The sequence below is a fragment of the Kitasatospora sp. NPDC004614 genome, from assembly GCF_042873675.1.
Taxonomy (GTDB): Bacteria; Actinomycetota; Actinomycetes; order Streptomycetales; family Streptomycetaceae; genus Kitasatospora.
Genome location: NZ_JBIALR010000001.1, coordinates 171,611 through 286,953 on the forward strand (window position 1 = coordinate 171,611; position 115,343 = coordinate 286,953).

91 protein-coding genes and 2 pseudogenes (2 of these 93 running past the window's edge) are annotated in these 115,343 nt (G+C 72.9%); 53 read left to right on the top strand and 40 right to left on the bottom strand.

The window, feature by feature from the left end; genetic code table 11:
* From ACFYST_RS00725 to ACFYST_RS00740, 4 genes are all read right to left on the bottom strand, one after another.
* Positions 1–387, bottom strand: partial view of a class I SAM-dependent DNA methyltransferase gene (locus ACFYST_RS00725; RefSeq protein ID WP_387636313.1) — the 5' end (the start) only. The gene continues 417 nt to the left of window position 1, outside the view; 387 of the gene's 804 nt are visible here — the first part of the coding sequence; its start codon is at positions 385–387; its stop codon lies off the left edge, out of view.
* Between the two features lie 50 nt (positions 388–437).
* Positions 438–1,601 (bottom strand): radical SAM protein, encoded by a 1,164-nt coding sequence (locus ACFYST_RS00730; RefSeq protein ID WP_387858904.1) that lies wholly within the window; start codon positions 1,599–1,601, stop codon positions 438–440.
* Positions 1,602–1,752: 151 nt separating this feature from the next.
* Positions 1,753–2,091, bottom strand: coding sequence for a hypothetical protein (locus ACFYST_RS00735; RefSeq protein WP_387636309.1), 339 nt, complete (start codon positions 2,089–2,091; stop codon positions 1,753–1,755).
* Between the two features lie 85 nt (positions 2,092–2,176).
* Positions 2,177–2,332 carry a hypothetical protein gene (locus ACFYST_RS00740; protein WP_387858906.1) on the bottom strand — a complete coding sequence of 52 codons (156 nt, stop codon included), beginning with the start codon at positions 2,330–2,332 and terminating at the stop codon, positions 2,177–2,179.
* Between the two features lie 238 nt (positions 2,333–2,570).
* On the opposite strand from ACFYST_RS00740, the gene ACFYST_RS00745 reads away from it, so the two are divergent.
* Positions 2,571–3,635, top strand: coding sequence for an NAD(+)/NADH kinase (locus tag ACFYST_RS00745; protein WP_387636303.1), 1,065 nt, complete (start codon positions 2,571–2,573; stop codon positions 3,633–3,635).
* 14 nt (positions 3,636–3,649) lie between these two features.
* On the opposite strand, the gene ACFYST_RS00750 is transcribed toward ACFYST_RS00745, so the two are convergent.
* The 5 genes from ACFYST_RS00750 to ACFYST_RS00770 form a co-directional block, all read right to left on the bottom strand.
* Complete coding sequence (locus tag ACFYST_RS00750; protein WP_387858907.1) at positions 3,650–4,474, bottom strand: carbohydrate ABC transporter permease; 825 nt, start codon at positions 4,472–4,474, stop codon at positions 3,650–3,652.
* Positions 4,471–5,397 carry a carbohydrate ABC transporter permease gene (locus ACFYST_RS00755; protein WP_387858909.1) on the bottom strand — a complete coding sequence of 309 codons (927 nt, stop codon included), beginning with the start codon at positions 5,395–5,397 and terminating at the stop codon, positions 4,471–4,473. The genes ACFYST_RS00750 and ACFYST_RS00755 overlap by 4 nt, the downstream gene beginning before the upstream one ends.
* Positions 5,387–6,550 carry an extracellular solute-binding protein gene (locus ACFYST_RS00760; protein ID WP_387858910.1) on the bottom strand — a complete coding sequence of 388 codons (1,164 nt, stop codon included), beginning with the start codon at positions 6,548–6,550 and terminating at the stop codon, positions 5,387–5,389. Before ACFYST_RS00760 ends, ACFYST_RS00755 begins: the two co-directional genes overlap by 11 nt.
* A 271-nt stretch (positions 6,551–6,821) precedes the next feature.
* Positions 6,822–7,505 (bottom strand): pyridoxamine 5'-phosphate oxidase family protein, encoded by a 684-nt coding sequence (locus tag ACFYST_RS00765; RefSeq protein WP_387858911.1) that lies wholly within the window; start codon positions 7,503–7,505, stop codon positions 6,822–6,824.
* A 20-nt stretch (positions 7,506–7,525) separates the two neighbouring features.
* Positions 7,526–8,569 (bottom strand): zinc-dependent alcohol dehydrogenase family protein, encoded by a 1,044-nt coding sequence (locus ACFYST_RS00770; protein WP_387858913.1) that lies wholly within the window; start codon positions 8,567–8,569, stop codon positions 7,526–7,528.
* Positions 8,570–8,710: 141 nt separating this feature from the next.
* Between ACFYST_RS00770 and ACFYST_RS00775 the strand changes: the two genes are divergently transcribed.
* Both ACFYST_RS00775 and ACFYST_RS00780 read left to right on the top strand, forming a co-directional pair.
* Positions 8,711–11,149, top strand: coding sequence for a glycoside hydrolase family 65 protein (locus tag ACFYST_RS00775; RefSeq protein WP_387858915.1), 2,439 nt, complete (start codon positions 8,711–8,713; stop codon positions 11,147–11,149).
* Positions 11,150–11,270: 121 nt separating this feature from the next.
* Positions 11,271–11,762 (top strand): flavodoxin family protein, encoded by a 492-nt coding sequence (locus ACFYST_RS00780; protein WP_387636284.1) that lies wholly within the window; start codon positions 11,271–11,273, stop codon positions 11,760–11,762.
* A gap of 10 nt (positions 11,763–11,772) precedes the next feature.
* Here the strand turns inward: ACFYST_RS00780 and ACFYST_RS00785 are convergent, their stop codons facing one another.
* The 6 genes from ACFYST_RS00785 to ACFYST_RS00810 all read right to left on the bottom strand — a co-directional run bounded on the left by ACFYST_RS00785 (position 11,773) and on the right by ACFYST_RS00810 (position 18,470).
* Complete coding sequence (locus ACFYST_RS00785; protein WP_387858917.1) at positions 11,773–12,459, bottom strand: ribonuclease H; 687 nt, start codon at positions 12,457–12,459, stop codon at positions 11,773–11,775.
* A 46-nt stretch (positions 12,460–12,505) separates the two neighbouring features.
* Positions 12,506–13,690: a ferritin-like protein gene (locus ACFYST_RS00790; protein WP_387858919.1), complete on the bottom strand. Its 1,185-nt coding sequence runs from the start codon at positions 13,688–13,690 to the stop codon at positions 12,506–12,508.
* On the bottom strand, positions 13,687–15,645 hold the full coding sequence (locus ACFYST_RS00795; RefSeq protein ID WP_387858921.1) for a GMC family oxidoreductase: 1,959 nt from the start codon (positions 15,643–15,645) through the stop codon (positions 13,687–13,689). The genes ACFYST_RS00790 and ACFYST_RS00795 overlap by 4 nt, the downstream gene beginning before the upstream one ends.
* Positions 15,642–16,298, bottom strand: coding sequence for a hypothetical protein (locus ACFYST_RS00800; protein WP_387858923.1), 657 nt, complete (start codon positions 16,296–16,298; stop codon positions 15,642–15,644). The genes ACFYST_RS00795 and ACFYST_RS00800 overlap by 4 nt, the downstream gene beginning before the upstream one ends.
* 151 nt (positions 16,299–16,449) lie before the next feature.
* Positions 16,450–17,151 carry an alpha/beta fold hydrolase gene (locus ACFYST_RS00805; protein ID WP_387858925.1) on the bottom strand — a complete coding sequence of 234 codons (702 nt, stop codon included), beginning with the start codon at positions 17,149–17,151 and terminating at the stop codon, positions 16,450–16,452.
* Positions 17,152–17,873: 722 nt separating this feature from the next.
* Positions 17,874–18,470, bottom strand: coding sequence for a TetR/AcrR family transcriptional regulator (locus tag ACFYST_RS00810; RefSeq protein ID WP_387858926.1), 597 nt, complete (start codon positions 18,468–18,470; stop codon positions 17,874–17,876).
* Between the two features lie 98 nt (positions 18,471–18,568).
* Here ACFYST_RS00810 and ACFYST_RS00815 point away from each other — a divergent pair, with 98 nt between their 5' ends.
* Entirely contained in the window at positions 18,569–19,678 is a 1,110-nt protein-coding gene (locus tag ACFYST_RS00815) for an FtsX-like permease family protein (protein ID WP_387858928.1), read from the top strand.
* Positions 19,675–20,340 (top strand): ABC transporter ATP-binding protein, encoded by a 666-nt coding sequence (locus tag ACFYST_RS00820; RefSeq protein WP_387858930.1) that lies wholly within the window; start codon positions 19,675–19,677, stop codon positions 20,338–20,340. The genes ACFYST_RS00815 and ACFYST_RS00820 overlap by 4 nt, the downstream gene beginning before the upstream one ends.
* A 7-nt stretch (positions 20,341–20,347) precedes the next feature.
* On the opposite strand, the gene ACFYST_RS00825 is transcribed toward ACFYST_RS00820, so the two are convergent.
* Positions 20,348–21,112: an alpha/beta fold hydrolase gene (locus tag ACFYST_RS00825; RefSeq protein ID WP_387858932.1), complete on the bottom strand. Its 765-nt coding sequence runs from the start codon at positions 21,110–21,112 to the stop codon at positions 20,348–20,350.
* 116 nt (positions 21,113–21,228) lie between these two features.
* On the opposite strand from ACFYST_RS00825, the gene ACFYST_RS00830 reads away from it, so the two are divergent.
* The 6 genes from ACFYST_RS00830 (at position 21,229) to ACFYST_RS00855 (ending at position 25,847) form a co-directional block, all read left to right on the top strand.
* Positions 21,229–21,783, top strand: coding sequence for a PadR family transcriptional regulator (locus ACFYST_RS00830; protein ID WP_387858933.1), 555 nt, complete (start codon positions 21,229–21,231; stop codon positions 21,781–21,783).
* Between the two features lie 127 nt (positions 21,784–21,910).
* Positions 21,911–22,342 (top strand): hypothetical protein, encoded by a 432-nt coding sequence (locus ACFYST_RS00835; protein ID WP_387858935.1) that lies wholly within the window; start codon positions 21,911–21,913, stop codon positions 22,340–22,342.
* Between the two features lie 40 nt (positions 22,343–22,382).
* Positions 22,383–22,976, top strand: a complete 594-nt coding sequence (locus ACFYST_RS00840; protein ID WP_387858937.1) for a class F sortase — start codon at positions 22,383–22,385, stop codon at positions 22,974–22,976.
* Between the two features lie 122 nt (positions 22,977–23,098).
* A complete protein-coding gene (locus ACFYST_RS00845; protein WP_387858939.1) occupies positions 23,099–23,929 on the top strand; it encodes a hypothetical protein in 831 nt (276 codons plus the stop codon).
* Positions 23,926–24,639 (top strand): two-component system response regulator CseB, encoded by a 714-nt coding sequence (cseB, locus tag ACFYST_RS00850; RefSeq protein ID WP_387858940.1) that lies wholly within the window; start codon positions 23,926–23,928, stop codon positions 24,637–24,639. Before ACFYST_RS00845 ends, cseB begins: the two co-directional genes overlap by 4 nt.
* The gene (locus ACFYST_RS00855) at positions 24,636–25,847 is read left to right on the top strand and encodes an ATP-binding protein (protein ID WP_387858942.1); all 1,212 of its coding nucleotides are present in this window, start codon (positions 24,636–24,638) and stop codon (positions 25,845–25,847) included. The genes cseB and ACFYST_RS00855 overlap by 4 nt, the downstream gene beginning before the upstream one ends.
* Here the strand turns inward: ACFYST_RS00855 and ACFYST_RS00860 are convergent.
* From ACFYST_RS00860 to ACFYST_RS00870, 3 genes are all read right to left on the bottom strand, one after another.
* Positions 25,844–26,332, bottom strand: a complete 489-nt coding sequence (locus ACFYST_RS00860) for a nuclear transport factor 2 family protein (protein ID WP_387858944.1) — start codon at positions 26,330–26,332, stop codon at positions 25,844–25,846. The genes ACFYST_RS00855 and ACFYST_RS00860 overlap by 4 nt on opposite strands.
* A gap of 6 nt (positions 26,333–26,338) precedes the next feature.
* The gene (locus ACFYST_RS00865; RefSeq protein ID WP_387858946.1) at positions 26,339–28,111 is read right to left on the bottom strand and encodes an acetyl/propionyl/methylcrotonyl-CoA carboxylase subunit alpha; all 1,773 of its coding nucleotides are present in this window, start codon (positions 28,109–28,111) and stop codon (positions 26,339–26,341) included.
* 180 nt (positions 28,112–28,291) lie between these two features.
* Entirely contained in the window at positions 28,292–28,987 is a 696-nt protein-coding gene (locus ACFYST_RS00870; RefSeq protein ID WP_387636234.1) for a response regulator transcription factor, read from the bottom strand.
* Positions 28,988–29,409: 422 nt separating this feature from the next.
* On the opposite strand from ACFYST_RS00870, the gene ACFYST_RS00875 reads away from it, so the two are divergent.
* Positions 29,410–30,099 (top strand): ScbR family autoregulator-binding transcription factor, encoded by a 690-nt coding sequence (locus ACFYST_RS00875; RefSeq protein ID WP_387858947.1) that lies wholly within the window; start codon positions 29,410–29,412, stop codon positions 30,097–30,099.
* 129 nt (positions 30,100–30,228) lie between these two features.
* On the opposite strand, the gene ACFYST_RS00880 is transcribed toward ACFYST_RS00875, so the two are convergent.
* The gene (locus tag ACFYST_RS00880) at positions 30,229–31,689 is read right to left on the bottom strand and encodes an FAD-dependent monooxygenase (protein WP_387858948.1); all 1,461 of its coding nucleotides are present in this window, start codon (positions 31,687–31,689) and stop codon (positions 30,229–30,231) included.
* A gap of 1,505 nt (positions 31,690–33,194) precedes the next feature.
* Here ACFYST_RS00880 and ACFYST_RS00885 point away from each other — a divergent pair.
* From ACFYST_RS00885 to ACFYST_RS00970, 18 genes are all read left to right on the top strand, one after another.
* Positions 33,195–34,616 (top strand): hypothetical protein, encoded by a 1,422-nt coding sequence (locus tag ACFYST_RS00885; RefSeq protein WP_387858949.1) that lies wholly within the window; start codon positions 33,195–33,197, stop codon positions 34,614–34,616.
* A 733-nt stretch (positions 34,617–35,349) separates the two neighbouring features.
* Complete coding sequence (locus tag ACFYST_RS00890; protein WP_387858950.1) at positions 35,350–35,757, top strand: hypothetical protein; 408 nt, start codon at positions 35,350–35,352, stop codon at positions 35,755–35,757.
* Between the two features lie 181 nt (positions 35,758–35,938).
* Positions 35,939–37,414: an FAD-dependent monooxygenase gene (locus ACFYST_RS00895; protein WP_387636223.1), complete on the top strand. Its 1,476-nt coding sequence runs from the start codon at positions 35,939–35,941 to the stop codon at positions 37,412–37,414.
* 46 nt (positions 37,415–37,460) lie between these two features.
* The gene (locus ACFYST_RS00900) at positions 37,461–38,117 is read left to right on the top strand and encodes a TetR/AcrR family transcriptional regulator (protein ID WP_387858952.1); all 657 of its coding nucleotides are present in this window, start codon (positions 37,461–37,463) and stop codon (positions 38,115–38,117) included.
* A gap of 30 nt (positions 38,118–38,147) precedes the next feature.
* Complete coding sequence (locus ACFYST_RS00905) at positions 38,148–38,477, top strand: TcmI family type II polyketide cyclase (RefSeq protein WP_387636218.1); 330 nt, start codon at positions 38,148–38,150, stop codon at positions 38,475–38,477.
* Between the two features lie 37 nt (positions 38,478–38,514).
* Positions 38,515–39,783 carry a beta-ketoacyl-[acyl-carrier-protein] synthase family protein gene (locus tag ACFYST_RS00910; protein WP_387858954.1) on the top strand — a complete coding sequence of 423 codons (1,269 nt, stop codon included), beginning with the start codon at positions 38,515–38,517 and terminating at the stop codon, positions 39,781–39,783.
* Positions 39,780–40,997 (top strand): ketosynthase chain-length factor, encoded by a 1,218-nt coding sequence (locus ACFYST_RS00915; RefSeq protein ID WP_387636213.1) that lies wholly within the window; start codon positions 39,780–39,782, stop codon positions 40,995–40,997. Before ACFYST_RS00910 ends, ACFYST_RS00915 begins: the two co-directional genes overlap by 4 nt.
* 44 nt (positions 40,998–41,041) lie before the next feature.
* Positions 41,042–41,311: an acyl carrier protein gene (locus ACFYST_RS00920; protein WP_387636211.1), complete on the top strand. Its 270-nt coding sequence runs from the start codon at positions 41,042–41,044 to the stop codon at positions 41,309–41,311.
* A 91-nt stretch (positions 41,312–41,402) separates the two neighbouring features.
* Entirely contained in the window at positions 41,403–42,188 is a 786-nt protein-coding gene (fabG, locus tag ACFYST_RS00925; RefSeq protein WP_387636208.1) for a 3-oxoacyl-ACP reductase FabG, read from the top strand.
* Between the two features lie 48 nt (positions 42,189–42,236).
* Entirely contained in the window at positions 42,237–43,196 is a 960-nt protein-coding gene (locus ACFYST_RS00930; protein WP_387858956.1) for an aromatase/cyclase, read from the top strand.
* Positions 43,197–43,198: 2 nt separating this feature from the next.
* Positions 43,199–45,496 carry an SDR family oxidoreductase gene (locus tag ACFYST_RS00935; RefSeq protein WP_387636204.1) on the top strand — a complete coding sequence of 766 codons (2,298 nt, stop codon included), beginning with the start codon at positions 43,199–43,201 and terminating at the stop codon, positions 45,494–45,496.
* Positions 45,497–45,690: 194 nt separating this feature from the next.
* Entirely contained in the window at positions 45,691–47,118 is a 1,428-nt protein-coding gene (locus ACFYST_RS00940; RefSeq protein ID WP_387858957.1) for an MFS transporter, read from the top strand.
* A gap of 21 nt (positions 47,119–47,139) precedes the next feature.
* Complete coding sequence (locus tag ACFYST_RS00945; RefSeq protein ID WP_387858959.1) at positions 47,140–47,721, top strand: NADPH-dependent FMN reductase; 582 nt, start codon at positions 47,140–47,142, stop codon at positions 47,719–47,721.
* Positions 47,722–47,788: 67 nt separating this feature from the next.
* Positions 47,789–48,190 carry an acyl carrier protein gene (locus tag ACFYST_RS00950; protein ID WP_387636196.1) on the top strand — a complete coding sequence of 134 codons (402 nt, stop codon included), beginning with the start codon at positions 47,789–47,791 and terminating at the stop codon, positions 48,188–48,190.
* Entirely contained in the window at positions 48,187–48,957 is a 771-nt protein-coding gene (locus tag ACFYST_RS00955; protein WP_387858961.1) for a 4'-phosphopantetheinyl transferase family protein, read from the top strand. The genes ACFYST_RS00950 and ACFYST_RS00955 overlap by 4 nt, the downstream gene beginning before the upstream one ends.
* Before the next feature lie 82 nt (positions 48,958–49,039).
* Positions 49,040–50,602, top strand: coding sequence for an acyl-CoA carboxylase subunit beta (locus ACFYST_RS00960; RefSeq protein WP_387636191.1), 1,563 nt, complete (start codon positions 49,040–49,042; stop codon positions 50,600–50,602).
* A gap of 29 nt (positions 50,603–50,631) precedes the next feature.
* Positions 50,632–50,871 (top strand): acyl-CoA carboxylase subunit epsilon, encoded by a 240-nt coding sequence (locus tag ACFYST_RS00965; RefSeq protein ID WP_387858962.1) that lies wholly within the window; start codon positions 50,632–50,634, stop codon positions 50,869–50,871.
* Positions 50,868–51,368: a nuclear transport factor 2 family protein gene (locus tag ACFYST_RS00970; protein ID WP_387858964.1), complete on the top strand. Its 501-nt coding sequence runs from the start codon at positions 50,868–50,870 to the stop codon at positions 51,366–51,368. The genes ACFYST_RS00965 and ACFYST_RS00970 overlap by 4 nt, the downstream gene beginning before the upstream one ends.
* Positions 51,369–51,439: 71 nt before the next feature.
* On the opposite strand, the gene ACFYST_RS00975 is transcribed toward ACFYST_RS00970, so the two are convergent.
* Positions 51,440–52,318, bottom strand: a complete 879-nt coding sequence (locus ACFYST_RS00975; protein ID WP_387858966.1) for a hypothetical protein — start codon at positions 52,316–52,318, stop codon at positions 51,440–51,442.
* 162 nt (positions 52,319–52,480) lie between these two features.
* On the opposite strand from ACFYST_RS00975, the gene ACFYST_RS00980 reads away from it, so the two are divergent.
* The 4 genes from ACFYST_RS00980 to ACFYST_RS00995 all read left to right on the top strand — a co-directional run bounded on the left by ACFYST_RS00980 (position 52,481) and on the right by ACFYST_RS00995 (position 55,662).
* Complete coding sequence (locus ACFYST_RS00980; RefSeq protein ID WP_387858967.1) at positions 52,481–53,734, top strand: MFS transporter; 1,254 nt, start codon at positions 52,481–52,483, stop codon at positions 53,732–53,734.
* Between the two features lie 58 nt (positions 53,735–53,792).
* Positions 53,793–54,443 carry a DsbA family oxidoreductase gene (locus tag ACFYST_RS00985; protein WP_387858969.1) on the top strand — a complete coding sequence of 217 codons (651 nt, stop codon included), beginning with the start codon at positions 53,793–53,795 and terminating at the stop codon, positions 54,441–54,443.
* Complete coding sequence (locus tag ACFYST_RS00990) at positions 54,436–55,407, top strand: alpha/beta hydrolase (RefSeq protein ID WP_387858971.1); 972 nt, start codon at positions 54,436–54,438, stop codon at positions 55,405–55,407. The genes ACFYST_RS00985 and ACFYST_RS00990 overlap by 8 nt, the downstream gene beginning before the upstream one ends.
* A 99-nt stretch (positions 55,408–55,506) precedes the next feature.
* Positions 55,507–55,662 (top strand): hypothetical protein, encoded by a 156-nt coding sequence (locus tag ACFYST_RS00995; protein WP_387636175.1) that lies wholly within the window; start codon positions 55,507–55,509, stop codon positions 55,660–55,662.
* Positions 55,663–55,736: 74 nt separating this feature from the next.
* On the opposite strand, the gene ACFYST_RS01000 is transcribed toward ACFYST_RS00995, so the two are convergent.
* From ACFYST_RS01000 to ACFYST_RS01010, 3 genes are all read right to left on the bottom strand, one after another.
* On the bottom strand, positions 55,737–56,438 hold the full coding sequence (locus tag ACFYST_RS01000) for an antibiotic biosynthesis monooxygenase (protein ID WP_387858973.1): 702 nt from the start codon (positions 56,436–56,438) through the stop codon (positions 55,737–55,739).
* A 115-nt stretch (positions 56,439–56,553) separates the two neighbouring features.
* Positions 56,554–57,399 (bottom strand): SDR family oxidoreductase, encoded by an 846-nt coding sequence (locus ACFYST_RS01005; RefSeq protein ID WP_387858975.1) that lies wholly within the window; start codon positions 57,397–57,399, stop codon positions 56,554–56,556.
* A gap of 13 nt (positions 57,400–57,412) precedes the next feature.
* Positions 57,413–58,336, bottom strand: a complete 924-nt coding sequence (locus ACFYST_RS01010) for a ScbA/BarX family gamma-butyrolactone biosynthesis protein (RefSeq protein WP_387858977.1) — start codon at positions 58,334–58,336, stop codon at positions 57,413–57,415.
* A gap of 123 nt (positions 58,337–58,459) precedes the next feature.
* Here ACFYST_RS01010 and ACFYST_RS01015 point away from each other — a divergent pair, with 123 nt between their 5' ends.
* Positions 58,460–59,098: a ScbR family autoregulator-binding transcription factor gene (locus tag ACFYST_RS01015; RefSeq protein WP_387636165.1), complete on the top strand. Its 639-nt coding sequence runs from the start codon at positions 58,460–58,462 to the stop codon at positions 59,096–59,098.
* Positions 59,099–59,569: 471 nt separating this feature from the next.
* Here the strand turns inward: ACFYST_RS01015 and ACFYST_RS01020 are convergent, their stop codons facing one another.
* Positions 59,570–60,178 carry a hypothetical protein gene (locus ACFYST_RS01020; RefSeq protein WP_387858978.1) on the bottom strand — a complete coding sequence of 203 codons (609 nt, stop codon included), beginning with the start codon at positions 60,176–60,178 and terminating at the stop codon, positions 59,570–59,572.
* A gap of 240 nt (positions 60,179–60,418) precedes the next feature.
* On the opposite strand from ACFYST_RS01020, the gene ACFYST_RS01025 reads away from it, so the two are divergent.
* Positions 60,419–60,931, top strand: coding sequence for a hypothetical protein (locus tag ACFYST_RS01025; protein ID WP_387858979.1), 513 nt, complete (start codon positions 60,419–60,421; stop codon positions 60,929–60,931).
* Between the two features lie 3 nt (positions 60,932–60,934).
* Here the strand turns inward: ACFYST_RS01025 and thpR are convergent, their stop codons facing one another.
* Together thpR and ACFYST_RS01035 are read right to left on the bottom strand one after the other, a co-directional pair.
* Positions 60,935–61,528, bottom strand: a complete 594-nt coding sequence (gene thpR, locus ACFYST_RS01030) for an RNA 2',3'-cyclic phosphodiesterase (RefSeq protein WP_387858981.1) — start codon at positions 61,526–61,528, stop codon at positions 60,935–60,937.
* Between the two features lie 104 nt (positions 61,529–61,632).
* The gene (locus tag ACFYST_RS01035) at positions 61,633–61,953 is read right to left on the bottom strand and encodes an SAV_915 family protein (RefSeq protein WP_387858983.1); all 321 of its coding nucleotides are present in this window, start codon (positions 61,951–61,953) and stop codon (positions 61,633–61,635) included.
* A 277-nt stretch (positions 61,954–62,230) separates the two neighbouring features.
* On the opposite strand from ACFYST_RS01035, the gene ACFYST_RS01040 reads away from it, so the two are divergent.
* On the top strand, positions 62,231–62,428 hold the full coding sequence (locus ACFYST_RS01040) for a hypothetical protein (RefSeq protein ID WP_387858984.1): 198 nt from the start codon (positions 62,231–62,233) through the stop codon (positions 62,426–62,428).
* A 62-nt stretch (positions 62,429–62,490) separates the two neighbouring features.
* Positions 62,491–63,843 carry a diaminopimelate decarboxylase gene (lysA, locus tag ACFYST_RS01045; RefSeq protein WP_387858986.1) on the top strand — a complete coding sequence of 451 codons (1,353 nt, stop codon included), beginning with the start codon at positions 62,491–62,493 and terminating at the stop codon, positions 63,841–63,843.
* Between the two features lie 352 nt (positions 63,844–64,195).
* Here the strand turns inward: lysA and ACFYST_RS01050 are convergent, their stop codons facing one another.
* Genes ACFYST_RS01050 through ACFYST_RS01075 form a run of 6 tightly spaced genes read right to left on the bottom strand, consistent with a single transcriptional unit; the run spans position 64,196 to position 79,306 of the window.
* On the bottom strand, positions 64,196–64,687 hold the full coding sequence (locus ACFYST_RS01050) for a peroxiredoxin (RefSeq protein ID WP_387858987.1): 492 nt from the start codon (positions 64,685–64,687) through the stop codon (positions 64,196–64,198).
* 32 nt (positions 64,688–64,719) lie between these two features.
* Positions 64,720–65,775 (bottom strand): MDR family NADP-dependent oxidoreductase, encoded by a 1,056-nt coding sequence (locus ACFYST_RS01055; RefSeq protein ID WP_387858988.1) that lies wholly within the window; start codon positions 65,773–65,775, stop codon positions 64,720–64,722.
* 37 nt (positions 65,776–65,812) lie between these two features.
* Positions 65,813–67,447 (bottom strand): phytoene desaturase family protein, encoded by a 1,635-nt coding sequence (locus ACFYST_RS01060; protein WP_387860042.1) that lies wholly within the window; start codon positions 67,445–67,447, stop codon positions 65,813–65,815.
* A 20-nt stretch (positions 67,448–67,467) separates the two neighbouring features.
* Positions 67,468–69,102, bottom strand: coding sequence for a phytoene desaturase family protein (locus tag ACFYST_RS01065; protein ID WP_387636140.1), 1,635 nt, complete (start codon positions 69,100–69,102; stop codon positions 67,468–67,470).
* Positions 69,089–78,364: an amino acid adenylation domain-containing protein gene (locus ACFYST_RS01070; RefSeq protein ID WP_387858990.1), complete on the bottom strand. Its 9,276-nt coding sequence runs from the start codon at positions 78,362–78,364 to the stop codon at positions 69,089–69,091. The genes ACFYST_RS01065 and ACFYST_RS01070 overlap by 14 nt, the downstream gene beginning before the upstream one ends.
* Before the next feature lie 45 nt (positions 78,365–78,409).
* On the bottom strand, positions 78,410–79,306 hold the full coding sequence (locus tag ACFYST_RS01075) for a sterol desaturase family protein (RefSeq protein ID WP_387858992.1): 897 nt from the start codon (positions 79,304–79,306) through the stop codon (positions 78,410–78,412).
* A gap of 155 nt (positions 79,307–79,461) precedes the next feature.
* Here ACFYST_RS01075 and ACFYST_RS01080 point away from each other — a divergent pair, with 155 nt between their 5' ends.
* The 8 genes from ACFYST_RS01080 (at position 79,462) to ACFYST_RS01115 (ending at position 102,344) form a co-directional block, all read left to right on the top strand.
* Positions 79,462–80,616: a cytochrome P450 gene (locus tag ACFYST_RS01080; RefSeq protein ID WP_387858993.1), complete on the top strand. Its 1,155-nt coding sequence runs from the start codon at positions 79,462–79,464 to the stop codon at positions 80,614–80,616.
* A gap of 141 nt (positions 80,617–80,757) precedes the next feature.
* The gene (locus tag ACFYST_RS01085) at positions 80,758–83,319 is read left to right on the top strand and encodes a hypothetical protein (protein ID WP_387858995.1); all 2,562 of its coding nucleotides are present in this window, start codon (positions 80,758–80,760) and stop codon (positions 83,317–83,319) included.
* Positions 83,312–88,006, top strand: coding sequence for a DUF6603 domain-containing protein (locus ACFYST_RS01090; protein WP_387858997.1), 4,695 nt, complete (start codon positions 83,312–83,314; stop codon positions 88,004–88,006). The genes ACFYST_RS01085 and ACFYST_RS01090 overlap by 8 nt, the downstream gene beginning before the upstream one ends.
* 84 nt (positions 88,007–88,090) lie before the next feature.
* Positions 88,091–89,251 carry a Kelch repeat-containing protein gene (locus ACFYST_RS01095; RefSeq protein WP_387858999.1) on the top strand — a complete coding sequence of 387 codons (1,161 nt, stop codon included), beginning with the start codon at positions 88,091–88,093 and terminating at the stop codon, positions 89,249–89,251.
* On the top strand, positions 89,248–92,457 hold the full coding sequence (locus ACFYST_RS01100; RefSeq protein WP_387859001.1) for a hypothetical protein: 3,210 nt from the start codon (positions 89,248–89,250) through the stop codon (positions 92,455–92,457). The genes ACFYST_RS01095 and ACFYST_RS01100 overlap by 4 nt, the downstream gene beginning before the upstream one ends.
* Positions 92,439–97,718 (top strand): hypothetical protein, encoded by a 5,280-nt coding sequence (locus tag ACFYST_RS01105; RefSeq protein ID WP_387859003.1) that lies wholly within the window; start codon positions 92,439–92,441, stop codon positions 97,716–97,718. Before ACFYST_RS01100 ends, ACFYST_RS01105 begins: the two co-directional genes overlap by 19 nt.
* A complete protein-coding gene (locus tag ACFYST_RS01110; RefSeq protein ID WP_387859005.1) occupies positions 97,711–99,552 on the top strand; it encodes a hypothetical protein in 1,842 nt (613 codons plus the stop codon). The genes ACFYST_RS01105 and ACFYST_RS01110 overlap by 8 nt, the downstream gene beginning before the upstream one ends.
* A gap of 77 nt (positions 99,553–99,629) precedes the next feature.
* Positions 99,630–102,344 carry an ATP-binding protein gene (locus ACFYST_RS01115; RefSeq protein WP_387859006.1) on the top strand — a complete coding sequence of 905 codons (2,715 nt, stop codon included), beginning with the start codon at positions 99,630–99,632 and terminating at the stop codon, positions 102,342–102,344.
* A 7-nt stretch (positions 102,345–102,351) separates the two neighbouring features.
* Here ACFYST_RS01115 and ACFYST_RS01120 read toward each other — a convergent pair whose 3' ends face one another.
* Complete coding sequence (locus ACFYST_RS01120) at positions 102,352–103,170, bottom strand: alpha/beta fold hydrolase (protein WP_387859008.1); 819 nt, start codon at positions 103,168–103,170, stop codon at positions 102,352–102,354.
* A gap of 181 nt (positions 103,171–103,351) precedes the next feature.
* Here ACFYST_RS01120 and ACFYST_RS01125 point away from each other — a divergent pair, with 181 nt between their 5' ends.
* The 3 genes from ACFYST_RS01125 (at position 103,352) to ACFYST_RS01135 (ending at position 107,443) form a co-directional block, all read left to right on the top strand.
* Positions 103,352–104,977 carry a tannase/feruloyl esterase family alpha/beta hydrolase gene (locus tag ACFYST_RS01125; RefSeq protein WP_387859010.1) on the top strand — a complete coding sequence of 542 codons (1,626 nt, stop codon included), beginning with the start codon at positions 103,352–103,354 and terminating at the stop codon, positions 104,975–104,977.
* 70 nt (positions 104,978–105,047) lie between these two features.
* Positions 105,048–106,205 carry a hypothetical protein gene (locus tag ACFYST_RS01130; RefSeq protein ID WP_387859012.1) on the top strand — a complete coding sequence of 386 codons (1,158 nt, stop codon included), beginning with the start codon at positions 105,048–105,050 and terminating at the stop codon, positions 106,203–106,205.
* Between the two features lie 8 nt (positions 106,206–106,213).
* Positions 106,214–107,443 (top strand): biotin carboxylase, encoded by a 1,230-nt coding sequence (locus ACFYST_RS01135; RefSeq protein ID WP_387859014.1) that lies wholly within the window; start codon positions 106,214–106,216, stop codon positions 107,441–107,443.
* Positions 107,444–108,299: 856 nt separating this feature from the next.
* Here ACFYST_RS01135 and ACFYST_RS01140 read toward each other — a convergent pair.
* On the bottom strand, positions 108,300–108,425 hold the full coding sequence (locus ACFYST_RS01140) for a hypothetical protein (protein ID WP_387859015.1): 126 nt from the start codon (positions 108,423–108,425) through the stop codon (positions 108,300–108,302).
* 628 nt (positions 108,426–109,053) lie between these two features.
* Here ACFYST_RS01140 and ACFYST_RS01145 point away from each other — a divergent pair.
* Positions 109,054–109,401, top strand: a complete 348-nt coding sequence (locus ACFYST_RS01145; protein WP_387859017.1) for a hypothetical protein — start codon at positions 109,054–109,056, stop codon at positions 109,399–109,401.
* 57 nt (positions 109,402–109,458) lie between these two features.
* The gene (locus ACFYST_RS01150; RefSeq protein WP_387859019.1) at positions 109,459–110,790 is read left to right on the top strand and encodes an alpha/beta fold hydrolase; all 1,332 of its coding nucleotides are present in this window, start codon (positions 109,459–109,461) and stop codon (positions 110,788–110,790) included.
* Between the two features lie 28 nt (positions 110,791–110,818).
* Here ACFYST_RS01150 and ACFYST_RS01155 read toward each other — a convergent pair whose 3' ends face one another.
* From ACFYST_RS01155 to ACFYST_RS01175, 5 genes and pseudogenes are all read right to left on the bottom strand, one after another.
* Complete coding sequence (locus ACFYST_RS01155; RefSeq protein WP_387636093.1) at positions 110,819–110,998, bottom strand: hypothetical protein; 180 nt, start codon at positions 110,996–110,998, stop codon at positions 110,819–110,821.
* Positions 110,995–112,035 carry an alpha/beta fold hydrolase gene (locus ACFYST_RS01160; protein WP_387636091.1) on the bottom strand — a complete coding sequence of 347 codons (1,041 nt, stop codon included), beginning with the start codon at positions 112,033–112,035 and terminating at the stop codon, positions 110,995–110,997. Before ACFYST_RS01160 ends, ACFYST_RS01155 begins: the two co-directional genes overlap by 4 nt.
* A gap of 26 nt (positions 112,036–112,061) precedes the next feature.
* Positions 112,062–112,250: pseudogene (locus tag ACFYST_RS01165) on the bottom strand (helix-turn-helix transcriptional regulator); the annotation flags it as partial.
* 177 nt (positions 112,251–112,427) lie between these two features.
* Positions 112,428–112,874 (bottom strand): annotated as a pseudogene (locus tag ACFYST_RS01170) (ATP-binding protein); the annotation flags it as partial.
* A gap of 34 nt (positions 112,875–112,908) precedes the next feature.
* The gene (locus ACFYST_RS01175; RefSeq protein ID WP_387859021.1) at positions 112,909–113,511 is read right to left on the bottom strand and encodes a VOC family protein; all 603 of its coding nucleotides are present in this window, start codon (positions 113,509–113,511) and stop codon (positions 112,909–112,911) included.
* Positions 113,512–113,681: 170 nt separating this feature from the next.
* On the opposite strand from ACFYST_RS01175, the gene ACFYST_RS01180 reads away from it, so the two are divergent.
* Together ACFYST_RS01180 and ACFYST_RS01185 are read left to right on the top strand one after the other, a co-directional pair.
* Complete coding sequence (locus ACFYST_RS01180; RefSeq protein ID WP_387859023.1) at positions 113,682–114,989, top strand: BTAD domain-containing putative transcriptional regulator; 1,308 nt, start codon at positions 113,682–113,684, stop codon at positions 114,987–114,989.
* Positions 114,990–115,117: 128 nt separating this feature from the next.
* Positions 115,118–115,343, top strand: partial view of a hypothetical protein gene (locus ACFYST_RS01185; protein ID WP_387859025.1) — the 5' portion only. Its footprint extends 329 nt past the window's final position; only the first 226 of its 555 coding nucleotides appear in the window; the start codon lies at positions 115,118–115,120; its stop codon lies beyond the right edge, outside the window.

Below are 115,343 nucleotides of genomic sequence, written 5' to 3' on the forward strand. Positions count from 1 at the left end.
CAAGTGGGCGGGGTCGGCGAGGTAGTTGGCGATGTCGCTCATGCACAGCACCACGTCGTAGGGCCCGCCGTGCGCGAACGGCAGCCGGATGTCGTGCACGTGGAAGTCGATGCCGGTGTCCGCGTGGGTGGTCCGCGCGATCGCGATCATGGCGGGGCTGATGTCCGTCCCCGTCGGCCGGAAGCCGCGCTCCGCGAACGCCACGGTGCTGCGACCGGTGCCGCAGCCCGCGTCCAGCAGGCGGTCCCCGGGCGGGGTGGCGCGCTTGATCAGCTGCTCCAGCAGGTCGCCGAAGAGGGTGTAGTTGTCCTCGCGGGTCAGCGCGTCGTAGAACGGGGCGGTGGCGTCGTAGGCGACGGCCGCGTGGTCGGTGGGGACGGTGCTCATGAGCGACTCCTGTTCGGGGTGGGTGCGGTGGGGCGTGCCGGCCGGTGTCCTCACCCGGCCGCGAGCGCCTCGGTGCGGCGCTTGTGGGTGCGCAGCAGTTCCAGCAGGCCCACCGAGAGGGTGTCGTCGAACGCCCGGGAGGCCGCCTCGGTCGCCGACTGCTGGGCGAACTCGCCGCAGCTGACCCAGCGTTCCTGCGGGTAGGAGGTGTAGCCGCCGTCGATGTCCCCGACCTCGTACCCGGGCTTGCCGATCGTCTCCCAGCAGCTGTACAGCGTCCCGTCCGCGTTGACGACCGCGCCGGAGGTGCCGTCCCGCTCGCCGCAGAAGCCGCACTCGCCGCCGCCGGGCCAGTTCACCGTGAACCCGGCCTCCAGGGCGGCGGTGTAGGCGGCCAGGATGGTCTCCACCTCGCCGCCGGAGCGGTCCAGCACGTCGCCGAACATGCCCTCGTAGTTGAGCACCGGGGCGATGTCCAGGGTGCAGCGCGACGGGTCCACCCGTTCGGCCAGCGACCGGACCAGGCCCTCCAGGTGGGGCAGGCCCTCGGCGGTGGTGTTGAGCCGCAGGCCGAACCGCAGGGCGGTGGCGCCCTGGACGGCCGCGAGGTTGTCGAGGATCGACTCGTAGGTGCCGCGACCGGACCGGGTCGCGCGCAGCGAGTCGTGCAGCTCCTTCGGGCCGTCCAGGGTGATCTGCACCGAGCGCAGCCCGACCTGCTCCAGCTTCTCGGCCCGGCGGGGCGTCAGCAGCACCCCGTTGCTGACCATCGAGGCGGCGACCGGCCCCAACGCGGCCAGGCGGACCAGGAGTTCACGGCACGCCCACGGGTTGAGCAGCGGCTCGCCGCCGAACAGCAGGACGAACAGCCGCCGGGCGCCCGCGCGTTCCATCCGGGGCCGGGTGAACTCGACGATCCGGTCGATGGTGGGGCCGTCGAGCACCTGCCTGTCGATCCGCGGCGGGTCGAAGCGCCCCGGCTGGGCGGCGTCGGTGTTCTGGAAGCAGTACGGGCAGCCGAGGTTGCAGGCCGTTGAGGTGACCACCGTCAGGCTGTAGTCGCTCTTCGGCGCGCGCCGCGCGAGGTCCGCCTGCTCCAGCTCCCGCGCGCCCTCCTCGGTCAGCACACCGTCCCGGTAGTAGCGGTGGGGCAGCAGCAGCGTCCCGCCGGGGCCCAGGTGCCAGACGCCGGACCTGCCTTCGATGATTCTCACGGTTGGCCTGCGCTTCCTGTGACGGGGGCTTCCTGCGGCGAGTGCTTCCTGCGGCGAGTGCTTCCTGCGACGAGTCGGACGGGGCATCCGAGCGGGAACGGGGCGCGTGGCCGGAACCCGGGCGCGGCTCCACGGATCCGGCCACGCGGTACTAGCCCTCGAGGTCCGTGTCGTAGACGCCGCAGATCACCTTGGCGCCCTCGTGCATCTCGGCGGTGTGGGCGAGGACGTCCTCGGAGTTGGAGGGGTATTCCTTGTCGTAGATGCCGCAGACGACCTCGGCGCCCTCGTGCATCTCGGCGGTGTGGGCGAGGACGTCCTCGGAGTTGGAGGGGTATTCCTTGTCGTAGACGCCGCAGACGACCTCGGGGGCCTCGAGCTTCTCGGCGGTGTGGGCGAGGACGTCGTCGGCGTTGCCGAGGGGCGACGCCTTGTCGTAGATGCCGCAGACGACCTCGGGGGTCTCGAACTTCTCGGACTTCTCGGACATGAGTCTCTCCAGGGGGTGGAAGCGGATGTTCCGGGTGTCGTTCGCCAGTGCCCGGGCAGCCTTGGAGCGACTGCCGGACGGGCCGTCAGGCCGGGTCTTCGGTGCGCTCGCCGTCCGGCTCGGGGGCCGGTTTGGGCAGGTCGATGCCGTGGGCCACGACCTCGTCGTCCGAGACGCCGAGGGGCTCCATGTAGAGCTTGCAGCCCATCAGGTCGGACCCGATTTCGAACTTCTCGATCATCTGGCGCCTCCCGCGTCGGCTGTGCGGCGGATTGCCGTACCAGCGCGGCACCAGCATTGGCGGGTCCGGTTCAAAAGCGGTCCGTCGTCGCTTAATTACCGGCTAATGCACAGGTCAAGGCCGCGTCGGCGGCATGTCGGCGGACCGATCGTGCGCGGGGATCCGAGGATTGGCCGGGTGGCAGTATGCGGCGCCCGCACTCCGGCGGGAGGGGCCGTCGAACGGGACGAGGTCCAGCATGGCCGTGCAGCACGTCGGGCTGGTTGTTCACCAGGGGCGGGCCGCCGCGCGGGAGGCGGCGGGGGTCGTGCGCGGGTGGTGCGCGGCGCGGGGGGTGCCGTGCACCGAGATCGACGTGTGGTCGCCGCACCAGCAGCGCCGCTCCGGGCGGGAGGAGGCCCGCGCGGCCGGGAACCCGGACCTGGTCGTCACCCTGGGCGGGGACGGGACCTTCCTGCGCGGCGCCCGGATCGCCGTGAAGACCGGCGCCACCGTGCTCGGGGTCGATCTGGGGAAGGTCGGCTTCCTCACCGAAGTGCCGGCCGACGACCTCGCCACCGCCCTCGACACCGTGCACGCCGGCCACGCCCCCGTCGAGGAGCGGATGACGCTGACCATGCGCGCCTCCCGGCCGCCGGAGGTCCCCGCCGAGCTGGAGCCGTTCCTCAGCCACGGACGCGGCCCCACCCTGCCGCCCCCGCAGGCACGGCCGGAGGGCATCGCCGGGGACGGCTGGGGCGTGCCGCTGGACGTCAACGCCCTGAACGACGTGGTGGTGGAGAAACTCGCCCGCGACCACCAGGTCGGCGCGGGCGTCTACATCTCCGGCAGGCTGCTGGCCGCCTACTCCGCCGACGCCCTGGTGGTCGCCACGCCCACCGGCTCCACCGCGTACAGCTTCTCCGCCGGCGGGCCCGTGCTCTCCCCGCACATGGATGCCGTCGTGTTCACCCCGATCGCCGCCCATATGACCTTCAGCCGTACCGTCGTCGCCGCCCCCGACGAACCGGTCGCGCTGCGCATCCTGCCGAACTCCGGCCGCGCCGCGGTCAGCGTCGACGGCCAGCTCCGGGGCGTGCTCGACCCCGGCGACTGGATCGGCGTCTACCGGGCCCCGCAGCGCGTACGGCTGGTCCGGCTCCACCCCACCGACTTCTACGGTCGGCTCCGCGACCGCTTCCGGCTCACCGACGCCCCCGCCACCTCCGCCGACGGGGCGGCCGCCCCGTTCTTCCGCCCCGACTCCTGCGTCCCCCCGGACCTGGCCGGCCTGCGCCTGACGCCGCCGGCCGCGGCCCGCTGAGACAGGCGTCGGGGTCAGCCCTTGACGGCACCGGCGGCGAGGCCGGAGGCGATTCTGCGCTGGACGGCGAGGAAGAAGACGACGACGGGGAGAGCGGTCAGGGTGGCGCCCGCCATCAGGCCGCCGTAGTCGGTGCCGAAGCTGGTCTGGAAGGAGACCAGCCAGATGCTGACGGTCTGTTTGGTCGGGGTGGAGAGCAGGACGTAGACCAGGACGTACTCGTTCCAGGCCTGGACGAGGGCGAACACCGAGGTGGCGACGATGCCGGGGGCGAGCAGGGGGAGGACCACCCGGCGGAACGCGCCGAGTCGGCTGCAGCCGTCGACCATGGCGGCCTCCTCGAGTTCCACCGGGACGCCGGCGATGAAGCCGCGCAGCATCCACACCGTGAACGGCAGCGTGAACACCAGGTAGGTGATGATCACACCGGCGATGCTGTCGGTCATTCCGACGTCGTTCAGCAGCAGGTACACCGGGATGATCAGGGCGGTGAGCGGGACCATCTGCACGACGAGGATCACCACCACGAACGCCCGCCGGCCCAGGAAGCGGAAGCGGGCCAGGGCGAACGCGGCGAGGGTGCCGACCACCAGGGAGACCAGGACGGTGCCGACGCCGATCACGACGCTGGAGCGCACGTTGGCCCAGAAGGTCTCGGTGTTCAGGGCCCGGGCGAAGTTGGCGAGCGTGGGGCGGCCCGGCCAGAAGTGCGGTGGCAGGCTGAGGATTTCGTTGGCCGGACGGAACGCGGTGAGGACCATCCAGTAGACGGGGAATCCGATCACCGCGGCCACGGCCAGTCCGAGCAGGTCGCGGCCGAGGGATCGCCGGTGCCTCATTCGATCTCTCCCGTTCTGAGCATCTGACGCAGGTGGACGACCGATCCGGCGAGCAGCAGGACGACCGTCACCAGCGCGATCGCGGCGCCGGTGCTGTACCGGTTGACGGCGAACGACTCGATGAAGGAGTAGATGCCGAGCAGGTAGTACTCCCGTTCGGGCTGGCCGCCGCGCATCAGCCAGATCTGGTTGAAGACGCCGAAGTCCCAGATGGCCATCAGCGTGGTGACCATCAGCAGGACCGGCCTGATCACCGGAAGGGTGACGTGCCGGAAGACCTGTGACGGCCGGGCGCCGTCGAGCACCGCGGACTCCTCCAGCTCCGCCGGGACCTGCGCCAGCGCCGCCCGCAGGGTGATCGCCGCGAACGGCAGCGCCCCCCACACCACGACCGCGACGATGACGGCGAAGCCCTCCCACGGGTCGGTGAACCAGTTGTGCTTGGCCAGGTCGACGCCGGGCAGCCGGGAGAGCGTCCAGTTCACCGCGCCGTAGTCGGCGTCGAACAGCCAGCGGAAGATCGACGCGGCGACCATGGCGGGCATCGCCCACACCGTGACCAGCACCCCGGCGATGACGGCCCGCACCCACGGCGAGACGCGGTGCATCAGCCGGGCGGTGAACAGTCCGCAGGCCACGGTGAGGGCGACGCACACGGCGGTGAACAGCACCGTGCGGAGCACCACCGTCCAGAAGAACCCGTCCCCGAGGATCCGCCGGAACTGCTCCAGCCCCGCCCAGGGCGGCGCCGCGCCGCTGAACAGCTGCTCGCGGGTCATGTCCTGGAAGGCGAGCACGACCATGTCCACGAGCGGGTAGCCGAGCACCAGGACGAGCGCGAGCACGGTGGGGCCGATCAGCAGGTACGGCAGCAGGGACGGGCGGCGCCGGGGCCTGCCAACGCCCTTTGATTCAGCGCTCATTGATCACTGCGTCGATCCGCTTGTCGGCGTCCCGGGTGGCGTCCTGCACCGAGGCCTTGCCGTTGGCGATCCGTTCGAGCATCTCGGGCAGGATGTTGGACTTCTCCACCGACGTCCAGCCGGGTGCGAACGGCGTCATCCAGCCCCCGGTGGCCGCTTCCTGCGCGGCCGGGCCGTTGATGCCGCCGGCGGCGACCTCGGCCAGCTGGGCGGTGTTGTTGGGCAGGGTGTTCGCGGCGATCAGTGCCTGCTGCGACTCCCGGTCGGTGAACATCCTGATCCAGTCGGCGGCCAGGTCCTTGCGCGCGGACTTGGCCGGCACGGCCAGGGTGGAGCCGCCGAGGAACGGCGGCAGGAGCTTTCCGGACGGGCCGGGGAAGGGGAAGGTGGCGAACTCGTCCTTCAGCTTCGGGTCCCCGCCCACGGTCGGGTCGGCGGCGCCGTCGGCCTCCCAGGTGTTGCCGTAGAACACGCCCACGTGCCCCTGCCCGACGACGCCCGGCTGATCGCCGTTGTCCTTGGAGCGGTCGCCGACGTAGTAGGTGTCGATCAGCCGCTTCCACTCGGTGAGCCCCGCGACGGAGGCCGGGGAGGACAGCGAGGACTTCCAGCGGCCCCCGTCCTTCACCGCGATCTCGCCGCCCGCGTCCTTCACGAACGCCATGGCCGCGTACCAGTAGCGGCCCGGCATGTAGAAGGCGGAGAAGTTGGGGTCGGCGGCGCCGAAGGTGTTCTTCAACTTGTCGAAGGCGGAGATCAGTTCGGGGTACGTCTTCGGCGCCCCGGGGACGCCGGCCCGAGTGAACAGGTCGGTGCGGTAGATGCCGACCCGGGCCCCGACGTAGTAGGGCACGCAGTAGGTCCTGCCGTCGTTGCGGCACGCGTCGGCCAGCGCCGGAAGCCAGGCGTCCGACTGGTCGAAGCGGGCCGGGTCGAGCGCGGAGAAGGCGCCGTTGACGATGTAGTTGGTGGTCTCGCTGTTGCCCATCTCCACCACGTCGGGCACGTTCTTCCCGGCGAGGACGGCATCCAGCTTCTGGTTCTTCGTCGTCCACTGCTGGTACTGGACCTCGACCTTGACCCCGGGGTGGGCCTTGGCGAACCGGTCATTGGTGGACTGGACCAGTTGTGGCCAGCTCTCCTGGGCGTCCACGGCCAGCCACACCGTGAGCTTGCCGCCCGACTCGGAACCTCCTCCCGAGCCGGAGCCGGAGCTGCACCCGGCCGCGGCCAGGGACAGGAGGAGTAATGCTAGGACGGCAGGGCGAATGAACGGGCGAGTGGTCATGGGGGTCTCCAACTGCACTGTGGGGGTCGTGTTCTGACTACCCCTCAGGCAGGCCGGAGCTTGCAAAGGTCTAGACATTTGGCCGGAAGACGACGGCCGGTGTCCCCCGGAGGTACGGCGCCCCGGGGCCGCCGGCTCAGTCTTCGTCCTCGGCGGGCATGCTGGTGATCCGGCGGCCGGTGACGGACACCGGACGGATGCGGATCCAGCTGGTGCGCGGCCCGCCCGCCCAGGGCTGGACGGCGAGGTCGCGCATCAGCCGCTGGAGCGTCGGCTTGTCGTCGATCCGCTCGGCGGTGCCGGTGACCAGCACGCTCCAGCCGTTGCTCCGGCGGTCGTCGATCCGGTCGACCTCGAAGGAGACGTCGGTGCCGGGCGGCGGGTCGGCGGCGCTGTGGTGGTGGGTGCGGTAGACGACGGTGTGCCGGTCGACGGCGTAGTTCACCGGGAGGATCGCCGGGCCGTGTTCGCCGGGCAGCCCGATCCGTCCGACACCCCGGGTGCCCACCCGGTCCCAGCACTCCTCCTCGGTGAGCCGCACCAGCACCGGCCGGGGAGCGGGCGGTGCCTGCCCGGGAGGCGGGTCGGCGCGGCCGGCGACCAGCTCGTGGTAGGTCACGCCGAGCGCGGCGGCGATCCGCAGGAAGCCGTTGGGGTCGAAGCCCGGACCGGCCGCGGTCAGCAGCTCCAGGTAGGAGCGCGACATGCCGGCCCGGTGGGCCAGCGCGTCCGGACTGAGGCCGATCTGTGCCTGCCGGTCGGCGATCCGGTGGGCGACCGCGGCGGCGGCCGACGGGCCGGTCCGGGGGTGCGGTTCCATGGATTTCCACCTCCTGGCGGTCAGGCCCGGAACAGGGCGACCTTGAGCGCCCCGGTCCCGGCGGCGTTGCCGAAGACGTCGTAGGCGTCCGGCATCTCGTCGAGCCCGAACCGGTGGGTGACCAGGCCGGTCACGTCGAGCCGCCCGGCGGCCAGCAGGTCGAGCAGCAGCGGTGTGCTGTCGGTGTCGACCAGGCCGGTGGTGATGGTGATGTCCTTGATCCACAGGTCTTCGAGGTGCAGCACGGCGGGACTGCCGTGCACGCCGATATTGGCGACGTGCCCGCCGGGCCGCACCAGCCGGGTGCAGAGCTCGAAGGTGTCGGGGATGCCGACCGCCTCGATCGCCACGTCGACACCGAGCCCGTCCGGGCTGAGCGCCCGCACCGCCTCCTCCGGGTCGCCGTTGCCGGGCAGCACCTCGTCGGCCCCGGCCCGCTCGGCGGCGGCCAGCCGGCCCGGCGCCAGGTCGACGGCGACGATCCGGCGCGGGCTGAACAGGCGGGCGGTGGCGATCGCGGCCAGGCCGATCGGCCCGGCACCGATCACCGCCACCGTGTCGCCGGGCCCCACCCGGCCGCTCAGCACCCCCACCTCGTACGCGGTGGGCAGGATGTCGGCGAACATCAGCGCGGTCTCGTTGTCGACGGTGTCCGGCAGCGGGTGCAGCGAGTTGTCGGCGAACGGGGTGCGCACGTACTCGGCCTGGGTCCCGTCGACCAGATGCCCCAGGATCCACCCGCCGCCGCCCGTGCACTGCCCGTACCTGCCCTGCCGGCAGTACCCGCAGCGCCCGCAGGCCGAGATGCAGGAGACCAGCACCCGGTCACCGACCGCGACGGTGCGGACCGCGCTGCCGGTCTCGACGACCGTGCCGACGGCCTCGTGGCCGAGCACCCGGCCCTCGGTGACCTCGGGCACGTCGCCCTTGAGGATGTGCAGGTCGGTGCCGCAGATGGTGACGGCGTCCACCCGGACGACCGCGTCCTCCGCGTCGCGGACCACCGGGTCGGGGACCTCGCCCCAGGTGCGCCGGCCGGGCCCGTGGTAGGTCAGTGCCTTCATCGCTCTCACGCCCTCCGCTGTCGCTTCCCCTACCAGCCTGGGCGGTTCCGGCCGCCCCCGCCACGGTTGCCGGGGCGGCACGGCCGCCGACCCCGTGCGCACACTGGAAACCGGGCGACGCACACGGACGGAGGTGGACGCGTGCAGTCCGACACCCCGCAGCGGCGGGCCGAGGCCCTGCACCGGCTGATGCCGGACGCGTGGACGCTGCGCCACCGCGGGTTCGCGCCACTGGACGAAGGGCTCCGCGAGGCGCTGTGCGCCGTCGGGAACGGCTACCTGGTCACCCGCGGGGCCGCGCCCGAGGCCGTCGCGGACGGCGTGCACTACCCCGGCACCTACCTGGCCGGCTGCTACGACCGCACCGCCTCCGAGGTCGGCGGGCGGGTGTTCACCCACGAGGACCTGGTCAACTGCCCGAACTGGCTGCCCGTGACCTTCCGCTGCGCGGACGGCGACTGGTTCACCGGCCCGCCCGCCGAGCAGGAACTCGAACTCGACCTGCGCCGCGGCGTCCTGACCCGCCGCGCCCTGTGCGTGGACGGCGCGGGGCGGCGCACCCGGCTGGTCCAGCGCCGGATCGCCAGCCAGGCCCGGCCGCACCTGGTGGCGCTGGAGACCGTCCTCACCGCCGAGAACTGGTCCGGCCGGCTGGAGGTCCGCTCCGCGCTCGACGGCACCGTCACCAACAGCGGCGTGCCACGCTACGCGGGACTCACCGGCCGGCACCTCACCCCGCTGCGCCAGGGCCTCGACCCGGACGGCACGCTGTGGCTGGAGGTGTCCACCGGCGCGGGCCGGCGCATCGCGCTCGCCGCCCGGCACCGCGTCCGGGTCGGCGGCCGGCCCGTCGAAGCCGCGTCCGTCGAAGCCGCGTCCGCTGGCCTGGCCGGCGAGGGCCTGGCCGCCACCACCTTCGCCGTGGAGGCGTTCGCCGGCACGGCCGTCACCGTCGACAAGGCCGTCGCCGTTCACACCTCGCACGACCCGGCCACCGGCGACCCGCTCGACGCCGCCCGCCAACTCGTTGCCGAAGCCGAGGACTTCGACCACCTGCTGACCGAACACGCCCTGCGCTGGGCGCAGTTGTGGCGGCGCTGCCGGATCGACGCGGACTTCCCGGGCCGCGGGCCGCTGCACCTCGACCTGTTCCACCTGCTGCAGACCTGGTCGGAGCACTCCGCCGACCTGGACGTCGGCGTACCGGCCCGCGGCCTGCACGGCGAGGCGTACCGCGGCCACGTCTTCTGGGACGAACTGTTCGTCCTGCGGGTCCTCGACCTGCGCTTCCCCGAACTCGCCCGCGCCGTCCTGCGCTACCGCCACCGCCGCCTCGACGCCGCCCGGCGCGCCGCCCGCGCGGAGGGCCGCCGCGGCGCCAGCTACCCCTGGCAGAGCGGCAGCGACGGGCGGGAACAGTCCGCCCAGGTGCACCTCAACCCGCTGTCCGGCCGCTGGCTGCCCGACCACAGCCACCTGCAACGGCACATCGGCTCCGCCGTCGCCTACAACATCTGGCAGCACTACCAGGCCACCGGCGACCTCGGCTTCCTCGCCGAGACCGGCGCCGAGACGCTGCTGGAGATCGCCCGCTACTGGGCGTCGGCCGCCGAGCACGTGCCGTCCCGCGGGCACTGGTCGATCCGCGGGGTGCTCGGCCCCGACGAGTACCACGACGCCTACCCCTGGGCGGACCGTCCCGGGCTCGACGACAACGCGTACACCAACGTCCTCGCCTCCTGGGTCCTCGCCCGCGCCCAGGACACCCTCGACCTGCTGCCCGACCGCCGCCGCGGCGAACTGACCGAGCGCCTCGCCCTGGACGCCGCCGAACTCCAGCACTGGCAGGACGTCGGCCGGCACCTGCACGTGCCCTTCCACGACGGAGTGATCAGCCAGTTCGACGGCTACGAACACCTCGCCGAACTCGACTGGGCGACCTACCGCCGCCGCTACCCCGACCTGCGCCGCCTCGACCGGATCCTGGAGGCCGAGGGCGACACCGTCAACCGCTACCGGGCCTCCAAACAGGCCGACGTGCTGATGCTCTGGTACCTGTTCTCCGCCCACGAGGTCCGCGACCTGCTGCGCCGCCTCGGCCACCCCGCCGAACACGAACTGATGCGCCGCACCGTCTCCCACTACCTGCACCGCACCGTCCACGGCTCCACCCTGAGCTCCGTCGTGCACGCCTGGGTACTGACCCGCTGCGACCGCCGCGCCTCCTGGAAGCACTTCCGCGACGCGCTCACCGCCGACCTGCGCGACAGCCAGCGCGGCACCACCCGCGAGGGCATCCACCTCGGCGCGATGGCCGGCGCCGCCGACCTGCTGCAACGCTGCTACACCGGCCTGGAACTGCGCGAGGACGCCCTGTGGCTCGACCCGAGGCTGCCCGCCGCGCTCAGCGGCCTCGCCCTCGACCTGCACTACCGCGGCCACTGGGGCGTGCGGATCACCGTCGACCGGCAGACCGCGACCGTCGCCCTCGGTACGGACCGGCCGGAACCCGTCACGGTGCGCTTCCGCGGCACGGCCGTCCCGGTGCGGCCCGGCGAGAGCCGCACCTTCACGCTCTGACCGGGCCCGATGCCCCACGGGCCAGGGCCGGTCGGCCCTCGCCCGTCCCACCGGGCACGCCTACCGTGGAAGTTGCTGGTGCGCGGCCGTTCGAGCCGCCGACCGGAGGAAGGAACCAACCATGCGTGCCGTGATCGTCTACGAGAGCATGTACGGCAACACCGGGCAGGTCGCCCAGGCGATCGCCCACGGCATCCGGACGACCAAGCCGGACGCCGACGTGCGGTGCCTGCCGGTCGCCGAGGCCGAGACCGAGGCCGTCGGGGACGCGGACCTGCTGGTGGTCGGCGGCCCCACACACATGCGGGGCATGTCCACCGGCCTCAGCCGTACCGTCGCCGCGAAGACCGGCGCACCGGAGGAGAGCCCCGGCCTGCGTTCCTGGTTCCGGTCCCTGCCGGCCGAGGGCGCGGGCACCCGCGCCGCCGCGTTCGACACCCGGGTCGAGGGGAAGCACTCCGGAGCGGCGGCCGACGGCATCGCCGCGCGCCTCACCCGCCACAACTACGACCTCACGGCCGAGCCCGTCGGCTTCCTGGTGGAGGACGTCGGCGGACCGCTGCGCGACGGCGAGCTGAACCGGGCCAAGGAGTGGGGTGCGGCGATCGCCTGACATCCGGCCGTCAGTGGGCGGCGGCGCAGTCCGGGTGGCCCCAGCCGGAGCCGACCTTGGTGATGGTCGCGCCCTTCGGGTACGCGGTGCCGCACGGGCAGGTGCCCGGGAAGCGGGCGGCGAGGGTGCGGCCTCCGGCGGACTTGGTCGTGCTCTTCGCGGCGGTGGCCCGGCGGGGCTTGCTCGCGGGCTTGGCGGCCGAGCTCTGCGGGTCGGGCTCGGGCAGGTCGGCCGCGGTGCCGGACGCGCCCTGCTGGGTGCGGGCGGCGTCGCTGGCGGCCTTGTCCGCGATGGCGTTCAGCGGGTCGCCGTCCACCTGGTGTGCCGCGACGTAGACGAAGGTGACGTCCCGGCCGGTCAGCAGCGCGTCGATCCGCTGGATCAGCTCCTGATTGGCGACCGGCTTGCCCGCGGCGGTCTTCCACCCGTTGCGCTTCCACCCCGCCAGCCACTTGGTGACGGCGTCGCGGGTGTAGGTGCTGTCCAGCCGCACCTCCAGCGGCACGCCCGGGTCGGTGGAGGCCAGCAGCTGCTGGAGGGCGGTCAACTCGCCGATGTTGTTGGTGCTGTGGCCGAGCGCCCCGGACTCCCAGCGCTGCGGCACGGCCGCACTGTCGGCGACCACGTACGCCCAGCCCGCCGGCCCGGGGTTGCCCTTGGCCGCTCCGTCACATGCGGCGATCACTCGTTCAAGCATGTGTCGATCATGCCAGGCGCCGCACCGGGGCGGCGGCGGTGGTTGGTCAGGCGAAGGCCTCGGGGGAGGGGGAGCGGGCGGCGGACAGGTCGATGGGGGCGCCCGGGTGGAGGGTGGTGGCCCGGAGGTTGCGGGTGACTTCGGTGGTGGCGGCGTCGAACTGGGGGGCGGTGATCTCGAAGGTGGCGCTGGCGAAGAGGCCTTGGGCGGAGAGGGCCGGGTCGGGGTGCGGGTTGCGGGACAACTGGGCCGCGCGGTCGCGGAGTTCGAGCATGGTGGGGATGGCCAGGGCCAGGTGGCGGGGGAAGCCGTCGAAGGCGGAGGCGAGGTAGCGGAGCAGGACGGCGTAGCGGGAGTTGAAGGCGACGGCCTGCTCGTAGACGCCGCTGGTCTGCTCGTACCGCTGGTAGTCGGCGACCTTGGAGTCGCCGTGGATCGGGTAGGCGTCGTCCCAGGAGACGTCGATCAGCGGGCCGCTGGGCGGGTCCTTGGGGCGGTCGTGGGGGCCGTAACCGCGGCCGGTGTAGATCTCGTTGAAGCGGAACCAGTGGGCGAGTTCGCGTTCCTCGCCGAACACCTCGTTGCTGTTCCAGATGGTGTCGTGGACGCCCTCGCCCTGTTCGGTGATGGTCTCGATCGCCAGCAGCGCGGTGGCCAGGTCCTCGATCGGGAAGACTTCGCCGCCGGAGTTGTAGAAGTCCTCGGGGCCGACCTGGCGTTCGGGGCCGCCGGTGAAGACCCGGTCGTGGCCGAGGGTGCGGACGAGGTACTCCAGGCCCTGGCGAATGGTGTCGTAGAACTGTCCGATGGAGGTCCAGCCGTCGCCGGGGGTGGCCGGGGGCGTCATGCTCTTCGGCTGTTCGATCCGCAGGAAGGTCTTCAGCGCCTCGGGTGAGAAGTGCCGCAGGCCGATCGACGGGACGGTCTCGCCGCTGAACGGCAGCCTCGCCGGGTACTCGGCGACGACCCGGGAGTCGACGACCGGGGTGCCGCCGACGGCGTTGAGCAGGTTGGCGGCCAGCGTCATGTGGAGCATCTCCTCCATCAGGACGGCGCGGATCCCGTAGTAGGCGGGCGTGTTGGTGCCGGGGCGGATGGTGTACATGCCGGTCATGTAGACCGGGATGGTGAGGTGCTCGACCTCCAGCGCCGCCTGGAGGTAGGTGCGCAGCTCGTCCAGGGTCTTCGGGACGGCGAAGCCGGCCTTCTCCACTGCCAGGGCGGTCCTCATGCGGGTACCTCCGCTTCGTCGGCGCCCCGGATGTCGGCCGGGCGCCGGTCGAGGAGCAGGTCGGTGTGGATCTGCTCGGCGCTGCGCAGGGCGAGGGCCAGCATGGTGAGGGTGGGGTTGCTGGTGCCGACGGACGGCATGCTGCCGCAGCCGACGGCGTACAGGTTGGGGTGTTCCCAGGTGCGCTGGAAGCCGTCGACCACGGAGTCCTTCGGGGAACCGCCCATGATGTGCGTGCCGGCGCCGTGCCCGGCGCCGCTGTAGGCCAGGTCCATCGTGGTGCCGTCGATGGTGTGGGTGAAGTGGCCGAGCGGGGGGACGCCGTCGCGGGGCGTGAAGTCGGTGTAGTCGGTGGCGCCGAGGTGCTGGAAGATCTGCCCGGCGACCAGGCGGGCCGCGTAGATCCCGTCGCGGGTGTGCTGGTCGAGGTCGTAGGTGAGGACGGGGCGCAGGTTGCCCATCGCGTCGCGGTAGCGGCGGTCGACGGTGACCCGGTTGGCCGGGTTCGCGGACTGCTCGACGGCGACCTGGAGTTGGAGCTGCCGGCCGATGGTGGAGCCGAGCAGGCGGCGCAGTTCGGGGCCGAAGACGCCGTCGGGGCGGACCTCGCCGTTCTTGTCGCCGCCGATGCCGAGCGCGGTGGCGACGTTGCTCATCGGGGCGCCGGTGGCCCAGCCCCAGCCCCAGTTGCCGATCTCGATCCGGAACGGGGCCCGGCGCCGGCGTCCGTCCCCGAACCGGAAGACCTCCCAGCCGGAGGTGTGCCCGGGCCCGCGGAACGGGCCGACCGGGCCTCTCTTCTCGTCGGCGAGCGCCCAGTTGAGGATGGTGGGGTGGTCCATCAGGTTGCGGCCGACCTGGTCGCTGCCGTTGGCGAGCCCGGAGAACAGCAGCAGGCGGGCGTTCTCGATGGCGTGCGCGGCGAGCACCACCGTGTTCGCCTCGACCACGTACGACCGGCCGACCGGCGAGACCGGGTCGGTGTAGGCGCGGAACTCGACGCCGCTCACCCGGCCGCCCATGGTCGGCCCCGCCAGGCGGACCCGGGTCACCACGCAGCGGGTGGCGAGCGTGACCGTCCTCGGGAAGCGGGCCTGCTGGCGCAGCGGGTGGGACTTGGCCTGCACCGGGCAGATCGGCACACAGCTCGCGTTGCCCACGCAGCGCTCGCCGTAGTTGGGCAGGCCCACGGCGCTGGCCGGCCGGTACCGTTCCGGCTTGTAGTCCGGGTTCGGGGTGGAGTTGCGGGCCTGCGGCAGGCTGTGGACCTTCAACGGGTAGGTGTCGTGGGCGACTTGGTCCGGGATCTGGGTGCCGTCGAGGCCGGTGCAGTACTGGTCGATGTAGCTGGGCGGGATCCGGTGCATCGGGTAGACGTAGTCGGGGTCCGTGACGACACCGAGCTCGCGCTGATCGGCGGCGTCCCCGGCCACGCCGATCTCCAACTCGGCCCGGGCGTACCAGGGTTGCAGGTCCGCCGCGTCGATCGGCCAGTCGCGGCCGTAGCCGAAGTGTTCCTTGGTGGCGAAGTCCTCGGGGTGCATGCGCGGCACCGCCCCGAGCCAGTGCATCGCCGCGCCCCCCAACTCCCGCAGGTAGTCGGTGCCGTAGGGCAGCCGGCCGTTCTGCACGAAGTAGCCGTTGGCGGTGTACTCCCGCTCGCCGGGCTCCGGGTCGGTCACCGGTGCGAGGTCGAGGACGTCGGGGAAGGGGGCGGCGGTGCTGCGCCGGTAGGCGGAGTTGGGCACCTTGGCGACGGCCGAGTAGAAGGTGGACAAGGAGCCCAGGTAGCCGGGCCAGGTCTCGGTGCCGCCGTTCCCGGCCTCCAGGACCAGCACGTGCCAGCCCCGGTCGCCGAGGTCCTTGGCGAGCAGGCTGCCGGCCCAGCCGCCGCCGACGATGACGACGTCGTAGCGGCGGCGGACCGCCTCGTCCGCGCTGACGGTCTCGGTCATGCGTCCTCCTTCGAACTGCCGGGCCGCTCGGCGGCGGTGGGGACGGCGGACGGTCGTTCGGTGGCGGTGGCGGTGGGGACGGCGGACGGCGGAATGTGGCGGGCGGCGCGGAGCCCGGGCAGCAGGTGCCCGGGGACGGCGTCCAGGGCGATCTCGGCGGTCAGCCCGGTGCGGAAGGGGAGTTCGGCGAGGCCGAGGCCCTCGCGCAGCGCCGCGGTGTCGGGCTGGGCGGGCGGCTTGACCGCCCAGGTGCCGAAGCCCGGCGGTTTGGCGCCGGACGGGTGCCCGTGGAAGGTGCGCCAGGCCAGGCCCTCGACGTAGGACTCCGGGGCGACCACGAACTCCTCGTTGGCCACCTGGCGGCGCAGCGCCGCGTGGGCGGCCGGTGCCAGGCGGGGCCAGGCGCCGGTGAGCCACAGGTAGATGAGCGCCCGGGCCACCTCCAGGTGGACGGGGGAGAGGCTCTGCGGGCCGCCGCCGTCCGCGACGGCGGCCTTCCAGGCGGCCCAGAACTCGCCGAACTGCTCGGCCCCGACCTGCTGTTGGGTGGTCTCCAAGTAACGTTCGGCCATGCCGGTGCCGTACAGGTCGAACGCGGAGAACCCGGTCAGCGGCACGGACAGCTCGACGAAGTCCTCAACCTCTTCGGTCACAGCGGGAATTGTCATCGCGCTCCTCTCTCACGGGGAGGTCGCCCGGCCCGGGGCGGATGCCGGGATCCTGAACAGTTCTCGGGCGAACTGCCTTGATTCTTCGCCCACCTGGGTACCGCGTTGTGCTGTCCGCCAAAGGGGGGCCCGGAATTCACCCGTCCGGGTCAGCCAGGGTTTTGAGGAAGGCCGAGACCGCTTCGAGGAACGCCTCGGGCTCGGTGTCGTGGATCATGTGCCCGGCGTCGATGGTGACGAGAGTCCCGCCGGGGATCCGGGCGGCCAGCTCGGCGACGCCGTCCTGCGGGATGTGACTGGACGGGCCGCCGGCCAGCACCAGGGTCTTCGCGGTGATCTCGCCGAGCTGCTCGAGCCAGCGGGGATCGGGCCGGTCGATCTGCCGGCGGACGGGCGCCACCAGCTCCCAGTCGAAGGCCAGTTCGCCGTCCGGCCGGGTCGGGACGCTCGGCGTCCGCGGGCGCGGCACCGGTACGTCCTCCAGCACCAGCCCACGGACCCGCCGCGGCCGGCGCTGGGCGAGCAGATAAGCCACGACCCCGCCCATCGAGTGCCCGACCAGATCGACGGCGCCCAGCCCGAGCGCGTCCAGGAACCCGAGCACGTCGGCCTGCATCAGCTCGAGCGTGTACTCCTTCGATCGGTCGCTGCGGCCGTGGCCGCGCAGATCGAGGGCGTACACCCGCCGGCCGCGGGCGAGCGCGGGCGTCACCACGTCCCAGCTGTCGGCGCCCTCGCCCAGCGCGTGCAGCAGCACCAGCGGCCTGGCGTCCGGCGGGCCGGACACCCGGTAGGACAGCCGGATCCCGCCGACATCGACTGTGCGGTCGTCAACCATGGGGCGAGAATACGGGAGCGCCGGCCCGCGGCCGTCGGGTTCAGGCCAGGCCGAACTGCCGGGCGCGGGCGGCGAGTTCGACGTCGGGACCGGCCGGCAGTCGGGTGGCCTCGCGCCCGTTCAGGCGGAGTGGCGTACCAGTGCACAGCGCCGTTCGCGTCCCCGAAGACCGGCGCGGCCTGCGGGAGCCGTCCGACCGCTGCCACCGCACACAGCTCGGCGGCGGATTCCCCGATGGCCTCGATCGCCTCCGTCAGTGCGTACGGTTCCAGGCCCGGCCGTGGTTCGGTCGGCGCCAGCAGTTCCGTGCCGCCCCACGCGTCGAGCAGTACGACGGATCCGCCGGCCGTGACAGCCGACCCCCGCGACGGCCGCGGGGCAGGTGTCACGACCGTGCCGAGCCGCCGTCCGGTGGCGGCGTCGAAGGTGCGTACCGAACCACTCGTGTCGGCTACCAGCAGCTGTGAAACGTACTGTGCCGATCCGGCGGTGGCCGCGACCGCTGGTCCCGGCCACTTCTGATCGTCCGTCCGCCAGTGTGCCCAGCGCCCGGCCCAGGGGCTGGGAGGGCCGTACGTGGACAGTCGTGAGCCTGACGCCAAGTTAGCTGAGGCATCGGCAGGTGGAAACCGTGCCGCGGTCCCAGCCGGTCCAGGGCGACGCGAACCGGGCACGGCTACAACATGCCTGTCCCTGACGTGAGTTGGATGCCCGGCGGGCCGTCAGTCGGCGGTAGGGCGTACGGCGGTGAGGGCGGCGACGGCGAGGGTGGTGGTGCGGTCGGTGGTGGGGTGGTAGGGGGCGCCGGATTCGAGGGCGGTGACGGCGGCGTTGACCAGGCCCTGGAGGAGGCGGGCGGTGAGTTCGGGGGAGGTGTCGCCGAGGTCGGTGAGGGCCTGGAGCAGGGGGGCGAGCAGTTCGTGGTGGGCGTGGCCGGCGGCCTCGCGGAGGGCGGCGGCGTCGCGGTCGCCGGCCAGGGCGCGGGCGATCCGGTGCTCGCCGTCGCGGACGAGTTCGCACTGGGCGCGGACGTAGGCGGCGACGCGGAGTTCGGGGGTGTCGGCGGCGGCCATCGCGGCGGTGATCCGCTCGGTCCAGCGCGGGGTGGACTCCTGGACCACGGCGGCGAGCAGTTCGGCGCGGTCCGCGAAGTACTTGTAGACGCTGTTGCGGGCCAGGCCGGTGCGGCGGGCGACGGCGGTGAAGGTGACGGCGGCGGCGTCGCCCTCGGTCTCCAGCAGTTCGCGGGCAGCCGTGACCAGCGCCCGGCGCTGCTGGGCGCGGTGGTCGGCGACCGTGGCGGCACTGATCTTCGGCATCTCAACAGTCTAGGAGCTCGGACGGCCCCCGGCTTGGGGACGCCGCGTCGCCATGTTCTATCTTGGGGACACACTGTCCCCATCTCGGAAGGAGCACGGTGTACCTCGCCCTGCTCGAACTCAAGGCCGCCCGCGGCCGCTTCCTGCTCATGGGCTGCGTCGTCCTGCTGGTCGCCGCCCTGGTCGGGATCGTCTCCGGGTTCACCACCGGACTCGGTGACGACACCGTTTCCGCGCTGCGCCGCCTGCCCGCCACCCACCTGGCGTTCTCCCCGGACGCCAAGTCCGACCAGTTCGCCCGCAGCCTCGTCCCCGCCGAGACCCTGACCGGCTGGCAGCAGCAGCCCGGCGTCCGGGCCACCCCGCTCGGCGTCGGCATCACCCGCGGCACCACCGACCGGCACACCGAGGTCGACCTCGCCGCGTTCGGCGTCGAACCCGGCTCGTTCCTCGACCCGGGCGCCGAGGACGGCCAACGCCTCGGCGGCGACGACCAGTTGGTGATCTCCCGAAAGCTCGCCGACGAGGGCGTCGCGATCGGCGACACCCTCACCGTCGACCGGCTCGGCATCGCCCTCAAGGTCACCGGCATCACCGGCCGCGCCTCCTACGGCCACGTCCCGGTCGGCTACGTCACCACCACCACCTGGCAGCGGATCCGCTTCACCACCCCCGGCGCGAAGACTCCCGCCGCCGAACTCCCGCACCAGTACAGCGCGATCGCCCTCCAGGCCGGAACCTCGGAGCTCGCCGCCGCCGACCGCGAGCTCGGCACCCGCACCGTCCCGCTGGAGGACGCCTTCGCCGCCGCGCCCGGCTACACCGGCGAACGCGTCACCATGACGTCCATCCAGTTCTTCCTGTACCTGATCGCCCCGCTGGTGGTCGGCGCGTTCTTCGGCGTCTGGACCGTCCAGCGGCAGCCCGAACTCGCCCTGCTGCGCGCGATGGGCGCCTCCCGGCGCCGGCTGCTCGGCCACACCCTCGTCCAGGCCGCGGTCGTGGTGGTCGGCGGAACCGCGGCCGGCGCCGCGCTCGCCTCCGCCGTCGGGCTGCTGGTCGGCACCGAAGTCCCGTTCAGCCTCCCGGGGTTGGCGCTCACCGCCACCATGGGCACCGTCGCCCTGGCCGCCCTCGCCGGCGCCGCCCTCACCCTCCGCCGGGTCGCCACCGCCGACCCGATGACCATGCTGGGAGCCGGACGATGACCACGCTGACCCTCCGCCAGGTGTCCGTCTCGCTCGGCCGCGGCGACGCACGGACCCCCGTGCTGCGCGGCATCGACGCGACCTGCCGCCCGGGAGTCCTCACCGCGCTCGTCGGCCCCTCCGGCTCCGGGAAGTCCACCCTGCTCGCCGTGGCCGGCGCGATGCTGCGCCCCGACGAGGGCCAAGTGCTGCTCGGCGACACCGACTTGGCGCCGCTCGGGGACACGGAGCGGGCGAAGGTCCGCCGCGAACGGATCGGGTACATGTTCCAGAGCGGCAACCTGCTCGGCGGACTCACCACCGTCGAACAGCTCCTTGCCGCCGCCTCGATCGCCGGACGCCCGGCCCGTCGGCTGCGCCCCCGGGCCGAGACCGCGCTCGGCGAGGTCGGACTCGGCCACCGGCTGCGGCACCGCGCCGACCAGCTCTCCGGCGGCGAACGCCAACGCGTCGCGCTGGCCCGGGCGTTGTTCCTCGAACCGGACCTGCTGCTGATCGACGAACCCACCGCCGCCGTCGACCGCGAACAGGCCGGCACCCTCACCGAGCTGATCGCCAACACCGCGCAGGCCCGCGGCTGCGTGGCACTGGTGGCCACCCACGACCCGGTGGTGACCGAAGCGGCGGGGGACGTGATCGACATGGCTGCCGGACCGCGCTGAGGCGGCGTCAGCGGGGGAGAGCTTCGGCGACCGCGCGGGCGAAGGCCTCGGGATTGTCGAGCATGATGTTGTGACCGCAGTCCGGGACCGCCCGGACGGTCACGCCCGAGGCCACCAGCCGCTCGGCGTCGGCGGGCGCGCCGTCGGCAGCCGGGTGCAGGAAGGTGCGCGGGATGGGCAGGGCCTCCAACTGCTCGCGCAGAGCCGGGGTCGTTCCGCGCGCCCGGTGGACCGCCGTCCGGTACAGGGCCTCGCGCCCGGCCAGGCGCATGGTGGCCCACCACTCCGGGCCGACCCGCTGCTCCGTGCGCTGCCATCCGTCGGCCAGGAACTCCTGCTCCGTGAAGGTGTGGATGGCGCTGCTGCCGGGCTCCGGGACCGGCGGGGCCGGGTCCAACGCGGCGTCCACCAGGACGAGTTGGGAGACCAGTCGCGGGTGCCGGGCGGCGAGCAGGACCGCCACCGCGCCGCCCATGCTGTGCGCGACGACCTCGGCGCCCGTCACCTCGGCGGCCTCCAGCGCGGTTGCCACGGCGTCCGCGTGGGCCTCCAGCGTGTAGGTGAAGTCCGTCGGGCGGTCGCTGATGCCGAAGCCGAGCAGGTCGAGCAGCAGCGACCGGCGGCCGGTCAGCAGCGGGTGCGCGGCGGCGGCCGCCCAGTACACGGGCGAGCTGGCGCCGAGGCCGTGCAGGTAGAGGCGGGCGGGCTCCTCGCCGGGGATCTCCACCCACCGGATCCGGTCGCCGTTCGGGGTCACGAGGGCATGGCGCACGGCCGACTCCCTTGGTTGCTGCGGGACTTGGACGAGGTGGACGATACCTCGATGGCGAGGTATCGCGATACCGATATACCGCGTTGCCGAGCGACGGATGTGGCAGCATGGGCCGCATGCTCAAGCTCGCGATCCTCGGATTCCTGCACGACCGGCCGATGCACGGCTACGAGCTGCGCCGGCACCTGGCCGGACTCACCGGCCACATCCGGCCGATCAGCGACGGCACCCTCTACCCCGCGATCAAGCGACTCGAGGGCGACGGCCTGCTCGCCCGTGAGACCGAACCCGGATCGGCCGCCGCCCCCCGGCACACCCTGCACCTCACCCCGGCCGGGCGCGCCGCACTGCTCGAACTCCTGCGTATGCCCGAGCAGTTGGACATCAGCGACGAGAACCGCTGGTTCACCGTGCTGGCCTTCCTCCGCCACCTCGACAACCCCGCCGAGCAGGCCGCCGTACTCCGCCGCCGGCTGGCGTTCCTCAGCGAGCCCGCCAGCTTCTTCTACGACCGCGACGACCGCGACCGGCCGCTGCGCGCGGAGGAGCTCACCGACCCGTTCCGCAGCGGCATCCTGCTGATCGCCCGCGCGACCTCCGAGGCCGAGCTCGCCTGGCTGAACGAGACGCTCGCGGCCCTGGACGACTCGCCACGTCCGCAGGGTGACTGAGAACTGTTACCGAGCCTGCCGGTGGCTGTTACACAACCGGCGGCTCGCCGAGGGCCGCGCTTCCTAGCCTGAGCTGCGTCAACCCGCGGCCACGGGGCCGCGGGTGGCGAGCGCTCGGAGGAGTTCCATGTCAGGTTCCACGTCCATCCGTCGTGCGGTGCGGTTCGCCCTGGTCTCGGCCGGTGTCGTCGGGGCGCTCGCGCTGCCCGGCGCCGCCGCGTTCGCCGACTCCGCCACGCCGAGCCCGGCCGGCACGGCGAGCCCCGTCGGTTCGGCGTCGCCCAGCGCCGCGCGGTCGGCGGCCCCGTCCCCGGTGGCGTCCGCGCCGGGTGCGGGCACGCCGGGTGCGGGCACGCCGGGTGTGGGCACGCCGGGTGTGGGCACGCCCACCTCGGGCGCGCAGGTCTCCCAGGTGCCCCGGGGTGGTGCGCAGACCGGTGAAGGCGCGGCCGGCGGGAGTTCGACCAGCACGCTGGTGCTCGGGACGGGGTTGGCGGGTGCGGGTGTTGCCGCGGTCGGCGTGCTCGTCGCCCGGCGTCGTGCCGGCGCGCGGGGCTAGTCCGCACCGTCGCGGCCGGCGCCCTTCGTGGGTGCCGGCCGTGGCGGCCGGACTGCTGATCGCCGCCGGGGTGACGCTGGTCAGCACCCGGAGCGCGGACCCGGCGCCGGTGCGGATCACCGCCGCCGGCCCGGCCGCCGCGGCACCGGCCGACCCGTCGCCGCCCGCGACCGCGCAGGCTCCCTTCTCGCCACCGGTGCGGCTGGTGATCCCGCGGATCGGCGTGGACGCGCCGGTGGACGGCGTCGGCCTGAACGCGGACGGCACCGTCGAGGTGCCGCCGCTCGACCGGCCGGAACAGGTCGGCTGGTACCGCAACGGCCCCGCGCCGGGACGGATCGGGCCGGCCGTGCTGCTCGGGCACTACGACACCCGCAAGGGCCCGGCGGTGTTCCACCGGCTGCCCGGCCTCCGGCCCGGCGACCGGATCGACGTCCGGCGGGAGGACGGCAGCACGGTCTCCTACCAGGTGCGCGAACTGCGCCAGTTCGCCAAGGACGCTTTCCCGACCGAGCTGGTCTACGGCGACACCGCGGGCCCGCAACTGCGGCTGGTCACCTGCGGCGGCACCCTCGGCGGCAACGGCCACTACACCGACAACATCATCGTCTTCGCCGACCCGCTGACCCCCTGACCGACCGCCCACCGCCCACCACCCCCGGGGCGGTGGGCGGTCCGGCGGTGGGGGAGACTGGCGGCTCTTCCCGCCCGCACTTCGCCCGCACCCCGCCCGCACCCGAAAGGCGCCGTTTCGACGTGAGGACCTGGACCGTTCGCCCTGCCCTGCTGCGGTGCGTCCTGCTCGGACTGCTGGCGCTGCTGGCGCTGGTGGCCGTCACCGGCTGCCGGGCGCCCGGTGGTCTGGACGACGCCGGGGCGACCCGGCCGATCCAGGCCCACCCGAGCCCGCTGCCGCTGTGGCCCGTGTCCGCGACCTCCGCGCCGCCCGCCGCGCAGGCCTCGGCGGTCCCGCAGGCGCCCGTCCCGCTGCCCGGGCTGTCGGCCGGTTCGCTCACCGAACTCGACGCCCGCGCCGTGCTCGGCGCCGAACCCGACCTGAGCTCGGCCGAGCGGGCCGCGCTGAACGGCCGGTGCACCGGCTGCGAGATCCGGCCCGCCCAGTACCGCGACCTCAACGGCGACGGCAGCCCCGAACTGCTGACCGCCGTGGTCGCCGGCGCCGACTCGGAGGGCGGGCGGGCCGTGCTGCACGTCTACACGCTGCGCGGCCGCGAGGTGCTGCCGGTGCTGACGGTGGCCGCGCTCCCGGGGTTCACCGCCGAGACCGTCGGCGAGGACCTGGTCGTCCACGAGCCCACCGGCCCGTCCGCCGAGACCAGCAGCACCTACCGGTGGAACGCCGGCCGGATGGCCTTCGTCGACCGGCGGATCAAGGCCACCGGCACCGACCCGAACGTCCCCGGCTGCCCGGCCGACAGCGCGCCGACCGTCCCGGTGGTGCCGACCGCCGGGCCGTTGCCGCGCCGCGACCCCACCGACAGCGCGTCCCCCGTCCCGCAGGGCGGCCGCATCCCGGCAGCCCGGCAGGGCGGCGCCGTCCAGCCCGTCCCGACGAGGAACCCATGAGCACTCCCGCCTCCCCGCGCATCCTGCTGGTCGAGGACGACGAGGTGATCCGCGAAGCCACCCAACTCGCCCTGGAGCGCTACGGATTCCCGGTCGACACCGCCGGCGACGGACTGGAGGGCCTGGAACGCTTCCGCGCCGCGCCGCCGGACCTGCTGCTGCTCGACGTGATGCTGCCGCTGCTCGACGGGGTCGGCCTGTGCCGGCGGATCCGCGAGGAGAGCCAGCTGCCGATCCTGATGATGTCCGCCCGCACCGAACCCATCGACGTGATCTCCGGGCTGGAGGCCGGCGCCGACGACTACGTGGTCAAGCCGTTCGAGACCGCCGTCCTGGTCGCCCGGATCCGGACCGTCCTGCGACGCACCGGCTTCGGGCCGACCGCGACGGCCGCCGCTGCGGCGACCGCGCCGGGGAACTCCGTGCGGGTGATCGACGACCTGGAGGTGGACACCGACGCGATGGAGGTCAAGGTGGCCGGCCGACCGGTGCCGCTCACCCCGACCGAACTCCGGCTGCTGCTCGAATTCACCGCCGCACCAGGCGTGTTGATGGAGCGACAGGTGCTGCTGGAGCGGGTCTGGGACTACTCCTGGGGCGCGGACAGCCGGGTGGTGGACGTGCACGTCCAGCGGCTCCGGGCCAAGATCGGCGCCACCCGGATCGAGACCGTCCGGGGCTTCGGCTACAAACTGCGGCGGACGACGTGACGCTCCGCCGGCAGATCGCCGCCGTCATCGCGCTGGTCTCCTGCCTGGTCGCGCTGGCCGTGGGAATCCTGGTCCACCAGGCCTCGGTGCGTCAGCACACCGACCAGGCCCGCAAGTCCGCCATGACCGCCCTCGACGCGCTGCTCACCGGGTACGACGCCACGGGAGACCTGGTCGGCGGCTGGCACGCCGCCGCCGACGACCCGGCCCTGCCGGCCGACCTGCGCCGGCTCGCCGAACGCGGCCACCAGGGCTCGATGCTCGGCCCCGGCCCGCACGGCACCGCGATGTGGGCCGCCGCCGGAACCGACGGACGGGTGCTGTCCGTCCGGATCGACTACGCCGAGGACGCGCGGGCGATCGCCGACCTGGACCGCGCCGTGGCGATCGGTGCCGCACTGTCCGTCCTGGTCACCGTCCTCGCCGGGGTGCTCGCCGCCGACCGGATCAGCAGCCGCCTGCGGACCGCCGCCCGCACCGCCCGCACCATCGCCGGCGGCGACCTCGACGCCCGGATCGGGCGGCTCGGCCGGGCCCGCGACGAAGTGGCCGAACTCGCCGCCGCCGTCGACTCGATGTCCGCCACCCTGCGCAGCAAGCTCGCCGGCGAACAGCGCTTCACCGCCGACGTCGCCCACGAACTGCGCACCCCGTTGACCGGCCTGCTGACCGCGTCCGAACTGCTGCCCCCGGGCCGGCCGACCGAACTGGTCCGCAACCGGGTGCGCGCGCTGCGCGACCTGACGGAGGACCTGCTGGAGGTGTCCCGGCTGGACGCCGGCGCCGAGACGCCGGAACTCGCCGACCTCCCGCTCGCCCCGCTGATGGCCCGGATCACCGCCAACGCCGGGGTCGAGCTGCGGACCGACTCCGACGCCGTGGTCAGCACCGACCCGCGCCGCCTCGACCGGGTCGTCGCCAACCTGGTCGCCAACGCGCAACGCCACGGCCGGGAACCGGTGTTGGTGACGGTGCACGGCACCACCGTGACCATTCGCGACCACGGGCCCGGCTACCCCGAGGAGATCCTCCACGAGGGCCCGCAGCGCTTCCGCACCGGAGCCCGCGAACGCGGCGGCGGCCACGGCCTCGGCCTGACCATCGCCCAGGGCCACGCCGCCGCGATCGGTGTCCGGTTGAGCTTGCGCAACCACCCCGACGGCGGCGCGCTCGCCCACCTCCAACTGCCCGGCCCCGCAGCGCTTTAGCGTTGCGCCGCCATGGCGGGGGTGCCGTGGTCGAGCCAGACGATCGCCGTGGCCAGGTGGCTGATCCGCCAGCCGGCGGGGGTGCGGACCGCCTGGAAGTCGTAGCGGGCGCCGCCGGTGAAGAGCGGGGCGTCGGGGCCGTGCGGGACGTGGGTGGCCTGGACGTTCGCCCGGCCCGTCGCGGTGTCACCGGCCACCTCGATCAGGTGGTTGGTGGTCACGTGGTGGGTGCGCGCCCACTGCGACTTGGGGCCGCCGAAGAAGAGCGGGAGACCGGCGATCCCGGTGTGGGTGCCGTTGGGCATGTCGAGCACGATGCCGTCGCTGAACACCGAGCGGTACCACGCCTCGTCGCACCACCGCGGATCCGGGTGGTCGAGCCCGGAGACGAAGCGGTCGATCAGCGCGCCGATCCGGCTGCGGTCCGTCAGTTCGCGCAGCTGGTCCTCGAGGCGGTCGATGCGGTCCTGAGTGCTGTTCGGCATGGGGTGTCAGTCCTTGATCTCGCAGATGGCGGCGCCGGAGGTGAGGGCGGCGCCGACCTCCAGGGACAGGCCCGTGACGGTGCCGGATTTGTGGGCGTTGAGCGGCTGTTCCATCTTCATCGCCTCCAGGACGACGACCAGCTCGCCCTCGGCGACGAGCTGGCCCTCCTCGACGGCGACCTTGACGATGGTGCCCTGCATCGGCGAGGCCAGCGTGTCGCCGGAGATCGCCGGGCCGGACGCCGACGCCGTGCGCCGCTTCGGCCTGACGCCCGGGGCAGCAGCCGAACGGGCCCCCGAGATGCCCATGCCCGCAGGGAGGGAGATCTCGAGGCGCCGGCCGCCGACCTCGACGACGAGGTTCTCGCGTTCCGGCTCGTCGTTCTCCTCGGCGGCGGCCGGGGCGACGAAGGCCGGGATGTCGTTGACGAACCCGGTCTCGATCCAGCGGGTGAAGACCGTGAACGGGTCGGTGGCGCCGGTGAGTTCGGGGGCGAAGGCGGGGTCGGTGACCACGGCCTGGTGGAACGGGATGGCGGTGGCCATGCCCTCCACCTTGAACTCCTCCAGGGCGCGCTTGGCGCGCTGCAGGGCCTGCTTGCGGTCGGTGCCAGTGACGATCAGCTTGGCCAGCAGCGAGTCCCAGGCGGGGCCGATGACCGAGCCGGACTCGACGCCGGCGTCCAGGCGCACGCCCGGGCCGGACGGCGGGGCGAACAGCGTGACGGTGCCGGGCGCGGGCAGGAAGTTGCGGCCCGGGTCCTCGCCGTTGATCCGGAACTCGAAGGAGTGACCGCGGACCTCCGGGTCGTCGTAACCGAGCTCCTCGCCGTCGGCGATCCGGAACATCTCGCGAACCAGGTCCAGGCCGGTGACCTCCTCGGACACCGGGTGCTCGACCTGGAGGCGGGTGTTGACCTCCAGGAAGGAGATCAGACCGTCCTGAGAGACCAGGAACTCGCAGGTGCCGGCACCGACGTAGCCCGCCTCGCGCAGGATCGCCTTGGACGCCCGGTACAGCTCGGCGTTCTGCTCCGCCGTCAGGAACGGCGCGGGCGCCTCCTCGACCAGCTTCTGGTGGCGACGCTGCAACGAGCAGTCACGCGTGGAGACCACCACCACGTTGCCGTGCCGGTCGGCCAGACACTGGGTCTCGACGTGCCGCGGCTTGTCCAGGTACTGCTCGACGAAGCACTCACCGCGGCCGAACGCGGCCACCGCCTCGCGCACCGCCGACTCGTACAGCTCCGGAATCTCCTCCAGCGTACGGGCCACCTTCAGACCACGACCGCCACCACCGAACGCCGCCTTGATGGCAACCGGCAGACCATGCTCCGACGCGAACGCGACAACCTCGTCAGCACCCGACACCGGATCGGCGGTACCAGCCACCAACGGGGCACCGGCGCGCTGCGCCACGTGCCGGGCGGTGACCTTGTCACCCAGGTCGCGGATCGCCTGCGGCGGCGGGCCGATCCAGGTCAGGCCGGCGTCCAGGACGGCCTGGGCGAAGTCGGCGTTCTCCGAGAGGAAGCCGTAGCCGGGGTGGATCGCGTCCGCGCCCGAATCGGCGGCCGCCTTCAGGACCTTCGCGATGTCCAGGTAGCTGGTGGCCGGGGTGTCGCCGCCCAGTGCGAAGGCCTCGTCGGCCGCCCGCACGTGCAGCGCGTCCCGGTCCGGCTCGGCGTAGACGGCGACGCTGGCGATACCGGCATCCCGGCACGCCCGGGCGACGCGGACAGCGATTTCACCACGATTGGCGATGAGCACCTTGCGCATGACGAGTCACTTCTCCCAGGGGTGGAAACCTGCGTCCGGAAAGTTGGGTCCGGAGACCTGCGTTCGGAAACCTGCGTTCGGAAACCTGCGTTCGGGAATCCCACCCTGCCCGGTGCTCGCTTCAGGGATCTACGCACCGCACTACACGCCTTGGTCAACTCCAGCTCCGGGCGGCCGTTTTCAGGCGTGGCCGAGGCGGAATCCGACGCCGCGCACGGTGATGATCCAACTGCTGGAGCCCAGCTTGTTGCGCAGGCTGCTGACGTGGGTGTCGATGGTGCGGCCGGGGCGCGACCAGGAGTCGTCCCAGACCTGGGTCATCAGCTGTCGGCGCGAGACGACGGTCTCGGGCTGGGCCGCGAGCAGGTGCAGCAGGTCGAATTCCTTGCGGGTCATCTCCACCGGCTCGCCGTCGAGCAGCACTTCGCGGGTGCCGGCGTCGATCTGCAGCGGGCCGTGCTTGATGACCTGTTCGAGGACGTGCGGCGGACGGACGCGGCGCATGACGGCCTCCATCCGGGCCACCAGTTCGCGGAACCCGTACGGCTTGACCATGTAGTCGTCGGCGCCGGCCTGCAGGCCGAGTACCCGGTCGAGTTCGGAGTCCCGGGCGGTCAGGGCGATGACCGGGGTGTCCGACATGGCGCGCACGCTGCGGCAGACTTCGAGGCCGTCGATGTCGGGCAGGTCGAGGTCGAGCAGGATCAGGTCCGCGCTGCGGTAGGTCTGCAGGGCCCGGGCCCCGGTCGCCACGCTGTCGGACCGGTAGCCCTGGCGGCGCAGGCCCTGTACCAGGGAGTCGGCGGCCTTGGTCTCGTTCTCCACGACGAGCACCCGGAGGGGCTCGCGCTGCGGCCGCACGGGCTGTTCCACCACCGGCCCGGCGACCGACTGTTCTGCCTGGTGGCGACGGTCGTGATGCGCACTGTGTGCCCGGTGCACCAAAAGATCCGAGGATGACCTGGTCATCTGCTCTCCCCCTGCAAGTCGGCGCTGAGCTCATGGTGAGTAGACGTCAGGAGAATACAAACCGGCATGCCGGTTTGTCAAAGATCCGAGGCCGTCGCGCCGGAGCGGAGGCGGTCTCGGAGGGTGTCTCAACGCAGCCGCACAGCAGCAGACTTGACGTGCCCCTGTAGTTGATCTCCGCGCCCCCGGGACGGGCTCGGGCGTGCCGCCGCGACGCCGGTCGGGTCGGTCCGATCGTGATCAAATCGGACGCCCGATTGTTCAATACCGGGGAGTTGGTTTTATAGTAGGGCGCACTGTGCCGCGCCTCCCAAGACGGAGCCGAGAGAGTGAGCAAACAAGAACGGGCGACCCGTACCCGCAACGCGCTGATCCGCTCGGCGGCCGGGCTCTTCGAGCAGCACGGCTATGTGCAGACCGGGCTGACCGCGATCAGTTCGGGTGCGGAGGTCAGCCGTGGTGCCCTGACCTTCCACTTCGAGAACAAGGCCGCCGTTGCCCGCGCCGTCGAGCAGTCGGCCGTCCACGTCCTGCGCCGGGCCGCGCGCCGGGCCACCCTCTGGCAGGGCAATGCCGTGCAGGCCATGGCGGACATGTCCCACGGCTTCGCGTACCTGCTGACGGAGGACGTGGTGGTCCGCGCGGGCTTCCGCCTCAACTGTGACTGGGCGCAGGGCGAGATCGACCTGCGCCGGGAGTGGCAGGGGTGCGTGCAGAGCCGCGTCACCCGGGCCGCGGCCGACGGGGCGCTGCGGCCCGACGCCGAGTTGGAGGACCTGGTGAACACCGTGACGAGCGCGACGCTCGGCATGGAGATACTCGGCCGGCGCGACCGGGAATGGCTGTCGCGCCGCACGGTCACGGGCTTCTGGCAGCAGATGCTGTTCGCTGCCTGCACCGAGCAGGCCCGGGCCGCGACCGACCCGAAGGGTGGCGACGAGGTTCTGGAGCAGATCGCCGAGATCCACCGGCGGTTCGCCCCGTATATCGCTTCGCCCGAGAGCACGCCGGACCAGTAAAACCGACCGCACGGTACCGTTTGGAGCGGGAAAGCCAGGCTGCCGTTGTCCGCGCGTGCCGAGAGGCCCTTGGTTGAGGGCCGGCGCGCGCGTTGACAAACAGCACGATCGGTTTTTGGTGCGGGAGGGTCAGGGGCGCGGTTCCCCGAACCAGCTCCGCAGCGCCTCGGTGAGCCGGCCGCCGTCCGGGGCCCAGGCGATGTAGCCGTCGGGGCGGACCAGCAGTGCCGGAGCCGGCAGCGCGGATCGCGGTACGGGGACAGTGGTGACGACGTGCGCCCAGCCGGCCGCCTCCTGCGCGGGGGAGTCGTCGCTGGTGAGCAGCAGCGGGCGGCCCCCCGCCAGCAGGCCGATGAGGTCGGTGCCGCCGAGGGTGGCGTTGTCTAGGAACCGGCCCTCCCACGGTGACGCGCCCGGCCCGCGGGCCGGCAGGTCCAGGCCCTGGGCGCTGATCATGCCGCCGACCAGCCGGCCGCCCTCGGCGCGGGTCAGCAACTGCTCGAACAGTTCGCGCAGTTCGCGCAGCGCGGGGTCGGGCTTCATCAGGGCGAGCTGGGCCCGGGTGTTGGCCACGACCTGCTGGGCGACGGGCCGGCGCTCGGACTCGTAGGTGTCGAGCAGGCCCTCGCCCGCGGTGCCGCGGACCGCGAACGCCAGCTTCCAGGCGAGGTTCAGGCCGTCCAGCAGTCCGGTGCTCAACCCCTGGCCGCCGATGGGGAAGTGGGCGTGCGCGGCGTCGCCGACCAGGAAGGCCCGGCCCCGGCGGTACTGGTCGGCGAGCCGGGTGAAGTCGCTGAACCGGCTGAGGCTGGTGGCCTCGGACAGCGGCACGGGGTGGCCGGTGATCCGGGACAGCTCCGCCTCGAGTTCCTGCCGGGTCAGCGGCGTGCGCCGGTCCGGGTGCGGGGCGCTCAGGTCGAGGACGCGGACCAGGTGGCGGCCGTCCGGCAGCGGGCGGGCGACCGTCCAGCCGCGCGGTGTGCTCCGCCAGCCCTCCGGCAGCGCGCCCGGCTTGGCGACCCGGACCACGCCCATGGCCGCGGAGACGGTGGGCAGTTGCTCCTCGCAGCCGAAGCCGAGCTGTTCGCGCACGGTGCTGCGGGCGCCGTCCGCCCCGACCAGGAAGTCGGCGGTGAACTCGGCCGCCCCGTCGGGGCCTTCGGCCACCACCACGGTCCGGTCCGCGTCCTGGCGGGCCGTCATGACGCGGTGCGCGCGCAGGACCCGGGCGCCGCGCGCGGTCGCCCGTCCCTCGAACTCCCGCTCCAGGTCGGCCTGGAGGCGCTTGACCACGGCGGGCGGCTCGCTCGCGGGCGCGGTGATGGCGAGCATGTGCAGCCCGCCGAAGTGGAACGGCGTGGACACCGTTCCGGCGCGCTCGGCGGACACCGGCAGGTCCAGGTAGCCGCGGCGCACCAGGCACTGCACCGTCCGGGCGTGCAGCGTGTTGGCCTTCGGGTGCTCGTCGACGGTGTCCCGGGCCTCCAGGACCACCGTGTCGACGCCGTAGCCGGCCAGTTCCGCCGCCACCAGCAGCCCGACCGGACCGCCTCCGGCCACCACGACCCGTGTTGCCGCACCCCTGCGCATGGAGCCCCCTGATCACGCCGAAACCGGCGCGCAACCTAACACAGCCCGACCGAACCCCGGCCGTTCGGGGCGGCCGGCCGCCGGGCGCACCGGTGGTGCGCCGGGCCGCGGAGCAGGGTCCGACCGGCGCCGGCGCCGCCCCGCGCGCCGACCTCGACCCGACACTGAACGCGTGAAGACGGCGTGTCCGCGATCGACGCCGGGCAGTGCTCGGATCAAGCGGCTCCGACCGCCCAGCCGCAGCGGGTGCGGTGCCCGATCACTCGGCGCGCTCCCGATGACACTCCCGATGCGGCTCTCCCGTCCCGGCCTGCGCCCGCCGCGTTCGCCCGGGTCGAAGAGGTGGTGGAGGCGGCCGGGAATTCCGACGTCTCTGTCTGCGCCCCTGCGCCCCTGCGCCCCTTCTGTCCCCGCAGGCGACGGCCTCACAGTGCTGTCTCAGGGCCCAAGAAGCCCACCGCCGGGCAACTGGCCACCCGAACCGGGGGACGGCCCGCTACGCCCACTCCGCGCCGCGCTCGGCGAGCCGGCCGGGCGCCGGCTTCGCCCGGCCGGCCTTCTGATTGCCGAGCCAGCTGTCCTGCGCGAAGTGCGACACCACCACCTGCTCCTCACCCGCCGGGGCCGGCCTCCACGGTCCCCAACGGCTCCTTGCGCAGGCGGGCGAGGCACCCCGGGGATGCCGCTCCCCCTCGACAAACGCCGCCGGCGCCGCCGGACCCCGGGCGAACCGGCCTGCCCGCGACACCTTCGGCTTCGCCTCCGCGGCGGCCTTCGCGGCCACCGGCCCGGCGCCGGCCCCGATCCCGATCGCGATGAGGAGGTCCCGCCGGTCCGCCACCAGGCCCGCCCGCACCGGCGCGCCGCGCCCGCCCGCACCGGCGCGCCGCGCTCGCCCGCACCGGCGCGCCGCGCCCGCCCGCACCGGCGCGCCGCGCCCGCCCGCACCGGCCGAGCTGCTCGCCCTCGTACACCGTCTCCAGCGGCAGCACGGTCCGGTCGGCCAGGCCGTCGGACTCGAGCCCCTGTCACGTACCCATTTGCACCGCGAGGGTCTCGCGGGTACGCAGCGTGGCGCGTACGACGGCGACCTCGTCGGCGTCGAGCAGAGCTTGGCGCAGTGGGGCGTATGGGCGATGCCGGGTCCTCGCCGGCTCGCGCGGGGTGTTGCGACATACGAGGCTTCTCATCACAACCTCGCTACCTCGAAGTGATCGGGGCGGGGTATCCACTGTGGTTTGTCGTGATTTGACGTCAAGTGTCCTGTCGCACTTCCGCGTTGTCGCGTGAGGGTGTGGGGCGCTTTGTTATGAGGAGAGGTGAACCTGCGGATGAGTGCTCGTACGCGTGGACAGGGCGATCTGCCGTGGTACCGGGTCAGCCGTCAGCGGCCCGCGGCCGTATTCAACAGGGCCCTGGCCGGTGGGACGATCCCGGCCGGTGCCGGCGGTGCGTCCGACCTGGTCGGCCCGGGTGGACGGCGTGGGGAGCGTGGTGTGGGGGTGATGTCGGTGGGGGGCGCGCTGCTGTCCGCTATGGCGCTGCTGGCGGCCGCGGCTCCACCGGTGGCTGCCGCGCCGGCGGGGGCCGTGCCGGTGCGGGCGCAGGAGGCCGATCCGTCGCAGACCTTCACCTTCACCGGCGCTTCGCAGACCCTGACCGTTCCGGCGGCGGCGGTGGTGACGATCACCGCGGACGGCGCGGGCGGCGCCGACAACACCGGCACCCCCTGTTCCGTCACCGGGACCGGTGGGACGGGGGCGCGGGTGGTGACCACCCTGCCGCAAACCACCATCCCGACGACCTTCACCGTCAACGTCGGCGGCACCGGCGGCAAGGGCTGCAACGGCACGGGCGCGGCGGGCGCCGGCGGGTTCAACGGCGGCGCCCCAGGGGGGAGTTTCCCGCTCACCGGTTTCCACTTCGAAGGTCCGGGCGGGGGCGGGGCCTCCAGCGTCAGCACGGGCGGCTCCCTGCTGGTGGTCGCCGGGGGCGGCGGTGCCTCCGGCGGCACCGGAGCGGGCTCCACGGGAGGCAACGGAGGCAACGGCGGGACGACACCGGATGCCACCGGCGGTACCGCGGGAAGTGCCACCGGCTCCGGGGCTTCCCCGGGGCAGGGCGGGGGTGGCGGCAGCACCAGCACCAGCACCGGGGGCGCCGGCGGGGCCGCCGGCACCGCTCCACCCTGTGCCGCTTTTTCGGGTGGGCCGGGAGGCGGGTTCCTGGGTGCCACGGTCGGCACCGGCGGCACCGGCGGCACCTTCGACGGCGGCTGCGCCGCCACTGCCATCGCTGGCGGCGGTGGCGGCGGGGGCGGCTACTTCGGCGGCGGGGGCGGCGGCAGCGGCGCCGTCAACAACCACGGCACCTCGGCGGGTGGTGGTGGCGGCGGCGGGGGCAGCAGCTTCGCCACCCCCACGGGCACCGGCACGAGCTATGCGCCGTCGACGATCGGGACGGCGAACCACAACGGCCAGGTGACCATCTCCTACGTAGTCCCGTCCTTGACCATCACCAAGACCCACACCGGGCACTTCACCCAGGGACAGGACGGCATCTACACCATCACCGTCGGCAACGCCGCCGGAGCCGCCCCGACCGACGGCACCACCGTCACCATGCAAGACACCCTCCCCGCAGGGCTCGAGGCCGACAGCATCAGCGGCACGGGCTGGACCTGTGACCAGGGCACGCTCACCTGCACCCGCAGTGACACCCTTCCCGCCGGGAGCAGCTACCCGCCCATCACACTGCAGGTCGACGTCTCCTGCAGCGCCGACGACGAGGTCACCAACGTCGCGGTCGTCACCGGAGGCGGCGACACCACCCCCCACACCGCCACCGACCCCACCAGGATCGAGCGCCCCCGGCACGACGAACACAACAAGTACGACACGCACTGCGACCGCCCCGAGCACTGGTAGACCAACCAGCCCCGGGGACCTCGGAGCCCGCACCACCCTCCACAACCACTCGAACAGCGCCCCGGACGGGCTCACCCCTCCCCGTTCAACGAGAACCAAACCAGCCGCGGAGCACACCCGCGCCGCACCGCTTCACGCCCGCGGCCTTCCACCCGGGCCACGCCGCTGACCCACCAGCAGGCCCACCGAACACTGCCGGCCGGCCCCGCACATCGCGAGGCCGGCCGGCAGCACCCGGCAGAAGCGACAGCCTGCCCACGCCCACCCGACGCCGAGCCCGACGAGCCGCGCGAGCCGACCCGACGCCAGTTCCGCCCTCCCGGCCTTCCGGTTGTCGAGCCAGGTACCCAGCGCGAAGTGCGACACGACTCGCCCCCGGGGCCGGCCTCCACGACCTCCAACGGCTCCTCGTGCGGCCGGGGCACCCGCGGATGCCGCTCCCGCCCGACAAAGGGCCGCCGGCGCCGCCAGACCCTGGACGAGCCGGGCCCGTGCGCGACACCTTCCGCTTCGCCTCCGCGGCGGCCCCGGCGGCCACCAGCCCGGCATCGCCTTCGACCCCGATCGCCGACAGCAGGCCCCACCGGTCCGCCCCCAGCCCCGGCCGGCCGGCCCGCTGCGCCCGCACCCACCGGCCGAGCTGCTCGCCCTCGAACACCGTGGCCGCGCCGGCACCCACAGCGGCGCGCACTCGTCCCCCGCCGCCCGAGCGACGGCCACGAAGGCGACGTGGGTGCGCACGACGGCCAGGACGTGGCCGACCCGCAGCCGCGCCGCCGTCCTGTCCTCGGGCAGCGGCGGCGAGGTGACGCCCTCCAACTCGGGGAAGGTCGTGGCGATCCGCACCGCGTGCTCGGTCAGGAACCACGTTCGCAGCTTCCCGGCCTGCGGCAGCACGACGCTCTCGACCAGGCCCTCGTCCTTGAGCCGCCGCAGTCGCTTGCGCAGCTGCTCCGGGCCCGAGCCCGGGGTGCCGGTGCTGATGGTGGAGGCCGACCGCTCGACCATGGCCCCGGCCGACGTCGCCGCGGAGTTCCCCCGCTACCGCGAGCTGTTCCGCACCGAGGTCCGCGACAACGATCCGGCCCGCTCCGGCGAGGAGCCGGCCGACCGGACGGTGCACTGGTGGCGTCCCCGGTGATCTGTCCATTCCCTGACATTCGCCGGACGTATTTGCACAGGGCGCACAGAGCCGTGAAGAAACCCTGCGGAGGCCTGAACAGAAGTGCCTTGAAGTCCTTTCTCCGGGCCAACAGACTCATTGACGTCGCCGCAGTTGTGTGTCGAACCGAAGGAACCCGGAAATGGCCGAGGAGAGGTACATGGACGCTTCAGTGATCGTTGTGGGCGCGGGCCCCGCCGGAATGATGCTGGCGGGCGAACTGCGGCTCGCCGGCGTCGATGTCGTCGTTCTCGAGCGTCTCGCGGAGCGCACCGGAGAATCCCGTGGGCTCGGGTTCACCGCCCGCACCATGGAAATATTCGACCAGCGCGGAATTCTCGGCCGCTTCGGCGACGTCGAGACCAGCGACCTCGGTCATTTCGGTGGTCTGCCGATCGATTTCTCCGTTCTGGAAGGCGCCCAGCAGGCCGCGAAGTCGGTTCCGCAGTCCGCCACCGAGACGCACCTGGAGGAGTGGGCGACCAGCCTCGGCGCCGACATCCGGCGCAGCCACGAGGTGCTGGAGGTGACCGACGAGGGCGACGGCGTCCGCGTGAAGGTGCGCGGCCCGAAGGGCGAGCAGACGCTGCGCGCCGCCTACCTGGTCGGCTGCGACGGCGGCCGTTCGATGGTCCGCAAGGCGGCCGGGTTCGACTTCCCCGGCACCGCGGCGACGATGGAGATGTTCCTCGCCGACATCAAGGGCGTCGAACTCAAGACCCGCATGATCGGCGAGACCCTGCCCGGCGGCATGGTGATGGTCGGCCCGCTGCCCGGCGGCACCACCCGGATCATCGTCTGCGAGCGCGGCAACCCGCCGCAGCGCCGCGACACCCCGCCGCCGTGGCAGGAGGTCGCGGACGCCTGGAAGCGGCTGACCGGCGACGACATCTCGCACGCCGAGCCGGTCTGGGTCAGCGCCTTCGGCAACGCCACCCGCCAGGTCACCGAGTACCGGCGCGGCCGGATCATCCTGGCCGGCGACGCCGCCCACATCCACCTGCCGGCCGGCGGCCAGGGCATGAACACCAGCATCCAGGACTCGGTGAACCTGGGCTGGAAGCTCGCCGCCGTCGTCCACGGCACCGCCCCCGAAGGCCTGCTCGACACGTACCACTCCGAGCGGCACCGGGTCGGCAAGCGGCTGCTGATGAACACCCAGGCCCAGGGCCTGCTCTTCCTGAGCGGACCCGAGGTGCAGCCGCTGCGCGACGTGCTGTCCGAACTCATCGAGTACCCCGAGGTCGCCACCCACCTGACCGCCATGGTCAGCGGCCTGGAGATCACCTACGACGTGGGCACGGGCACCCACCCGCTGCTCGGCAAGCGCATGCCGAACCTGGAGCTCACCACCGCCAGGCGGGTCACCACCAGCACCGAACTGCTGCACTCCGCCCGCGGCTTGCTGCTCGACCTCACCGACAACCCGCGGCTGCGCGCCCGGGCGGCCGGCTGGTCCGACCGGGTCGACATCGTCACCGCCGAGCCCGGCCGCCGCACCGCCGCCAGTGGCCTGGGGGACACCACCGCCGTGCTGATCCGCCCCGACGGCTACATCGCCTGGGCCGCGCCCGGCAGCCACCACGACCTGCCGATGGCGCTGGAGCGCTGGTTCGGCAAGCCGCTCGCCGGCTGAGCGACCGACACCCCCACCGAACCGCACGTCAAGGAGGAGTACGCCCATGGCCACGCTGCAGGCAACGATCGCGGTCCACGCCGGTCCGGCGGAGGAACGCCGGGACGTCGTCACCGCGGCCCGCACGGTCTTCGCCCGCGAGGGCTGGACCCACACCACCGTCGAGGCGATCGCCGAGCAGGCCGGCCTCGAACCGGCCGCGGTGGAGCACTACTTCAGGGACAAGGAACAGCTGTTGCTGTCGGTGCTGCTGGACAGCGCCGCGTCCGTCGCCGCCGCGCTGACCGTCATCGCCGAGGACCACCTCGTCCAGGTGGACGACCTGCCGGCGGACCTCGCCGCCCTCGGCCGCGCCTGGCTGACGCCCATGACGACCTTCCCCGAGCACTTCGCCATCGTCCGGCACATCGGCGCCGAGGTCACCCGGCTGCCCGCCGGCGTCCTGGAGATGTGGCAGACCGCCGGCCCCCGGCAGGCCCAGCGCGAACTGGCCCGCCGGCTCCAGCGGATCGCCGACGCCGGACTGCTGGACATCGCCGACGCCGACCACGCGGCCGGCCGGTTCGTCCAGCTGGTCGCCGGCAGCGTCGTGCAGCGCTCGTTCCACGGCGCCCTGCCGCTCGCCGACTTCGAACGCGACGCCCTGGTCGACGCGGGCGTGGCGGACTTCATCCGGCTCTTCGGCCCCACCCGCGCCGCTTGAGGCGCCGACACCCACGGAAGAGAGAAGACCATGCACAGCACCCTGATCGTGGCCCGCATGGACGTCGAGTCCAGCGCCCAGGTCGCCAAGCTCTTCGGCGAGTTCGACGGCACCGACATGCCGCACCGGATGGGCACCCGCCGCCGCCAGCTGTTCGCCTACAACGGCCTGTACTTCCACCTCCAGGACTTCGACGGCGACAACGGCGGCGAACTGATCGAGGCGGCCAAGACCGACCCGCGGTTCGTCGGCATCAGCGAGGACCTCAAGCCGTTCATCGGCGCCTTCGACCCGGCCACCTGGCGCTCGCCCGCCGACGCCATGGCCACCCGCTTCTACAACTGGACGGCCTCCCAGTGACGCCGACCGCCACCGACACCAGGGAAAGGCACCGCCAGTGAGCCGCCGCGTAGTCATCACCGGGGTGGGAGTGCTGGCGCCGGGCGGAATCGGCGCCAAGAACTTCTGGAGTCTGCTGAGCGAAGGACGCACGGCGACCCGGGGGATCACCTTCTTCGACCCGTCCTCCTTCCGCTCCCGGGTCGCGGCCGAGGCCGACTTCGACCCCGAGCTGCACGGGCTGACCCCGCAGGAGATCCGCCGGATGGACCGCGCCGCCCAGTTCGGCGTGGTCACCGCCCGCGAGGCACTCGCCGACTCCGGCCTCGACCTGGCCGGCTTCGACCCGCACCGCACCGGCGTCACCATCGGCTCCGCGGTCGGCGCCACCACCGGGCTCGACGACGAGTACCGGGTGGTCAGCAACAACGGCGTGCTCAACGAGGTCGACCACCGCTACGCCGTGCCGCACCTTTACAACTACTTCGTCCCGAGCTCGTTCTCGGCCGAGGTGGCCTGGGCGGTCGGCGCCGAGGGCCCGGCCACCGTGGTCTCCACCGGCTGCACCTCCGGCATCGACTCGGTCGGCCACGCCGTCGAGCTGATCCGCGAGGGCACCGCCGACGTGATGATCACCGGCGCGACCGACGCCCCGATCTCGCCGATCACCATGGCCTGCTTCGACGCCATCAAGGCGACGACCCCGCGCAACGACGACCCCGCGCACGCCTCCCGGCCCTTCGACGGCACCCGCAACGGCTTCGTCCTCGGCGAGGGCAGCGCGGCGTTCGTCCTGGAGGAGTACGAGAGCGCGAAGCGGCGCGGCGCGCACATCTACGCCGAGATCGCCGGCTACGCCTCGCGCTGCAACGCCTTCCACATGACCGGCCTGCGCCCCGACGGCCGCGAGATGTCCGAGGCGATCAACGTGGCGCTGGCCGAGGCCCGGATGAACCCGGAGCAGATCGACTACATCAACGCGCACGGCTCCGGCACCAAGCAGAACGACCGGCACGAGACGGCCGCGTTCAAGCTGAGCCTCGGCCGGCACGCCTACCGCACCCCGGTCTCCTCCATCAAGTCGATGGTGGGGCACTCGCTGGGCGCGATCGGCTCGATCGAGATCGCCGCGTCGATCCTCGCGATGGAGAACAACGTGGTGCCGCCCACCGCGAACCTGCACACCCCCGACCCGGAGTGCGATCTCGACTACGTGCCGCTCACCGCGCGCGAGCACCGCACCGACGCCGTCCTCACGGTCGGCAGCGGATTCGGCGGGTTCCAGAGCGCGATGGTGCTGGCCCGTCCCGACAGGAGCGTGGCATGAGCGCCAGGACAGTGATCACCGGTATCGGCGTCGCCACGCCCAACGGGCTCGGCGTGGACGAGTTCTGGGCCGCGACCCGGATCGGCAAGAACGCCATCGACCGGATCACCCGGTTCGACCCGTCCTCGTACCCGTCGCAACTCGCGGGCGAGATCCGCAACTTCGAGGCGTCCGAGCACCTGCCCAGCCGGCTGATCCCGCAGACCGACCGGATGACCCGGCTCGCCCTGGTCGCCGCCGAATGCGCCTTCGACGACGCGGACGTCAAGCCCGACGACATCCCCGAGTTCGACATGGGCGTCGTCACCGCCTCCACCTCCGGCGGCTTCGAGTTCGGCCAGAACGAACTCCAAAAGCTGTGGAGCCAGGGCAGCCAGTACGTCTCCGCGTACCAGTCCTTCGCCTGGTTCTACGCCGTCAACAGCGGCCAGATCTCCATCCGCAACGGCATGAAGGGCCCCAGCGGCGTCGTCGTCAGTGACCACGCCGGCGGCCTCGACGCCATCGCGCAGGCCCGCCGCCAGATCCGCAAGGGCAGCAAGCTGATCTTCTCCGGCGGCTTCGACGCCTCGATCTGCCCCTGGGGCTGGGTCGCGCAGATCGCCGGCGGCCGGATGACCACCAGCAACGAGCCCGACCGCGCCTACCTGCCGTTCGACGCCGCCGCCAGCGGCTACGTCGCCGGTGAGGGCGGGGCGCTGCTGATCCTGGAGAACGAGGACACCGCCCGCGAACGCGGCGCGCAGAACATCTACGGCGAAGTCGCCGGCTACGGCTCGACGTTCGACCCGAAGCCGGGCACCGGACGCGAACCCGGGCTGCGCCGCGCCATCGAGACCGCGCTGGCCGACGCCGGTGTCACCGCGAGCGAGATCGACGTGGTCTTCGCCGACGCGGCCGGTACCCCGCGGCTGGACCGCGAGGAGGCCGACGCGCTGATCGCCGTGTTCGGACCCTCCGGCGTCCCGGTCACCGCGCCCAAGACGATGATCGGCCGCCTCTACTCCGGCGCCGCCCCCGTCGACGTGGTCGCGGCCGTCCTCGCCATGCGCGAGGGCCTGATCCCGCCGACCACCAACGTCGAACTCTCGCCCGAGTACGACATCGACCTCGTCGTCGGCCAGCCGCGCACCGCCCTGGTGCGCAACGCGCTGGTGCTCGCCCGCGGCTACGGCGGCTTCAACTCCGCCCTGGTCGTCCGCTCCCTCGACTGACCCCCACCCCCGCAAAAAAACCACACCTACCGAAGGGGACCCCCATGTCCGCCCAGGAATTCACCATCGAGGACCTCAAGCGCATCCTGCTCGAAGGCGCCGGTGCCGACGAGGACGTCGACCTCGACGGCGACATCCTCGACACCGACTTCGAGGAGCTCGGCTACGAGTCCCTCGCGCTGCTCGAGACCGGTGGCCGGATCGAGCGCGAGTACGGCATATCCCTCGACGACGAGATCTTCGCCGACAACAAGACCCCGCGCACCCTGGTCGCCGCGATCAACGGCTACTTCACCGAACTCGTCGACGCCTGAGCCCTGAGCCCTGACCGGCCCCCCGCCGGGGTCCCGCGCCCCGGCGGGCCCGCAGCTCACCCCACTCTTCTTCGTTTGGAGCAGCAAAGCCATGTCGCAGCAGGACAAGCGGGTCGCCCTCGTCACCGGCGCCACCAGCGGGATCGGCCTCGCCGTCGCCCGGCTGCTGGCCGCCCAGAACCACAAGGTGTTCATCGGCGCCCGCAACGCCGAGAACGTCGCCGAGACCGTCAAGCAGCTCCAGGACGAGGGCCTGGAGGTCGACGGCACCACCCTGGACGTGCGCTCCTCGGACGATGCCCGGGCCTTCGTCCAGGCCGCCGTCGACCGCTTCGGCACCGTGGACGTGCTGGTCAACAACGCCGGCCGGTCCGGCGGCGGGGTCACCGCCGACATCGACGACGAGCTGTGGAACGACGTCATCGACACCAACCTCAACTCGGTGTTCCGGCTGACCCGCGAGGTGCTCACCACCGGCGGCCTGCGCCACAAGGACCGCGGCCGCATCATCAACATCGCCTCCACCGCGGGCAAGCAGGGCGTCGTCCTCGGCGCCCCGTACTCGGCCTCCAAGCACGGCGTGGTCGGCTTCACCAAGGCCCTCGGCAACGAGCTCGCCCCGACCGGCATCACCGTAAACGCCGTGTGCCCCGGCTACGTCGAGACGCCGATGGCCCAGCGCGTCCGCCAGGGCTACGCCGCCGCCTACAACGCCACCGAGGACGCCATCCTCGAGAAGTTCCAGGCCAAGATCCCGCTGGGCCGCTACTCGACGCCCGAGGAGGTGGCCGGCCTGGTCGGCTACCTGGCCTCCGACACGGCCGCCTCCATCACCTCGCAGGCGCTCAACGTCTGCGGCGGCCTCGGCAACTTCTGACCCGTCAGGCCCCCACCAACCCGCCCCCAGACCCAAGGAGTCACCAGCATGTCGCAGCCCGGCCTGCGCGAGGTGGAGCACGAGATCACGATCTCGGCCCCGGCCGCCGCCGTGTACCGGCTGATCGCCGAGGTGCAGAACTGGCCGCGGATCTTCCCGCCGACGATCTTCGTCGACCACGTGGAGAAGTCCGCGAACGAGGAGCGCATCCGCATCTGGGCCACCGCCAACGGCGAGGCCAAGAACTGGACTTCGCACCGAACCCTGGACCAGGAGAACCTCCGGATCACCTTCCGCCAGGAGGTCTCCGCCCCGCCGGTCGCCGCCATGGGCGGCACCTGGATCATCGAACCGCTCTCCGCCGACTCGTCCCGCGTGCGGCTGCTGCACGACTACCGGGCCGTCGACGACGACCCCGAGTCGCTGAAGTGGATCGACGAGGCCGTGGACCGCAACTCGCGCTCCGAACTCGCCGCCCTGAAGACCAACGTCGAGGCCGCGCACGCCGCCGAGTACCTGACGTTCTCCTTCGAGGACACCGTCCAGATCAACGGCTCCGCCAAGGACGTCTTCGACTTCGTCAACGAGGCCCAGCTGTGGTCCGAGCGCCTCCCGCACGTGGCCACCGTCCGCTTCGAGGAGCCCTATCCGGGCCTCCAGGAGCTGGAGATGGACACCCGCGCCAAGGACGGCTCGGTGCACACCACCAAGTCGTACCGGGTGGCCTTCCCGCACCAGAAGATCGCCTACAAGCAGGTCACGCTGCCGGCGCTGATGACGCTGCACACCGGCTACTGGACGTTCACCGAGAACGCCGACGGCGTCGCCGCCTCCTCGCAGCACACCGTCACCCTGAACACCGCCAACATCGAGAAGATCCTCGGCGGGCAGGCCACGGTCGAGGACGCCCGGTTCTACGTCCACACCGCGCTGAGCACCAACAGCCGCGCCACCCTCGGCCACGCCAAGGAGCACGCCGAGAACCTCGCGAAGAACAAGGCGGCCTGACCATGGCCGGGGACCACACCGGGACCCAGGTGGTCGTGGTCGGCGCGGGCCCGGTCGGGCTGTTCCTGGCCGGCGAGCTCCGGCTCGGAGGCGCGGACGTGGTGGTCCTCGACCGGCTCACCGCACCGACCACCGAATCGCGGGCGTCCACCCTGCACGCCCGCACCATGGAACTCCTCGACGGCCGCGGCCTGCTCGCGCCGCTCGGCGAGATCCCGTCCGACCCGATGGGCCACTTCGGCGGCATCCCGCTCGACCTCACCCTGCCCGGCCCCCACCCGGGGCAGTGGAAGGTCCCGCAGACCCGCATCGAGGAACTCCTCGGCCAGTGGGCGGCGGACCTCGGCGCGGACATCAGGCGCGGCCACGAGCTGACCGGCCTCACCGTGACGGCCGATCACGTCGAGGCCGAGGTACGGACGGCCGGCGGGACGACGGAGTTCCTCCGGGCCGCGTACCTGGTCGGCTGCGACGGCGAGACCAGCGCCGTGCGCCGCCTGGGAGGCTTCGACTTCCCCGGCGCCGACGCCGGCCGCGAACTGCTGCGCGCCGACGTGGCGGGCATCGACATCCCCAACCGCCGCTTCCAGCGGCTCGCGGGGGGACTGGCCATCGCCGCCCGGCGTCCCGACGGAGTGACCCGGGTGATGGTGCACGAGTTCGGTGCGGCGCCGCGCGGAACGCAGCCGGAGTTCACGGACGTCGCCGACGCCTGGAAGCGCGTCACCGGCGAGGACATCGGCGGCGGCACCCCGCTGTGGGTGAACTCCTTCGGCGACGCCTCCCGGCAGGCCACCCGCTACCGCGACGGACGGCTCCTGCTGGCCGGCGACGCCGCCCACCAGCAGATGCCGATCGGCGGACAGGCCCTCAACCTCGGCCTCCAGGACGCCGCCAACCTCGGCTGGAAACTCGCCGCACAGGTCGCCGGCCGGAGCCCTGACGGGCTGCTGGACAGCTACCACACCGAGCGGCACGCCGTCGGCCGGCAGGTGCTGGGCAACATCGGGGCGCAGGCCCTGCTGCTGCTCGGCGACGGCGGGACCGACGCCACCCGCGAAGTGTTCGCCGAACTGATCGGCGGCAGCGAGAACGTCCGCACCCACCTGGCCGGAATGATCTCCGGCCTCGACATCCGCTACGACGTCGGGCCGGGCGCCCACCCCCTGCTCGGACGACGCCTGCCGCACTGGCAACTGACCACCGACGACGGCACGTCGACCACCGCGCAGGCACTGCGCGGCGGGCAGGGCCTGCTGCTGCTCCTGCCCGGCGACGAAGCGCGCCGCACGGCCGCGGCGGCCGCCGCCGCACCGTGGGCACCGCTGGTGCGCACGGTCCGCGCGACCGCGCTGCCCGACACCCCCGCGCCGGGCGGCGGCGCCCTGCTGGTGCGACCGGACGGCTACGTCGTCTGGGCCGACACCGCCGACGCCGCCGACCTGCCGCAGGCGCTGACCCGCTGGTTCGGGAAGCCCGCGGCCACCACCAGGACGACGACACCGGCCACCGCGCCGGCCACGAAGTGGAGTACAGACATGGGAAGGCTCACCGGCAAGACGGCGCTCGTCACGGGTTCCAGCCGCGGCATGGGCCGCGCGACGGCGATCCGGCTGGCGCGGGAAGGCGCACTCGTCGCCGTCCACTACACCGCGAAGCAGGAGGCGGCCGAAGAGGTCGTCGAAACCATCGAGAAGGACGGCGGCCGCGCCTTCACCGTGCGCGCCGAACTCGGCGTCCCCGGCGACGTGCACGAGCTGTTCCTCGCCCTGGAGGCCGGACTGCGCGAGCGCACCGGCAGCACCGACCTGGACATCCTGGTCAACAACGCCGGCGTGATGGGCGGGGTCAAGCCCGAGGAGACCACCCCGGAGAAGTTCGACGAACTGTTCGCGGTCAACGCCAAGGCGCCGTTCTTCCTCATCCAGCGGGCGCTGAAGAACATGCCCGACGGCGGACGCATCATCAACATCACCTCCGGCCTCACCCGGTTCGCGAACCCCGACGAGATCGCCTACGCGATGACCAAGGGCGCCGTCGACCAGCTGGCGCTGCACTTCGCGAAGTACCTCGGCCCGCGCAACATCACCATCAACTCGGTGGCACCGGGCATCACCCGCAACAGCAACCCGGTCTTCGCCATCCCCGAGGCGGTGCAGGCGATGGCGCAGCTGTCCGCCTTCAACCGGGTCGGCGAGCCCGAGGACGTCGCCGACGTGGTGGCCTTCCTCGCCACCGACGAGGCCCGCTGGATCACCGGCTCGTTCGTCGACGCCACCGGCGGCACCCTGCTCGGCTGAGGCCGGGCCACCCCATCGGGGCCGGCCGCGGGACCCCCCGCCCGCGGCCGGCCCGCCCCGAAACCCACGCTCCGGGACCCCACGCCCGGAACGCCCACGCCCCGGGACCCCACGCCCGGAACGCCCACGCCCCGGGACCCCACCCTGTGGCACCCCACCCTGTGGCACCCCAACCACCCCTGCGGAACGGGATCATGACGCTCTCGACACCCACGCGCCCGGCCGCCCGGGCCGACGCACGCTGGACCCCCGTCCTGTGGGGCCTGCTGTTCGTGCTCGCCGGCAACATGCTCATCGACGCCCTGGAAGTGTCCGTCGCGCTGGTCGCGCTGCCCTCGGTCGGCGCCGACCTGGGACTCGCGACGGCCGAACTCCAGTGGCTGGTCTCCGGATTCGCGGTCGGCTTCGGCGGGCTGCTGCTGTTCGGCGGCCGCCTGGTCGCGATCCGCGGCCGGCGCCCGGTCTACCTGGCCGCGCTGCTGGTGTTCGCCGCCGCCTCACTGGTGGGCGCGCTGGCCGACAGCATGGCGCTGCTGGTGGCCACCCGCTTCGTCAAGGGTTTCTGCGCGGCGCTGACCGCGCCGACCGGACTCGCCATCATCGCCGCCACCTTCCCCGAAGGACCGGCCCGCCGGCGGGCGCTGTCGGTGTACTCGCTGTTCGGCGCGGGCGGGTTCTCCGCCGGGCTGCTGCTGTCCGGGGCGCTCACCGGACTCGGCTGGCGCTGGACCTTCGCCTTCCCGGCACCCGTCGCCTTGGCGCTGTTCGCCGCCGCGCTCCGGCTGGTCCCGCGCGACCTGCCCGACGAGAAGGCCCCGCGCCGCTACGACGCGGCGGGCGCGGCCACCCTCACCGGCGCGGTGATGCTGCTGCCGGCCGCCCTCACCTCGGGGGCGCGGTACGGCTGGGACGCCCCGGTCACCGTCGCGGCGTTCCTGCTCGCGGCGCTGCTCGCGGCCGCCTTCGTGCGGATCGAACTCACCGCCCGCGAACCGCTGGTGCGGCTCGACCTGCTGCGCCACGGGCCGCTGCTGCGCTCCGCGCTCGGCGCCGGCGCGCTCAACGGCTCGTACCTGGGCCTGCTGCTGGTCGCCACCCTAGACCTGCAGCAGCGCGCGGGCTACGGTCCCTGGCTCACCGGACTGGCGTTCCTGCCGGCCGCCGCCCCGCTCGCCCTGACCGCGCTGCACTCCGGCCGGCTGGTCGCCCGCTTCGGCCCGCCCCGGCTGATCGCGGCGGGCGCCGCCGCGGCGCCGCTCGGCTACCTCCTCTACTCGCCCGACGGATCCGAACTGTCGTACGTGACAGGCGTGTTGCCCACGATGCTGCTGCTCGGAGCGGCGTTCGTGCTGGCCTTCACCGCCTTCCACGTGCAGGCCACCGGTTCCGTGGCCCCCGCCGACCAGGCGGCGGCCGGCGGGCTCTACCAGACCTTCGTGCAGCTGGGGGCGGCCGTCATGACCGCCCTGTGCGGCTCGTTGTACCCCGCGGGGCAGCGGCCGGTGCTGTACCTGATCACGGCCGTCGGCCTGCTCGGCCTGGCCGTCGCACTCCACGGCCTAGGACAGGCCCTCGTGCCCCGGCGGGCGGCGCACACCGCCGCCCGTCAACTCCCCGAATGAGAACAGGAAAAGGTGAAGAAGATGTCGAACGATCCGCTGCGGCTGGCCGTCATCATCAGCAGCGTCCGCGAGGGCCGGTTCGGACCGGTCGTGGGCGAGTGGTTCACGGAGCAGGCGAAGGGACGCGCCGACCTCGAGGTCGACGTCATCGACCTGATCGAGCACGAGATGCCGTTCGCGCACTCGTTCAACCCGTCCGGTGACGCCCTCGAGCAGCTCTCGAAGATCTCGCCCCGCCTGGAGGCGGCCGACGCGTTCGTCGTGGTGACGCCGGAGTACAACCACAGCTTCCCGGCCTCGCTGAAGCACGTCATCGACTGGCACTACACGCAGTGGCGCGCCAAGCCGGTCGGCTTCGTCTCCTACGGCGGTCTGGCCGGCGGCCTGCGCGCCGTCGAGCAGCTGCGACCGATCTTCGCCGAGCTGCACGCGGTGACCGTCCGCGACGTCGTCAGCTTCCACACCCCGTGGGAGAACTTCGAGAACGGCAAGCCCAAGGACGAGACCGGCCCGGCCGGCGCGGCCAAGGTGCTCCTCGACCAGCTGTCCTGGTGGGCCAACGTGCTGCGCGAGGGCCGCACCCGGATCCCGTACCAGGCCTGACCCGCGGCTCCGGGGGGAGCGCGGCACGCACCGCGCTCCCCCGGAGCGGCGCCTACCGGAAAGGGACATGACTGTGAACCGCACGGCGCGCCCCACCCGCACGTGCACCGCCGGCACCGGGGCGGTGACGGCGCCCGACCGGGCCCGACTCGCCGCCGCCGACCACGCCGAACGCACCCGGGTCCTCGACGCTTACGTCCGCCAGGAGCTCGGCCGGGTCCTCGGCATCGCCCCCCACCAGGTGGACACCACCGGCCGGCCGATGCGCAGCCTGGGCGTCGGCTCCATCGCCGGGCTGGAACTCCAGCGCCGGATGGAGCACGCCCTCCAGGTCGAGCTCAACCTGCAGATGCTGCTGCTCGCCAACAGCGCGGCCGAACTGGTGGAGTGCCTGGCCGGACAGCTCGGCCCGCTCGGCCCGCATCCGGCGGCGGTGGCCGCCCCCCACGGCACCGCGGTCCCCGCATGACCGCCGCCCGGGCCACCGTCCGCACGCTTGCCGACCAGGAGTTCACCCTCGGCGACGGCAGGCTCGACCTCTGGCTGATGCGCAGCCCGCACCCGGCCACCGCGCACCTGCTCGACCGCTCCGAGCTCGACGCCGCCGAGCGCCGCCGCGCCGACTCCTTCGTCCGCCCCGCCGACGGACTGCTGTACGCGACGGTCCACGTCGCGCTGCGCCGGCTGCTCGGCCGCTACCTGCACACCGCGCCCGAGGACGTGCGCTTCACCCGCGAGCCGTGCCCCGGCTGCGGCGAACGCCACGGCCGCCCCGCGCTGGACAGGTCCCCGCTGCCCCTGCACTTCTCGCTGTCGCACAGCAGCGCCGTCGCCCTGATCGGCGTCGCCACCGCACCGCTCGGCGTGGACGTCGAACGGCTGCCCCGGGCCGAGACCATCGAGGTCTGCACCGGCGCCCTGCACCCCGAGGAACAGGCCGAACTGGCGTGCCACCAGCACGAGTTCGAGCGGGCGGAGGGCTTCGGGCGGATCTGGACCCGCAAGGAGGCCTACCTCAAGGGCATCGGCACCGGCCTGAGCCGGTCGCCCGCCCAGGACTACCTCGGCGCCCGCTCCGCCCGCCACCCGGCCGGCTGGACGGTGTTCGACGTGCCCTGCACCACCACCCACGCGGCCGCCGCGGCCGTGCGCAGCGCCGGCCCCCTGACCGCCGGGGTCCGCTGGCTGGACGAGGGGTGGCTGCACGCCGCTCCGGCGCCGGCCCTCGCCGGCTGAACGACCGGGGCCTGTCCGGCAAGGCCCTTGAACGGCCAGGACCCGTCCGACCCGACTTTTGACCAAGGAGAGTGGGAACCACATGTCCGCGAGCGACCAGACGATACGGGCCCGCATCGAGGAGTTGACGGAGCTCAAGGAGACGGTGCGCGCCGGAGACGACGCCGCCACCGAACGCCAGCACGCCAAGGGCAAGCTCACCGCCCACGAGCGCGTCCAACTCCTGCTGGACAAGGGCTCGTTCAACGAGGTCGAGGCGCTGCGCCGGCACCGCGCCACCGGCTTCGGCCTGGAGCGGAAGAAACCGCACAGCGACGGCGTCGTGACCGGCTGGGGCACCGTGCACGGCCGCACCGTCTTCGTGTACGCCCACGACTTCCGGATCTTCGGCGGCGCGCTCGGCGAGGCGCACGCCCAGAAGATCCACAAGATCATGGACCTGGCGGAGGCGGCCGGCGCCCCGCTGGTCTCCCTCAACGACGGTGCGGGCGCCCGCATCCAGGAGGGTGTCACCGCGCTGGCCGGTTACGGCGGCATCTTCCTGCGCAACACCCGCGCCTCCGGCGTCATCCCGCAGATCTCGGTGATGCTCGGCCCGTGCGCGGGCGGCGCCGCCTACTCCCCGGCGCTCACCGACTTCGTGTTCATGGTCCGCGAGACCTCGCAGATGTTCATCACCGGACCGGACGTCGTCAAGGCCGTCACCGGCGAGGAGATCACCCAGAACGGCCTCGGCGGCGCCGACGTGCACGCCGGCACCTCGGGCGTCGCGCACTTCGCGTACGACGACGAGGAGCACTGCATCGAGGACGTGCGCTACCTGCTGTCCCTGCTGCCCGCCAACAACCGCGAACTCGCCCCCGTCGAGCGCTCCGGCGACCCCGCCGACCGGCTCAACGAGTCGCTGCTCGACCTCGTCCCGGCCGAGCCCGGCAAGGCCTACGACATGCGCAAGGTGATCGCCGAAGTCGTCGACGACGGCGAGTACTTCGAGGTGCACTCGGCCTGGGCGCCGAACATCGTCTGCGCGTTCAGCCGGCTCGACGGGCACGTGGTCGGCATCGTCGCCAACCAGCCCTCCGCGATGGCCGGCGTGCTGGACATCGAGGCCTCCGAGAAGGGCGCGCGGTTCGTCCAGTTCTGCGACGCCTTCAACATCCCGCTGATCACCCTGGTCGACGTGCCCGGCTTCCTGCCCGGCGTCGACCAGGAGCACAACGGCGTCATCCGGCGCGGCGCGAAACTCCTGTACGCGTACTGCAACGCCACCGTGCCGCGGATCTCCCTGGTGGTCCGCAAGGCCTACGGTGGCGCCTACATCGTCATGGACTCGCGCTCCATCGGCGCCGACCTCGCGCTCGCCTGGCCCACCAACGAGATCGCCGTGATGGGCGCCGAGGGCGCCGCCAACGTGGTCTTCCGCCGCGAGATCAACGCCGCCGACGACCCCGAGGCCGTCCGCGAGGCGCGCATCCAGGAGTACAAGGACGAGCTGATGCACCCGTACTACGCGGCCGAGCGCGGCCTGATCGACGACGTCATCGACCCGCGCGAGACCCGCTCCGTGCTGATCCGCTCGCTGGACATGCTGCGCGCCAAGCACTCCGAACTGCCGTCCCGCAAGCACGGCAACCCGCCGCAGTGACCACCCGCCACCGAGAGAGAAGACCCGACGTGACCACTCAACCCTCCGACGTCCTCCGCATCGAGAAGGGCATGCCCACCGACGAGGAACTGGCCGCCGTCACCGTGGCCCTGCTCCTCGCCACCAGCCGGGCCGCGGACCCCGCCGACACCGCCACGCTGGCCCGCGCCCGCTGGCGGCGGGTGGACCGCACCTTCGGCCACCGCACCCCCCGCAGCTGGCGCAGCGAGGCCTCGCACCTCGCCCGCACCTTCGGCGAAGCCGCATGACACTCACCATCGAGGACCTCGCCGCCGAACTCGCCGCGCTGCGCGCCCGGGTCCAGGAACTCACCGACGGCGCGGAGATCAGCGCACTGATCAACCGCTACGTCACCCTGCTCGACACCCAGGACGAGCACGGCTACGACGAGACCTGGCCGCCCACCGTCTTCACCGACGACGCGGTGCTGCACTTCCCGATCGGCACCCACCGGGGCATCGACGGGGTGGCGCGGTTCCACTACGAGGCCAAGGCCAAGTTCGACCGCACGCTGCACCTGAGCGCCAACCACGCGATCAGCCTGGACGGCGACCGGGGCACCGTCCGGTTCCACGTGGTGGCCACCCATGTGCACCACCGCGAGGCCGGCGCGGCGCTGTTCGACATCGGCGGCCACTACGGCGGCGTGGTGGTGCGCACCCCGCAGGGCTGGCGCTTCCAGGAGTGGAGCTTCAACCTCACCTGGGCCGACGGCCCCGGCCCCGACGGGACCCCGGTGCAGTGAACCGGCCGCCGTGCGGGCAGCAGGAGAGGCGGTACGAGCGGGCCGCTCGTACCGCCTCCCGGGCGGGGTGTTCAGCGCTTGGCGAAGAACGCCAGCAGCTCGGGCGGGAAGGCGCCGGACGCCGCGGCCTGCGCGGTGAAGGCCTCGGCCAGCTCCGTCAGCCGGGCCACGGACTCGGCGCCCAGGTGCTCGTACGGTGCGCGGTCGAGCCGGTCGGTCTCCGCCTCCAGCTGCGTGCGCAGCAGCTCGCCGTGCGCGGTCAGCGCCCCGCCCGCGTCCATCAGGCCGCGTTCGCGCAGCCGGTCCTCGGCGGCGGACCAGTCGGCCTCGGTCCAGCCGCGCTTGGTCATCACAACCTCCTTGGGCATGCCGTCGCCGCTCGCGCAGTGCGAGACCAGGGCGTCGATCCCGTCGAGCTCGGCGTGCTGGAGCGCCGCGATGTGGGCGTCGCCGCGGTGCTCGCGCAGCAGGGTGGCGGCGTACCAGAGCGCCAAGTGCGGTTCCTGCGGCACCGGTTGGTCGGCGTGGGCGGAGAACATCGGACGCCCGGCGCGCTGCCCGGCCCCGGCGGCGGACAGCGCGAGCCGGGCGGCCTCGGCCATCCCGGCGGAGGCCAGCGTCTCCTCGCCGAGGTGGCGGCGCAGCAGGGCGTCCACCGCGGCCAGCCGCAGTTCGACGACGGTGGCGGGCGGTACCAGGCTCCACACGTGCGGCAGGTGCTCGGCGATCAGCGGGTGCGCGAAGCCGTAGAACGCGGCCGTGACCGTGCCCGCCGCCACCGGGCCGAGCGGGCCGGCCCGGCCCGCGAGGTAGACGGCCATCGAGTCGTCGACGCCGTACTCCGCCAGGCTCTCGGCGAAGTCCGGGCTGAAGTAGACGGTCGAGTGCAGCGCGTTGAGGGCTTCCTGGCAGCGGCGCCCGGCGAGCGGGGACAGCGGAATCGGGGTCATGGCCGAGACGGTAAATGGCGCCCGTGTCATATCGAAAGGCCGCTGTGTCAGAACTGCTGAAACAAATGTCAGAACGAGGAAAAGGATGCCGAATTCGCCGTGGGGGAGCGGAGAGTTGAGGTTCGAGACGTGCGCGAATACGGGCGAGGAAGAGGGACAGTCATGACACACGAGACCAGCGCCGCCGCCGGGCGGCCCGCCGGCGGCCGCCCGCTGCTGGTGACACTGCTGCTGGCCAGCATGCTCACCACCATGGCCGGGGCGATCGTGGCACCGGCCCTGCCGGCGATGGAGAAGCACTTCGCCGACGTCGGCCACGTCGGGCTGCTGGTGCGCATGGTGCTCACCGTGCCCGGCCTGGCCATCGCCTTCGGCGCGCCGGTGGTGGGCGCGCTGATCGACCGGAGCGGGCGCAAGCCGATCCTGGTCGCCTCGGTCGCCCTGTTCGCCGTGGCGGGCAGCACCGGCCTGTTCCTGAGCAACCTGTACGCGATCCTGGTGTTCCGGCTGCTGCTCGGCATCGCCGTCGCCGGCATCATGACCGCGACCACCACTCTGGTCGCCGACCACTACCCCGGGCAGCAGCGCTCCCGGGTCCTCGGACTCCAGGCCGGTTTCATGGGCTTCGGCGGCGTGGCGTTCCTGTCGCTCGGCGGCGCCCTGGCCGACATCAGCTGGCGCGGCCCGTTCGCCATCTACCTGGTGGCCGTGCCGATGACCTTCCTGACCCTGTGGCTGATCCGCGAACCGCGCCCCGCGGACGGCGCCGCCGCCGAGGCCGGGGCGGCCGACACCGCGGGCGGCTTCCCGAAGCTGGCCTTCGGCATTTACGCCCTGGTCTTCGCCGCCCAGCTGGTCTTCTACGCCATCCCCTCCCAACTCCCGTTCTATCTCGATGAGTTGGCCCACGTCGGGGCCGGTGGCAGCGGACTGGCCATCGCCCTGATGAGTCTGTCCACCGCACTGGTCGGACTGTCCTACGGGCGGATCGGCAAGAACCGCAGCCACCGCACCATCGCCGTCACCACCTTCGTCCTGCTGGCGGTCGGTTACACCGCGATCGGCGCCGCCACCGGCGTGCCGCTGGTGCTCGCCGGGCTGCTGGTGGCCGGCGCCGGCATCGGCCTGCTGATCCCCAACCTCAACACCTGGCTGGTGTCGCGCACCCCCGTCGCGATGCGCGGCCGGGCCCTGAGCGGCGTCACCTCGACCCTGTTCCTCGGCCAGTTCGTCTCGCCCCTGGTGAGCCAGCCGGTGAGCGGCTCCGTCGGCATCGGCGGCGTCTACCTGACCGCCGCCGGCTTCGCCGCCGTCGTCGCCGTGCTGGTCCTGCTCACGGTGCGCGGCGGGGCGGCCCGACCGGCACCGCGAACGGAGGCCGCACGCAAGCCCGTTGAGGTCCCCGCGGAGGCCTGAGCCGTCAGCCGCCCACCGCCCGCGTCCCGTACGTCTTTTATTCGAGAAAGGCCCCCGCATGGCTCCCGCCGAGACCCCGGTCCGCCGCGTCGAGATCGTCCTCGACATCATCTGCGCACACTCCTACATCGGCTACGCGCGCTTCACCGAGGCCGCCCGCCGCTTCCGCGCCGACGGCGGCCGGCTCGAAGTCACCTTCCTGCCGTTCCAGCTCGACCAGGACTCCACCAGCGAGGGCGAGCCGCTGATCCCCGTCCTGCTGCGCAAGTTCGGCCCCGACGCACTCGCCAGCACCGAACGCGTCGCGAAGACCGCCGCCGCCGACGGCCTCGACCTGCGCTTCGCCGAGGTCGTGCACACCCAGACCTTCGACGCCCACCGCCAGATCCTGCACGCCGCCCGGTCCGGCCGCGCCGAGGAGATGACCGAACGCCTGTTCCGCGCCTACTTCACCGAGGGCCTCAACGTGGCCGACCCGGACGTCCTCGCCGGCCTCGGCCAGGAAGTCGGAGTCGACAAGCCGATGGCCGACGGCGAGGGCACGGAGGAGACCCGCACCATGCTCGAGCACGTGCACCACCGGATGCGGGTGCGCTCCATCCCGCAATTCCTGTTCGACGACGGCACCGTGCTGAGCGGCGCCCAGCCCGTGAGCGCCTTCGAAGCCGCCCTGCGCGCCGCGGCGCCACACGTGAACGCCCATGACTGAGCCGCAGAGCACCCGCCCACCCCAGGTACGCCGGATCACCCTCGACGCGGCCGGCGTACCGCTCTCGGCCCTGCTCGCCGAGACACCCGCACCACCGCGCGCCGTCATCGTCGCCATCCACGGCGGCGGCATGAGCGCCGGCTACTTCGACAGCCGGGCCCGCCCCGGACTCTCCCTGCTCACCCTCGGCGCCGAACTCGGCTACACCGTCCTGGCGATCGACCGGCCCGGCTACGGCGCGTCTGCCGAACACCTGCCCGACGGACAGGGCGTCCTGGACCAGGCCGACACCCTGAACGCCGCCCTCGCCGACTTCGCGCGCGACCGCGACATCGGCGGCGGCTTCTTCCTCCTCGCCCACTCCAACGGCGGCAAACTCGCCCTCGCCGCAGGCGCCCGCACCGGCGAACACCCCCTGATCGGGCTCGACATCTCCGGCCTCGGCAGCCGCCTCGCGGTCGAACCGCACCAAATGCCCGGCTCCGGCGGCCACGGCGCCTGGCGCAAACACTGGGGCGCGCTGCGCCTCTACCCGCCGGACGCCTTCCGGCTCGGCCGCTCCCTGGTCTCGCCCGTCCCCACCCGCGAGGCCCAGGAGGGCCCGCTGTGGCCCGAGCTCTACCCCGGACTCGCCGAACTCGTCCGGGTACCCGTCCGGTTCACCTTCGCCGAGCAGGAACAGTGGTGGCACTTCGACGAGGACGCCATCGCCGCCCTGCGCAGACCGCTCGCCGCCCCCCGGGTCGCCGTCGACCACCAGCCGGACGCCGGACACAACATCAGCCTCGGCTGGGCGGCCCGCACCTACCACCTGCGCGCGCTGGCCTTCCTGGAGGAGTGCCTGCTCGCCCAGGACGCGGCGCCGCCGCGGCCGGTACGACGCCGGGCCTCCGCCGAACTCCCGGCATCCGCCGACGAGTTCGACGACCGCCTCGACGACCGTGCGGCCCCCTGCCTGGTCTGACCCCTGCTCCGCCTGTTCCCGCTCGTCCCGACCCGTTCCGCTCGTCCTGACTCGTTCCGCTCGTTCCGCCTGTTTCGCCGACCCGGAAAGGATCCCCGCGTGACTTCCGACCTGTTGGAGAGCCAAGACCGGACCACCTTCGAGATATTCGGCACCAGGCCCGCCGTCGCGGGCCGCGTGTTCACCCGCCCCGCTCTGCTCGCCGGTGAGGACCGGGACGCCCCGGACCACCACATCTTCCGGGGCACCGACTGACCGGCCCGCGGTGCCCCGGCCCGGCGCCCCGGCCCGGTGAGGCGGGCCGGGGTCACCGACCGTCGGGCGGCGTGCTACTCACCCACCTGCTCGCCCGCGGAACGGGTGTGCACCACCCGGTAGGTGTTGACGTCCCGCCAGGTGCTCAGCGCCGCGACCCGCTCGTCCACCTTCAGCCGCTCCGCTCCCCGCTCGGCCTCCGGCCGGCCGCGGAAGGCGTCGTGGGCCTCCTTGCTGTCCCACTGCCCGTACACCACAACGAACTTGCCCTCGACACCGCGGGCGCGCAGCCCGCGCAGCACGGTGTGGGTGCGGTAGCCGGGCACGTCCACCAGCCACCCCTGCGAGGCGCCCAGGGCGTCGATCAGCTCCTCCTGGTCGGCCTCCGCGACGCCGAACAGCTCGATGACGGTCCAGTCGTCCCGCTCGGGCGACAGCTCGGTGCCGCCGGCCTCCCGCTGCTGCGTGAACGCGATCTCGTTCTGCAACAGCCGCACAGAGGTGGCGAGTTGACCGAACGCCGGCGCTGTGCGGCGCTTGAACTCCTCGTCGGCGTAGCGGGCCTCCAGGTCCGCGGCGCTGCGCCACTGGATGAAGTTGGCGGTGCCCGGGCTGTCCTGCCCCGCGTGGACGGTGGTGGAGATCCAGCCCGCGATGTCGGCGGTGTCGGTGACCCCGCGCATGGCCGTCAGCAGCTCCTGCTGCTTCTCCGGGGTGGCGGTGGTGAACACGTTGAGGACGGTGAGGCGCCCGTCGTTGGCGGTGATCTTCGGCATTCTCTCGGCTCCTGACTTGAGGGAAATCGCGCTGTCCGGGACTCCTGGCTCCGTCCCGAGGTCACTTCAACCGACCGGACAGCGCTTCGAACTGTGAGGCGAACCAGCCGGTGCGCTACCCGGCGAAGGCCGCCGCGTGCTCCTCGGCCCAGCCGGCGAAGGAGCCGGCCGGACGGGCCGTCAGCCGCTCCACCGTGGTGTCCACCCCCGTCTTCGCTCCCGCCAACTGCCGCTCTGCACTGGCCAGCAGCGCCTCGGCGACCGGCCCCGGGTACCGCCGCGACCACTGGGCCAGGGCCTGTTCCCGGCCCAACTCCTCGAACCTGACCGGGCGTTGGAGCACCCGGCCGATCCACTCCGCCTGCTCGGCCGCGCTGATGGCCTCCGGGCCGGTCAGCGTGTACGCCTTGCCCTCGTGCCCGGGTTCGGTGAGTGCCTTCACCGCCACCCGCGCGATGTCGCGAGGGTCCACGCACGAGTTGCGCGTGGTGCCGTACAGCGCGCGGACGACACCTTCGGCCCGGACGGTCGCCGCCCAGCCCAGCGTGTTCGACATGAACGATCGCGGCCGGAGGAACGTCCAGTCGAGCCCCGACGCGCGGATGCTCTCCTCCGCCCCGCGCTGCCAGCGGGTGATCAGATCGTCGGCCAGCGGATCCGTGACGGCCGCGGCGGAGAGCTTGACCAGGTGCCGCACACCGGCGTTCCGGGCCGCCGCCACGAAGCGGACGTCGTCCTGCCCGCCGACGTCGCTGGTCACCACGAACGCCGAACTCGCCCCCCGCAGACCGCGCTTCAGCGACTCCTCGTCCCGATAGTCACCCTCAACGACCTCGTCCGCTTCACTTATACGCGTGACACGGCCCGGATCCCTGGCCAGAATGCGCAACGGCACCCGGCCGGACAGCCGACGGACCACCTCGCGTCCCACCGTCCCGGTGGCACCCGTGACCAGGATCATCGTCGCCGCCCGCTCAGCCGAGCTCGCCGCGAAGCGTGGCCTCGAACACCGGACGGTCGCCCTGACGCCCGGTCACCCGCACGGCCGGCTCCCCGGTCGCCGGGTCCGTGACCTCCTGCGCCTGGATCAGGCAATCCTCGGTCAGCTCCACGTAGTTGAAGAAGGACGCGTCGGCGGCCCAGGGAGCGAACGCCCCCGGCCGGGCCACCGCCGTGGCCGCCTGCCGCGCCGCCTCCAGCAGGAGCATGCCCGGCACGTGGTCCTTGGGGCTCTGGAACAGGGTCCGGTGCTCGGTGTCGACCCGCAGCAGCCACTCCCGTTCCCGCGAGCCGGCCGACAGCAGGACGTCCTCGTCCCGGGAGCGCCCCACCGCCGCCGCCGCGACGGCCGGCACCGTGGGCCGCACCGACAGCAGATCGGTCCGGCCGCCCCGAAGCCGCCGGTACACACCCGGGCTGACCACCTGGAAGTCGATGCTGCCACCGGCCACGGTGACCCCCGCCAGCCGGATCTCGATCCTGGCCTCGGTCGTGCCCCGCGACCTGCCCCCGAAGCCCGGAATCGAGACCCGGACCCGCAGGTCCGTCGGATCCGCCCCGACCGCGAGACGCTCGGGGGAGCAGTGGTACCGCATGTTCTGCAGCACGAACGCCTGACCCACCGGGACGCCGAAGCCCGCGTGCGCCACCAAGTGGACGGACTGGCGCACGGTTTCGGCGACCAGCAGCGGATCCACCCGGCGCCCGGCCATCAGCTCGAAGAAGGGGTGACGCGCGGGCCACTGCCCGGTAAGCACGAAGGTGTCCGCGCCGGTCCGCCGCCAGCCGTGCAGGAACGCGTCCTGGGCGCGGGCGCGGTGGAGCATCTCCAGCGTCGCGATGCCGGATTCCGGCTGAACGTGCAGTGCGTCGGGTGCGGTCAGCGTCGCCTCGAGCATGGTCCCCCCCTTGGGGTAGGTAATGTGTTGTAAAATACAGACTGGACGGTTTCGCTGTACGGTGAGTATGTGTCAGTGTGCGTTCAGTAACCAGCAACGCTTGAGGGGCACGGAGGAGGCTGTATGGCCATTCAGGACAGGGCGATCCGAACCAGAAAGACAATCGTCGCCGCGGCGGCGAAGGTCTTCGAGGAGCACGGGTACCAGGCCGCCACGATCATGCAGATCCTCAAAGAGGCCGGCGTGACAAAGGGTGCTTTGTACTTCCACTTCAAGTCCAAGGAGGACCTGGCCCGCGGGGTCCTCGCGGAACAGGGGCAGACCGCCGAACTGCCCGACCGGAACATCAAGGCCCAGCAGTTGGTCGACCTGGTCATGCTGCACGCCCACCGCCTGCAGACGGACCCGCTGGTCCGCGCCTCGGTGCGCCTGACCCTCAACTCGCTGGAGCAGGACCTCGACCGCTCCGGCCCCTTCCAGGAGTTCGGCAGGATCTGCCGCAGCATCCTCGCCGCCGCGAAGGAACAGGGCGAACTGCTTCCCCATGTCGACGTGGCGGAAGCCTCCGACGTGGTCGTCGGCTCCTTCGGCGGCATCCAGGCCATGTCCGAGGCCCTCACCGGCTACCAGGACCTCGACCGCCGCGCCCAGTCCCTGCTGCGCTACCTGCTGCCGAGCATCGTGGTCCCCTCCGTCCTCGCCGCCCTGCTCTACGGCGCCGACCGAGGTGGCCAGGTGTACCAGGAGTTGACGGCCCCGTAGGGCGAGTCGTGAGCCGCGCCACCGTCATTCCGGGTGGTGCGGCTTTGTGTTGCGGTGCACAGCGACCTTGGCATGACGGCTCCAGCAATGAGAAGCGAACTCTGGCCAGTTGGGTGGATCGCGCGCGGGCGAACGTGAGCGGGCAGTCGCACCGCACGTCCCACTGATCGCCGCATCACCCTGATCGAATAACAGCCACTACACCCCGTGCGCCCGCCGAACAAATCGGACGCCACACCCCAGAACGCCCCGCACAAGCTCCGAGGCGGCCGGCTGACTTCATCGATCAAGAGCAAGTAGCCAATAAGATACAGGCGGGTCGGTTTTTAATCAAGGCTCCCTCGAGCGCCCCTCGAGCACTCTGTGCAGCCCCCGTCACACTCGACCACCTGACCCCCTCTCTCCACCGCCACCCACCCCGAGCCCCCACGCGACGAGCCTGCGCGGCGGGGCCGTTCTCCGTCAACACCGCTACTGCGTCCGCAGATTGAGTGACGACCGGTGATTCCCCCGTGACACGGGGACGGGCCCGCCGAGTTGGCGGGCCTGTCCTTGGTCCGGCGGAGTGCCAGTCAATTCCCGTAGCAGCCGCAGCAACTTGACGTTCGGTCTGCCAGATCTTCGCTCCCGTGCGGCGCGGTCAGCGCAGGCAGCGCGCGGGGTGGAGGAACCGGGCCGGCTCGGTGCGTCGGTGCAGCCCTGGCCGTCCGGCCTGGCCATCCCGAGCAGCCCGGCCGCGATGCTGTTGCGCAGCGCGGTGAGCGCCTGCTCCGGCTTCTCGTCCAGCTCGGCGGCGGTGGGCAGATCGTAGTTGCTCGGCGTCTCCGGGGTGGCCGCCCCGTGGTACCTGGTCGCGGTGCGCCACAGCGCCTCCGGGACGGGTACCTCCTGTTCGAGATCGCGCAGGTACAGCTCCGCCCGGCCGCGCGGGTCGCGCTCCAGCGGCTGGGCGAGCGGGAACAGCTCCCCGCGCCGGCCGTCCGGCACCTCACTGGGCCGGTAGCGCTCGCCCACCTCGGGGGCCCGCTCCATCGGAACGTAGAACTCCCGGTCCGCCAGCGTCAGGCAGAAGTCGAGCACCGCGCCACCTCCCAATTCCCGCCCCGGCGTCCGCATTTCCCGGGGGCAGGGATGACGTTGTGCGCGCGCCGCGGACCTCCTGTACCCCCTCTTTGGGGGGCTTGGCCTGCGCCGCATCGGCCCTGGTCGGAGGACTGCCGGGAACCGCAACGAGATCGACGCGAAGCCGTGCCGGGGCGGCTACCCGACTGCGGAAAGCTGACACCGGCAATCACCCCGGCAGCAGCAGGAGTCGACGACGTGAAGAACCATGGACGACGGCACCGGCTCGCGGTCGCGGCGGTCGCCGGCTGCCTGGCGCTGCCCCTGCTGTCCGCGTGCACGCCTGCCTGGGACCGGGTCTTCGGCGTGCGGGTGGTGGAGGGGCACCTCGTGATCGATCCCGCCCGGTGTCCGAACGAGACGGTGAACGACGTGATGATCAGGACCAGGGTGAACGGGGAGGAGGGGGAGAACCACTGGTTCGCGAGCCCGGACACCATGGAAACGAATGTCGACCAGGTCGATTCGGGGGCGCTCGCCCCGGGCTGGGCGGGGAGCGGTGACGTGCCCGGCCTCCGGGCCGACGCGACCTACTCCTTCACGGTGACGGTCAGCCGGGGTGACCGGCCGCATTCCGGCTCGTTCACGGTGGACGGTGCGGTCCTGCTGGGGCTCGGCGCGGACCAGGTCGTCCGGGGTCAGGGCGGGCACGAGCACGAGGTCATGACGCTCGCGGACTACCGGGCGCAGGTCGACAAGCGCTGCCGCTGACGGCTACGGCTGCGAAGGAGTGGCGGCGGCGAACGGCCAGGCGGTGATGTCCCGGTAATGGATCGGGCCGGGGCCGCGGCCGATGTTGCTGCCGACCAGGTGGAGCCGGTCGGTGTGCCAACTGCGCCCGATGAAGCCGGCCAGGTCGGCGGCCGCGGCCGGGACGCCGAGCGGGTCGTCGCGGCGGGCCCGGGCCAGCGTGAGGTGCGGGCGCAACGGGCGCTCCAGGAAGTCGATCCCGCAGGACCTGACCAGCCGCCGGACCTCGTCGGCGAGGGCGTGCAGCCCCGCCAGGTCGCCGTCGATGCCGCTCCACAGCAGCCGGCCGTCGAAGTGCCCGCCGCCACGCAGCCGCAGCTCCAGGGCCGGCCGCGAGCCGGCGGTGCCGGCCAGTGCGGTGAGCAGCAACGGCACGACGGCGCTGGGGAGTTCACCGAGGAAGGCGAGCGTGATGTGCCAGTCCTCGATCCGGTTCCAGCGCAGCTGCGGGTGGGCGGCGTAGGCGGGCGCCAGCGCGCGGGCCAGTTCGTCCTTGGCCTCGTCGGGCGGTGCCAGCGCCACGAATATGCGCCGGGTCGGGGGCTCTTCGGGGCTCACCGCCCAGCACCGCCTTCAGCTCCCGGGCGGCCACCGACCTGGCCACCACCTGCAACAACGGTACACACCACGAGCCCAGCCGGTTCCCAGCCCGTACCAGCAGGTCAGGCCGCGACTCCTCCGAGGTCCAGCGGGATCGGGGCCGCCGCGGTCAGTTGCGGGTCGAGGGTGAGCGCGCTGACGCCCAGCGGCTCGAACAGGGCGCGCAGCGCGGGCTCGGCGAGCGAGATCCAGGGCTGGCCGGGGCCGAGCACGGCGATCAGGTGCCGCTCCGACGAGAAGGCGACCGCGGTGCGGTCACCGACGGCGGTACGGAAGACACGGACCGTGTGGCCCAGCGGGCCCGGCCGGACGGGTACCACCAGCCGTCCGGCCGGGGTGCGTTCCGAGGGCTTCGGACGGACGGGGTGCAGCTGCTGCTTCACGGCATACCTCCACACAACGGTCGAGACACCAAGCGCCGCTCGCGGGCGCAGCAGAGACGCTATCCCCGCTCACCACCGGGGCTGTCACCTTCCGGCAAGATCCGTACGGCCCGTTGACGCGCGCCCCGTGACGCCCGTCAACGTCCCGTCAGGGCAAGGCCGATCGGTGTAGCCCCTGCGTCAAGGAGGGGTGCGATCGGCGCGCGCCGGGCTTGCACTGGAGTGGTCGGGGCCCGGACGAAGGCCCCCGCGACCTCCAGGCGAAAGCGAGCCCACCATGACCGACCTGCAACTCGTCCCCGCGAACCTGCTGAACCCCGCCCCGAGCACGCAGCAGGACCGACCCGACGACGCGATCCTCCGCCGCCTGCTGCGCACACCGGCCCTCGACGCCGCACCCGACCGCACCAACGACCGCCCCGAAGGCCGCCCCGCCGCCGGACACTGCCGCTTCACCATGCACTACGAGGACTGACGGCGCCCCGCACACCGGGCCGAAGCCCGTACCCTCCCGCCGAGCCCAGGAGAACCCCCGCGATGACCACCCTGTCCACCCGCCCACCCGCCGCCCGCCCGCACGACCCGCCCCGGCCCCTCGGCAGCCCCTGGCCCGCGTCCGCCGTCGCCGGGCGCGGCGGCGACGTGCTGCTCGGCGGTGTCGGCCTGCGCGAGGCCGCCGAGCGCTTCGGGACCCCGCTGTACGTGCTCGACGAGGACGAGGTCCGGCTGCGCGCCCGGGCCTACCGCCGCGCCCTGCCGCACGCCGACGTGCTGTACGCCGCGAAGGCGTTCCTGTGCACCGCGATGGCCGACTGGATTGCCGACGAGGGCCTCGGCCTCGACGTCTGCTCGGCCGGCGAACTGCGCCTGGCCGCCGCCGCGGGCTTCCCGCCCGGGCGGATCCTGCTGCACGGCAACGCCAAGTCCCCGGAGGAGCTGCGCCTGGCCCGCCGCCTGCGGGTGGGCCGGATCGTCGTCGACAACCTCGCCGAGATCCCGCGCCTGGCCGCCCTCACCGCCGCCGACACCCCGCAGCGCGTCCTGGTGCGCGTTCTGCCCGGTGTCGCGGCCGGACACCACAGCGCCGTCCGGACGGGCGTCGACGGGCAGAAGTTCGGCTTCTCGATCGCCGCCGGCGAGGCCGCCGAAGCCGTCCGCCGCATCCTCGCCCAGCCCGGCCTCCGACTGGCGGGCCTGCACTGCCACCTCGGCTCGCAGATCACCGACACCGCCCCCTACCTCACGGCGCTGGACCGCCTGGTCGAGCTGCTCGCCCGGATCCGCGACCGGCACGGCGTCGAGCTGCCCGAACTCGACCTCGGCGGCGGCCACGGCGTCCGCTACCTCCCCGGCGACCCGGAACTCGACCCCGCCCGATTCGCCGCCGAGATCACCGCCCGACTGACCGTCTGCTGCGCCGAACACGGCCTTGCCGTACCGAAGTTGACGGTGGAGCCGGGTCGGGCGATCGCCGCCCCCGCCGCAGTCGCCGTCTACCGGGTGCTCTCCGTGAAGCACACTGCAGACGGCCGCGCCTTCGCCGCCGTCGACGGCGGCATGAGCGACAACCCGCGGCCCGCGCTCTACGGCTCCGCCTACACCGTCCGCCCGATCGGCCGCACCGGCACCGCCCCGACCAGGCCGTTCGACGTGGTGGGCTGCCACTGCGAGGCCGGCGACCTGCTGGCCCGCGACGCGCCGCTCCCCGCCGACCTGCGGCCGGGCGACCTGCTGGCCGTCCCGGCCGCCGGGGCGTACCACCTGTCGATGGCTTCCAGCTACAACCACGTGGGCCGCCCGGCCGTCGCCGCGGTCCGCGAGGGCCGGATCCGGCTGCTGATCCGCCGGGAGACCGTCGACGACTTCCGCACCCGCGAGGTCGGCCGCTGACCGGCCCGGCCTGCTCAGGCCGCTGACCGGCCCGGCCTGCTCAGGCCGCTGACCGGCCCGGCCTGCTCAGGCCGCTGACCGGCCCGGGCGGCTCAGGCCGCTGACCGGCCCGGGCGGCTCAGGCCGTTGACCGGCCCGGGCGGCTCAGGCCGTTGACCGGCCCGGCCTGCTCAGGCCGTTGACCGGCCCGGCCTGCTCAGGCCGTTGACCGGCCCGGCCTGCTCAGGCCGTTGACCGGCCCGGCCTGCTCCGGCCGTTGACCGGCCCGGCCTGCTCCGGCCGTTGACCGGCCCGGCCTGCTCCGGCCGTTGACCGGCCCGGCCGGTTCAGGCCGCTGACCGGCCCGGCCGGCTCAGGCGGGTGAGGAGGCCAGTGCGGCGAGCTGCTCGATCAGCGTGCCAGGCCGCTGGAAGGTCAGCCCGGCCAGTGCGACGTGCCGCCAGCGGACCACGCCCTCGGCGTCCAGCACGAAGACCGAGCGCCGCACCCCGATGCCCGGCGCGGTGATGCCGTAGAGCTTGGCGACCCGCTCGCCGGTGTCGGCCAGCAGCGGCAGGTGCAGGCCGCGCTTGCGGGCGAAGCGTTCGTGACTGTCGAGGTCCTGGCCGCTGATGCACCAGACGGCGGCGCCGAGTCCGGTGAACTGGTCGAGCTCGGAGTTGTAGGAGCAGAGCTGCCGGGTGCAGACCAGGGTGTCGTCACCCGGATAGAAGACCAGTACGAGCGGGGTGCCCTTGGAGTCCGCGAGCCGGTACTCGCGGCGGTGGGCGGTGTCCTGGTCGAGCTGTACCCCGGCCAGCGTGAAGTCGGGGGCTGGCGTGCCCGGTTCGGGCGGTCGGGCCATCGTGGTGTCCTTTCCGAGGGGGCGGCAGTGCTTCAGAGTTCGACAACTACCTTGCCCCGGTTGGCGGTTCGGGCCTCACCGTACAGGCTCTGGTAGGCGGTGGGGATGGCGTCGAAGCCCTGGTGGACGGTCTGGCGGTGGAAGATCTCGCCGCTGCGGACCAGGCTTCCGACCTCGGTGCGGAGTGCGGTCCAGTTGGGCTCGGTGAACCACTCGGGGGCGAAGATCCCGCGGACGGTGGTGCGCGGGAACATGATGTACGGCAGCAGGCGGGGCCCGGTGTGGTCGTTGCCGACCTGGGTGGCCCACTGCCAGCAGACCGCGACCTGGCTGTCGACGTTCAGCATGGTGAACGCCGCGTCGGTGATCGCGCCGCCGAGGTTGTCGAGGTAGCGGTCGATGCCGTCGGGCGCGGCCTTCCGCAGCAGTTCGCCGATCCGGTCGGGGTGGTCGCCGTGCCGGTAGAGGAGCGGTTCGATGCCGAGGCCGGTGAGGTGGTCGGCCTTCTGTTCGGAGCTGGTGGTGCCGATGACGCGGGCGCCGGCCCGGCTGGCGAGCTGTCCGAACAGCGAGCCGACGGCGCCGCTCGCGGCGCTGACCAGGACGGTGTGGCCGGGGCGGACGGTCATGAACTTGGTCAGGGTGCCCCAGGCGGTCATGCCGGGGCCGCCGAGGATGCCCAGCGCGGTGCTGATCGGCAGGGTGTCGTCGTAGTGCGCGGGGTCGAGGCGGCGGTAGTCGGGGAAGATCATCGGGAAGGTTCCGGTCTGCCACAGCCGGGCCTCCCCGGTGCCGACCAGGTGGGTGCACCAGCCGCCGTAGCCCTGCACCAGGTCGCCGACCGCGAACCGGGCGCGCGGCCCGGCCGCCACCACCTCCATGACGGCGTCGCCGCCCATCAGGTCGCCGATCGGGGTGTCCAGGGTGATGCCGTGCAGGTAGGGGTCGAGCGAGAGGTAGCGGGTGCGGAACAGCATTTCGTCGTCCCGCAGTCGGATGTCGGTGTCCTCGACCACCTTCCGGTACATCCGTCGGGCATCGGGCACTCCGTCGAGGTGTTCCTGGACGACCCACTTGGCGATCTGCACGGTGCTGTTCTCCTCAACGACTCAACGACTCAACGACTCAACGGCCTACGGGGATGACGACATGGGTGGGCAGGGGTGCGCTGCGGTCGATCTCGGCGCGGAACGGCACGCCGTCGTCGCGGCAGACGAACTGCATGACGTGGCGTCCGGCGGCGGCGGCGCGGATCAGGCCGCCGGTGGTCGCCCAGACGCCGGAGAGGTAGAAGTTCCGCAGCCCGGGCAGTACGGGGCCGTTGCGCTTCATCTCGGTCTCCAGCGTCTCGCCGCTGGTCACGAACGGCTGCCAGCCGAGCACGGTGCCGTCGTAGTTGCCGGTGTAGCGGACCTGGGTGAGCGGGGTGGAGACGTCCTTGACCGCGACGGCGGCCTTCAGGCCGGGGTGGCGCTGGTCGAGGAAGTCCACGATGGTGTCCCGGACTTGGCGCTTGGCGGTCTGGTAGGCCTTGCCGCGCCCGGTGGGCAGGGTGTGCAGTTCCTCGCCGCGGCGCACCCGGCTGGCCTGTTCGGGGCCGGTGCTGAGGGCCCGCCAGGGGGCGATGTCGCAGAAGTAGCTGGCGTAGACGACGGTCGAGTCGGGGGGCGACAGTTCGGGGTAGTGCCGGCTGCGGAACTGGACGTTGATGCTGGGGTGGCGGATGCCGGTCAGCGCGTCGGCCCGGTCCTGGTCCAGCAGGTACGTGGCGCACGGATCGCCCTCGGGGAAGGGGCGGCGCAGGCCGAGGAAGACGGTGACGTAGCCGGGGAAGACCATGCCGGGCTGGGTGATGGTGCTGGTGTACAACTCCCGGTAGGTGTCGCCGAGATAGCGGCCCTTGAGGAGGTCCATCAGGGTGGTGCGGCCGTCGGCGGCGGAGACCACGATGTCGGCGAGCAGTTCGCGCCCGTCGCTGAGCCGGACGCCGATCGCCCGGTCGTCCTCGACCAGCACCTCGGTCACCTTGGCGTTGTAGTGGATCTCGCCGCCGAGCCGCAGGTAGCGCTGTTCGATCGAGCGGGCCAGCCCGAGCGAGCCGCCCTCGGGGACGCCGGCGGACAGGTTGGCGTGGCTGGCCAGCTGGAAGTAGAACGGCAGCACCGGGAAGGCGGGGTGGCGTTCGTACAGGATGTAGTTGAACGCCTCGCGCAGCAGCGGGTGCCGGAACCGCGCCGAGTAGTCCGTCATCAGGGTGCCGATGGAACGCCGGACGACGTTGAAGTAGGGCAGGAAGCCGGCCAGCATCCGCCAGCGCTCCACCGTCCCCATCAGGCCGACCGGCTTGAGGAACGGGTAACTCGCCAGACAGGCGCGGAACTTGCGCAGCCCGGCGCAGAACTCCCGGATCGGGCGGGCGTCCTGGGGCGAGATGCCCAGCAGGTGGGCCTCGAGCCGGTCCGGGTCGGAGTAGAAGTAGACCTCGCCGTGTTCGGTGCGGACGATGTTGAAGACGTCGAAGTGCCGCATCTGCTTGCCCTGGAGGGCGCCGAGTTCGAGCCAGATCTGGTGCATCTCGTTGCCCGGTCCGCAGCCGAGCAGCCAGCTGACGCAGCAGTCGAAGGTGAAGTCGCCGCGGTCCCAGGCGGTGCAGCAGCCACCGGGCAGTTCGTGCATCTCCACGACGGTGCTGCGGTAGCCGTTCATCTGTGCGTAGCAGGCGGTCGACAGTCCGCCCAGGCCGCCGCCGATGACGATCATGGTCTCTCTGCGTGGTTCCGTCATGCCGACGCGCTCCAGCGGGCGAGTTGGGGCAGGTGTCCGAGCTTGCCGGGGTGCCAGGGGTCCTGGTTGTCGCTCTCCCAGGCCCGGAACTCCAGGCCGAGTTCCTCGCAGAGGTACTGGACGGCGAACCGGCCGCTGGACGCCGCGCGGATCAGGCCGCCGAGGCTGGCCCAGTGGCCGGCCATGGAGAAGCCGCTCAGTCCGGGCAGGCGCATCCGGTCCCGGTTGATCAGCTTGGTCACCAGGTCGTCGGCCCCGGAGAACGCCTTCCAGGCGAGGATGCTGCCGAAGCTGTTGCCGGTGTAGCGCTCCATGGTGGCGGGCGAGGCGACCTCGATCAGGTCGATGCGCTCGCCGATCCCCGGGTACCGCCGCTCCAGGAAGCCCCGGACCACGTCGGCGGCCCGCTGCTTCTCCGCCCGGTACGCCCGGCGGTCCCGGCCGCGCAGCGACTTCCAGTGGTGGTAGTCGCTGAAGTAGGTGCAGTGGATCACCGACTTGCCGGGCGGGGCGAAGCCGTCCGAGTAGTGCGAGCGCTGCTGCACCACCAGGCCGCGCTGGAGGGCGCCGGGCAGTTCGGCGGCCTGTTCGGCGGGGAGCAGGTAGGTGGTGCAGTGCGGGCCGCCGGCGTCGAGTTCGCCGTCGATGCCGAGGAAGACCGAGACCACGGCCGGGAACAGCGTGCCCGGCTCGTGCAGCACGTCCTGGTAGAGCCGGTCGATCCGCGGCCCGGTCCAACGGCCTTCCAGCAGACGGTAGATGGCGGTCTGTCCGTCGCAGGCCGCGACCACGTGGTCGGCGTAGTGCCGTTCGCCGCCGCGGAGTTCCACGCCGACCGCGCGCCCGTCCTCGACCAGGATGCGTTCGACCCGGGCGCGGTAGGCGATCTCGCCGCCGAGCGAGGTGTAGCGGTGCTCGACCGACCGTGCCAGGCCCAGCGAACCCCCTTGCGGGAAACCGGCGTTGAGGTTGCGCGCGGCGGCCATGCTGTACAGGTAGGGCAGCAGCGGGAAGCCGTCCGGGTCCTGGAACAGGATGTTGCGGAACGCCTGGCGCAGCAGCGGGTCCTGGAAGCGGTCGGCGAAGGTGTTGAGCGGGGTCGCCGCCGTCCGCCACAGCAGCCGGAACGAGGGCAGTACCTTCCGCAGGGTGGCGAGCTTCTCGCGGGGCGTCTGCAGGGCGGACGGTTTGAGGAAGGGGTGCAGGTCGAGCGCGGCGAACCGCCTGAGGTCCCGGCAGAATGCCCGGATCGGGCGGGCGTCGGCGGGGGAGAGGTCGAGCAGGTGGTGCTCCAGCCGGTCCGGGTCGTTGTAGAAGCTCACCGCCCGGCCGTGCTCGTCGACCACCCGGTTGAACAGGTCGAAGTTGGTGACGCTCTTCCCGTCGAGGGCGCCGAGTTCCCGCCAGACGCGGTTGGCGTCGTTGCCCGGGGCGGTGCCGATCAGCCAGTCGATGCAGTAGTCGAACAGGTAGCCCTTGCGGGACCAGGCGGTGCAGCAGCCGCCCGGCAGGACGTGCTTCTCGAAGATCTGGGTCCGCATCCCGCTCATCCGGGCGTAGCAGCCGGTGGCCAGCCCGCCGAGCCCGGCGCCGATGACGATCACCCGGGGTCCGTCGTCACCCTGCGGCACCGGTCGCCCCTCCCGTGAGGATGCCGCGCGTCAGTTCCGCGTTGCGGGCGGCGAAGTCCTGGTCGAGCATTTCGGCGTGGCTGCCGAAGCCGCGGAACACGGTGGTCCGGGTGGTCGAACTGCCGTGCCAGGTGCCCTGGTTGCCCGCCGCGTAGAACGGGACCTTCTCCTGGTCGGAGATCACGCTGATCAGTGAGCGGACGGCGCCGAGGTTCGGTGTGCGGGCGCAGAAGTGCAGGTACTCCCGGGCCTGGCTGAGCGTCTCCTCGGCGACCAGGTCCGAGCCGGTGTGCCGGCGCAGGTGTTCGCGCAGTTCGCGCTCGAAGGCGTCGAGGTGCTCGGCTTCGAGGGTGAAGGAGTCGGTGATCCGGTAGGAGTCCACGATGAGCACGTGCGGCACCTCGTGGGAGCGGCGTTCCAGTTCCTTGGCCACCTCGAAGGCGAGGTTGCCGCCGAGCGAGTAGCCGAGCAGCGTGTACGGGCCCTGCTCCTGGAAGGACTCGATCAGGTCGGCGTAGCGAGCGATCTTGTCCTCGCCGGTCAGGTAGTTGAACGCGACGAACTGGTACTCCGTCAGGTGCGCGGCGAGCTGCCGGTACACCAGGCCGTGCCCGCCGGCGGGCGGGAAGCAGAACACCGTTCCGTTCTCGTCGCCGGGGTTGAAGCGCAGGTACGGCTGGGCGCCGGCGATCCGGCCGGTGATGACGTGCTCCAGGGTCCGGGCCATGCCGCGCAGCGTGGTGGACTCGAACAGCAGGCTGACGGGGATGGAGACGTTGAACTCGGTCCGCAGGTGGTGGATCAGTTCGATCAGCTTGATCGAACTGCCGCCCGCCTCGAAGAAGTCGTGCTGCAGGCCGACCCGTTCCACGCCCAGCAGGGACGTCCAGTGCGCGGCCATCCGTACCTCGAACAGCGTGGTCGGCGGCTCGGGTTCGCCGTCGCCCGGGTCGAACCGGGGGGACGGCAGCGCGGCGGTGTCGACCTTGCCGTTCGGGGTGAGCGGCAGGGCGGGCAGCTCGGTGAGGTGCGAGGGCGTCATGTACGCGGGCAGCCGGTCGGCGAGTTGGCGGCGCAGCTCGCGCTGGTCGGGCTGCGCGCCGGGCTCGGGGACGTAGTAGGCGCACAGCACGCCGCCGCCGTCGTCGACCTGGCGCACCGTCACGGCGCAGGCGGCGATGCCGGGCAGAGCGGCCAACTGGGTCTCGATCTCGCCGGGTTCGATGCGGTGGCCGCGCACCTTGACCTGGTTGTCGGCCCGTCCGAGCAGCCGTACGGTGCCGTCGGCAGCCCAGTGCGCCAGGTCGCCGGTCCGGTACAGCCGGACCGGGCGGCCGCCCGGGGAGCGCACGGTGAAGCGTTCGGCGGTCTGCTCCGGGTCGCCGACGTAGCCGTCCGCGACGCCCCCGCCGCCGACCCAGAGTTCGCCCGCCACCCCGGGCGGCACCGGCTCGCCGTGCTCGTCCAGGACGTAGAGCGCGCTGTTCGGGAACGGCCGCCCGATCGGCACCATCCGGCCCGGTTCGACGCCGTCGGCCGGGCCCTCGAACCAGGCGCTGTCGATGGTCGCCTCGGTCAGCCCGTAGGAGTTGACCAGCCGGGTGCCGGGGCCGCACAGCGCGTGCAGGCGCCGGTGCTCCTCGACCTTCCAGGCGTCCGAGCCGACGATCAGCAGCCGCATGAAGTCCAGCCGGTGGCCCTCGCGTTCGCAGTGCGCCAGCAGGCCGCGCGCCACCGCCGGGACGAACTCGGCGCAGTCGACGCGCTCCTGCACCATCGTCCGGTACAGCCGGGCGGTGTCGAACAGCAGGTCGCGGTCGACCAGCAGCAGGTGGCCGCCCGAGCACAGGGCGCGCACCAGGTCGCCGGTGAAGACGTCGAAGGACTGGGCGGCCATCTGGAGGTGCACCCGGACGTCGCTGTCCAGCCGGTACTCGGCGCGCCAACCGGCGTACACCGAGGCCAGGTTGCGGTGGCTGACCCGGACCGCCTTGGGGCGGCCGGTGCTGCCGGAGGTGTAGATGACGTACGCGGGGGCGTCCAGGGCGACGGCCTCGGGGGCCGGGCCCTCGGGCGCCGCGTCCAGTTCGTCGAGGGTCAGCACCCGCGGGGCGAGGCCGGCCAGTTCGGGGCGGTCGCGGTCGGTGAGCAGCAGGACGGCGCCGGCGTTGGACGTCATGTAGGCGAGCCGGTCCACCGGGTGCCCGGGGTCGAGCGGCAGGTAGGCGCCGCCGGCCCGGAGCACGGCCAGCAGGGCGACGATCTGCTCCGGCGACTTGTCGAGGCACAGGGCCACCACCGAGCCGTCCCGGACGCCGAGTTGGCGCAGCTGCCCGGCGGCCCGGCGGCTGCGGCGGTCGAGCTCGCCGTAGTCGAGCCGCCGGACGGTGCCGTCCGGCGCCGGGAGGGTCACGGCGAGGGCCTCGGGCCGCTCGGCGGCGGCCCGGGCGATCAGCTCGTGCACCGGCAGCTCGGCGGGCTCGGTGCGCCCCGCGCCGCTCCACCGGTCGAGCAGCCGCTCCCGCTCGGCGGCGTCGAGCAGCGGCAACCGGTCGGCGGGCTGCTCGGCGGATGACCGGGTGAGCGCGTCCAGCAGGTTGCGGTAGTGCCCGGCCATCCGTTCCATCGTCGTGGGCTCGAACAGGTCGGTGTTGTACTTGAACACGCAGTGGTAGCAGCCGTCCGCCCGGTCCTGGTAGGCGGACAGTGTGATGTCGAACTGCCCTTCCTCCTCCGGGAGTTCGATGTAGTCCAGGTGGTAGCCGTACTTGTCGGTGGCCACCTTGTGGGTGAGCAGGATGAACATCGCCTGGAAGACCGCCGAGCGGCTCGGGTCGCGCTGCAGCCCGAGCTGCTCGACCAGCAGCACGAACGGGTACTCCTGGTTGTCCAGGCCGCCCAGCACGGTCTCCCGGACCCGGCCCAGCAGCTCGGCCACCGACGGCCGGTCGGCCAGATTCACGTGCAGCGGAAGCGGGTTGACGAAGTACCCGTAGACCGAGCCGAACTCCTCGCGGGTGCGGCCGGTGACCGGACTGCCCACGATGATGTCGTCCTGCCCGGAGTACCGGTGCAGCAGCAGGTAGTACGCGCTGAGCAGCACCATGAACACCGTGACATCGTGCTCGCGGGCCAACTCCTGCACGCGGGCGCTGAGTTCCTCGTCCAGCCGGAAGAACTCGGACGCCCCGTTGTGGGTCTGCACGGACGGGCGGGGCTTGTCGGTGGGCAGGCCCAGCACCGGCGTCTCGGCCGGCAGGTGGGAGCGCCAGTAGTCCAGCATCGGTTTGGCGTCCGGCCCCGCGAGCAGGCGGTTCTGCCAGTTGAGGAAGTCCAGGTAGCGCGCGGACATCGGCGGCAGCTCGACCCGGCGGCCATGGCGCCGCCCCTCGTAGAGGGTGAACAGCTCGTCGATGAAGGTGAAGGTCGAGATCGCGTCCGAGACGATGTGGTGGACGGCCTTCATCAGCACCCAGCGGTCCGGGCCGCGCTTGAACAGCCGCAGCCGCACCAGCGGGTCCCGTTCGAGGTCGTACGGCTTGCGGTACTCCTGGACGATCATCCCGTGGATCTCGTCCCACTCCCGGCCTTGGACGTCGAACAGGCCGGTGTCCGGACGGGCCTCGGGGGAGATCAGCTGGACGGCCCGGCCGTCCTCCAGCACGAAGTTGGCCCGCAGGGCCGGGTGCCGCTCCAGCAGCACCCGGAAGGCGTCGAACATCAGCTCCGGGTCGAGCTCGGTGCGGATCTCCACCGCGCCGCCGATGTTGTACGCGAAGGCGTCCGGGTTGAGGTGCTTGAGGAACCACAGGGCCTTCTGGTTGTGCGTCAGCGGATACCGGTGCTCGTCGGTGTGCACCTCCACCTCGGCCTCCGGCGCGGGTCCGTCGGTCGCCGCCTTCTCCAGCAGTCCGGTGTACAGCCGCTCGACCAGCTCGTCGAAGGGATCGCCGCTCAGCAGCGTCACCACCGGCAGGGCGACGCCCAGTTCGGCCTGGGTGCGGGCGCGCAGCTCCATCGCCAGCAGCGAATCCAGACCGAGGCTGTTCAGGCCCGCCGCCGGGTCGATCCGCTCCGGGTTCGCCCGCAGCACGTGCGCCACCAGCTCGGTGAACCGCTCCGTCACCAACTGGCGCCGCACCCCGGCATCGGCGGCCCGGAAAGCGGCCGGGAAACCCCCGGCCGGGGCGGCCTGCGGGACGTCGGCGGCGGCCGCCAGCTCGGCGACCAGAGCGGGCGGTGTGGCGTACCAGGCCTGGAACACCGGCCAGTCGACGACCGTGGCGACCAGCAGCTGCGCCCGGTCCTGCCCGATGACCCGCTCCAGCACCGCCATGCCCGCCGCCGGGGGCAGCGAACTCATCCCGCGTGCCTCGCGGTAGTGGCTCACCAGGCCCAGTTCCTCGATCATGCCCGTCGCCCACGGACCCCAGTCGATGCTCAGCGCGGGCAGGCCGCGGGCCCGGCGGTGGTGGGCCAGCGCGTCCAGGAAGGCGTTGCCCGCCGCGTAGTTGGTCTGCCCGGCGGTGGTCAGCACCGAGGCGATGGAGGCGAACAGTACGAAGTGGTCCAGCGGTTCCTCGCGCAGGTGCCGGTGCAGGATGTGCGCGCCGACCACCTTCGGCTCCCACGCGGCGTCGAACACCTCCCGGTCCAGCTCGGGCACCAGCGCGTCCCTGACCTGCCCCGCGAGGTGGAACACGCCGCGTACGGGCGGGAGTTGACGGCGCCGGTAGTCCGCCAGCCAGTCGGCCAGCGCCGCCTCGTCGGTCACGTCCAGCGGAACCGGCACAGGGTGCGCCCCCAGCGCCTCCAACTCCCTCAGGAACGCCACCCGTTGACCTGCCGCACTCGCCGGATCGAGCTCCGACCACTGCTCGCGCGCGGGCAGTGCCGTCCGGCCGACCAGGATCAGCCGCCGCGCGCCGCGCCGGACCAGCGTCCGGCACAGCAGCCGCCCGAGCGCGCCGAACGCGCCCGTCACCAGGTAGGAGCCGTCGGCGCGCAGCCGCAGCGGCAACGGCCGGGTGAGCCCGGCGGGCCGGCGCAGGCGGCAGGTGGCGCGCCGCTCGCCGCGCAGCGCGATCTCCTCCGCGTCCGCCACCGCCAGCTCCCGCAGCAGCGCCGCCGCCTCTTCGTGTGGCTCGGCCACCGCCCCCAGGTCGATCAACTTGCCGCGCTGCGCGACGAGTTCCTGCTGCCACAGCACCCGCCCGATGCCCCAGGCGGGCGCGCCCAGTGGCTCCACCGGCTCGCCCTCGACCACCGCTTGGGTGCCCCGGGTGACGATGTGCAGCCGCCCGCCGGGCCGGGCGGACGGCAGTACCTGGGCGAGCGCGATCAGCGACCAGCCGCCGAGGGTGCCGCAGTCCGCCAACTGCTCCCGGCCGACGGCGTCGAGCGACGGCAGGTCCAGGTTCCACAGGTGCAGCACGGTGTCGAAGCTGTCGTCGAGGTCCTCGAACAGCCGGCGCAGGTCGGCGGCGGAGTCGGGCCGGACGGTGGAACTTTCGTCGCTGTGAAGGTAGTTGGCGCCCGGCCGGACCAGGTGGCAGGCGCCGCCGCGCTCGCGGACCTGCGCGGCGAGCTCCTCGGCGAGACCGGCGGCGTCGGCGAGCACCACCAGCCGCTCCGGGGCCGGCGCGTCGGCGTCCGCCAACGGCTGGTCGATCCAGACCGGTTCGGCCAGCCAGCCGTCGATCGCGGCCAGACCCGCGGAGGCCGAGGCGCCCTCGACGCCGGCCGCGCGGAAGCCGGTGACCCGGCCGAGCAGGTCGCCGTCCTCGGCGTACAGCGTGAGGTCGCCGATCAGCTCGTCCCCGCTCTCCCGGGTGACGGTCGCGTGCACCCAGAACGGCCGGTCGCCGACCCGGTCGAGGCTGACCTCCGCGATGGACAGCGGGAGCCTGATGCCGCTCACCGGGCTTTCCTCGCCGAGGAGTTGAGGCGTCAGCAGGGCTTGGAAGCAGGCGTCGAGCAGGGTCGGGTGGACGTGCGCGGCGTCGGCGTCCGCCGGGCGCGGCTCGGCCGGGCAGATCCGCGCCAGGGCCTCCCCGGGGCCGATCCAGACCTCCTCGATGCGCTGGAACGCCGGGCCGTAGCCGTAGCCCAGTTCTGCGAGCTCCCGGTAGCAGCCGACCCGGTCGAGCCGCCGGGCGGAGCGTTCCCGAATCGCGGGCAGGTCCGGCGCGGCGGCGGGCCCGCGGCGCTGATCGGTGCGGACCACACCGGCGGCGTGGATGGTGCGCTCGGCGCCGACCGAGGCGACGGAGAAGCTCACCCCGTCGGAGTCGAAGCCCAGTTGGACGGTCGGTGGCAGCGACTCGGAGAGGAACAGCGCCTTGGGCAGCTCGATGTCCGCCAGCACCGCCCGGTCGGCGCCGGTCAGCACCCGCACCGCCTGCGCGGCCATCTCCAGATAGCCGGCGGCCGGGAACACCGCGGCGTCCTCGATCCGGTGGTCGGCCAGGTACGGCAGCCGCTCCAGGTCGAGCTGGACCTCCCAGGTCGGCCGGACGTTCGCGGTGCGGCGGCCCAGCAGCGGGTGGTCGAGCCGCCCGAGCCGGATCTGCTCGACCGGCGCCGGCTCCACCCAGTACCTGTCCCGCTTCCACGGGTAGCCCGGCAGGGGCACCGGGCGGCCGCCGGGTTGCAGTGCCTCCCAGTCCAACTCGACGCCCAGGTTGTGCAGTTCGGCCAGCGAGCGGGCGATGCGCTCCGGCTCGTCCTCCTCCCGGCGGATCGACGGCACCGTCCAGCCCGCCGCCTCCCGGCCGTCCAGGCACTCGCGGATCGCGTGGCCGAGGACGGGGTGCGGGCCGATCTCCAGGAACAGCTGGTGGCCGTCGTCGACCAGCAGGTCCACGGCGGAGCGGAACCGCACCGGCTCGCGGACGTTCTGCCACCAGTAGTCGGCGTCCAACTCGGTGCCGTGGGCGCGCCCCTCGCGGGCCGTCAGGTACAGCGGGACTTCGGCTTGGTGCGGCTTCAAGTCGGCGAGCGCGTCCAGCAGTTCATCCCGGATCGGGTCCATCCGCACGCTGTGGTACGGCACTTGGACCGGCAGGAAGCGGGCGAAGACCTGCTCCCGCTCCAGCTCGGCGGCCAGCTGCTTCAGGGCGTCCAGGTCTCCGGAGAGGGTGACGGAGGACGGGCTGTTGACGGCGGCCACCGACACCAGGTCGTGGCAGGGCCGGATCCGGCGGGCGGCCTCCACCTCGGGCAGGCCGACGGCGAGCATCCCGCCCGTCCCGGCCAGGCGGTGCTGGAGCCGGCTGCGGTGCAGCATCACCGCGACGGCGTCGGCGAGTTCGTGGACGCCGGCCTCGTGGAACGCGGCGGCCTCACCGGTGGAGTGTCCGACGATCGCGTCCGGGCGCACCCCGTAGCTGCGCCACAGCGCGGCCAGGCCGAGCTGCACGGCGAAGTTGGCGGGCTGGGCGAGCCAGGTCTCGGCCATCCTCGACTCGGCCTCGCCGCGCGCGAGTTCGTCCAGCAGCGACCAGCCGGCCTGCCGGCGGATCTCGGCGTCGCACCGCTCGACCGTCTCGCGGTACACCGGCTCGCTCTCGAACAGGCCGCGGCCCATGCCCCACCACTGCGGGCCCATCCCGGTGAACACCCACACCAGCCGCCGCTGCGCGCGCTCGAGCCGCCGGCCGGTCAGCACTCGGGGGTGCGGCTCGCCCTGCTGGTGGGCGGCGAGCGCCTCGTCCAGCGACGCCGCGGACTCCGGCCGGTACACCACCGACAGGCGGTGCTCGTGGTGCTCGCGGCGCCGGGCCAGGGTGTGGCCGAGGTCGGCGAGGGCCACCGGCGGGCCGTCCGCGCCGGCGAGCTCCTGCCGGATCCCGGCGGCCAGTTCGGGCAGCCCGGCCTCGTCCCGGGCGCTCAGCGGCAGGACGGTCCAGCTGGGCATCCGCGCGGGCGGGGCGGGCGCCTCGCGCACCGGCGCCTCCTCCAGCAGCACATGGGCGTTGGTGCCGCCGAAGCCGAACGAGTTCACCCCCGCCCGGGCCGGGCCCTCGTGCGCGGGCCAGTCCACCGCCCGGGTCGGGACCTCGAACGGCAGCGCGGCCCAGTCGATCGCGTCGGTGGGCCGCTCCAGGTTGATGTGCGGCGGAATTCGGCGGTGCTTCAGGGCCAGCACCGTCTTCACCAGCCCGGCGATGCCGGCCGCCGCCTCCGTGTGCCCGATGTTGGTCTTCACCGAGCCGACATAGCACCGCGCGCCCGGCGCCCGGCCGTCGGCGAGGACCCGTCCCAGCGCCTGGGCCTCGATCGGGTCGCCGACCGGGGTGGAGGTGCCGTGCGCCTCCACGTACTGCAGGCTGCCCGGCGCGATGCCCACCTCCGCGCAGACCCGGCGGACCAGGGTGACCTGGGCATCGGCGCTGGGCACCGTGATGCCGTCGGTGCGGCCGTCCTGGTTGACGCCGCTGCCGAGCACCACCGCGTGGATCGGGTCGCCGTCGCGCAGCGCGTCCGCCAGGCGTTTGAGCGCCACCACGCCGACGCCCTCGGCCCGGACGTAGCCGTCGGCCGTCGCGTCGAAGGCGCGCGAGCGGCCCTCGGCGGACAGGAAGCCGCCCTTGGTCTCGGCGATGGTGTACTGCGGCGCCAGGTGCAGCAAGGTGCCGCCGGCCAGGGCGAGATCGGTCTCGCCGCGCAGCAGGCTCTGCCGGGCCAGGTGCAGCGCCACCAGCGAGGAACTGCACGCGGTGTCGATCGAGACGCTGGGGCCGCGGAAGTCGAAGCAGTGCGAGATGCGGTTCGACACCATCGTCATCATGGTGCCCGTCGCGGTGTGCGCGGCCAGGGTGTCGAAGCCGAGGTCGGCGAACTGCAGGATCTTGTAGTCGAGGGTGAACGCGCCGACGTAGACGCCGACTTCGCGTCCGGCGAGCAGGCTCGGCAGCTGTCCGCCGTCCTCCAGCGCCTCCCAGGCCACCTCCAGCAGCTTCCGCTGCTGCGGGTCCATGTGGTGGGCCTCGCGCGGGCTGATGCCGAAGAACTCCGGGTCGAACTCGTCGACGCCGTCGATGTATCCGCCGCGTCCGGCGATCAGCCGGCCGGGCTTGGCGCGGTCCCGGCTGGCCAGGGTGGTGGTGTCGTAGCGGTCGGCCGGGGTCGGGACGATGCAGTCCCGGCCCTCGATCAGGTTGCGCCAGAAGCTCCGGTGGTCGCGGACGCCGCCGGGAAACCGACAGCCGATGCCGATGATCGCGATCCGGTCCTGGGGTTGGTCGGTCGAGTCCGTCATGGTCCAATCCGTGTCTCGTGGCGCCCCGGCAGGGGACGGGTGGGGTCAGCTGGAAGGTCCGGTGGTGGCGTCGGGGGCGGGGCGCCAGGGGTGCAGCAGGCTGGCGAGGACGCTGGTGGTGGGCGGGAAACTCGCCGGGTCGTGCAGTCCGACCGCCACCGGCCGGCGCCCCGGCCGCCAGGTGAAACTGCCGAACAGGTGGTCCCAGATCGCGAGGTCCGCGCCGAAGTGCCCGGACTCGGCCAACACGGTGCTGTGGTGCAGCCGGTGCTGTTCCGGGCTGCCGAACACGTGGTTCAGCCGGCCGATTCGGACATCGATGTTCGCGTGCACGAAATAGCCCTGGGCGACGACGAACAGCGAGGTGCAGAAAACGGATTCCCGGGAGAAACCGAGCCAGGCCAGCGCGAGTTGCACCAACGCCTGCCCGAGCAGGACGTCGAGCAGATGATTGACGCCGTTGTTGGTGACGTTCACCTTGTCCAGCCCGTGATGGACGCCGTGCAGCCGCCACAGCCACGGCTGGTGGTGCGACCATCGGTGAAAGAGGTATTTCGCCAGTGAACCGGTGAGCAGGGCGAGCGGGATCTCCACCCGGAGCGGAAGCGTCGGATGCGGCGGCGCCAGCCGGGCGACCAGCGCCGCGACCAGCAGTTGGCCGAGTGCCCCGCCCACCATCGTCAGAACGAAGTAGACGGCGTAGCAGCGGAGTTCACGCCCGCCCGGGTGCCAGTCCCGCCGGTAGGGGATGAGCCGCTCGAGGGCCCAGAGGTAACCGATGGTGCCGGCCTGGAACGCGGCGAGGACGCGGCCGATGTCCCAGTGCTGGTGGAGAGTTGCCACGGCACAGGCGGGCACGGTGAACAGCAGGGCGGGATAGGCAGCGTAGCGAAGAACGGTGCGAAATTCGGCCGTCTGACCAAAGGATCTTTCCTGGTTCAACGGCCCTCCAGATGAATCGTCACCGAACTGAACGGGATTCGATGCTAACCGCAGGGCGAGCGGTCTACGCGGAACCGACGTGGCACGCCTTAAGAAAATCTGACGATCCATCAGCTAGCGTAATCGGCAAATCCCGCCGCTCGCGTGGAGGTGCCATGCCCGCCCAACTTCCGCCGCTGCACGCCCTGGATCTACCCGAGTCGGCCCCGCCGCGGTCGGCCACCCTGCGGGACGGCTCGGCGGCCTGGTTGGTGACCAGGTACCACGAGGTGCGGCAGGTGCTGACCGATCCGCGGTTCGTCCGCGACCTGGAGCCCGGGGGTGGCGGCGCGCTCAACGTGTCCACCGATCCGGCGTCGCTCTACAACCAGAACGGATCCGACCACCAGCGCCTGCGGCGCACCGCGCAGGGCGCGTTCACGGTCCGGGCCGTCGCCCAGTGGCGGCCCTGGGCGGAGGCGGAGGTCGGGCGGTTGCTGGACGACCTGGTGGCGGCCGGATCGCCGGGCGATCTGGTCGCCGGTCTCACCTCCGTCCTGCCGTTCGCGGTGGCGGAGCGACTGATGGGCCTGGAGGGCCTGGAGCCCGGACGGTTGCGGCGCTGGGCCGCCTGCCTGACCGTCGAGGACGCCGAAGCGGGGGATGAACTGGCGTCGGATCAGCGGGAGTTCGCGCAATTCGCGGCCGCGCTGCTGGCCGAGCGACGGCGCCGGCCGGGCGAGGACCTGGCGAGCCGCCTGGTACAGGCCGCCGACCAGGCCGGCGGGATCCCCGAGGAACAGTTGACGTACCTGCTCGGCGGCCTGGCGGCCAGCGGCAGCGACAGCGTCGCGGGAGTCCTCGCCAACGCGCTGCTGTACCTGCTGGGTGAGCGGCTCGGCAGCTGGCCGCAGCTCGCGGAGGAGGAGCGGGCGCGGACGGTCACCGAGTGGTTGCTGCATCACATCCAGCTGGGTGACGACGAGTTCACCACCCGTCGGGCGGTGGAGGCCGTCGAAGTCGGCGGCGTGCGGATCCCGGCCGGATCGACGGTCGCGGTCTGCCTCGGCAGCGCCAACCGGGACCCGGCGGTCTTCCCGGACGGCATGGCGGGCGACCTTTTCGCGCCGCTGCCGGCACCCACCCTGGCGTTCGGCGCGGGCCCGCACCACTGCCTGGGCACCTGGCTGGCGCGGACCCAGCTCCAGGTGGTCCTGCAACGGCTCGCCACCCGGCTCCCCGGCCTGCGCCTGGCCGAGCCGGGCGCGGCCGTCGAGTGGCGCCTGGGCGGCACCACCCGCAGCCCGCGCAGCCTTCGGGTGGAATGGTGATCGGGCTCAACTCCCTTGTGTGGTACATGATCTGACGATCAGTGGGGCGAATGACCTCTTTCGAGGCATTGACGCCGTGTTCGTGCCGAATTCCCCGGCGCCGGTCAGTACGGTTGCGAAGCATTGGACAGGAGGTCCTCCGTGGCCCACCCCCCCGACCCCACCCCCGATCTGCTGCTGTTCCCGCACAGTGACCTGCACATGGCGTTGACCGGAACGCCGCCGCTCACCCTCTCGCTGGCCACCCGCCGGGTGGCGGTGCCGGCGACGAACGGGTTCATCATCACCCCGGTCCCGCCGCGTCAGTGCACGGTCGACTTCTTCGCGCCTTTCAACGACAAGGGCCACCGGTTCGACGGGGTGCCGGTGTACGACAACACCACCGGCGTGGTCACGGCCACCACCCCCGGGGTCTTCCTGTTCCAGGCCCAGACCGGCGGCCAGTACATCGTCGGCCGGCTCCAGGTGCACAAGTCGGTGGTCGGCTGGTGGTTCGGCAACGACTCGATCACCACCGTGCTCGACACCACCGTGGCGCACGCCCAGCCGTCGCTGTACGCGAAGTTCAGCGACGACCCCGGCACCGGGACGGACCTGATCGGCGACATCACCGGCCACGGGTACGTCCAGCTGGTGCCGGCCGACGCCCGGCAGCTCGCCGTGTCGCCCACCGGCCGTCTGCGGGGCGTGCTGCCCACCCAGCCCGGCACCCCCTGGGTGCTGTCCGGGCTGTTCCCCGGCCTGGGCGGCGCGCAACTGCTGAACGTGTGGGTGGTCGACTACGCCGCCGACCACGCGGTGACCCGGGAGATGGGCGGCGACGACCTGACGACCCTGGCCGACAAGCACAACGTGCTGTTCCTCGCCGAGGGGTTCCGCGACCAGGACCGCCCGAAGTTCGACGCGATCGTCACCCGGGCCATCCACGAGATGTTCGAGAAGCCCGCGCACGAGCCGTACGGCATGCTGAACAAGAGCTTCAACGTCTTCAAGGCCTTCACCGCCTCCCAGCAGCACACCGTCACCTGCGGATTCCGGGTCGCCGCCGGCGAGGAGCGGATCGACGCCGGCCAGGCGAGGGGCATCGGCTTCCCGATCCCGACCAACCAGATCGGCGGAGGCAACCTCTACAGCCTGGAGGAGCTGGTCCACCTGGTCGGGTTCCCGATGCGCGGCGACCAGCGGACCAACCTGGTGGCGACCTGGCAGGCCCAGGACCTCGTCATCGAGCCGGCCAAGATCAATGACGACCTGATCAAGGCCTGGAAGGCGCACCAGTCGGTCGGGATCCTGCACGCCCGCGACACCTTCTTCGGCGTCCGCCTCGGCCCCCGGCCCGGCGACCGGTTCTCGGGCTTCGGCCCGGTGGTCAGGCCCGCCGCCGACACGGTCGGGGACCAAGGGGTCAAGGACTTCGTCGCCCGGGTGTACGAGTTCTACCGGAACAGGCCGACCCGGAACCTGACCCTGGACGTCCGCCGGCACCCGCCCGAGCTGTACATGAACCCCTCGGAACTCAACGTGGCCAACACGCTGCTCCGCTTCGTCGGCAGCCTGAAGGTCACCAGCTCGAGCGTCCCGGTCGGCGCCGTGTGGCAGCCCGACGTCCTGCACTTCCAGCCCAGCCGGGGCCTGATCGCCCTGATCGTCAACGACGGCGTGGACGGCGGCACCAACTTCAACGTCCGGACGGTGACCGCTCAGACGGTCAACAGCATCCAGGGGGTCTCGTACGTCTACGCCAACGCCACGGACAAGCGGGAGCTGCGCCGCGACCCGCCCGGCGACACCGAGGTGAACTTCGCCGGAGTCGTCGAAACCGTCGCCCACGAGTTCGGCCACAGCTTCAATCTGCTCGACGAGTACGAGGAGTTCCGCGGCGACGGCGGGCCCGACGAGGAACAACCCGTCGACCTGCCCGGGGACAACGTGGCCAGGCTCGGCTTCCTGCGGGTCGCCCCGGCCCCGGACCGGCGCATCGACCCGGCAAAGGTCAAGTGGTTCCAGCTGCCCCGGATCAGCACCGCCGCGATGCTGCTGGCCGACTCGGTGAACGTGACCAGCCCCGTCCAGGGTCTCAAACTCACCATCGGCACCCGGAACACGGCGGAGTGGCAGCAGGTCAAGACGCAGCTGTCCGAGGTGCGGGTGCGCAACTTCGGCATCGCACCGGGCGGCCAGCAGCTCCCCCTGGACACCACGCCCGCCCACTACATGGAAGGGCTGATCGTCGGCCAGGTGCTGCCGGCGGAGGGCGCGATCATCCTCACCAGGGCGGGGAGCGCCCCGTTCCCGACCTTCGTGAAGGGATCGATCGTCTTCGTCCCGCTGAAGGACAACCAGCACCAGGTGCTCCAGGTGGTGGAACCGGAGGTGCTCAAGTTCCTCCAGATCACCCAGAGCCCGCTCAACCAGGACCCGAACCACGAGGACACCAACCCCAAGGAGGACACGCCGCTCAAGATCCCGGACTTCGACCCGCCCTGCAAGGGAGCCAGGACGATCGGGATCTTCGAAGGCGGCGCCACCTTCGCGGGCGCCCACTACCGGCCGACCGGCCGCTGCAAGATGCGCCAGGACGAGACCGACTTCTGCCACGTCTGCGCCTGGCTGATCGTCAACCGGGTCGACCCCACCTTCCACGCGCTCCTCGACCGGAAGTTCTACCCGGAGTCCAAGGCGGAGAAGAAGAAGCATGAGTGAGCCGGGCACCTTCGAACGGATCCTGGCGGAGATCGGCCAGGCACTGCTGCCGCTGCGCGACGGGCTGGCCACCCCCGCCGCGTTCACCGGGCTGCTGCGCCGCCTCGGCTGGACGGTCACGGCGATCCCGCAGCCCTTCGTCGACCTGCGGGGCGCCGTCGAGACGCTCTACGACAGCCTGCACTCGCTGCTCGGCGACGGCGGGCTGAACGTCGACGGCACGGTCGGCGACGGCGGGGCCGCCGCGGCGGCGTCGTTCTCCCCGGACGACGTCAAGCGGGCCCTCGGCGCCGTGCAGGCGCTCGTCAAGGGCATCCAGGCGATCGCCAACGCGCCCGCCTCCGCCATCCCCGACACGCTGCGCGCGGACGGGTTCCTCACGCTCTTCCCCGGCCAGCTGATCGACTTCCTGGTCGTCACCTACCTGCAGCGCTATCACCCCAACCTGGGCTTCGCGCTGCGCGGCCTCGGCGTGGTGAAGTCCAGCTACGCCCCGCCCACCGGGAACCGGCCGCCGTACCAGCACCTCGCCCTCGACCTCGGCGACCTGCCGCGGACGCTCGCCGACCCGGCTCAGGTGCTGAAGGACGCCTTCGGGTGGGGCACCGCCGCGTTCGACCAGCCGGAGGTGCTCAACCAGCTCGACAATCTGCTGCGGAGCATCGGCGCCAACGTCAAGGGCGAGCGGGTGGTGCCGTCCACCGCGCTGGCCGTCCAGGGCGCGACGCCGGACCCGTTCGGGCCGCGGACCAGGGCGCTGGCCGCCGTGCTGTTCCAGCGCGTCCAGCCCTCGGCCGAGATGACCGCCGCGATCCGGCTGCTGCCGCTGCCCGCCACCGCCGACGGCGCCCCGCCCGGGCTGGCGCTGCTGCCCTCGTTCACCGGGATGCAGGGCTTCCGGTTCGAGCTCGGGCCGGACATCGCCGTCACCATCCGCGGCGACCTCGACCTGCAGGGCGGCGTCGCGCTGCTGGTGCGCCCCGGCCGGGGCATCGACATGGTGCTCGGGTTCGAGTCGTCCTCCGCGCCGGTGCACGCCAAGGGCTCGATCGACGTCCAGGTGGACCGGTTCGGGCCGACCGACCAGCCGCGCGTCCTGTTCGGCCAGGCCGACGGGACGCGGCTGCAACTGAGCCGGATCAGCGGCGGGGGCGGGGTGCGGCTGGTCGGCGACGCCGTCGACTTCTTCGCCGAATTCGACCTGGAGGGGCTGGAGTTCGTCCTCTCCCCGGCCGGCGCGGACGGCTTCATCGGCGCCGTGCTGCCCGCCGGCGGGTTCACCCTCGGCACCGACCTCACGGTCGGCCTCTCCTACCGGCAGGGCTTCTACTTCCGCGGCACCTCCAACCTGGAGATCCAGCTCCCCGCGCACCTGGAACTCGGCCCGCTGGAGATCCAGGGCCTCACCATCTCCGTCGCACCCGGGCCGGACGGGCTGCCGATCGGCCTCGGCGCGTCCTTCCGCGCTGGGCTCGGCCCCGTCACGGCCGTGGTGGAGCAGGTCGGCCTCAACGCCAACATTGCGTTCCGCTCCGGCGGCGACGGCAACCTCGGCCCCGTCGACCTCACCTTCGGTTTCAAACCGCCCAAGGGCGTAGGCCTGTCGGTGGACGCGGGGGCGGTCAAGGGCGGCGGGTTCCTGTCCTTCGACCCGGACCACGGCGAGTACGCGGGCGCCCTCGACCTGGACTTCGCCGGACTGGTCGAGCTCAAGGCGATCGGCCTGATCAGCACCCGGATGCCCGACGGCAGCAACGGCTTCTCGCTGCTGATCGTGATCACCACCGACTTCGGCTCCACCGGCCTCCAACTCGGCTACGGATTCACGCTGTTGGCGGTCGGCGGCCTGATCGGGCTGAACCGGTCGATGAACCTGCAAGCGCTGGCGGAGGGCGTGCGGACCGGCTCGGTCGAATCGGTGATGTTCCCCAAGGACGTCATCGCCAACGCCCCCCGGATCCTCTCCGACCTGCGTAAGTTCTTCCCGCCCGAGCAGGGCCGGTTCCTGATCGGGCCGATGGCGAAGATCGGCTGGGGGACGCCCACCCTGGTCAGCGTCTCGCTCGGCGTGGTCATCGAGATCCCGCCCGGGGACATCGCCATCCTCGGCGTGCTGAAGTGCCTGCTGCCCAGCGAGGACCTGCCGCTGCTGGCGCTCCAGGTGAACTTCGTGGGCGCGCTGGAGGTCGACAAGTCGAGGCTCTGGTTCTTCGCCGAACTGTTCGACTCGCACGTGCTGACGATGACCATCGACGGCGGGATGGGCCTGCTGGTCGCCTGGGGCGACGCACCGGACTTCGTGCTGACCGTCGGCGGCTTCCACCCGTCCTTCAAGCCGCCGCCACTGCCGTTCCCGGTGCCCAAGCGGCTCTCCGTGGACATCCTCAACCGGCCCGGCCAACTGATCCGGGTGTCCGGCTACTTCGCCGTCACCAGCAACACCGTGCAGTTCGGCGCGGCCGCCGAACTCCGGCTCGGCTTCGGCGGGTTCCGTATCGAGGGCCACCTCTCCTTCGACGCGCTGTTCCGCTTCTCGCCGTTCGCGTTCACCATCCAGATCTCCGCCGGCGTCACCCTGAAGGCCTTCGGCGTCGGCGTCTTCGGCATCGACCTGAACTTCGCGCTGGAGGGCCCCGCGCCCTGGCGGGCGCACGGCCGCGGCTCCATCTCGCTGCTGTTCTTCGAGATCTCCGCCGACTTCGACATCACCTGGGGCGAGGAACACAACACCACCCTGCCGCCGGTGGCCGTACTCCCGCTGCTGGCAGGGGAGTTCGGAAAGATCGAGGGCTGGCAGACCCAGCTGCCCACCGGCGGCTTCAACCCGCTGGTCACCCTCCGGCAGCTGCCCCCCACCGACCAGTTGGTGCTGCACCCGCTCGGCACCCTGTTCGTCCGCCAGCGGGCCATCCCGCTGGACGTCCGGCTGGACCGGATCGGCGCCCAACGGCCCAGCGACGGACGGCGGTTCGGCATCGCACCCGCGCCCGACAGCGGCCTCGCCAGGGTCTCCGTCACCGGCGACAGGTTCGCGATGGCTCAGTTCCAGGACCTGGACGACGCGGCCAAACTCTCCCGCCCCGCGTACGAGAGCCAGGACGCCGGACTGGAGCTGACCGCGGCCGCCGGCACCCTGCTGGCGCCTCGGGTGGTGCGCCGCAGCGCCCGGTACGAGCTGCACATCATCGACAGCGGCGCGCCCGCGACGGCCGCCGCCGCCCGCCGGGTCGTCCCGATGGCGGCCCGATCCGCCGTCGCCGCGCCGAAGCGCTTTCAGAACGTCAGCCCCGCGATCTTCGGCCAGCTGCTCCAGGGCAGCAGCACCAGCCGGTCGCCGATCTCGCAGCGGGAGTCGCAGCTGCGGCAGCCGTTCGCGCCCGACCAGACCGTACAGCTCACCGACCGGCGGTTCGTGGTCGCGAACATCCGCAACAACGTCCAGGCGCACCCGCCGGCCGGCGGCACCGGCGGGACCTTCCGCAGCCGGGCCACCGCCGAGGACGCCCTCGCCGACTGGATCGGCCTCGATGGTGCTCTTGCGGGCCAGCTGCACGTCATTCCCGAGGAGGAGTCCGTCGGCTCGCCGGCCGTGTCGGGCGCCTGGACGGCCGTCGGCCCGCTGCCGGTGCCCGCGCGGGAGATCGAGGCGGTCCGGCTGGCCAACGGCAAGGCGCTGGTGGCCGGGGGAGCGGACGTTAGTGGGGCGGCGCTGGGGTCGGTGGCGCTGTTCGATCCGGTCGCCGGGACCTGGACGGCCGCGGCCGGCCTGGCCACCGCCCGCACCGGACACAGCACGAGCCGGCTCGGCGACGGCCGGGTGGTCGTCGCGGGCGGCCTCGGCGCCGGCGGTGCTGTCCTCGCCTCGGCGGAGGTCTACGACCCGGCGCCGGGCACCTGGGCGCCCACCGCCGCGCTCGGCACCGCCCGCCACGGGCACGCCGCCACCGCGCTGGGCGACGGCCGGGTGCTGGTCACCGGCGGCACCGGCGCCGATGGCCGGGCGCTGGCCACCGTCGAACTGCTCGACCCCGCCACCCTCACCTGGTCCGCCACCGGCCCGGCGATGACCGACGCCCGCACCGGACACCGGGCCGTCCTGCTGAAGGGCGGCAAGGTCCTGGTGGTCGGCGGCGCGCTGCCGACCGGCGGACCGGACGCGGCGCTCGCCCACTGCGAGCTGTACGACCCCGTAGCCGGCACCTGGACGCCGACCGGCAGCCTGCTCACCGCCCGCAAGGGCCACCAGGCCACGCTGCTCGCCGACGGCCGCGTCCTGGTCACCGGCGGCGACGCGGTGGCCGGTCCGTCCGGGTACGACCCGCGCAGCCTCGCCACCGCCGAGATCTGGGACCCGGCCACCGGCACCTGGACCGCCTTCGGCCCCCTGCCGGGCGGCGGCCGCCGCGGACACCGCTGCCTGGCGCTGCGCTCCGGCCTGGTGCTGCTGGTCGGCGGTACGGGCGGGCCGGGGTTCGAGACGGGCTTCCGGCACGTCGCCGTCCTCGACCCCGCCGCCGGCAGCTGGACGACCACCGGGGCGCTCGGCACCGGCCGCTACGGCTTCGCGGTGGTGGAACTGACGGACGGCCGGGTGCTGGTGGCGGGCGGGACCGCCTCGGCCGGCGCGGCGGCTCCCGGGCCGGATCCGGTCGAGTTGGCCGTCGCCGTCGAGGCGTACGTGCCCTGATGACGTGACCCGCCTCCGGGTGGACCCGTTTGCCGCCGCCGAGGCCCGATGACGTAAACCCCCATGACGGAAGGTTCGACCCCCATGACCAGCACCATCGCGCCGGCCGCAGCGAAGTGGACCGCCGCTCACGATCTGACCGCGGCCACGGCCTGGTACGGGCAGCACGACGGGCCGGTCGTGCTGAAGGGGACCTCGAAGGTGCTGGCGATCGGCGGCAGCGACCCGAGCGGAGCGGCTCGCGGGCAGGCCGTGGTGTACGACCCGGCCGCCGACACCTGGACGGCGACCGCCACTCAGCCCTCGCCGCGGCGGCTGCACGCCGTGGTGGCGCTGGCCGACGGGAAGGTGCTGGCCTGTGGGGGCATCGGCGGATCCACCGCGCCGGGGCTGGCCTCGGCCGAGGTCTACGACCCGGTGGCCGGCACCTGGACGCCGGCCGCGACGATGAACCAGGCCCGCTGGGGGCACAGCGCGGTGCTGCTGCCGAACGGCAAGGTGCTGGTGGCGGGAGGCAGCGCCGTCCGGTCCGGCAGCACCACCAAGGCGCTGCGGTCCGCCGAGTTGTACGACCCGGCGGCGGGGACCTGGACGGTGACGGGTGATCTCACCGACGCGCGGTCGGGGCATGTCGCGGTGGTGCTGAAGGACGGCAAGGTGCTGGCGGTCGGCGGCACCGCGTCCGCCGGGACCGGCCAGGACCCGGCCATCGCGTTCTGCGAGCTGTACGACCCGACCACCGGCACCTGGAGCCCGACCGGCAGCCTGCTGCGTCCGCGCGCCCTGCACCAGGCGACCGCGCTGTCCGACACCACCGTGCTGGTGACCGGCGGCCGGGCGCCGGGGGCGGGGGACGACGGCACCTTCGATCCGGTCAGCCGGCGGACGGCGGAGAAGTACGACCTCACCACCGGCGTCTGGACCGCCGCCAAGGACATGCCCGCCGGGCGCGCCCAGCACCGCGCTGTCGCGGTCGGCACCGGCGGGGTGCTGGTGGTCGGCGGCACCGGGAGCGAGGCCGACGAGGCCGGTTTCCGCAGCGTCGTCCAGTACGACTCGGCCGCCGATGCCTGGACCGCCCAACCGGGCATGCCCACCGGCCGGTGGGGCTTCGCGGTGGCCGTTCTGCCCGACGGCCGGGTGCTCGCGGCGGGCGGCGCCGCCCGCGCCGGACTGGCCGCCGCCGACCCGACGACGACCGAACTCACCGCCGCCACCGAGCTGTTCAACGGGAGTGGGGCATGACCGCGAACGGCTACTCGTTCCTGCCGTGGCTGCGCACCGGCCTGTCCACCCGGATCACCCAGGACCCGGGTGCGGCGGCCCGCGCCACCATTCCCGTCAAGCTGCTGCTGAGCGGTGAGGGCCTGGACGGCAGCCCGCTGAGTCAGCGTGTCGAGCGGGCGGTGCAGCTGTACGGTCCGGGCGACATCGTCGGTGTCGAGGGGCGGGCGATCTCCCGGCGGGAGCCGCTGCCGGGCACCACCAACATCGAGCCCAACTACCTGGCGCACATCGAGTTCTACGACGAGGACTTCCCCTGGCGGTACAGCCCGGCGGTGGCCGACGGCTCCACCGACCGGCTCGCGCCCTGGCTGGCGCTCGTCGTGCTCGCCGCCAGGGCGGACGCGAACGGTGCGCCCGCCGAGTTCGAGGAGGGCGGCGGCGGCACCCCGCTGCCGTTCGTCACCGTCAAGAACCCGAACGTGTTCCCGCCGCCCGACCAGCTCGGCGCCTGGGCGCACGTGCACGTCAACGGTTCGCTGGACGATCCGGTGGCGCGGGAGCTCGGCGGACCGGGCGATCCGGTGCTCGGGGAGCTCGCCGAGATCCTGCGCACCGACCCGGACCGGGCCTGTTCGCGGCTGGTCTGCCCGCGCCACCTCCAGCACGACGTGGCGTACGAGGCGTTCCTCGTCCCGGCGTTCGAGACCGGACGGCTCGCCGGGCTCGGGTTCGACCCGGCGCTGTCGCCCGCCGCGCTGTACTCCAGCTGGGGCCCGGACTACCCCAACCGCATGGGCGCGGGCCAACTGCCCTACTACCAGCGGTGGGCGTTCACCACCGGCGCCACCGGCGACTTCGAGTACCTGGTACGGCTGCTGAAGCCGCGCCGCCCCGACCCCGCGGTCGGCCGCCGGGACATGGACGTGCACCGCTCGGCCGGGCCGGGTCTGCCGCCGATCACCACCCCGGCCGCGATCGGCGGGGTGCTGAAGCTCGGCGGCGCGCTCCAGCTGCCCGAACAGCCCATCGACGCCTGGGAGAACTGGGACAACTTCTACGACCAGCCGGCGCCCGCCGCGCCCTACCCGCACCCCTTCGAGCAGGCGCTGGCCAACCTGGTCAACCTCGCCGAGGCCTACCAGTCCGCCACCCCGGCGGCCGCGAACGGCGCGCTGCCCGCCGACCAGGCGATGTCGCTGTCGGCCGGCGTCGACCCGGTGATCACCCCACCGCTGTACGGCCGCTGGCACGCGCTCACCAACCACCTGCTGATCGACGACGCCGGTCAGCCGCTGCCCTCGCCCGCCAACCGCAACTGGGTGCACCGGCTCAACCTCGACCCGCGGCACCGGGTCGCCGCGAACTTCGGCACCAAGGTCGTCCAGGCGCGGCAGGACGAGTTCATGGACGCCGCGTGGGCCCAGATCGGCGACGTCCTGACGGCCAACGCGAAGATCCGCGCCGCCCAGCTGGCCCGCGAGGTCGGGCACCGGCTCCAGGTCAAGCACCTGTCGCCGCCCGCCGCCCCGGCCGGCGCGGTGCCGCCGCCGCCCACCGGCAAATACCTGACGCTGACCGCGCCCGCCCACCCCCGCGTCACCACTCCGGGGCCCGGTGCGGCGATCGACGCCGCCGCCGAGCAACTGGCCGTCGGCTTCCAGGTGGCGGCCAGCCGGGTCGCCGAGGCGCCGCTGTCGGCCACCATGCGTCGCCTCATCCGCCCGGGTGCCCGGCTGATGCGCTCGCTGACCTTCCCGCCCGACCAGCCCCGCGAGGCGCTGCTGCCGCGGATGGACGCCGACACCGGCGCCGTCACCGCCGCCGCGCCCAAGGTCAAACCGGCCGCCCTGGTGACCCCGGACCAGCTCGAGCAGGTGCTGCACCCCGTGATCGGCCTGGCGGCGGACCCGGTGGGCTCGCTGCCGCACAGCCCGGACTTCGTCCTCAAGGACATCGGCGACCCCGTCCCGCCGACCACCGGCGGAAACGTCGACAGCCTCGAGGCGCAGCAGTTCAAGGGCGCCCTCACCGAGCTCTACCAGGGCTGGGACGCGGCCGGCGCCGTCGGACAGGCCCCCGCCCGGGGCCCGCTCGGCGTCGCCGGGACGACGGACGCGGTGCTGACGGGGCTGCACCCGGACACCACCGTCCCCCGGTGCCTGCTCGGCTCGGTGGACGTGCCCGAGCGGCTGCGCCCGTTCGCCGAGAACTTCATCGAGGCGATGGCCTACCCGGTGATCGACCTGCCGATGTACCGCTCGCTGCTCGACCAGTCGACGGACGTCTTCGCGCCCAACCTGGACCTGATCCCGGCGAACTCGATCACCCTGCTGGCCAACAACCGCCGCTTCATCGAGTCGTACCTGGTCGGCCTCAACCACGAGATGGCCCGGCTGATGCTCTGGCGCGAGTACCCGACCGACCAGCGCGGCACCCCGTTCCGCCAGTTCTGGGACCCGCGGGCCGCGCTCTCCCCGCCCGGCGAGACCCCCGACCAGCGCCGCGAACGGCTCTACGACATCCAACCGATCCACCGCTGGGGCCCCGCCGCGCTGCTCGGCGAGAACGACAACCGGCAGCAGCCAGGCACCGCGCAGAAGGACGACCTGGTGCTGGTCGTCCGCGGCGAACTGCTGAAGAAGTACCCGAACACCGCCGTGTACGCCCACAAGGCGGCCTGGCCGCTGGACGACGCCGGCAACCCGATCACCACCGGGGAACGCATCCCCGCGCCGCTGCCCGACGAGGACCACCCGACGCCCGACCTGGTCCGGCTGCCGCTCTACGAGGCCAAGGTCGAACCCGACATCTACCTGATCGGGTTCGACCTGGACGCCGCCGAGGCGCGCGGCAATCCGCCCGCCGACCCCGGCTGGTTCTTCGTCATCAAGGAACGCCCCGGCGAACCCCGCTTCGGCCTCAACGAGCCGGACCCCGGACCGCAGCCGCCCGTCGAGCTGTGGAACGACCTCAACTGGCAGGACGTGGACCCGGGCGGGACCGGCTTCGTCGAGTTCACCGACACCACGAACGTCCCGCTGGCGCCCCTCGACCCCGCCGAGGAGGACCCGGACACCAAGCAGCAGCACACCGAGGACGCGACGCTGCCGCTCTGGTACTCCCGGCTCAGCTCCGCCGACATCGCCTACATCCTCTTCCGGGCGCCGATCATGGTCGCCATTCACGCACAGGAGATGCTCCCTGTATGGCCGACAACGCCCTGAGCGACGACTTCCCCGTCCTGCTCGGCCCGGTACGGATCGAGACCACGTTCACCGCCACCGAACTGCTGGTCCGCGTCTTCCCCGACGACTGGTCCGTCGACACCTTCGAACCGCGGCCCACCGAGGCCGAACTCGGCGCCCTCGACGCCTACTGGACCGCGCTGTGGCGCACCGGCGGAGACCCCGTCGGCGACCGGGCGGCCTGGCACGAACTGGTCGGCCGGATCGCCCCCGGCCGGGCGACCTGGCTGCTGAGCAACCACCAGCCCGCCAACCCCGGCGACCGGCCGATGCCCGTCCCCGCCGGCACCACCGTGCTCGTCATCCTCACCGCCACCGCGCTGGCCGCCGCCGACCGGCAGCCGACGGTCGACTACTGGACGGCGGTCTGGCGCGCCCACGGCGACCGGGTGAAGCTGCGGGCCGCCGACACCGCGCTGCTCGCCGCCGTCGGCCCGGCCAGGGCGGCGCCGATCCGGGCCCGCCGGCCCGCCGGCATCGACGCCGCGCCGCTGGCGAGCGGCGACGCCGTCCTGGTCGCCTTCCCCGTGGTGCCCCGCCCGCCCGACACCGGCATCGCCCCGCAGCCCTGGACGGTCGCCGCCACCGCCGGCCTGCTGCCCGACCGGTTCCGGCTGCTCGGCTGGGCCGGCGGCACCAAGGTCGTCGACCTGGTCGGCAACCCCGTCCCCGCGAGCCTCCAGGTCAGCCCCGACCCGAGTTCCACCGACCCGATGAAGGTCGACGAGACCACCGGCGTGCTGACCGTCCCCGACGCGCTGCTGTGGCTGACCGACTTCGACCGGGCCGTCACCGACGGCATGGGCTTCCGGATCCCACTGACCACCGCCCTGGCCGGCGGCCTCGACCGGCTGGTGGTGCTCGGCCTGCGCGCCCAGTCCACCCCGGCGCAGTCCGCCGCCGACCTGACCGACCGGCTCACCCGCCAACTCCGCAGCCCCGCCGGACTCGGCCTGCTGCCCCAGGGCACCCCCACCAACAACAGCGCCCAGGCACCCGCCGGCACCGACCCCACCCAGCGGGCCGACAGCGCCCTGCGCTCCGCCGCCGCCGGGGCGGACTGGACCACCCGCACCGACGGCCAGTGGTTCGCCGAACTGCTCGGCCTCGACCCCGCCGCCCTGGCCGGCATGGCCAACTCCGACAGCACCGACCAGCGCGACGCCCGCGCCGCCGACACCGCGCTGTGGCCCGCCACCTGGGGCAACCAGCTGCAGACCGTGCTGCACCCGATCTTCGGCCGGGCCGTCGTCGAACAGACCCGGCAGTACTACCTCGACCACGTCTCCGGCCGCGGCCCCGTCCCCGCCGTACAGATCGGCCGGCAGCCCTACGGGATCCTGCCCACCACCGCGTTCTCCCGGCTCGCCTGGCCGGACACCAACCCCGTCGCGCCCCACCGCCGCGGCCTGTACACCGTGCTCCAGGCCGCCGCCGCCGACTGGCAGGCCGCCACCGGCAAGGTCGCCCACCTCGGGCAGGCCCTGAGCGCCCAAGGGGCCGACGCCCACCAGCACCTGCTGGACATCCTCGCCGCGCACCCCACCTCCGCCGAGTACTACCAGCGGTACGCGCTCAGCGTCGAGGACATCTTCAACCGGGAGAACCTCGGCGCACTCGGCTCGACCGTCCTGCCCGCCCTCGAACGCCTGGGCCAGCCCGGGCCGATCCGCGACCTGCTGACCCGCTTCGGCTACCCCGACACCGGCAACGCCCAGGACCCCGACCTGGTCCGCCGCCTCTTCACCGACACCCAGCACCCGCTGCTCGCCCCACCCGTCGACGACCGGCCGCTCTCCGAGACCGACCCGATCCGGCCCTACACCGCCGACGGCGCCAACTACCTCCAGTGGCTGGCCGCCCACGCCCGCACCGACCTGGAGACCGTCCGCACCGAGGCCGGCTTCCCCGACGACGACCTGCCGTCCGCGCTGCTGTACCTGCTGGCCCGGCACGCGCTGCTGCTCGGCTGGGCCGACGCCGCCACCGAACTCGCCATCGCCGCCGGCATCGCCAGCCCCGCCGAACAGGCCGCCGCCGACCCGGCGTTCATCCACGTCAAGATCCCCGCGCCCGGCCAGACCCTGCCCAGCGAGAGCCGCTACCGGCGGCTCTACTCCGCCGCGCCGGAGATCACCGGCGACCCGACCCGCCTGGTCGTCGACCACATCCCCCGCGTCCTCGGCACCGCCCCCGGCACCGCCCGCCTCGCCGAACAGGCCACCGCCCTCGACCTGTTGACCACCCTGCCCACCGCCCGGTTGGAGCGCGTCCTCGCCGAACACCTCGACTGCGCCACCTACCGGCTCGACGCCTGGCGCCTCGGCCTCGCCAACGAACGCCTCGCCGAACTGCGCTACGGCCCCGACGGCACCACCCCCGCCACCCGCGGCATCCACCTCGGCGTGTACGGCTGGCTGGAGGACGTCCGCCGCCGCGACACCAGCACACTCACCGAAATCACCCTCACCGGGCCGCTCGCCCAGGTCTTCCAGGGCAACGGGCCACTGCTGCACGACGCCAAGAACGGCGGCCACCTGCACGCCCCGTCACCCGGCCACGCCCGCACCGCCGCCGTGCTGCGGGCTGGCTACCTCGCCAACGGCTCACCGCAGAACCCCGGCTCGTTCGCCGTCAACCTCAGCTCCGGCCGGGTCCGGATCGCCCTCGGCCTGCTCGACGGCATGCGGCAGGGGCAGTCCCTCGGCGCGCTGCTCGGCTACCGGCTCGAACGCGCCCTGCACGACGCCCACGAACAGGCCGAGGTCGACTTCCTGATCTCCGCGCTGCGCCTCAAGTTCCCGCTGCGGGCCGGCCGGATCGCCGACACCGTCCCCGGCCAGGCCGACCAGCCCGACCCGGCCAAACCCCTCGCGATCGGCCAGCTCGAAGCCCACAACGTCATCGACGGCCTCGCCCTGGTCCGCCTGCTGACCAGGGGAGACGCACCCCAGACCTACCCCTTCGGCCTGGACGGCCTGCCCGCCGTCAACGGCGCCCAGCAGGCCGTCGTCGACCGCTCCGTCCAGGACCTGCTCGACGTCCACGACGCGCTCTCCGACCTCGCCGTCGCCGAAAGCACCCACCAGGCGCTGCTCGGCAACCCCGAACGCGCCTCCGCCACCCTCGACGCCTACGCCAAGGAAGGACTGCCACCCGAACCCGCCGTCGTCACCACTCCCCGCAGCGGCACCACCCTGACCCACCGCTTCGGCCTGCGCCTCACCCCCGGCCTCAAACCCGATACCGGCGCGCCCCCGCTCTCCCACAACACCCCGCGCGCCCAGGCCGAACCCGCCGTCAACGCCTGGCTGCCCGCGCTGCTGCCGCCCGCCACCGGCGTCGTCGCCCAGGTCACCTGGACCGACCCGATCACCGGACAGCCCCGCAGCCGCACCCTCAGCCAGTTCGACCTCCACCTCCAGCCGATCGACCTGCTCTGGGCGGTCCGCCCGGCCGGCGACAGCGCCATGACCGACCTCGACGACCGGATCACCGGCGCCGTCATCGCCCTCGACAACCCGCGGCCCGACGCCGAACTGACCATCCACTACACCGACCGGGTCGCCGGACGGATCACCTTCTTCGAACTCGCCCCGCTGATCAACGTGCTGCGCCCGCTGCTGACCACCGCCCGGCCGCTGCGCCCCACCGACCTGATGCCCGCCGCCGGACCGGCCCCCGCCGACCGGGCCGCCGACGACGCCGTCTCGCTGCCCCGCGAACGCCCCGCCGCCGTCCGGGCCTCGCTGGACGTGCTGCGCACCAACGTCGAGAGCTACCTCGCCACGCTGGCGCCGCTCTACCCGGCCGGTGCGCCGCCGCAGCGCGCCCAGATCCTCGCCACCGTCGACACCCTGCTCACCGGGTACGCCAACCTGGTCACCACGGCCGCCGGCTTCGGCATGGTCCGCAGCGGCTGGGGCGAACTCGCGATGTGGCGCCGGGGCGTCTTCAGCGACGTGCTGGCCGCCGTCGCCGACGCCGCGGACCGGATGACCAGGGCGCTGGCCCAGGCCGACGCGCTGCTCGCCACCTACGACGCGCTGCCGTTCGCCACCTCCGCCACCGAACGGTTCCGGCTGCTGCAACAGGCCGAACGGCTGATCGCCACCACCCCCACCACGCCGCTGCCCGCGCTGCCGGCCGTCCTGCGCGGGATCATCGCCGGACGGCGGCAGGCCTTCGCCAACAAGCTGGCCTCGCTCCGGGCGGAGGCCAGGACCGTCCGCACCACGCTCAGCGCGCTGCTCGCCGAAGTCGCCGGCAAGCTCCCGCTGACCGCCTTCGACCCGACCGACCTCAGCCTCCAGCCGTTCCAGGACCGGGTGGTGCTGTTCTGCCGCGACCTGCTGGACCGCGCGGGCGCGCTGCACACCGACGTCCTCGCCCGGCTGGCCGGCGCGGACCAGGCGCTCGCCGCGTACGACGCGGCCGTCACCGGGCCGGACCAGGTCACGGCGGCGATCGACGCGCTCAAGGCGCTGCTCGGCCAGGACGCCCTCGCCGTACCGGAGTTCACGCCCGACCCGCAGCTCGCCGCCGACTGGCAGCACGCCGTCACCGCCAGCGGCACGCTCGTCCAGCACCTCACCCAGCCCCCGTTCGGGCGGGACTTCCCGATCGACGACTGGGCGCACGGCATCGCCCGGGTCCGCGACAAGCCCCGGCTGTGGGAACAGGCCGTGCTGCTGAGCGACGCCCTGCGCGGCCCCGGCGGGCTGCTCGGCTCCCTGCTCGGGTCCGCCGAACCGCAGTTGACGCCGATCCAGCTGCCGTTCCGGCCCGGCGACCACTGGCTGGCCATGGAGTTCGCCGACGACACGCCCATCACCGAGGACAAGGTGCTGTTCACCGCCCACTACGCGCCCGACCCGGTGCTGCCCTCCACCACCCGGGTCGGCCTGCTGTTCGACGAATGGACAGAGGTGATCCCCACCGACCGCGAGACCACCGGCATCGCGCTGCACTACGACGGCCCGGACTCCCAGCCGCCGCAGGCCATGCTGCTGGTCGTGCCGCCCGTGCGCACCGGAACCTGGAACACCGACGACCTGATCGCCGCGATCGGCGAGACGCTCGACCTGGCGAAGACCCGCGGCGTCGAACCCGAACACCTCGACAACACCGCCTACGCCCAACTGCTGCCCGCCACCGTGATGTCCGCGACCCGGCAGCCGATCACCATCTCCACCGACCTCGCGACCGCCAACCAGCGCTGGAAGGCCGCCCATGCCTGAGCCCCGCATCGCCGACCTGCCCACGGCACTCGCCGGCCGGACGAACCCGGCCGTCGGGGTGTGGAACCGGCTGGAGGGACGGCCCCGCACCACCGACTTCCAGCGCGCGCTGCGGGCCGAACTGCGCGACCCGCTCTGGCTGTTGACCCGGCAGTGGCAGCTCGGAGAGTTCCGCGCCACCGACGGCGGCTCACCCGTCACCGCGACGTACTCGATCGCCGGCACCCGGCCCAGCCGGTTCCGCCCCGACGACGGCGCCGCCGAACCACTGCCGGACGACCGGCCGCTGGAAGCTCTCGCCGAACGGCGCCCGCCGGCCTTCGTGGCGGGCAGCGACCGGATCGCCTTCGACCTGCGGCTGGCGATCGGCCGGCGGTGGCTCAAACTGCTGGGCCGCGACCCGGTGCTGGCCAACATCGCGTTCGACTTCCGCGGCCAGTACGTCCGGATGTACCCGATCGCGCTGCCCGACCCGACCACCGACACCGACGCCCCGCGGGTGTCCGACCCGGAGACCTGGTCCACCCTCCAGGCCGTCGCCGGACGGCGGATGGACGGCTACCTGCTGTACCGGCACATCAAGGGCGGCGGCCACGCCTCCGACGGCATCAACGACATCCTGCACCTGCACTACCCCGCGCTCGACGCCCTCGGCACCCGCCTGGTCGCCTGGTTCGACGACCTCATCGACCAGCCGGACGGCGACGACAGCTGGGACCCGCGCCGCCTCGAACACCGCTTCTCGGTGGCCGGTACCGCCCCCGACGGCACCGAAAAGGTGCTCACCGCGCAGGAGTTCCCCGGCGGCGAACTCGACTGGCACGCCTTCTCGATCGACCCCGACCACCCCGTCGGCGGCGCCGAACCGCCACTCCCGCCGATCAACCGCACCGTCTTCCCCGCGCCGCTGCGCTACGCCGGCATGCCACTGCCGCGCTGGTGGGCGATCGAGGACGGCGGCACCAACTTCGCCGCCGTGTCGCCGGACAGCACCGACCTGGCCCGGCTGATCTTCCTCGAGTTCGCGCTGGTCTACAGCAACAACTGGTACCAACTCCCGTGCGAACTACCGGTCGGCACCCTCGCGTCGATCCAGGGACTCGCCATCACCGACGTGTTCGGACAGCGGCTGTGGATCACCCCCGCGGGCACCGGCCTGGACGAGAACTGGCAGCGCTGGTCGATGTACACCCTCGACACCATCGACGCCGGACCCGACACCCCCGCCGACACCAGCCTGCTGCTGCCCGCCAGCGTGCCCAAGGTCGCCGACGGACCCGCGCTGGAGGAAGTGTCGCTGATCCGCGACGAGGCCGCCGACCTGGTCTGGGGCATCGAGGCGACCGTCCCCCGCCCCACCGGCCCGGGCCGCCGGGGCAGCGAGGTCGCCGCCGAGATCCGTGCCTACCACCTGCGCCTCCACCCGCCCGCCCCACCGGACGCGCCGCTCGCGCCGATCGCCTACGAGGCGATGAACTCCGTCCCCGAGAACTGGATCCCGTTCATCCCCGTGCACGTCCCCGGCGACAACCGCACCGTTCAGCTGCAACGCGCCGCCATGCCCGACGTCGTCGGCGTACTGCCGCCCGTCCAGCCGCGGACCTCGCTGCTGCGCGAGGGCCTGGACGCCGCCACACCGCACGGGTACTTCGTCAACCAGGAGGAAGTCCCGCAGACCGGCACCCGGCTCTCCGTCGCCTACCACCGGACCCGGTGGCGCAGCGGCCGGGTCTGCGTCTGGCTCGGCGCGCAGCGCGGCGCGGGGCGGGGCGAGGGGGCGAGCGGGCTGGCGTTCGACCTGCTGGTGGACACCCCTCAGGCGCCCGCGAACTGAGGTCGTATCGGCAGTTCGGGCGGTGTTCGTAGGATGGTCATGGCTCCTCCGGGAGGGGATTCGTACCGGAGGGGACCATGGCGGACCAGGCGAAGCGTCAACTGCTCGGGCGGGAGCGGGAGTCGGGGGAGCTGGAGCGGCTGCTGCGCGAGGTGCGCGGCGGGCGCAGCCGGGTGTTGGTGGTGCGGGGGGAGGCGGGGGTCGGGAAGTCGGCGCTGCTGGATCAACTGGTGGGGCTGGCCGGGCAGTTGCAGGTGGTGCGGGCGGCGGGGGTGGAGGCCGAGGCGGAGTTCGCGTACTCGGCGCTGCAACGGCTGTGCGCGCCGCTGCTGGACCGGCTGGAGCGGCTGCCCGAGGTGCAGCGGGACGCGCTGCGGGTGGCGTTCGGGCTGAGCGGCGGGGCGGCGCCCGAGATGCTGCTGGTCGGGATGGCGGTGCTGGGGCTGTTCGCGGAGGCGGCGGCCGATGCGCCGCTGGTGTGCCTGGTCGACGACGCGCAGTGGCTGGATCTGATGTCGCAGCGGATCCTGACGTTCGTCGGGCGGCGGCTGGACGCCGAGTCGGTGGCGCTGGTGTTCGCCGAGCGGGCCGTGGACGGGGCGGGCGACGAGGGCTTCGCCGGGCTGCCGGACCTCGCGCTGCGCGGGCTGGGTGACGCCGAGGCCCGGGCGCTGCTCGACAGCGTGCTGCCCGGGCCGGTCGACGCCCGGGTGCGGGACCGGATCGTCGCCGAGACCGGCGGAAACCCGCTGGCGCTGCTGGAGTTGCCCCGGGGCCTGTCGCCCGCCGAGCTGGCGTTCGGCTTCGGCGGGCCCGGGGCCGGGCCGCTGGCGACCCGGGTCGAGGACGGCTTCCGGCGCCGCGTGCAGGCGCTGCCGGCCGACACCCGGGCGCTGCTGCTGGTCGCGGCGGTCGAACCGGTCGGCGACGGGCCGCTGCTGTGGGACGCCCTGCGGTTCCTCGGCGTCGGGCCGGAGGCGGCGGCGCCGGCCGGGGAGCTGATCACGGTGGGGGCCGCGGTGCGGTTCCGGCACCCGCTGGTGCGCTCCGCCGTCTGGCGGGGCGCGGACGCGACCGCGTTGCGGGCCGCGCACCAGGCGCTGGCCGAGGCCACCGACGGCGGGCGCGACCCCGACCGGCGGGCCTGGCACCGGGCGCACGCCGCGCTCGGGCCGGACGAGGAGGTCGCCGTCGAGCTGGAGTGCTCCGCCGACCGGGCGCTGGCCCGCGGCGGGCGGGCCGCCGCCGCGTCCTTCCTGGAACGGGCCGCCGCGCTCACCCCCGACCCGAAGGGACGGGCGCGGCGCGCGCTGGCCGCCGCGGACGCGTACCTCGCGGCCGGGCTGACGGCCCGGGTGCCCGACCTGCTCGCCGCAGCCGAACTCGGCGCGCTGGACCCGCTCCAGCAGGCCCACGTGCACCGGCTGCGGGCCAGGGTGGCGGCCCTGGCCGGCCCGGAACTCGGCGTGGTGCGGCCGCTGCTGGACGCGGCGGACCGGCTCGGCGCGCTCGACCCGGCCGCCGCGCGGGAGACCGCCCTGATGGCGTTCGGCGCCGCGATCTGGGCCGGCCGGCACGACGACGGGGCACTGCGGCAGGTCGCCGGGGCGGCCCGCGCGCTGCCGCCCGGCGACGAGCCGGCGGGCGTCCTGCTGCGCGCCCTCGCCGCGTGGACCACGGACGGGCCCGCCGCCGCGCACCCGCTGCTGGCGCGGGCGCTGCGCGCCGTCCCCGACATCGACGACCCGGCGCTGCTGTGGGCGGCCGCGAACGCCGCCGCCGAGCTGGGCGACCTCGCGGCCTGGCTGGACGTCACCGAGCGGGCGGTCCGCTCCGCCCGGACGACGGGCGCGCTGTCGATCCTCTCGACGGCGCTGCCGCACCGGGCGGCCGCGCTGGGCTTCGCCGGGCGGCTCGCCGAGACCCGCGAACTGCTGGCCGGGGCGACCGCCGTCGAGAACGGCGCCGGCCTGGCGATGCGCCTGGCCACGACGGCCGGCATCGGCGCGTACCAGGGCCGGGAACGGCCGGCCCTGGCCGCGATCGGGGCGGCCGAACGGGAGGGCGAGCGGTGCGGCCTCGGCCGGCTCACCGCGACCGCGGCGTGGGCGCGGGCGGTGCTCCACAACGGCCTCGGCAACTACCCGTTGGCGCTGGAGGCGGCGCTGCGGGGCGCGGAGTACCGGGATCTCGCGGTGCACCAGTGGACGTGCGGCGAACTCGTCGAGGCGGCCGTCCGGGCCGGGGACCCGGCCGCGGCGGCCGGGGCGCGGGAGCGGCTGGCCGATTGGGGTCGGGCCGGTACGCCGTGGGCGCTCGGCGCGCGGGCGGTCGCCGAGGCGCTGGCCGGGCCGCCCGAGCAGGCCGAGGACCGCTACCGGGAGGCCGTCGGACACTTCGGGGCGGGCGGGCTCGGCGTGTTCGAGGCCCGGGCCCGGCTGCTGTTCGGCGAATGGCTGCGCCGCCAGAACCGGCGGGCCCTGGCCCGCGACGAACTGCGCGCCGCGCACGAGGAGTTCGCGCGGATGGGCCAGGAGGCGTTCGCCGAACGGGCCCGGCGCGAGCTGCTCGCCACCGGTGAGACGGTGCGCAAACGGGCCGTCGGCGGGCCGGAACTGACCCCGCAGGAGGCGCAGATCGCCCGCCTCGCCGCCGCCGGGCACCCGAATGCGGAGATCGGCGCGCAGCTGTTCCTCAGCCCGCGCACGGTGGAGTGGCACCTGCGGAAGGTGTTCGGCAAGCTGGGGATCACCAACCGGCGGGAGATCGAGGGGGCGTTGGCTTCGAGTTGACCGAGCGTCAGCTCATGCTCGCCTTTTCGATGACGCCGGCCACCAGGTCGGGGTGGGAGACCGCGACGGAGTGGGACGCGGCGACCTCGGTGGTGCGGGCGTGGGCGCGTTCGGCCATGAAGCGCTGGGCGGCGGCCGGGATGTTCAGGTCCTGGGTGGTGACGATGTCCCAGCTGGGGACGGTCTGCCAGGCGGCGGCGGTGGCCGGTTCGGTCAGCGCGGCCTGGGCGATCGGGCGCTGGGTGGCGGCCGCCAGTGCGGCCTTCTCGGCGGGGACGTCGGCGGCGAACTGCGCGCGGAACTTGCCCTGTTGGATGTACAGGTCGGTGCCGGTGCTGCCGTCGGCGTTCGTGAACGGCACCGGGTCGAGGGCGCCGGCCAGGGTGGATCCGGGGAACTGTCCGGTCAGTTGCAGCGCGGACTCGCCCGGTGCGGGCAGGAACGCGGCGACGTAGACCAGGGCCTTGACGCGCGGTTCGCCGACGGCGGCGGCGCTGATCACCGAGCCGCCGTAGGAGTGGCCGACCAGCACGACCGGGCCGTCGATGTGGTCGATGACGCTGCGCAGCGCGGCGGCGTCGGAGGCCGGGCCGCGTAGCGGGTTCGCGGCGGCGACGACCGGGTAACCGTCGTGGCGCAGGCGGGCGATGACGCCGTTCCAGCTGGAGGCGTCGGCGAACGCGCCGTGCTCCAGGACGACGGTCGGCTTCGGTCCGCGGTCGGCCGCCGCAGGGCCGGCTGTCGCGCCGGTGAGGGCGAGGACGCCCGCGGCTGCGGCGAGGGCCGCGGCGAGCCGCCGTCCGCGGCCGTTCTGGGTGATCGACATGGCGACGCTCCTGGCTTCGGTCTTCGGTCTTCGGGGGCTTGGGCGTTCACTGTCTCCCGCGCGCCGGGCGTCCGCATCGGTCGGATGACTGCATGGCCACAGAACGTCGGATGACTGATGTGTTCCAGTCGGCGGGGCGGCGACAGTGGTCGCGCGATTCCCGAAATTCGAGGAGAGACACATGAATCGACGGCTTCTGAGGCTCGCGGCGGCAGGATTCTCGCTGGCGGCGGCCGCGGCCGTCAACGCACCGGCGAGCGCCTCGGCCGGCCAGGCGGGCGGCGCGACGCTGACCGCCTCCGGTTCCGTACCGTTCGCCTGTACCCCGTTCCAGCCCTCGGCGCCGGAGGGCGCCTCGGTGGAGTCGGTGACGGCGACGGCCGTGCCGGCGGGCGCGTTCCAGGTGCCCGGCAGTCCGCCGCTGGGTGGCGGCGTGGTCCCCGACGTGCCGGCGCACTGCGAGGTGACCGTCACGCTGACCCACCCGGGCGCCAACGACCGTGCCAAGGTGCAGATCTGGCTGCCGGAGTCCGGCTGGAACGGTCGCTTCCAGGCGGCCGGCGGCGCCGCGTACGCCGCCGGGAACATCGGCTCGGTGGCCGCGGCCGTCAAGCAGGGCTACGCCGCCGCCACCACCGACGCGGGCGTGGACACCAGTGGCCTGGACAGCAGTTGGGCGCTGGACGGGCAGGGCCGGATCAACGCCGCGCTGCTGGAGAACTTCGCCTCGCGCTCCGTCCACGAGATGGCGCTCGTCGGCAAGCAGGTCGTCGACGGCGTCTACGGCCACACCGCTTTCCGCTCCTACTTCAACGGCTGCTCCACCGGCGGCCGCCAGGGCTACATGGAGGCGCAGAAGTACCCGACCGACTTCGACGGCATCAACGCGGCGTCCCCCGCCATCAACTGGAACCAGTTCGAGGTGGCCACGCTGTGGCCGCAGGTCGTGATGAACGAGCAGCACACCTACCCGACCGCCTGCGAGTTCAACGCGTTCAACCAGGCCGCGCTGAAGGCCTGCGACAAGCTCGACGGCATCGCGGACGGGCTGATCAGCGACCCGAACCGCTGCGACTTCGACCCGCGCCGCCTGATCGGCATGAAGGTGGTGTGCGAGGGCAAGGAGTACACGATCAGCGCCGCCGACGCCGAGGTGGTCCGCAAGATCTGGGACGGCCCGCGCGACAGCCACGGCAAGCGGCTCTGGTACGGGCTGCCGATCGGTGCCGACTTCGGCCCCCTCGCCGCCAGCACCACTACGGACGGCGTCACCACCGGCGCGCCGTTCATCGTCCCCGCCGAGTGGGTCGCCAACTTCGTGCAGAAGCAGCCCGGGTTCAGCTCGGCGAACCTGACGTACCCGCAGTTCGAGGAGATCTTCCGCAAGGCGCGCGCCGAGTTCGACCCGGCCATCGGGACCCGCGACGCGGACCTGTCCGCGTTCCGCGACGCCGGCGGCAAGCTGCTCAGCTGGCACGGCGACGCCGACCCGGTGATCCCCACCGCGGGCACGGTCGACTACCGCAAGCGCGTCGAGGACCGGATGGGCGGCAGCGCGAAGGTCGACAACTTCTACCGGGTCTTCCTGGCCCCCGGCGTCGGGCACTGCGCCCTGAACGGCGCCGACGACATGGCCGCGCTGACCGCCTGGGTCGAGCGCGGGCAGGCCCCCGGCGTGCTGCACGCCACCCTGCCCACCGCCGACGGGCGGAACGTCACCCGGGACGTGTGCCGGTACCCGATGGTCTCCCGCTACGCCTTCGGCGACCCGAACGCCGCGAGCAGCTTCCGCTGCGTCAGGCCCTGACGTGAACGGGGGGCGGGTCGCCGGCCCGCCCCCCGTCCTCGGTCGCTTCGGTTGCGGACAAGGAGTGGAAGTGGACAGCAACGATCTCTTCAACGGTTCCGTGGAATCCGCGCCTCGTGCGTTGGTTCCGTCCCCGTCGCCGTTTCGCGACTACGTTCTGCACGACCTTCCGGGGGACCTGGCCGAGGTCGGGCGTGGCGGGCTGACGTACCGGCAACTAGCTTTCAAGCAGCGGGAGTTGGTTTCGGGAGTCGGAGTGGTCGGTGACGACCCGCGCGCCGCGCGCGTCACGCAGCTCGACCTGCTGTTCATGCTGGGCGGGTTCGCCCCCGCCGGGCCGCTGGCCGCGCCCCGCGAGTTGACGGAGCTGATCTCCGCGCAGAGCGCGCGGTTCCGCTCGCTGGATCCGCACCTGAGCTACGAGCTGCTGATCGACGTGAACTGCGAGGAGTACCGGCGCTGCGGCGACATCCGGGTGTTCTCGCCCGGCCAACTCGGCACCCTGGAACGGGACTTCTACCTCGGACACTACCTCTCCGAGCCGTGGATCAGGTCCGCCGCGTACGGGCTTCGCACGCTGATCACCGCGCCGGACGCCGTGAAACCGGTGGCGGTGCTGGACGACGCCGCCCGCTGCACCGCGGAGTTCACCTCGCACATGGCGGGCTACCGCCGGCTGTCCGGGGAGGCGTTCGGCCGGTTCCGGCACTTCCACATGGGCCACCCCGGCGGTCCGCGCGGCGCGAGCGGGGCGTTCATGCCCAGCGTGCAGCTGCTCGAACTGGCCCTGCTGCCGCCGACCACCGAGTACGGCAGCTACCTGGACCTGGCGATGTCCTACTTCCCGACCTGGTCCCGGCCGGTCGTCGCCCAGTGGCGCAGCGCCTCCAGCCTGGGCATGAACGTGTGGCAGTCGGTGCGGGACGGCAGGCTGGTGCTCGACGGCGCCGGGGCCGAACGGCTGGTCCAACTGATCGACAGGTTCGTCGACTTCCGCATGGTGCACCTCGGCATCACCCGGCGCATACTGCCGGAGGCGTTCCCGGACCGGACCGGGCTGACCCGCAGGGAGATCGGCGCGCAGGCCGGCGAGCGGGGGATTCTGAACGCCGAGCACCCCGGCACCTCCGGGTTCAGCGTGCGCGACGTCCTCACGAACGCCGTCCACCGGCTGCTCGAACTCCGCCGGGAAGTCCTTTCGTCCGCATCGGCTCCGGCCAACCAGTAGGGGGCAGAATGTCCGCGTTCCGTGTGGCAGTCGTCGACGCGTTCGGGCCGGCCTACGGCCACATCGACGCCTTCGCGGCGGTCGGCGGCGAGGTCGTCCAGGTGCAGAGCACGCCCGGGCTGCCGTTCGGTGTCGAGCCGGTGGATGCGGCGCGGTTTGCTCAAGTGCTGGTCCACGACGGCGAATTGGACGCCTTGGCCGCGCGGCTGAAGGGGGTCGTCGCGGTGCTGCCCGGACGCGAGACCGGGGTGGAACTCGCCGACGCGCTCTCCGAGAAGCTCGGACTGCCCACCAACGGCACCGAGTTGAGCGCCGCGCGCCGGGACAAGTATGTGCAGATCGAGACACTCAGGGCCCGGGGCGTCCCCGCGATGCGGCAGCTCCGCACCGGGGACGAGAGCGAACTCCGGTCCTGGCACGCGCAGTTGGGTGGGGTGGCGGTGGTCAAACCGCTGCGCAGCTACTGGGGCGACGGCGTGTCGTTCTGCGACTCGCCGGACGAATCGGTCGTGGCGCTGCGCCGGCTCCGCGGCAGCGGGACGATCCACGGCGAGCCGATCGAGCAAGTCGTGGCCCAGGAGTACCTGGTCGGCACCGAGTACATCCTGAACACCGTCAGCAGCAGGGGCGTTCACCACCTGACCGACGCCTGGCGCACCGAGCGGATCACCGCCAACGGAGTCCGCGACCTGGTCGTCGCCCAGGTGCTGCTGCGCTCCGACGAACCGCCGGTGCCCGAACTCGCCGCGTACGGACGCCAGGTGCTGGACGCGCTCGGCATCCGGCACGGCGCCGCCCACCTGGAGATCAAGCTGACGCCGGACGGCCCCCGGCTGATCGAGGCGGGCGCCCGGATGTCCGGACTCCCGTACTACACCGCCCAGTTGCTGGGCGAGGGCCAACTGGAATGGATCGTCGACGCCTACGCCCGCCCCGACCGCTTCCGCACCCGGGCCGGCCGGGCGTACCAACGACGGCACGCGTTCGCCTGGGCCGCACTGGTCGCCCCCGCAGCCGGGCGACTGGTCCGCTACCGGGCCCTCGACCGGATCCGGGAGCTGGAGAGCTTCCGCGACCTCACCGTTCTGCTCGAACCCGGTGACCCGATCACCCCGACCACCTACGACCGGGGCTACCCGGCCACCCTCACGCTGGAGCACCCGGTGGACGCCGTACTCCAGCGCGACCTCAACACGGTGCGGTACCTCGACGGCGCCGGGATGTACGAGATCTCGTGACGGGCCGCGGGGAGCCAGGGCGGTGAGCGACTCGGATTTTGCCGGATGGTTCGCCGGAGAACTGAGGACGTTTCGGCTGGTGCCTTCGATCGTTGACAGCGGGATGCCGACGGGGCTTGAATCTGTGCACTAATTGTCAACTCGGAGGGGGAACCGCGATGTTCAAGGCTGTTGTCACCGCTGTCGCCGGGCTGGTTCTGGGTGCGGGGCTGCTGTACGTGGCCGTGCCGAGCTCGGGAGCTCCGGCACCCGCGCCGGTCGCAAAGACGCTCGACGGTGGCGCCGGCGGCTGCTGCTGACGCAGCGCCGGGCAGGTAGGTCCAGCTCGTCTCCCACTCGGCCGACCGCACCGCGAGAGGAATCGTGCGGTGCGGTCGGCCGAGCACGGGGACGGTGGGGCCGGGTTGTCCGTCTCCACGGCGGCGGCGCGTATGACGTCCCCGGTGGTCGCCAGGTCGGTGCGCAGCCGTTCGGCCTCGGCTCGGCCAGGCCGGCCGCTCGGATGTTTCCGGCGAGGGCCCGGAGGCGGCTCTCGATCGCGCTGCTCCGCCGGTTGAAGGCGCGGCGCAGCTGCTCGCCGAGGGCCCGCCGAGCGTCGCGGTGGCAAGTCGGCCGCGCAGTCCGTGCTGCCGGTCGGGGTCGCCGCTGGAGGCCGGGGAACTGCGCAACGCCTCGAAGCAGCGCCGGCTGTTGCCAGGTGCTTCAACGCCAAGCTCCCACCCCACCCCTTGGCGGCCTCGTTCGTGACGAATCGCAGGCGCCACTCGTCGTCGATGGGTGGAGGCGGAACGTCATCGCCGCGCTTGGGGCTCACGGGGCAGGTAGCTCGCCGTGGTCCTCGTCGGGAGGGCCCGGGTCAGCTGAGCAGTGAGGTCGGGTCGGCCAGGATCCTGGCGGTGGCGCGCCATTCGACTATGACGCGGTGGAGGTTGGAGTGGACATCCAGTTCGACGGCATCACGCGTCGCGTTGACGAGGTCCACAACGAACTCGCGTACCTCCTCGGCTGACAGGTGCCTGCTCCACGGGAACACCTCGGGCAGGGCTAGGGCCTGTCCGGTCGATCTTGTCGGATCAGCGCGCGGCGTCGGGCGCCCGGCTGGGAGTGCCGGCGAACCGTCCTCGTACTGGGTGTACTTGGATGGTTTGCCGGTGCTTCCAGGCGGGATGATCCGGCGTCGCGCGCCCGGCAAGATCGGCCGGACAGGCCCTAGCAGCACGGCCCGCGCGCCCGCCCCCGCGAGGGGCTCGCATCGTTGCGGCCCCGATCCCCGAGGCCCCGCCAGGTCGGATCGACTCCGGTGAGGACCTCCGTTGCCGGCGGCCGTGATTTGACTGCATGCGCCAAGCACCCGGGGTCGGATCGGGGGAAGCGGATGTGCGGTCAAATGACCGATTTCGAAAGGCGGTTCGGCGCCAATGATGGACAGGGCACGCCCGCTCCGAAGGGGCACGCCATGTCTGTCCGCTGGTCGACCTGCTCGATCCGGCGCTGGTGGCTGATCGCCGAACTGAGATCGCCGAACTGGAGAAGCAGAGCTGGATGTTCCAGGCGGAGAACCGGGCCTGATCCCCTCAGCAACAACGTCCCACGAACGGAAGGTGGTTCATATGTTCACTCCCAAGGCCTCGGCCGTCGCGGCGGCTCTCGTCGCGGCCGTGATCGGCCTCGGTGCCGGATCGGCGCAGGCCGCCGGCTGGCCCCCGTTGCAGCCGGGTGCCCACCTCTACTCGGGCAGCGGCGGGAGCGGCGCGGTGACCGTCGTCGATCTCGACGACTTCGGCACCTGCCACACGCTGTCGGTGGCCGCGCGGTCGGTGCAGGTCGCCTCCGGGGCCGCGTCCGTGGTGGTGTACACCGGCGCGGGCTGCACCGGCGACCACCCGTGGGCCACCGGCTCGCTGGCCCAGTTCGACCTGCCGTGGCCGGTGCTGAGCTACCGGGTGGTCCCGGCCTGATTCCGTCCTGTCGCGGGCGGAACACCTCACATCTTTTTCTCATGCAAGGAGGCCTCGATGGCAGCGCACGAAAACACCACCGGCCGACGCCGTTTCCTCGGTCTGGCGGCGGCCGGGGTCGTCGCCGGCCAGGTTGCCCTGTCCGCTCCGGCGCAGGCGGTCACCGGGCGGGTGGCGGGATGGACGGGCGCCGGGGAGGCGCCGCGACCGGGGGCGGGTATCCGTCCGTTCCGGATCAAGGTTCCGCAGGCGGACCTCAATGAGTTGCGGCGGCGGATCCGGGCGACCCGGTGGCCGGACCGTGAGACCGTCGACAACCGCACCCAGGGTGCGCAACTGGCGAAGATGCGGCCGCTGATGGAGTACTGGGGCAGCGGGTACGACTGGCGGACGCTGGAGCGGCGCCTCAACGACCTGCCGCAGTACATCGTCGAGATCGAGGGGCTGGACATCCAGTTCGCGCACATCCGCTCCCCGCACGCGGGCGCGATGCCGATGCTGATGACGCACGGCTGGCCCGGTTCGATCGTCGAACTGCTGAAGGTCATCGACCCGTTGGTCAATCCCACGGCGCACGGCGGGCGCGCCGAGGACGCCTTCCACCTGGTCCTGCCGACCCTGCCCGGCTACGGCTTCTCGGGCAAACCGACCGGGCCGGGGTGGAACTTCACCCGCATCGCGCACGCCTTCCACGAGCTGATGCTGCGCCTCGGGTACCCGGAGTACGTCTCGCAGGGCGGCGACCACGGCGCGCTCCTCTCCGAGGTGCTCGCCGTCCAGCAGCCGAAGGGGCTGCTCGGCATCCACGTCAACATGCCGGGGACGGTGCCGGACGACATCCTGCGCCGGGTGCGCAACTTCGACCCGGCCCCCACGAACCTGTCGGCCGAGGAGAAGCGGGCGTACGACCGGCTGCTGCACTTCTACCGCGACGGTTTCGGCTACGCGGCGATGATGAACCAGACCCCGCAGACGATCGCCTACTCGCTCACCGACTCCCCGGTCGGCATGGCGTCGTACTACTACGACAAGTTCGCGGAGTGGACGGACTCCGGTGGCGAGCCGGAGAAGGTGCTGACGTACGACGAGATGCTCGACGCGATCTCGATGTACTGGCTGACCGGCACCGGCGCGTCGTCGTCCCGGCTGTACTGGGAGGGCGCCCAGGCGGGCGGCGGACCGTTCAACGCGGTGTCCATTCCGAAGCTGCCGGTCGCGGTGACGGTCTTCCCGTCCGAGATCTACCCCGCGCCGCGCAGCTGGGGCGAGCGGACCTTCGGCAACATCATCCACTGGAACGAGGTCGACCGGGGCGGCCACTTCGCCGCCTGGGAGCAGCCGCAGCTGCTGGCCGAGGAACTCCGCACCGCCTTCAGGTCGCTGAGGTAGGACGGCGTCCCCGCTTCGGCCGGGGTGGTCAGAGGCCCAGATCGGCAGCCAGGCAGGAGAACCGGATTGCCTGGCTGTCGGGGTCGAAGGCGGCCGGATCGGTAGCTATCTCCGGGCGTTCCTCGACCATGTCCGCGAAGGGGATTCGCTGGGGGAGGGTGCCGAAGCGGGTGCGGCGGGCCTCGGCGACGTGCTCGGGGCCGGTCACTTGTGGGCCGCCAACCGGTCGGCGTCCTGGACTGCCCGGGCGAATGCGGTCGGGGCCTCCTGGGGTGCGTTGTGGCCGATGCCCGGGAGGACGCGGTGGTCGTAGGGGCCGGTGAAGAGCTGCCGGTAGGCGGCGCCGTCGGTGGAGGGGAGGAACGGGTCGAGGGCGGGGTCGAGGGTGATGGTCGGTACGGGGATGGTGGGCCGGGCGGCGAGCAGTTGTTCGTACTGGTCGTACCGGCGTTCGCCGTCGGCCAGGCCCAGGCGCCAGCGGTAGTTGTGGATCACGATGGCGGCGTAGTCGGGGTTCTCGAAGGCGGCGGCCGTGCGTTCGAAGGTGGCGTCGTCGAAGTCCCAGGTGGGGGAGACCTCGTCCCAGACCAGGCGGCACAGGTCGTGCCGGTTCTGCTTGGTCTCCATGGCGAGGCGGCCGCGGTCGGTGGCGAAGTAGTACTGGTACCACCAGGTGTGTTCGGCCTTCGGCGGCAGCGGGGTGCGCTGCGCCGCGAGGTTGGTGATCAGGTAGCCGCTGACCGACACCAGGGCCCGGACCCGCTCCGGCCAGAGGGCCGCGATGATGTCGGCGGTCCGCGAGCCCCAGTCGAAGCCGGCCAGCGTCGCCCGCCGGATCTTCAGGGCGTCCATCAGGGCGAGGATGTCCAGCGCGATCGCGGACTGCTGGGCGTTGCGGGGCGTGGTCGGCGACAGGAACGTGGTGGTGCCGTGGCCGCGCAGGTACGGCACGATCACCCGGTAGCCGGCGTCCGCGAGCAGCGGGGCCACGTCGACGTAGCTGTGGATGTCGTACGGCCAGCCGTGCAGCAGGACGGCCACCGGGCCGTGCTTGGGGCCGAGTTCGGCGTAACCGATGTCGAGCACGCCGGCCTGGACGCGCTTCAGGTCGGTGAAGGCGGTGTGGGTGCCGGGGGCGATGTCCGGGACGGTCGGGGTGGGTGCGGCGGCGGACGCGGTGCCCGTGAGGGCGGTGGCACCGAGGCCGAGGCCGACCGCGGTGGTGAAGGTACGCCTGCTGATCATGTTCGGTCCTTTCGGAGGGGGAGGTGTCATCCGGCGGCGCGGCTCAGCGCGTCGCGCAGCGCCGCCCGGCTGGTGACGCCCAGCTTGGGGAAGACGCGGTAGAGGTGCGAGCTGACGGTGCGCGGCGACAGGTGCATCCGGACGCCGATCTGCTTGTTCGTCAGGCCGCCCGCCGCCAGGTCGGCGACCCGGCGTTCCTGCCAGGTCAGCGCACCCGGCTCGGGGGCGCAGGCGCGGCGGGCGGCCCGGGCGGCGTGCAGTTCGTCCGGGGCCGGCCGGAGCAGCGCGGTTTCGTCGGGGCCGGAGGCGACCGGGAGTTCGGGCAGGGCGGCGGCGTCGAAGCGCGACGGGAGGTCAGTGCGGACCGCGACCAGCAGCTGCACCGGGCGGACGGCCAGTCGGCGGCCGACGAAGCCGCAGACGTCGGCGCTGGCCTCGTCCAGCCACTGCCCGTCGTCGAGGACCAGCAGCAGTGGCCGCTGCTCGGTGGCGAGCTCCAGCAGCCGGAGGACGGCGATGCCCATCGGCATGACCGGCGGCGAGCAGCTCCGCAGGCCGCCGAAGGCGGACTCGAACACCGCCCGGGTCCGGTCGTCCAGACGGGCGAGGTGGCCGAGCAGCGGGTGGAGCAGCTGGTGCAGGCCCGCCCAGGGCAGCGCGGACTCCACCTCGGCGCCCGCCGCCCGGACCACGGCCCGGCCCTGCTGCTCGGCCAGCGCGGCGGCGTGGTGCAGCAGCGTGCTGCGGCCGGACCCCGCCTCCCCGCGCAGCACGAGGGCGCCGCCGGACGCGGATGTCACGAACGCCGTGAGTTCGGCCTGCTCGCCGTACCCGGTCATGCCTGATTCCTCCGTTTCAGCCGTTTCAGCCGTTTCAGCTGTCGAGACCGGCCGCGCGGGCCATGTGGGCGGCGTACCAGGCGGGCGAGTCGGCGTCGTGGTGGCCGAGTGCCTCCTCGTACTTGCCGTGGGCGGCGGCCGCGTCGCGCAGCGCCGACTCGAGTTCGGCGGCATCGCGGTGGACCACGTGGCTGATCCGGCCCGGGCCACGGACGGTGACCTCCTGCAGGACGAAGACGTTGCCGTCCGGGTCGGTGAACGAGGCGAACGAGCCGTACGAGCGCCGCTCCGGGTGCGGGCCGGCCACCCGGCCGGCGGTGCCCGCGTGGTGGAAGACGCCGCCCGCGTCGTGGAAGACCTCGCTGACCTCGACCCCGGCCGCCACCAGTTCGGCGCGGGCCGCGACCACGTCGTCCACGACCAGGTGCACGCCGCGCTCGGAGCCCGGCGCCGCGTCGGTCACGCCGCTGCCGATGATCAGCGAGGCGGCCGAGCCGGGCGGGGTGAAGTGGACGACCCGGAAGCCGCCGGGGCCGGAGTAGTCGACGTCCTCGCGGAACCCGATCCGGGCGTAGAAGTCCTTGGCCCGGTCCACGTCCGAGACCGGGAGGACCAGAACCTCGATCTTGAACTCCATCACTCGTCAGCTCCCTCTGCTGGTGCGGGAAGCCGCCTTTCGGCCTCCACCGCTCACGATCCCGGGAACGCGGGCCGGTTGAGCCCGTGGAGAACCCTGGCCGGTACCCGGGCACGGGCACGGGCCGGGCCATATGCGGGCCCGGGGGTGGGGTGACGGAGAGCGATAACATGACGGAACGTCAACATGACGATCGTCTCGGGGAGGACGCGCTGGAGCTCCACTTCACCACCCTCGGCCCTCTGACAGCCCGGCGCGCGGGCCAGGAGCTGCGCATCAACCGGGCCCGGGACCGGGCGGTGCTCGCCGTGCTCCTCGCGCAGGCGGGCCGGCCGGTGACGGTCGGTGAGATCATCGACGGGGTCTGGGGCGAGGAGGGGGACGAGGCGCCCGACCGGGCCGGGGCGCTCCCGGGCAACATGTACCGGCTGCGCAGCGCGCTGGGCGGCGACGGGAACCTCCTGCGGCACGTCGGCAAGGGGTACTGCCTGGACGTCGACCCGGCCGGCATCGATCGGACGGTCTTCCTCTCCGCGCTCGCCGACGCCGCCACCGCCCGCCTGAACTGGCAGCCGCAGCGTGCGCGCGAGCTGCTGACCGCCGCGCTCGACCTCTGGCAGGGCCCGGCCGCCCTGGACGGCGTCCCCGGCCCCTTCGCCGAACACGAACGCCGGATGCTGGCCGGGCGGCGGGACGAGGCGCTGCGCGAACTCGACCTGCCGGTCAGGGAGTTGGACGCGGGGCCGGGCGCGGGGCCGGTCGAACTCAGGGCGGGCGCCGCCCGGTCGGTGCTGCGGCCCTTCCAACTGCCGCCCGATCCAGGCGACTTCACCGGTCGGATCGCTCAACTCGCCGAGATCGGCGGGCTGTTGGCCGTGCCAGGGCGGACGCAGTCGCCGCTCGTCACCGTCGCCGGCCCGTCCGGCGCCGGGAAGAGCGCGCTGGCGGTCCGCGCCGCCCACCTCGCGGGCCCCGACCACCCGGACGGGCAGCTGTACGCCGACCTGCACGGCGCGGACGACGCCTCCGGGTACCTGGCGCCGTTCCTGCGCGCACTGGGCGTCGAGGAACAGGCAGTGCCCGCGAGCGCCCCCGAGCGCCGTGCGCTGTACCTCCGGCTGCTCGCCGACCGCCGGATCCTGGTCGTACTGGACGGCGCCGGGGGCGTCGAGGACGTCCGGCCGCTGCTGCCCGCCGGGCCGGGCTGCGCCGCCGTCGTGGTCGTCAACGGGACGGCGGGGGAGGGGAGTTCGAGTGCGGTCCAGGTCGGGCCGCTGGCCCCGGACGAGGCGCTGGAGCTGCTCGGCCGGATGATCGGCCGGGAGCGGACCGACCGCGAACCGGACGCCGCCCGGGCGCTCGCCGCCGCCTGCGGCCACCTGCCCCGCGCGCTGCGGGACGCCGCCGAGCGGCTGGTGCGCCGTCCCGCCTGGCCGATCTCCGCGGTGCTCCCCTCCGGGTCGTCCGCCGACGCGTAAACGCCACCGTTCATCGCGCGTCAATCCGGGCGCCGCAGAATCCGATTGCGACGTGATCATCTGCCCGGAGACGCAGCTTGCGGGCATGGCCGGCCGTCGTGGACAGCACCATCGAAAGGACCGGACCGTTGAGCCGCACCACCGTACGAACCACCCTCGCCGCCGTCGCGCTGGCGGCAGCGAGCGTGCTGACCGCCCAGGGCGCCGCCCACGCCGTCTACGACCAGCCGACCGCCACCATCTGGGACGGCGAACAGCTCACGAACAACGGCGCGCACATCGACAACCGGGGCGGGTTCGGCACGGCGCGGCTCGTCATGCAGCCCGACGGCAACCTCGTCGCCTACTACGCGC

What these genes read in the sequence shown, in the direction of transcription:
- ACFYST_RS00780 (WP_387636284.1), top strand. Translation starts at nt 11,271, where the DNA reads ATGCGTGCCGTGATCGTCTACGAGAGCATGTACGGCAACACCGGGCAG.
- ACFYST_RS01145 (WP_387859017.1), top strand. Translation starts at nt 109,054, where the DNA reads ATGTTCACTCCCAAGGCCTCGGCCGTCGCGGCGGCTCTCGTCGCGGCC.
- ACFYST_RS01060 (WP_387860042.1), bottom strand. Translation starts at nt 67,447, where the DNA reads ATGATCGTCATCGGCGGCGGCCTGGGCGGACTGTCGACCGCCTGCTAC.
- ACFYST_RS01110 (WP_387859005.1), top strand. Translation starts at nt 97,711, where the DNA reads ATGCCTGAGCCCCGCATCGCCGACCTGCCCACGGCACTCGCCGGCCGG.
- ACFYST_RS00745 (WP_387636303.1), top strand. Translation starts at nt 2,571, where the DNA reads ATGGCCGTGCAGCACGTCGGGCTGGTTGTTCACCAGGGGCGGGCCGCC.
- ACFYST_RS00905 (WP_387636218.1), top strand. Translation starts at nt 38,148, where the DNA reads ATGCACAGCACCCTGATCGTGGCCCGCATGGACGTCGAGTCCAGCGCC.
- ACFYST_RS01115 (WP_387859006.1), top strand. Translation starts at nt 99,630, where the DNA reads ATGGCGGACCAGGCGAAGCGTCAACTGCTCGGGCGGGAGCGGGAGTCG.
- ACFYST_RS01015 (WP_387636165.1), top strand. Translation starts at nt 58,460, where the DNA reads ATGGCCATTCAGGACAGGGCGATCCGAACCAGAAAGACAATCGTCGCC.
- ACFYST_RS01090 (WP_387858997.1), top strand. Translation starts at nt 83,312, where the DNA reads ATGAGTGAGCCGGGCACCTTCGAACGGATCCTGGCGGAGATCGGCCAG.
- ACFYST_RS01135 (WP_387859014.1), top strand. Translation starts at nt 106,214, where the DNA reads ATGTCCGCGTTCCGTGTGGCAGTCGTCGACGCGTTCGGGCCGGCCTAC.
- ACFYST_RS00865 (WP_387858946.1), bottom strand. Translation starts at nt 28,111, where the DNA reads ATGCGCAAGGTGCTCATCGCCAATCGTGGTGAAATCGCTGTCCGCGTC.
- ACFYST_RS01105 (WP_387859003.1), top strand. Translation starts at nt 92,439, where the DNA reads ATGGCCGACAACGCCCTGAGCGACGACTTCCCCGTCCTGCTCGGCCCG.
- ACFYST_RS00980 (WP_387858967.1), top strand. Translation starts at nt 52,481, where the DNA reads ATGACACACGAGACCAGCGCCGCCGCCGGGCGGCCCGCCGGCGGCCGC.
- fabG (WP_387636208.1), top strand. Translation starts at nt 41,403, where the DNA reads ATGTCGCAGCAGGACAAGCGGGTCGCCCTCGTCACCGGCGCCACCAGC.
- ACFYST_RS00935 (WP_387636204.1), top strand. Translation starts at nt 43,199, where the DNA reads ATGGCCGGGGACCACACCGGGACCCAGGTGGTCGTGGTCGGCGCGGGC.
- ACFYST_RS01005 (WP_387858975.1), bottom strand. Translation starts at nt 57,399, where the DNA reads ATGATCCTGGTCACGGGTGCCACCGGGACGGTGGGACGCGAGGTGGTC.
- ACFYST_RS00835 (WP_387858935.1), top strand. Translation starts at nt 21,911, where the DNA reads ATGTCAGGTTCCACGTCCATCCGTCGTGCGGTGCGGTTCGCCCTGGTC.
- ACFYST_RS01000 (WP_387858973.1), bottom strand. Translation starts at nt 56,438, where the DNA reads ATGCCGAAGATCACCGCCAACGACGGGCGCCTCACCGTCCTCAACGTG.
- ACFYST_RS00970 (WP_387858964.1), top strand. Translation starts at nt 50,868, where the DNA reads ATGACACTCACCATCGAGGACCTCGCCGCCGAACTCGCCGCGCTGCGC.
- ACFYST_RS01070 (WP_387858990.1), bottom strand. Translation starts at nt 78,364, where the DNA reads ATGACGGACTCGACCGACCAACCCCAGGACCGGATCGCGATCATCGGC.
- ACFYST_RS00735 (WP_387636309.1), bottom strand. Translation starts at nt 2,091, where the DNA reads ATGTCCGAGAAGTCCGAGAAGTTCGAGACCCCCGAGGTCGTCTGCGGC.
- ACFYST_RS00990 (WP_387858971.1), top strand. Translation starts at nt 54,436, where the DNA reads ATGACTGAGCCGCAGAGCACCCGCCCACCCCAGGTACGCCGGATCACC.
- ACFYST_RS01100 (WP_387859001.1), top strand. Translation starts at nt 89,248, where the DNA reads ATGACCGCGAACGGCTACTCGTTCCTGCCGTGGCTGCGCACCGGCCTG.
- ACFYST_RS00820 (WP_387858930.1), top strand. Translation starts at nt 19,675, where the DNA reads ATGACCACGCTGACCCTCCGCCAGGTGTCCGTCTCGCTCGGCCGCGGC.
- ACFYST_RS00940 (WP_387858957.1), top strand. Translation starts at nt 45,691, where the DNA reads ATGACGCTCTCGACACCCACGCGCCCGGCCGCCCGGGCCGACGCACGC.
- ACFYST_RS00830 (WP_387858933.1), top strand. Translation starts at nt 21,229, where the DNA reads ATGCTCAAGCTCGCGATCCTCGGATTCCTGCACGACCGGCCGATGCAC.
- ACFYST_RS01010 (WP_387858977.1), bottom strand. Translation starts at nt 58,336, where the DNA reads ATGCTCGAGGCGACGCTGACCGCACCCGACGCACTGCACGTTCAGCCG.
- ACFYST_RS00790 (WP_387858919.1), bottom strand. Translation starts at nt 13,690, where the DNA reads ATGAGGACCGCCCTGGCAGTGGAGAAGGCCGGCTTCGCCGTCCCGAAG.
- lysA (WP_387858986.1), top strand. Translation starts at nt 62,491, where the DNA reads ATGACCACCCTGTCCACCCGCCCACCCGCCGCCCGCCCGCACGACCCG.
- ACFYST_RS00740 (WP_387858906.1), bottom strand. Translation starts at nt 2,332, where the DNA reads ATGATCGAGAAGTTCGAAATCGGGTCCGACCTGATGGGCTGCAAGCTC.
- ACFYST_RS00930 (WP_387858956.1), top strand. Translation starts at nt 42,237, where the DNA reads ATGTCGCAGCCCGGCCTGCGCGAGGTGGAGCACGAGATCACGATCTCG.
- ACFYST_RS01120 (WP_387859008.1), bottom strand. Translation starts at nt 103,170, where the DNA reads ATGTCGATCACCCAGAACGGCCGCGGACGGCGGCTCGCCGCGGCCCTC.
- ACFYST_RS00810 (WP_387858926.1), bottom strand. Translation starts at nt 18,470, where the DNA reads ATGCCGAAGATCAGTGCCGCCACGGTCGCCGACCACCGCGCCCAGCAG.
- ACFYST_RS00985 (WP_387858969.1), top strand. Translation starts at nt 53,793, where the DNA reads ATGGCTCCCGCCGAGACCCCGGTCCGCCGCGTCGAGATCGTCCTCGAC.
- ACFYST_RS00770 (WP_387858913.1), bottom strand. Translation starts at nt 8,569, where the DNA reads ATGAAGGCACTGACCTACCACGGGCCCGGCCGGCGCACCTGGGGCGAG.
- cseB (WP_387858940.1), top strand. Translation starts at nt 23,926, where the DNA reads ATGAGCACTCCCGCCTCCCCGCGCATCCTGCTGGTCGAGGACGACGAG.
- ACFYST_RS01125 (WP_387859010.1), top strand. Translation starts at nt 103,352, where the DNA reads ATGAATCGACGGCTTCTGAGGCTCGCGGCGGCAGGATTCTCGCTGGCG.
- ACFYST_RS01175 (WP_387859021.1), bottom strand. Translation starts at nt 113,511, where the DNA reads ATGGAGTTCAAGATCGAGGTTCTGGTCCTCCCGGTCTCGGACGTGGAC.
- ACFYST_RS00920 (WP_387636211.1), top strand. Translation starts at nt 41,042, where the DNA reads ATGTCCGCCCAGGAATTCACCATCGAGGACCTCAAGCGCATCCTGCTC.
- ACFYST_RS01095 (WP_387858999.1), top strand. Translation starts at nt 88,091, where the DNA reads ATGACCAGCACCATCGCGCCGGCCGCAGCGAAGTGGACCGCCGCTCAC.
- ACFYST_RS00795 (WP_387858921.1), bottom strand. Translation starts at nt 15,645, where the DNA reads ATGACCGAGACCGTCAGCGCGGACGAGGCGGTCCGCCGCCGCTACGAC.
- ACFYST_RS00975 (WP_387858966.1), bottom strand. Translation starts at nt 52,318, where the DNA reads ATGACCCCGATTCCGCTGTCCCCGCTCGCCGGGCGCCGCTGCCAGGAA.
- ACFYST_RS01040 (WP_387858984.1), top strand. Translation starts at nt 62,231, where the DNA reads ATGACCGACCTGCAACTCGTCCCCGCGAACCTGCTGAACCCCGCCCCG.
- ACFYST_RS00880 (WP_387858948.1), bottom strand. Translation starts at nt 31,689, where the DNA reads ATGCGCAGGGGTGCGGCAACACGGGTCGTGGTGGCCGGAGGCGGTCCG.
- ACFYST_RS00765 (WP_387858911.1), bottom strand. Translation starts at nt 7,505, where the DNA reads ATGGAACCGCACCCCCGGACCGGCCCGTCGGCCGCCGCCGCGGTCGCC.
- ACFYST_RS00915 (WP_387636213.1), top strand. Translation starts at nt 39,780, where the DNA reads ATGAGCGCCAGGACAGTGATCACCGGTATCGGCGTCGCCACGCCCAAC.
- ACFYST_RS00945 (WP_387858959.1), top strand. Translation starts at nt 47,140, where the DNA reads ATGTCGAACGATCCGCTGCGGCTGGCCGTCATCATCAGCAGCGTCCGC.
- ACFYST_RS00885 (WP_387858949.1), top strand. Translation starts at nt 33,195, where the DNA reads ATGTCGGTGGGGGGCGCGCTGCTGTCCGCTATGGCGCTGCTGGCGGCC.
- ACFYST_RS00960 (WP_387636191.1), top strand. Translation starts at nt 49,040, where the DNA reads ATGTCCGCGAGCGACCAGACGATACGGGCCCGCATCGAGGAGTTGACG.
- ACFYST_RS00900 (WP_387858952.1), top strand. Translation starts at nt 37,461, where the DNA reads ATGGCCACGCTGCAGGCAACGATCGCGGTCCACGCCGGTCCGGCGGAG.
- ACFYST_RS00860 (WP_387858944.1), bottom strand. Translation starts at nt 26,332, where the DNA reads ATGCCGAACAGCACTCAGGACCGCATCGACCGCCTCGAGGACCAGCTG.
- ACFYST_RS01150 (WP_387859019.1), top strand. Translation starts at nt 109,459, where the DNA reads ATGGCAGCGCACGAAAACACCACCGGCCGACGCCGTTTCCTCGGTCTG.
- ACFYST_RS01160 (WP_387636091.1), bottom strand. Translation starts at nt 112,035, where the DNA reads ATGATCAGCAGGCGTACCTTCACCACCGCGGTCGGCCTCGGCCTCGGT.
- ACFYST_RS00805 (WP_387858925.1), bottom strand. Translation starts at nt 17,151, where the DNA reads ATGGTTGACGACCGCACAGTCGATGTCGGCGGGATCCGGCTGTCCTAC.
- ACFYST_RS00755 (WP_387858909.1), bottom strand. Translation starts at nt 5,397, where the DNA reads ATGAGCGCTGAATCAAAGGGCGTTGGCAGGCCCCGGCGCCGCCCGTCC.
- ACFYST_RS00895 (WP_387636223.1), top strand. Translation starts at nt 35,939, where the DNA reads ATGGACGCTTCAGTGATCGTTGTGGGCGCGGGCCCCGCCGGAATGATG.
- ACFYST_RS01180 (WP_387859023.1), top strand. Translation starts at nt 113,682, where the DNA reads ATGACGGAACGTCAACATGACGATCGTCTCGGGGAGGACGCGCTGGAG.
- ACFYST_RS00750 (WP_387858907.1), bottom strand. Translation starts at nt 4,474, where the DNA reads ATGAGGCACCGGCGATCCCTCGGCCGCGACCTGCTCGGACTGGCCGTG.
- ACFYST_RS00950 (WP_387636196.1), top strand. Translation starts at nt 47,789, where the DNA reads ATGACTGTGAACCGCACGGCGCGCCCCACCCGCACGTGCACCGCCGGC.
- ACFYST_RS00785 (WP_387858917.1), bottom strand. Translation starts at nt 12,459, where the DNA reads ATGCTTGAACGAGTGATCGCCGCATGTGACGGAGCGGCCAAGGGCAAC.
- ACFYST_RS01080 (WP_387858993.1), top strand. Translation starts at nt 79,462, where the DNA reads ATGCCCGCCCAACTTCCGCCGCTGCACGCCCTGGATCTACCCGAGTCG.
- ACFYST_RS00955 (WP_387858961.1), top strand. Translation starts at nt 48,187, where the DNA reads ATGACCGCCGCCCGGGCCACCGTCCGCACGCTTGCCGACCAGGAGTTC.
- ACFYST_RS01050 (WP_387858987.1), bottom strand. Translation starts at nt 64,687, where the DNA reads ATGGCCCGACCGCCCGAACCGGGCACGCCAGCCCCCGACTTCACGCTG.